The 114,391-nt window shown below is 55.2% G+C and carries 111 protein-coding genes and 3 tRNA genes (1 of these 114 running past the window's edge); 46 read left to right on the forward strand and 68 right to left on the reverse strand.

Annotated features, from left to right (window positions below):
- From MC50_RS24905 to MC50_RS24915, 3 genes are all read right to left on the reverse strand, one after another.
- Positions 1-187 carry the 5' end (the start) of a YcgN family cysteine cluster protein gene (locus MC50_RS24905; RefSeq protein WP_032687017.1) on the reverse strand. It extends 260 nt beyond the left edge of the window, so the window shows 187 of its 447 coding nt (coding positions 1-187); the start codon lies at positions 185-187; the stop codon falls past the left edge of the window.
- Between the two features lie 94 nt (positions 188-281).
- On the reverse strand, positions 282-941 hold the full coding sequence (locus MC50_RS24910) for a fumarylacetoacetate hydrolase family protein (protein WP_004863860.1): 660 nt from the start codon (positions 939-941) through the stop codon (positions 282-284).
- A 17-nt stretch (positions 942-958) separates the two neighbouring features.
- The gene (locus tag MC50_RS24915; protein ID WP_004863862.1) at positions 959-1,240 is read right to left on the reverse strand and encodes a YcgL domain-containing protein; all 282 of its coding nucleotides are present in this window, start codon (positions 1,238-1,240) and stop codon (positions 959-961) included.
- Positions 1,241-1,366: 126 nt separating this feature from the next.
- Between MC50_RS24915 and minC the strand changes: the two genes are divergently transcribed.
- The 3 genes from minC to minE are packed head-to-tail and all read left to right on the forward strand — an operon-like array spanning position 1,367 to position 3,174.
- Entirely contained in the window at positions 1,367-2,065 is a 699-nt protein-coding gene (gene minC, locus MC50_RS24920) for a septum site-determining protein MinC (protein ID WP_032687016.1), read from the forward strand.
- 23 nt (positions 2,066-2,088) lie between these two features.
- A complete protein-coding gene (minD, locus tag MC50_RS24925) occupies positions 2,089-2,901 on the forward strand; it encodes a septum site-determining protein MinD (RefSeq protein ID WP_004863866.1) in 813 nt (270 codons plus the stop codon).
- A gap of 3 nt (positions 2,902-2,904) precedes the next feature.
- Entirely contained in the window at positions 2,905-3,174 is a 270-nt protein-coding gene (gene minE, locus MC50_RS24930) for a cell division topological specificity factor MinE (RefSeq protein WP_004103270.1), read from the forward strand.
- Between the two features lie 82 nt (positions 3,175-3,256).
- Here the strand turns inward: minE and rnd are convergent, their stop codons facing one another.
- The 5 genes from rnd to MC50_RS24955 all read right to left on the reverse strand — a co-directional run bounded on the left by rnd (position 3,257) and on the right by MC50_RS24955 (position 9,641).
- Positions 3,257-4,372 (reverse strand): ribonuclease D, encoded by a 1,116-nt coding sequence (gene rnd / locus MC50_RS24935; RefSeq protein ID WP_162180084.1) that lies wholly within the window; start codon positions 4,370-4,372, stop codon positions 3,257-3,259.
- 81 nt (positions 4,373-4,453) lie between these two features.
- Positions 4,454-6,139, reverse strand: a complete 1,686-nt coding sequence (gene fadD, locus MC50_RS24940) for a long-chain-fatty-acid--CoA ligase FadD (RefSeq protein ID WP_094898149.1) — start codon at positions 6,137-6,139, stop codon at positions 4,454-4,456.
- Positions 6,140-6,347: 208 nt separating this feature from the next.
- The gene (locus MC50_RS24945; protein WP_004863873.1) at positions 6,348-6,929 is read right to left on the reverse strand and encodes a Slp family lipoprotein; all 582 of its coding nucleotides are present in this window, start codon (positions 6,927-6,929) and stop codon (positions 6,348-6,350) included.
- A gap of 38 nt (positions 6,930-6,967) precedes the next feature.
- Positions 6,968-7,663, reverse strand: coding sequence for a tRNA (adenosine(37)-N6)-threonylcarbamoyltransferase complex dimerization subunit type 1 TsaB (tsaB, locus tag MC50_RS24950; RefSeq protein ID WP_032687012.1), 696 nt, complete (start codon positions 7,661-7,663; stop codon positions 6,968-6,970).
- A 67-nt stretch (positions 7,664-7,730) separates the two neighbouring features.
- Positions 7,731-9,641, reverse strand: coding sequence for an ATP-dependent DNA helicase (locus MC50_RS24955; RefSeq protein ID WP_032699394.1), 1,911 nt, complete (start codon positions 9,639-9,641; stop codon positions 7,731-7,733).
- A gap of 131 nt (positions 9,642-9,772) precedes the next feature.
- Between MC50_RS24955 and MC50_RS24960 the strand changes: the two genes are divergently transcribed.
- A complete protein-coding gene (locus MC50_RS24960; protein ID WP_032687342.1) occupies positions 9,773-10,117 on the forward strand; it encodes a RidA family protein in 345 nt (114 codons plus the stop codon).
- 57 nt (positions 10,118-10,174) lie between these two features.
- Here the strand turns inward: MC50_RS24960 and MC50_RS24965 are convergent, their stop codons facing one another.
- Genes MC50_RS24965 through MC50_RS24985 form a run of 5 tightly spaced genes read right to left on the reverse strand, consistent with a single transcriptional unit; the run spans position 10,175 to position 15,518 of the window.
- Positions 10,175-11,314 (reverse strand): alginate lyase family protein, encoded by a 1,140-nt coding sequence (locus tag MC50_RS24965; RefSeq protein WP_032687010.1) that lies wholly within the window; start codon positions 11,312-11,314, stop codon positions 10,175-10,177.
- A gap of 7 nt (positions 11,315-11,321) precedes the next feature.
- Complete coding sequence (locus tag MC50_RS24970; RefSeq protein WP_047665206.1) at positions 11,322-12,416, reverse strand: ABC transporter ATP-binding protein; 1,095 nt, start codon at positions 12,414-12,416, stop codon at positions 11,322-11,324.
- Between the two features lie 10 nt (positions 12,417-12,426).
- Positions 12,427-13,266, reverse strand: coding sequence for a carbohydrate ABC transporter permease (locus tag MC50_RS24975; protein WP_004121979.1), 840 nt, complete (start codon positions 13,264-13,266; stop codon positions 12,427-12,429).
- A 9-nt stretch (positions 13,267-13,275) separates the two neighbouring features.
- Positions 13,276-14,217, reverse strand: coding sequence for a carbohydrate ABC transporter permease (locus MC50_RS24980; RefSeq protein ID WP_077267052.1), 942 nt, complete (start codon positions 14,215-14,217; stop codon positions 13,276-13,278).
- Positions 14,218-14,228: 11 nt separating this feature from the next.
- A complete protein-coding gene (locus tag MC50_RS24985; RefSeq protein ID WP_032699393.1) occupies positions 14,229-15,518 on the reverse strand; it encodes an ABC transporter substrate-binding protein in 1,290 nt (429 codons plus the stop codon).
- A gap of 525 nt (positions 15,519-16,043) precedes the next feature.
- On the opposite strand from MC50_RS24985, the gene MC50_RS24990 reads away from it, so the two are divergent.
- Together MC50_RS24990 and MC50_RS24995 are read left to right on the forward strand one after the other, a co-directional pair.
- Positions 16,044-17,282 (forward strand): alginate lyase family protein, encoded by a 1,239-nt coding sequence (locus tag MC50_RS24990; protein WP_032695268.1) that lies wholly within the window; start codon positions 16,044-16,046, stop codon positions 17,280-17,282.
- Positions 17,282-19,312 (forward strand): heparinase II/III domain-containing protein, encoded by a 2,031-nt coding sequence (locus tag MC50_RS24995; protein ID WP_047665209.1) that lies wholly within the window; start codon positions 17,282-17,284, stop codon positions 19,310-19,312. The genes MC50_RS24990 and MC50_RS24995 overlap by 1 nt, the downstream gene beginning before the upstream one ends.
- Position 19,313: 1 nt before the next feature.
- Here the strand turns inward: MC50_RS24995 and MC50_RS25000 are convergent, their stop codons facing one another.
- Entirely contained in the window at positions 19,314-19,493 is a 180-nt protein-coding gene (locus MC50_RS25000; protein ID WP_032687005.1) for a YoaH family protein, read from the reverse strand.
- A gap of 88 nt (positions 19,494-19,581) precedes the next feature.
- Here MC50_RS25000 and pabB point away from each other — a divergent pair, with 88 nt between their 5' ends.
- The 4 genes from pabB to MC50_RS25020 all read left to right on the forward strand — a co-directional run bounded on the left by pabB (position 19,582) and on the right by MC50_RS25020 (position 24,872).
- A complete protein-coding gene (gene pabB, locus MC50_RS25005; RefSeq protein ID WP_047665211.1) occupies positions 19,582-20,937 on the forward strand; it encodes an aminodeoxychorismate synthase component 1 in 1,356 nt (451 codons plus the stop codon).
- Positions 20,938-20,940: 3 nt separating this feature from the next.
- Positions 20,941-21,519 carry a CoA pyrophosphatase gene (locus tag MC50_RS25010; protein WP_032699390.1) on the forward strand — a complete coding sequence of 193 codons (579 nt, stop codon included), beginning with the start codon at positions 20,941-20,943 and terminating at the stop codon, positions 21,517-21,519.
- Positions 21,520-21,774: 255 nt separating this feature from the next.
- On the forward strand, positions 21,775-23,139 hold the full coding sequence (gene sdaA / locus MC50_RS25015) for an L-serine ammonia-lyase (RefSeq protein WP_032687002.1): 1,365 nt from the start codon (positions 21,775-21,777) through the stop codon (positions 23,137-23,139).
- 122 nt (positions 23,140-23,261) lie between these two features.
- Entirely contained in the window at positions 23,262-24,872 is a 1,611-nt protein-coding gene (locus tag MC50_RS25020; protein ID WP_047665214.1) for an EAL domain-containing protein, read from the forward strand.
- A 13-nt stretch (positions 24,873-24,885) separates the two neighbouring features.
- Here MC50_RS25020 and yoaE read toward each other — a convergent pair whose 3' ends face one another.
- Complete coding sequence (gene yoaE, locus MC50_RS25025) at positions 24,886-26,445, reverse strand: CNNM family cation transport protein YoaE (protein WP_032695272.1); 1,560 nt, start codon at positions 26,443-26,445, stop codon at positions 24,886-24,888.
- A gap of 447 nt (positions 26,446-26,892) precedes the next feature.
- On the opposite strand from yoaE, the gene manX reads away from it, so the two are divergent.
- The 5 genes from manX (at position 26,893) to mntP (ending at position 31,080) form a co-directional block, all read left to right on the forward strand.
- Positions 26,893-27,861, forward strand: coding sequence for a PTS mannose transporter subunit IIAB (gene manX, locus MC50_RS25030; protein WP_032686999.1), 969 nt, complete (start codon positions 26,893-26,895; stop codon positions 27,859-27,861).
- Between the two features lie 56 nt (positions 27,862-27,917).
- Positions 27,918-28,718 carry a PTS mannose/fructose/sorbose transporter subunit IIC gene (locus tag MC50_RS25035; RefSeq protein ID WP_004863908.1) on the forward strand — a complete coding sequence of 267 codons (801 nt, stop codon included), beginning with the start codon at positions 27,918-27,920 and terminating at the stop codon, positions 28,716-28,718.
- A gap of 12 nt (positions 28,719-28,730) precedes the next feature.
- Positions 28,731-29,582: a PTS mannose transporter subunit IID gene (locus MC50_RS25040; protein WP_004863911.1), complete on the forward strand. Its 852-nt coding sequence runs from the start codon at positions 28,731-28,733 to the stop codon at positions 29,580-29,582.
- Between the two features lie 56 nt (positions 29,583-29,638).
- Positions 29,639-30,097: a DUF986 family protein gene (locus MC50_RS25045; protein ID WP_032686997.1), complete on the forward strand. Its 459-nt coding sequence runs from the start codon at positions 29,639-29,641 to the stop codon at positions 30,095-30,097.
- 416 nt (positions 30,098-30,513) lie between these two features.
- On the forward strand, positions 30,514-31,080 hold the full coding sequence (gene mntP, locus MC50_RS25050) for a manganese efflux pump MntP (RefSeq protein ID WP_032686995.1): 567 nt from the start codon (positions 30,514-30,516) through the stop codon (positions 31,078-31,080).
- A 3-nt stretch (positions 31,081-31,083) separates the two neighbouring features.
- On the opposite strand, the gene rlmA is transcribed toward mntP, so the two are convergent.
- The 6 genes from rlmA to mgrB all read right to left on the reverse strand — a co-directional run bounded on the left by rlmA (position 31,084) and on the right by mgrB (position 35,384).
- Entirely contained in the window at positions 31,084-31,878 is a 795-nt protein-coding gene (gene rlmA, locus MC50_RS25055) for a 23S rRNA (guanine(745)-N(1))-methyltransferase (protein WP_046852212.1), read from the reverse strand.
- A 61-nt stretch (positions 31,879-31,939) separates the two neighbouring features.
- Positions 31,940-33,688 (reverse strand): peptidoglycan glycosyltransferase FtsI, encoded by a 1,749-nt coding sequence (gene ftsI / locus MC50_RS25060; RefSeq protein WP_032686993.1) that lies wholly within the window; start codon positions 33,686-33,688, stop codon positions 31,940-31,942.
- A 188-nt stretch (positions 33,689-33,876) separates the two neighbouring features.
- Positions 33,877-34,086, reverse strand: a complete 210-nt coding sequence (gene cspE, locus MC50_RS25065; RefSeq protein WP_001062678.1) for a transcription antiterminator/RNA stability regulator CspE — start codon at positions 34,084-34,086, stop codon at positions 33,877-33,879.
- A gap of 40 nt (positions 34,087-34,126) precedes the next feature.
- Positions 34,127-34,243 carry a DUF2627 domain-containing protein gene (locus MC50_RS25070; protein WP_049267871.1) on the reverse strand — a complete coding sequence of 39 codons (117 nt, stop codon included), beginning with the start codon at positions 34,241-34,243 and terminating at the stop codon, positions 34,127-34,129.
- A gap of 638 nt (positions 34,244-34,881) precedes the next feature.
- The gene (locus tag MC50_RS25080; protein WP_032686992.1) at positions 34,882-35,166 is read right to left on the reverse strand and encodes a YebO family protein; all 285 of its coding nucleotides are present in this window, start codon (positions 35,164-35,166) and stop codon (positions 34,882-34,884) included.
- A 74-nt stretch (positions 35,167-35,240) separates the two neighbouring features.
- Complete coding sequence (gene mgrB, locus MC50_RS25085; RefSeq protein WP_015584020.1) at positions 35,241-35,384, reverse strand: PhoP/PhoQ regulator MgrB; 144 nt, start codon at positions 35,382-35,384, stop codon at positions 35,241-35,243.
- A gap of 159 nt (positions 35,385-35,543) precedes the next feature.
- Between mgrB and MC50_RS25090 the strand changes: the two genes are divergently transcribed.
- Positions 35,544-35,783, forward strand: a complete 240-nt coding sequence (locus MC50_RS25090) for a YobH family protein (protein ID WP_032686991.1) — start codon at positions 35,544-35,546, stop codon at positions 35,781-35,783.
- A 65-nt stretch (positions 35,784-35,848) separates the two neighbouring features.
- Here MC50_RS25090 and kdgR read toward each other — a convergent pair whose 3' ends face one another.
- Positions 35,849-36,640 carry a DNA-binding transcriptional regulator KdgR gene (kdgR, locus tag MC50_RS25095; protein ID WP_032686990.1) on the reverse strand — a complete coding sequence of 264 codons (792 nt, stop codon included), beginning with the start codon at positions 36,638-36,640 and terminating at the stop codon, positions 35,849-35,851.
- 177 nt (positions 36,641-36,817) lie between these two features.
- Here kdgR and MC50_RS25105 point away from each other — a divergent pair, with 177 nt between their 5' ends.
- Complete coding sequence (locus MC50_RS25105; protein WP_032686989.1) at positions 36,818-38,191, forward strand: MFS transporter; 1,374 nt, start codon at positions 36,818-36,820, stop codon at positions 38,189-38,191.
- A gap of 78 nt (positions 38,192-38,269) precedes the next feature.
- Here the strand turns inward: MC50_RS25105 and htpX are convergent, their stop codons facing one another.
- The 4 genes from htpX to MC50_RS25125 form a co-directional block, all read right to left on the reverse strand.
- Positions 38,270-39,151 carry a protease HtpX gene (gene htpX, locus MC50_RS25110; protein ID WP_004863936.1) on the reverse strand — a complete coding sequence of 294 codons (882 nt, stop codon included), beginning with the start codon at positions 39,149-39,151 and terminating at the stop codon, positions 38,270-38,272.
- Positions 39,152-39,387: 236 nt separating this feature from the next.
- On the reverse strand, positions 39,388-41,436 hold the full coding sequence (gene prc / locus MC50_RS25115) for a carboxy terminal-processing peptidase (RefSeq protein ID WP_032686988.1): 2,049 nt from the start codon (positions 41,434-41,436) through the stop codon (positions 39,388-39,390).
- Between the two features lie 19 nt (positions 41,437-41,455).
- Positions 41,456-42,130 carry an RNA chaperone ProQ gene (gene proQ, locus MC50_RS25120; protein ID WP_004863942.1) on the reverse strand — a complete coding sequence of 225 codons (675 nt, stop codon included), beginning with the start codon at positions 42,128-42,130 and terminating at the stop codon, positions 41,456-41,458.
- Positions 42,131-42,227: 97 nt separating this feature from the next.
- Positions 42,228-42,725 carry a GAF domain-containing protein gene (locus MC50_RS25125; RefSeq protein WP_032686987.1) on the reverse strand — a complete coding sequence of 166 codons (498 nt, stop codon included), beginning with the start codon at positions 42,723-42,725 and terminating at the stop codon, positions 42,228-42,230.
- 132 nt (positions 42,726-42,857) lie between these two features.
- Between MC50_RS25125 and yebS the strand changes: the two genes are divergently transcribed.
- From yebS to MC50_RS25150, 5 genes are all read left to right on the forward strand, one after another.
- The gene (gene yebS, locus MC50_RS25130; protein ID WP_015584017.1) at positions 42,858-44,141 is read left to right on the forward strand and encodes a membrane integrity lipid transport subunit YebS; all 1,284 of its coding nucleotides are present in this window, start codon (positions 42,858-42,860) and stop codon (positions 44,139-44,141) included.
- Positions 44,110-46,743 carry a PqiB family protein gene (locus tag MC50_RS25135; protein WP_032686986.1) on the forward strand — a complete coding sequence of 878 codons (2,634 nt, stop codon included), beginning with the start codon at positions 44,110-44,112 and terminating at the stop codon, positions 46,741-46,743. Before yebS ends, MC50_RS25135 begins: the two co-directional genes overlap by 32 nt.
- A gap of 74 nt (positions 46,744-46,817) precedes the next feature.
- Positions 46,818-48,251 (forward strand): 16S rRNA (cytosine(1407)-C(5))-methyltransferase RsmF, encoded by a 1,434-nt coding sequence (gene rsmF / locus MC50_RS25140; RefSeq protein WP_047665217.1) that lies wholly within the window; start codon positions 46,818-46,820, stop codon positions 48,249-48,251.
- A 114-nt stretch (positions 48,252-48,365) separates the two neighbouring features.
- On the forward strand, positions 48,366-48,605 hold the full coding sequence (locus MC50_RS25145) for a YebV family protein (RefSeq protein ID WP_004863958.1): 240 nt from the start codon (positions 48,366-48,368) through the stop codon (positions 48,603-48,605).
- A 93-nt stretch (positions 48,606-48,698) separates the two neighbouring features.
- Positions 48,699-48,890 (forward strand): YdfD/YebW family protein, encoded by a 192-nt coding sequence (locus MC50_RS25150; protein WP_047665219.1) that lies wholly within the window; start codon positions 48,699-48,701, stop codon positions 48,888-48,890.
- 5 nt (positions 48,891-48,895) lie between these two features.
- Here MC50_RS25150 and pphA read toward each other — a convergent pair whose 3' ends face one another.
- Positions 48,896-49,540 (reverse strand): protein-serine/threonine phosphatase, encoded by a 645-nt coding sequence (pphA, locus tag MC50_RS25155; RefSeq protein ID WP_047665221.1) that lies wholly within the window; start codon positions 49,538-49,540, stop codon positions 48,896-48,898.
- A 142-nt stretch (positions 49,541-49,682) separates the two neighbouring features.
- On the opposite strand from pphA, the gene MC50_RS25160 reads away from it, so the two are divergent.
- Entirely contained in the window at positions 49,683-50,654 is a 972-nt protein-coding gene (locus tag MC50_RS25160; RefSeq protein WP_185954808.1) for a VirK/YbjX family protein, read from the forward strand.
- A 120-nt stretch (positions 50,655-50,774) separates the two neighbouring features.
- The gene (locus MC50_RS28630; protein ID WP_142131748.1) at positions 50,775-50,918 is read left to right on the forward strand and encodes an Ecr family regulatory small membrane protein; all 144 of its coding nucleotides are present in this window, start codon (positions 50,775-50,777) and stop codon (positions 50,916-50,918) included.
- Positions 50,919-51,497: 579 nt separating this feature from the next.
- Here MC50_RS28630 and MC50_RS25170 read toward each other — a convergent pair.
- From MC50_RS25170 to yobA, 3 genes are read right to left on the reverse strand one after another with little or no spacing between them, the layout of a single operon-like run.
- Positions 51,498-51,839, reverse strand: a complete 342-nt coding sequence (locus tag MC50_RS25170; protein WP_099001803.1) for a YebY family protein — start codon at positions 51,837-51,839, stop codon at positions 51,498-51,500.
- A gap of 13 nt (positions 51,840-51,852) precedes the next feature.
- Positions 51,853-52,722: a copper homeostasis membrane protein CopD gene (gene copD, locus MC50_RS25175; RefSeq protein ID WP_032695278.1), complete on the reverse strand. Its 870-nt coding sequence runs from the start codon at positions 52,720-52,722 to the stop codon at positions 51,853-51,855.
- A 3-nt stretch (positions 52,723-52,725) separates the two neighbouring features.
- Positions 52,726-53,100 carry a CopC domain-containing protein YobA gene (gene yobA / locus MC50_RS25180; RefSeq protein ID WP_032695279.1) on the reverse strand — a complete coding sequence of 125 codons (375 nt, stop codon included), beginning with the start codon at positions 53,098-53,100 and terminating at the stop codon, positions 52,726-52,728.
- A 126-nt stretch (positions 53,101-53,226) separates the two neighbouring features.
- On the opposite strand from yobA, the gene MC50_RS25185 reads away from it, so the two are divergent.
- Both MC50_RS25185 and exoX read left to right on the forward strand, forming a co-directional pair.
- Positions 53,227-53,457, forward strand: coding sequence for a DNA polymerase III subunit theta (locus MC50_RS25185; protein ID WP_004863978.1), 231 nt, complete (start codon positions 53,227-53,229; stop codon positions 53,455-53,457).
- 78 nt (positions 53,458-53,535) lie between these two features.
- A complete protein-coding gene (exoX, locus tag MC50_RS25190) occupies positions 53,536-54,195 on the forward strand; it encodes an exodeoxyribonuclease X (RefSeq protein ID WP_032686937.1) in 660 nt (219 codons plus the stop codon).
- A gap of 5 nt (positions 54,196-54,200) precedes the next feature.
- Here the strand turns inward: exoX and ptrB are convergent, their stop codons facing one another.
- From ptrB to MC50_RS25205, 3 genes are all read right to left on the reverse strand, one after another.
- A complete protein-coding gene (ptrB, locus tag MC50_RS25195) occupies positions 54,201-56,261 on the reverse strand; it encodes an oligopeptidase B (RefSeq protein WP_047665226.1) in 2,061 nt (686 codons plus the stop codon).
- 117 nt (positions 56,262-56,378) lie between these two features.
- A complete protein-coding gene (locus MC50_RS25200) occupies positions 56,379-57,065 on the reverse strand; it encodes a tellurite resistance TerB family protein (protein WP_032686935.1) in 687 nt (228 codons plus the stop codon).
- A 97-nt stretch (positions 57,066-57,162) separates the two neighbouring features.
- Entirely contained in the window at positions 57,163-57,537 is a 375-nt protein-coding gene (locus MC50_RS25205; protein WP_047665228.1) for a YebG family protein, read from the reverse strand.
- Between the two features lie 135 nt (positions 57,538-57,672).
- Between MC50_RS25205 and purT the strand changes: the two genes are divergently transcribed.
- Positions 57,673-58,851: a formate-dependent phosphoribosylglycinamide formyltransferase gene (gene purT / locus MC50_RS25210; protein WP_032686933.1), complete on the forward strand. Its 1,179-nt coding sequence runs from the start codon at positions 57,673-57,675 to the stop codon at positions 58,849-58,851.
- 62 nt (positions 58,852-58,913) lie between these two features.
- Here purT and MC50_RS25215 read toward each other — a convergent pair whose 3' ends face one another.
- The 3 genes from MC50_RS25215 to zwf form a co-directional block, all read right to left on the reverse strand.
- Positions 58,914-59,555 carry a bifunctional 4-hydroxy-2-oxoglutarate aldolase/2-dehydro-3-deoxy-phosphogluconate aldolase gene (locus MC50_RS25215; protein WP_032686932.1) on the reverse strand — a complete coding sequence of 214 codons (642 nt, stop codon included), beginning with the start codon at positions 59,553-59,555 and terminating at the stop codon, positions 58,914-58,916.
- Between the two features lie 39 nt (positions 59,556-59,594).
- Entirely contained in the window at positions 59,595-61,406 is a 1,812-nt protein-coding gene (edd, locus tag MC50_RS25220) for a phosphogluconate dehydratase (RefSeq protein ID WP_032686931.1), read from the reverse strand.
- 221 nt (positions 61,407-61,627) lie between these two features.
- Complete coding sequence (gene zwf, locus MC50_RS25225) at positions 61,628-63,103, reverse strand: glucose-6-phosphate dehydrogenase (protein WP_032686930.1); 1,476 nt, start codon at positions 63,101-63,103, stop codon at positions 61,628-61,630.
- A 319-nt stretch (positions 63,104-63,422) separates the two neighbouring features.
- On the opposite strand from zwf, the gene MC50_RS25235 reads away from it, so the two are divergent.
- Positions 63,423-64,328: a MurR/RpiR family transcriptional regulator gene (locus MC50_RS25235; RefSeq protein ID WP_160873290.1), complete on the forward strand. Its 906-nt coding sequence runs from the start codon at positions 63,423-63,425 to the stop codon at positions 64,326-64,328.
- Positions 64,329-64,454: 126 nt separating this feature from the next.
- A complete protein-coding gene (gene pyk / locus MC50_RS25240) occupies positions 64,455-65,897 on the forward strand; it encodes a pyruvate kinase (RefSeq protein WP_032686929.1) in 1,443 nt (480 codons plus the stop codon).
- A 64-nt stretch (positions 65,898-65,961) separates the two neighbouring features.
- On the opposite strand, the gene MC50_RS25245 is transcribed toward pyk, so the two are convergent.
- On the reverse strand, positions 65,962-67,296 hold the full coding sequence (locus MC50_RS25245) for a 2-hydroxycarboxylate transporter family protein (protein ID WP_032699373.1): 1,335 nt from the start codon (positions 67,294-67,296) through the stop codon (positions 65,962-65,964).
- Positions 67,297-67,722: 426 nt separating this feature from the next.
- Here MC50_RS25245 and MC50_RS25250 point away from each other — a divergent pair, with 426 nt between their 5' ends.
- From MC50_RS25250 to dcuR, 3 genes are all read left to right on the forward strand, one after another.
- Positions 67,723-68,670, forward strand: a complete 948-nt coding sequence (locus MC50_RS25250; RefSeq protein ID WP_032686927.1) for an AEC family transporter — start codon at positions 67,723-67,725, stop codon at positions 68,668-68,670.
- A 71-nt stretch (positions 68,671-68,741) separates the two neighbouring features.
- A complete protein-coding gene (locus tag MC50_RS25255; RefSeq protein ID WP_047665231.1) occupies positions 68,742-70,427 on the forward strand; it encodes an NAD-dependent malic enzyme in 1,686 nt (561 codons plus the stop codon).
- Between the two features lie 79 nt (positions 70,428-70,506).
- Complete coding sequence (gene dcuR / locus MC50_RS25260) at positions 70,507-71,223, forward strand: two-component system response regulator DcuR (protein WP_032686925.1); 717 nt, start codon at positions 70,507-70,509, stop codon at positions 71,221-71,223.
- A gap of 55 nt (positions 71,224-71,278) precedes the next feature.
- Here dcuR and lpxM read toward each other — a convergent pair whose 3' ends face one another.
- The 3 genes from lpxM to znuA form a co-directional block, all read right to left on the reverse strand.
- Positions 71,279-72,253, reverse strand: coding sequence for a lauroyl-Kdo(2)-lipid IV(A) myristoyltransferase (gene lpxM, locus MC50_RS25265; protein ID WP_032695586.1), 975 nt, complete (start codon positions 72,251-72,253; stop codon positions 71,279-71,281).
- Positions 72,254-72,430: 177 nt separating this feature from the next.
- Positions 72,431-73,750, reverse strand: a complete 1,320-nt coding sequence (gene mepM, locus MC50_RS25270) for a murein DD-endopeptidase MepM (RefSeq protein WP_032699367.1) — start codon at positions 73,748-73,750, stop codon at positions 72,431-72,433.
- Positions 73,751-73,765: 15 nt separating this feature from the next.
- Positions 73,766-74,710, reverse strand: a complete 945-nt coding sequence (gene znuA / locus MC50_RS25275) for a zinc ABC transporter substrate-binding protein ZnuA (protein ID WP_032686922.1) — start codon at positions 74,708-74,710, stop codon at positions 73,766-73,768.
- A 78-nt stretch (positions 74,711-74,788) separates the two neighbouring features.
- On the opposite strand from znuA, the gene znuC reads away from it, so the two are divergent.
- Positions 74,789-75,541: a zinc ABC transporter ATP-binding protein ZnuC gene (gene znuC, locus MC50_RS25280; protein ID WP_032686921.1), complete on the forward strand. Its 753-nt coding sequence runs from the start codon at positions 74,789-74,791 to the stop codon at positions 75,539-75,541.
- On the forward strand, positions 75,541-76,326 hold the full coding sequence (gene znuB / locus MC50_RS25285; RefSeq protein WP_032686920.1) for a zinc ABC transporter permease subunit ZnuB: 786 nt from the start codon (positions 75,541-75,543) through the stop codon (positions 76,324-76,326). Before znuC ends, znuB begins: the two co-directional genes overlap by 1 nt.
- A gap of 88 nt (positions 76,327-76,414) precedes the next feature.
- Here the strand turns inward: znuB and ruvB are convergent, their stop codons facing one another.
- From ruvB to aspS, 6 genes are all read right to left on the reverse strand, one after another.
- Positions 76,415-77,425: a Holliday junction branch migration DNA helicase RuvB gene (ruvB, locus tag MC50_RS25290; protein ID WP_032695287.1), complete on the reverse strand. Its 1,011-nt coding sequence runs from the start codon at positions 77,423-77,425 to the stop codon at positions 76,415-76,417.
- Positions 77,426-77,433: 8 nt separating this feature from the next.
- Positions 77,434-78,045, reverse strand: a complete 612-nt coding sequence (gene ruvA / locus MC50_RS25295; RefSeq protein WP_004864039.1) for a Holliday junction branch migration protein RuvA — start codon at positions 78,043-78,045, stop codon at positions 77,434-77,436.
- Between the two features lie 79 nt (positions 78,046-78,124).
- On the reverse strand, positions 78,125-78,646 hold the full coding sequence (gene ruvC / locus MC50_RS25300; RefSeq protein WP_004864044.1) for a crossover junction endodeoxyribonuclease RuvC: 522 nt from the start codon (positions 78,644-78,646) through the stop codon (positions 78,125-78,127).
- A gap of 154 nt (positions 78,647-78,800) precedes the next feature.
- Entirely contained in the window at positions 78,801-79,541 is a 741-nt protein-coding gene (locus MC50_RS25305; RefSeq protein ID WP_032687322.1) for a YebC/PmpR family DNA-binding transcriptional regulator, read from the reverse strand.
- Positions 79,542-79,602: 61 nt separating this feature from the next.
- The gene (gene nudB, locus MC50_RS25310) at positions 79,603-80,046 is read right to left on the reverse strand and encodes a dihydroneopterin triphosphate diphosphatase (protein WP_032686918.1); all 444 of its coding nucleotides are present in this window, start codon (positions 80,044-80,046) and stop codon (positions 79,603-79,605) included.
- 1 nt (position 80,047) lies between these two features.
- A complete protein-coding gene (gene aspS, locus MC50_RS25315; RefSeq protein ID WP_032699340.1) occupies positions 80,048-81,835 on the reverse strand; it encodes an aspartate--tRNA ligase in 1,788 nt (595 codons plus the stop codon).
- Between the two features lie 267 nt (positions 81,836-82,102).
- On the opposite strand from aspS, the gene MC50_RS25320 reads away from it, so the two are divergent.
- Genes MC50_RS25320 through cmoB form a run of 5 tightly spaced genes read left to right on the forward strand, consistent with a single transcriptional unit; the run spans position 82,103 to position 85,726 of the window.
- Positions 82,103-82,669, forward strand: a complete 567-nt coding sequence (locus MC50_RS25320; protein ID WP_032699338.1) for a hydrolase — start codon at positions 82,103-82,105, stop codon at positions 82,667-82,669.
- On the forward strand, positions 82,666-83,484 hold the full coding sequence (locus MC50_RS25325) for a DUF72 domain-containing protein (RefSeq protein ID WP_032699337.1): 819 nt from the start codon (positions 82,666-82,668) through the stop codon (positions 83,482-83,484). Before MC50_RS25320 ends, MC50_RS25325 begins: the two co-directional genes overlap by 4 nt.
- Before the next feature lie 53 nt (positions 83,485-83,537).
- Positions 83,538-83,933 carry an MAPEG family protein gene (locus MC50_RS25330; protein WP_004864064.1) on the forward strand — a complete coding sequence of 132 codons (396 nt, stop codon included), beginning with the start codon at positions 83,538-83,540 and terminating at the stop codon, positions 83,931-83,933.
- 39 nt (positions 83,934-83,972) lie between these two features.
- Positions 83,973-84,716 carry a carboxy-S-adenosyl-L-methionine synthase CmoA gene (gene cmoA / locus MC50_RS25335; protein WP_004864067.1) on the forward strand — a complete coding sequence of 248 codons (744 nt, stop codon included), beginning with the start codon at positions 83,973-83,975 and terminating at the stop codon, positions 84,714-84,716.
- The gene (cmoB, locus tag MC50_RS25340; RefSeq protein WP_032686914.1) at positions 84,713-85,726 is read left to right on the forward strand and encodes a tRNA 5-methoxyuridine(34)/uridine 5-oxyacetic acid(34) synthase CmoB; all 1,014 of its coding nucleotides are present in this window, start codon (positions 84,713-84,715) and stop codon (positions 85,724-85,726) included. The genes cmoA and cmoB overlap by 4 nt, the downstream gene beginning before the upstream one ends.
- 88 nt (positions 85,727-85,814) lie before the next feature.
- On the opposite strand, the gene cutC is transcribed toward cmoB, so the two are convergent.
- Together cutC and MC50_RS25350 are read right to left on the reverse strand one after the other, a co-directional pair.
- Positions 85,815-86,558, reverse strand: a complete 744-nt coding sequence (gene cutC, locus MC50_RS25345) for a copper homeostasis protein CutC (RefSeq protein WP_047665235.1) — start codon at positions 86,556-86,558, stop codon at positions 85,815-85,817.
- A gap of 75 nt (positions 86,559-86,633) precedes the next feature.
- The gene (locus MC50_RS25350; protein ID WP_032686912.1) at positions 86,634-87,203 is read right to left on the reverse strand and encodes a VOC family protein; all 570 of its coding nucleotides are present in this window, start codon (positions 87,201-87,203) and stop codon (positions 86,634-86,636) included.
- A 230-nt stretch (positions 87,204-87,433) separates the two neighbouring features.
- Between MC50_RS25350 and argS the strand changes: the two genes are divergently transcribed.
- Positions 87,434-89,167 carry an arginine--tRNA ligase gene (gene argS / locus MC50_RS25355; RefSeq protein ID WP_047665237.1) on the forward strand — a complete coding sequence of 578 codons (1,734 nt, stop codon included), beginning with the start codon at positions 87,434-87,436 and terminating at the stop codon, positions 89,165-89,167.
- Positions 89,168-89,412: 245 nt separating this feature from the next.
- On the opposite strand, the gene bglB is transcribed toward argS, so the two are convergent.
- Positions 89,413-90,552 (reverse strand): beta-galactosidase BglB, encoded by a 1,140-nt coding sequence (gene bglB / locus MC50_RS25360; RefSeq protein ID WP_032686909.1) that lies wholly within the window; start codon positions 90,550-90,552, stop codon positions 89,413-89,415.
- A gap of 4 nt (positions 90,553-90,556) precedes the next feature.
- Positions 90,557-92,140 (reverse strand): MFS transporter, encoded by a 1,584-nt coding sequence (locus tag MC50_RS25365; RefSeq protein ID WP_032686908.1) that lies wholly within the window; start codon positions 92,138-92,140, stop codon positions 90,557-90,559.
- Positions 92,141-92,500: 360 nt separating this feature from the next.
- Between MC50_RS25365 and uspC the strand changes: the two genes are divergently transcribed.
- Positions 92,501-92,929 (forward strand): universal stress protein UspC, encoded by a 429-nt coding sequence (uspC, locus tag MC50_RS25370; protein ID WP_047665240.1) that lies wholly within the window; start codon positions 92,501-92,503, stop codon positions 92,927-92,929.
- 34 nt (positions 92,930-92,963) lie between these two features.
- On the opposite strand, the gene otsA is transcribed toward uspC, so the two are convergent.
- From otsA to MC50_RS25395, 5 genes are all read right to left on the reverse strand, one after another.
- Entirely contained in the window at positions 92,964-94,388 is a 1,425-nt protein-coding gene (gene otsA, locus MC50_RS25375; RefSeq protein WP_032686906.1) for an alpha,alpha-trehalose-phosphate synthase, read from the reverse strand.
- Positions 94,363-95,166, reverse strand: coding sequence for a trehalose-phosphatase (gene otsB / locus MC50_RS25380; protein ID WP_032686905.1), 804 nt, complete (start codon positions 95,164-95,166; stop codon positions 94,363-94,365). Before otsB ends, otsA begins: the two co-directional genes overlap by 26 nt.
- Positions 95,167-95,327: 161 nt before the next feature.
- Complete coding sequence (araH, locus tag MC50_RS25385) at positions 95,328-96,308, reverse strand: L-arabinose ABC transporter permease AraH (protein WP_032686903.1); 981 nt, start codon at positions 96,306-96,308, stop codon at positions 95,328-95,330.
- 14 nt (positions 96,309-96,322) lie between these two features.
- Positions 96,323-97,837 carry an L-arabinose ABC transporter ATP-binding protein AraG gene (gene araG, locus MC50_RS25390; protein WP_032686902.1) on the reverse strand — a complete coding sequence of 505 codons (1,515 nt, stop codon included), beginning with the start codon at positions 97,835-97,837 and terminating at the stop codon, positions 96,323-96,325.
- A 62-nt stretch (positions 97,838-97,899) separates the two neighbouring features.
- Positions 97,900-98,880: an arabinose ABC transporter substrate-binding protein gene (locus tag MC50_RS25395; protein WP_032686901.1), complete on the reverse strand. Its 981-nt coding sequence runs from the start codon at positions 98,878-98,880 to the stop codon at positions 97,900-97,902.
- 893 nt (positions 98,881-99,773) lie between these two features.
- On the opposite strand from MC50_RS25395, the gene MC50_RS25405 reads away from it, so the two are divergent.
- Complete coding sequence (locus MC50_RS25405) at positions 99,774-100,277, forward strand: non-heme ferritin-like protein (protein WP_032686900.1); 504 nt, start codon at positions 99,774-99,776, stop codon at positions 100,275-100,277.
- Between the two features lie 490 nt (positions 100,278-100,767).
- Positions 100,768-102,279 carry an MFS transporter gene (locus tag MC50_RS25410; protein ID WP_032686899.1) on the forward strand — a complete coding sequence of 504 codons (1,512 nt, stop codon included), beginning with the start codon at positions 100,768-100,770 and terminating at the stop codon, positions 102,277-102,279.
- Positions 102,280-102,327: 48 nt separating this feature from the next.
- Here the strand turns inward: MC50_RS25410 and MC50_RS25415 are convergent, their stop codons facing one another.
- Together MC50_RS25415 and azuC are read right to left on the reverse strand one after the other, a co-directional pair.
- Positions 102,328-102,579 (reverse strand): DUF2766 family protein, encoded by a 252-nt coding sequence (locus MC50_RS25415; protein ID WP_004864113.1) that lies wholly within the window; start codon positions 102,577-102,579, stop codon positions 102,328-102,330.
- 78 nt (positions 102,580-102,657) lie between these two features.
- On the reverse strand, positions 102,658-102,741 hold the full coding sequence (gene azuC / locus MC50_RS25420; protein WP_015583995.1) for a stress response protein AzuC: 84 nt from the start codon (positions 102,739-102,741) through the stop codon (positions 102,658-102,660).
- A 207-nt stretch (positions 102,742-102,948) separates the two neighbouring features.
- Here azuC and MC50_RS25425 point away from each other — a divergent pair, with 207 nt between their 5' ends.
- Positions 102,949-104,370: an MFS transporter gene (locus MC50_RS25425; protein WP_032686898.1), complete on the forward strand. Its 1,422-nt coding sequence runs from the start codon at positions 102,949-102,951 to the stop codon at positions 104,368-104,370.
- 50 nt (positions 104,371-104,420) lie between these two features.
- On the opposite strand, the gene MC50_RS25430 is transcribed toward MC50_RS25425, so the two are convergent.
- A complete protein-coding gene (locus MC50_RS25430; protein ID WP_004864120.1) occupies positions 104,421-105,059 on the reverse strand; it encodes an RpiB/LacA/LacB family sugar-phosphate isomerase in 639 nt (212 codons plus the stop codon).
- Between the two features lie 435 nt (positions 105,060-105,494).
- Between MC50_RS25430 and ftnA the strand changes: the two genes are divergently transcribed.
- Entirely contained in the window at positions 105,495-105,992 is a 498-nt protein-coding gene (gene ftnA / locus MC50_RS25440; RefSeq protein ID WP_004864122.1) for a non-heme ferritin, read from the forward strand.
- A gap of 36 nt (positions 105,993-106,028) precedes the next feature.
- Here the strand turns inward: ftnA and MC50_RS25445 are convergent, their stop codons facing one another.
- Positions 106,029-106,268, reverse strand: coding sequence for a YecH family metal-binding protein (locus MC50_RS25445; RefSeq protein WP_046852191.1), 240 nt, complete (start codon positions 106,266-106,268; stop codon positions 106,029-106,031).
- A 194-nt stretch (positions 106,269-106,462) separates the two neighbouring features.
- Between MC50_RS25445 and tyrP the strand changes: the two genes are divergently transcribed.
- Entirely contained in the window at positions 106,463-107,674 is a 1,212-nt protein-coding gene (gene tyrP / locus MC50_RS25450; RefSeq protein WP_047665242.1) for a tyrosine transporter TyrP, read from the forward strand.
- A 25-nt stretch (positions 107,675-107,699) separates the two neighbouring features.
- On the opposite strand, the gene MC50_RS25455 is transcribed toward tyrP, so the two are convergent.
- From MC50_RS25455 to uvrY, 9 genes are all read right to left on the reverse strand, one after another.
- Positions 107,700-108,368 carry a YecA/YgfB family protein gene (locus MC50_RS25455; protein WP_032687321.1) on the reverse strand — a complete coding sequence of 223 codons (669 nt, stop codon included), beginning with the start codon at positions 108,366-108,368 and terminating at the stop codon, positions 107,700-107,702.
- Positions 108,369-108,453: 85 nt separating this feature from the next.
- Positions 108,454-109,029, reverse strand: coding sequence for a DUF805 domain-containing protein (locus tag MC50_RS25460; RefSeq protein WP_032686895.1), 576 nt, complete (start codon positions 109,027-109,029; stop codon positions 108,454-108,456).
- Positions 109,030-109,174: 145 nt separating this feature from the next.
- On the reverse strand, positions 109,175-110,140 hold the full coding sequence (locus MC50_RS25465; RefSeq protein ID WP_047665244.1) for a metallophosphoesterase: 966 nt from the start codon (positions 110,138-110,140) through the stop codon (positions 109,175-109,177).
- A 271-nt stretch (positions 110,141-110,411) separates the two neighbouring features.
- Positions 110,412-110,497: transfer RNA gene (locus tag MC50_RS25470), tRNA-Leu, on the reverse strand.
- Between the two features lie 13 nt (positions 110,498-110,510).
- Positions 110,511-110,584 (reverse strand) — tRNA-Cys (locus tag MC50_RS25475).
- Positions 110,585-110,623: 39 nt separating this feature from the next.
- A tRNA-Gly gene (locus MC50_RS25480) sits at positions 110,624-110,699 on the reverse strand.
- A gap of 151 nt (positions 110,700-110,850) precedes the next feature.
- Positions 110,851-111,399, reverse strand: coding sequence for a CDP-diacylglycerol--glycerol-3-phosphate 3-phosphatidyltransferase (pgsA, locus tag MC50_RS25485; protein ID WP_004864143.1), 549 nt, complete (start codon positions 111,397-111,399; stop codon positions 110,851-110,853).
- A gap of 57 nt (positions 111,400-111,456) precedes the next feature.
- Positions 111,457-113,289 carry an excinuclease ABC subunit UvrC gene (gene uvrC, locus MC50_RS25490; RefSeq protein ID WP_047665247.1) on the reverse strand — a complete coding sequence of 611 codons (1,833 nt, stop codon included), beginning with the start codon at positions 113,287-113,289 and terminating at the stop codon, positions 111,457-111,459.
- Positions 113,286-113,942, reverse strand: a complete 657-nt coding sequence (uvrY, locus tag MC50_RS25495; RefSeq protein WP_032686893.1) for a UvrY/SirA/GacA family response regulator transcription factor — start codon at positions 113,940-113,942, stop codon at positions 113,286-113,288. The genes uvrC and uvrY overlap by 4 nt, the downstream gene beginning before the upstream one ends.
- Positions 113,943-114,391 lie beyond the last annotated feature (449 nt).

Consider the following 114,391-nt stretch of genomic DNA (forward strand, 5'->3'; position numbering starts at 1 on the left):
AGTTCCGGCACTGGCAGGTTTTAATATTTAACTGACGACAGGCGACGTTGGTGAAATAGATCTCATCCGTATCCTCATCCATCAGCTTATGCAGGCAGCACTGTCCGCAGCCGTCGCACAGTGATTCCCACTCCGCGTCGGTCATTTCATCAAGTGTTTTTTGCTGCCAGAAAAGTTGTTCGCTCATAGGGGATATCCGTCATTGCCATTCAGGGTGCACCTTATAACCAGTCTGGCACGCTGATGCAAGTTTTGCCGCCCGCAAAGGCGGCAAAAGGACGTTACAGTACGCGGGTGGAGAGCGTCAGACCATTAAAGCCGACTTCCAGCTCATCGCCGCTGCTCAGCGGCCCGACGCCTTCTGGCGTGCCGGTCAGGATGATATCGCCGGCTTTGAGCGTAAAGAAACGCGACATATAGGCAATCAGCGGAACGATTTTATGGATCATATCGGCCGTTGTTCCCTGCTGACGAACGTCGCCGTTCACTTTCAGGCTCAGCGGCGTATTTTGCGGGTCGCTATGAAATTCTGCCGCCGGAATAAAACCGGAAACCGGGCAAGAATTATCAAAGCCCTTGGCTTTTTCCCACGGCTGGCCGGCCTTTTTCATCTTACCCTGCAGATCGCGCAGGGTAAGATCCAGCGCTACGCCGTAGCCCGCAATCGCTTTCAGGACGTGCTCTTCCGTCGCCTGGCGCAGCGTGCTGCCAATCAGCACCGCCAGTTCAACTTCGTGATGCACCGAACCCAATCCTTCGGGGAGCACCAACGGCTGGCGGATATCGCATAGCGCCGTCTCAGGTTTAATAAACAGCACCGGTTCTTCCGGCATTGCACTGCCCATTTCCTTAATGTGGTTTGCATAATTGCTGCCCACGCAAACGACTTTACTTACCGGATAATCCAGTAATGCTCCCTGCCAGTTATGATGTTGGTACATTATTTCCCCTCGGTGGGTTAATCAGATTTATTCCCCTGTTCCGCCAGGTGTTTCTTAAGTAGATTCTCAGTCGGAGGAGGAAGTTGGAGATAATAGCCCTGATCAATCAGTGACTGTTTGACTTTTTCCAGATCGGCACCGGCAAGCTTTTTCCGTCCGTCGAGCGGTAACAGCATGGTCATCTGCGGCGTGCCGAAGCTTGCCATCAGTTCGACAGGAACACGTGAGAAATCGTCCCTTTTTTCGACATATAAATAGGTTTGCTCACGTTTAGTACTTCGATAGATCACACAAAACATAGTTTTACTCGGAATTAGACCCGTGGTCACTTGCCTCAATATATGAGTGACTATAACATGCCTTTTAGTCTTCGGAATATCACCGCACTTCGGCAGGTGATAAACAGCAAATTGAGTAAGGCCAGGATGTCAAATACGCCAATCGAACTTAAGGGCAGTAGCTTCACCTTATCTGTCGTTCATTTGCACGACGCAAATCCCGAGGTTATTCGTCAGGCGTTAGAAGACAAGATCGCCCAGGCTCCCGCTTTTTTACGTCACGCTCCGGTCGTTGTGAACCTCAGCAATGTCGAAAACGACGTTGACTGGCGCCCTATGCACGAAGCCATTGTCAGCACCGGTTTACGGATTATGGGCGTGAGTGGTTGCAAAATCCCGCGGCTCAAAACGGAAATCGACCGCGCCGGGATTCCTTTACTGACGGAAGGGAAAGAGAAAATCCCCCGCCAGGCGACGCCAGAGCCGGTCGCGCCGCCGCCAGTTGTTAATCCGATCACAAAAACGCGTTTAATTGATCTGCCGGTACGTTCCGGTCAGCGCATTTATGCACCAAACTGTGATCTGATTGTTACAAATCATGTGAGTGCCGGTGCGGAACTTATTGCCGATGGTAACATCCATGTTTATGGCATGATGCGGGGACGCGCACTCGCGGGCGCAGGCGGCGACAGAGAAGCGCAAATATTTTGTTCACACCTCACGGCGGAACTGGTTTCCATCGCAGGGGAATACTGGCTGAGTGATAATATCCCGGCCGAATTTTATGGCAAAGCGGCCCGCCTGCGTCTGGGTGATACCGCTTTGACTATTCAACCGTTGAGTTAGTCCCTTTTTAACAAGGAATTTCTATGGCACGCATTATTGTTGTGACTTCGGGTAAAGGGGGCGTTGGCAAGACCACCTCCAGCGCGGCCATCGCTACCGGTTTGGCCCAGAAGGGAAAGAAAACTGTCGTTATCGACTTTGATATCGGTCTGCGTAACCTCGACCTGATTATGGGCTGCGAGCGTCGGGTAGTTTATGACTTCGTCAACGTGATTCAGGGCGATGCCACGCTGAATCAGGCGTTAATCAAAGATAAACGCACCGACAATCTCTATATCCTCCCCGCCTCCCAGACGCGTGATAAAGATGCGCTGACCCGCGAAGGTGTAGATAAAGTTCTCGAAGAACTGAAAAAGATGAACTTCGATTTTGTGGTCTGCGACTCTCCTGCAGGCATTGAAACCGGTGCGCTGATGGCGCTCTATTTTGCCGACGAAGCCATCATCACCACCAACCCGGAAGTCTCCTCCGTTCGTGACTCCGACCGTATCCTCGGTATCCTCGCCTCCAAATCCCGCCGCGCGGAAAATGGCGATGAGCCGATCAAAGAACACCTGCTGCTCACGCGCTATAACCCAGGTCGTGTAAACAAAGGCGACATGCTGAGCATGGAAGACGTTCTGGAAATCTTGCGTATCAATCTGGTAGGCGTGATCCCGGAAGATCAGTCCGTGCTGCGGGCGTCAAACCAGGGTGAGCCGGTTATCCTGGATGATGCGTCAGACGCAGGTAAGGCCTATGCCGATACGGTTGAACGTCTGCTCGGAGAAGAACGTCCTTTCCGCTTCATTGAAGAAGAGAAGAAAGGTTTCCTCAAACGCCTGTTCGGAGGATAAATTATGGCATTACTCGACTTTTTTCTCTCGCGGAAAAAGAACACGGCCAACATTGCGAAAGAGCGCCTGCAAATCATCGTCGCGGAGCGTCGTCGCGGCGACGCTGAACCGCATTATCTGCCGCAGTTACGCAAAGATATTCTGGAGGTGATTTGTAAGTATGTGCAGATCGACCCGGAAATGGTCAGCGTTCAGCTGGAACAACGGGATGGCGATATTTCGATTCTGGAGTTGAACGTGACTTTGCCAGAAACGGAAGAGTCGAAACCCTGAGCCAAATAAACCCGACAGCCTTGGGCTATCGGGTTGGTTGGCATAGTGGCCCGGAGAGTCTGTCCGGGCTTTTTGCTGCGGCTTAGCGCGGGTATTCGCTTAACAACGCCTGCAGACGATCGGCCATCAGGTCGCTTCGCCAGCCGGAAATCAGCTCAGGTCGTCCGTTTCCGCTTTTCAACTGCCAGTGCCAGTTCAGCAGCTGGTTAATCTGTCGTCTTGATGCCAGCAGCTCTGCGCTCAGCCCCTTCTCGGTACTCACTTCCTGCACCAGCGCTTTAATCTCTTTAAAGACTTTGCGGTAGCCCGGCATATCAATCAGGTTTTGCAGTGGCTCCGGCAGCGCCTCTTCAGGCAGCTCCTGGGCTTTCGCCACCAGACTTATCAGCGTTTTGCCGTGAAAACGAATTTCGCTGCCGGACAGGCCGAGGCTATCAAGTTCCCCGAGGCTCCCCGGCATATAGCGCGCCACGTTCCACAGATGTTCTTCACGAACCACAAAATTGACCGCCATATCGCGATCGCGCGCCTTACGTAAACGCCACTCCGCCAGCAGCTGCAGGCAGCCCAGTTGACGGGTGCGCAGCTGCCAGGCGTTGCCGATATCACGCCACGCCTGCGCCGGGTCCTGCACTTCCTGACGGCGTTGCTGCATCAGACGGCATTCGTCCAGCGCGGCATCCAGCCAGCCAGCGGCCTCGGTTTCCGCCATCAGCTTGCTGGCGATCGGCAGAAGATACCAGACATCCGCCGCCGCATAGTCGCACTGACGCTGGGTCAGCGGACGAGCCAGCCAGTCAGTGCGCGACTCGCTCTTATCCAGCGCAATGCCGGTATACTCTTCCACCATTGACGCAAATCCCCAGGACATCGGGCGCCCGCAAAAAGCGGCCAGAATCTGGGTATCAATCAACGGCTCCGGCATCAGGTTAAAGGTGTTGAGGAACACTTCCAGATCTTCACTGCCAGCGTGCAGGTACTTGGTGACGTCTTTGTTCAGCAGCAGCTCACGCATCGGCGCCCAGTCGGTTATCTCCAGCGGGTCAATCAGCGAAACCTGTTCACCGTCAAACAGCTGGAGCAGGCCCAGCTGCGGATAATAGGTGCGGGTGCGGACAAATTCTGTATCCAGCGCAATCGCGGGTGCCGCGTTTGCCGCTTCACAGATGGCGCGAAGACCATCGTCGGTGGTGATCATCTGATAGTTCAAATCATGCTCTCTTAACTTGCGCCCATAAAAAACGCCGGCTTAGCCGGCGTCTGGCGACTCTCGTATACCTTAGGCTTTATTGTCTACTTTAGCGCGGGCTTCGTCACGCAGTTCTCGCCGTAAAATTTTGCCAACATTGGATTTCGGCAGTTCATCACGGAATTCAACCAGTTTCGGTACTTTATATCCGGTCAGATGGCGGCGGCAGAAGGTGATCAGCGCCTCTTCGGTCAGCGCTGCGTCTTTCTTCACGACGAAAATCTTTACCGCTTCACCGCTGCTGCCCGACGGTACGCCGACGGCAGCCACCTCCTGAACGCCCGAATGCTGCATCACCACATCTTCGATTTCGTTCGGATAGACGTTAAACCCGGAGACCAGAATCATATCTTTTTTGCGATCGACGATGCGCAAAAAGCCTTCATCGTCCATCACCGCAATATCGCCGGTATGCAGCCAGCCGTTTTTGATGATCTCCGCGGTCGCATCGGGACGCTGCCAGTAGCCCAGCATCACCTGCGGGCCTTTCACGCACAGTTCCCCCGGTTGACCCGGCGGCACTTCATTATCGTCATCGTCCACCAGCTTCGCTTCGGTCGACGGTACCGGCAGCCCGATGCTGCCGCTGTGGTAGTCAATATCATGGGGGTTAACGCTGACCAGCGGCGCGCACTCCGTCAGGCCATAGCCCTCGAGCAGATACTGGCCGGTGAGCTTAACCCAGCGCTCGGCCACCACCTGCTGCACCGGCATTCCGCCGCCGGCGGAAAGATGCAGAGAAGAGAAATCGAGCTGCTGAAACTCTTTGTTGTTGAGCAAGGCGTTGAACAGCGTATTGACCCCGGTCATCGCAGTGAACGGGTATTTTGCCAGCTCTTTTACCAGCCCCGGAATATCGCGCGGGTTGGTAATCAGCAGGTTCTGGCCGCCGAGCTCAATGAACAGCAGGCAGTTCATGGTCAGCGCAAAAATGTGGTACAGCGGCAGCGCCGTCACGACAAACTCTTTCCCACGATGCAGCAGCGGCCCATAGGTCGCATTCACCTGCTCGAGGTTCGCCAGCATATTGCGGTGGGTGAGCATTGCCCCTTTCGCCACGCCGGTGGTGCCACCGGTGTACTGCAGGAAAGCCAGATCTGCACAGACAATGTCAGGTTTAACGTACTGCATACGATAACCGGCATGCAGCGCGCTGCGGAAAGAGATCGCATCGGGGAGGTGATACTTCGGCACCAGACGCTTGATGTACTTCACCACGAAATTCACCAGGGTGCCTTTCGCGGCTGAGAGCTGATCGCCCATCCGGGTCAGGATCACATGCTTCACCTGCGTTTTATCGACCACTTTCTCCAGGGTATGGGCAAAGTTGGAGACGATCACAATCGCCGCCGCTCCGCTGTCATTCAGCTGATGCTCAAGCTCGCGCGGCGTATACAGCGGATTGACGTTCACCACAATCATCCCCGCGCGCAGAATACCGAAGAGCGCGATGGGGTATTGCAACAGGTTAGGCATCATCAGCGCGACGCGATCGCCCTTTTGCAGTCCCAGCCCCTGCTGGAGATAAGCGGCGAACGCCCGGCTGCGCTCCTCCAGCTTACGGTAGGTCATCACCTCGCCCATGTTGATAAACGCCGGTTGGTCGGCGTAGCGCGTGGCGGCATGTTCAAATAATTCAACCAGGGATTGGTAGCGGTCAGGATTTATCTCCGCCGGAACATCGGCGGGATAGCGGTTTAGCCAAACCTTTTTCACTGCATCACCTCTGAAATAGTTATTCGTCGTCATCACAGCCCCTGATCAACAAACATTCTGTTAACATTATATTAACTCAGCGTACCAGTTTATTAATTAGGCGTTTTACAGGTTGCGAAGCGCGTCACTATTTATTTTTCTTATGGGTCCAAAAATAAAGAAACAGCGGACAAGCCGCTGTTTCTTTTAGCTTACAAAAACTACAAAATCATTCAGTTACAACATTTCTGACTTCCGCAGGGCCCGGGTTGTACCAGCCCCAGCCGCCATAACCGTAAGCCCACGGGCGCGGACCGATCATCCACGGGTCGATGGGCTGCGGCGGCATAACCACCTGCTGCACCACGTTCCAGCGCTTATAGCCGGTCGCATTCATCAGCATAAATTTGTACGGTGTGCTGCCGACTTTTCCGTCAACAACGCCGGTAATCGGGCCAACGACGGTCACCAGCTGGCCGCGGAAATCAACCGGGTCGAGGAAGCCGTTCACATCGGCGAAGATGCGCCCGCGTGATGCTTCGTTCAGCTCAGGCCGGGCACCGCTGTCCAGCGGAACCGTGGCGATTTCCAGACGGGTTTTACCCTGTTGATTCTGCACGTTGACGACTTTACCGCCAAAACGGGCTTCCTGACCCACGTAGAGCTGTGGCGCGGCCATGACCCGGACTAAATCTTGCTGTGGCGTCGGGCTGGAACCTTTAATCACGTCCGGCACCGACACGCATCCACTTAACGCGACGGCAACGGCGCCCGCTAATAACCAACGTACTGCTTTGTTTTGACCCGCCATGATGCGACTCCTTCTCTCAGTCTTATATCTACTGAGATTCATCCACGGCCAGGAAGTTTCTTCCACGCCACGTCGTTACGCAAATAAACCGGTTCGGCTTTGTCTACGGCAACGGTTTTCCCGGCGGCAAGCAGGTAACAGGCCAGCGGCAGCATATCTTCCGCCGCCGGTAGCGTCATATCACCGTCGGTTAAGACCAGCGAAGTCTCCTTCGCCAGATCGGGCCAGGCTTGCCAGCCGGTCCCTACCGTTGCCCAGCTACCGTCCAGCTGTTGCAGACGTTCGCGAACGGCGTCAGGCTTCAGCACCGCTTCGCTCTCTTCGCCGTGCCAGACGCCCTGCTCATCGCGCTGATACTCAGCCCAGTACACTTCGCCCATTCGGGCGTCGATGGCCGCCAGAACGCGGGTGGCCCCGGTTTTACGCCATGCGCCCTGCGCCATGGTAGCCAGGGTCGATACGCCAATCATCGGCAGTTCCGCCCCCAGCGCCAGCCCCTGAGCAATGCCGATGCCAATACGTACGCCGGTAAAACTGCCTGGCCCGCGGCCAAAGGCCAGGGCATCGAGCTCAGTCAGTGAGACATGGCTTTCATTCAGGACATCCTGCACCAGCGGCAGAATACGTTGGGTATGTTCACGGGGACAAATTTCGAAATGAGCACAAAGGGTGCCATCATTCCACAGCGCCGCGGAGCAGGCCTCCGTGGCGGTATCGATAGCCAAAATTCGCATGAGTTGTCGCGCTCTCGCTCTAGCAGATTGACAAAATGGCGCGCAGCTTACCACATTTTGCGACAGATTACCTCGCCGGCGGCACAGCGAGGAAACGCACCGCCCGGCGGATATCGCGGGTTCGCGGCGCTGGCGGCAGGCTGGCGAGGAAGACAGCGCCATAGGGGCGCATCACCAGCCGGTTATCGCAAATCACCAGCACCCCGCGATCGTCGATATCACGGATCAGACGTCCAACCCCTTGTTTCAGCGTAATGACCGCATCCGGCAGCTGGACTTCGTCAAACGGATCGCCGCCGCGCAGGCGACAGTCTTCCATTCGCGCTTTCAGCAGCGGATCGTCCGGTGAGGTAAACGGCAGCTTATCGATAATCACCAGCGATAGCGCATCGCCGCGCACATCCACCCCTTCCCAAAAGCTGCTGGTCGCCACCAGCAAAGCGTTGCCGGCGCTGACAAACTGCTGCAACAGCTGCCCTTTACTGGTTTCACCCTGTAACAAAACCGGTAGCGTCATGGTGGCGCGGAACTGCTCCGCCAGATCGCGCATCATCGCGTGCGAGGTGCACAGCATAAAGCAGCGGCCGTCGTTAGCTTCAATCAGCGGCTTGAGCATCGCGGCCAGATGTCGCGCGGCACCGGGCTGATTCGGCAGTGGCAGGTTGCGCGGCACGCAGAGCAGCGTCTGATGCGCGTAATCAAACGGGCTGGGCAGCAGCAGCGATTCCGCCTCTTCGATGCCAAGCCGCGCGGTGAAATGACGAAGATCGTCGTTAACCGACAGCGTCGCGGAGGTAAAAATCCAGCTCCCTGGTTTCTGCGCCATCACCTCTTTAAATTTTTCAGCCACGGTCAACGGCGTCAGCGCCAGGGTAAAGTGGCGGGAAGTGCATTCATACCAGTAGCTGAAGCCCGGCTGGTTGATCTCTTTCAGTCGCTTGAGCCGCGCACGATAGATCGTCGCGCGTTCAAAGGCGGCATCCAGCAGCGCCGAACGACCCAGAGACAGTTTGGCGACGTCATAGCACAGCTCCAGCGCATCATCGAGCAGCAGCAGCGCCCGCTGAATGTTGCTGTCCGCCAGCAGGTCGCGCAAATTGCCGCGATAGCCGGGCTCGCCGAGCTGCAGGCGAAAATCCTGCGCGCTCTGGGCCAGCCGGTCGGCGCACTTTTGCAGCTGCTGGGTATCTTTCAGCTCGGTGCGGTAGGCGATGGTGATATCTTTCGCCAGATCCAGCAACTGACGGCTGGAGAGCGACTGGCCAAAATACTGGCTGGCGATATCCGGGAGCTGATGGGCTTCATCGAAGATCATCACCTCCGCTTCGGGGATGAGCTCGGCGAAACCGCTCTCCTTCACCACCATATCGGCAAGAAAAAGATGGTGGTTAACCACCACCACATCGGCATCCATCGCCTTTTTACGCGCTTTGACGACGAAGCAATCTTTGTACAGCGGGCAGTCGCTGCCGAGGCAGTTATCGTTGGTGCTGGTCACCAGCGGCCAGGCCTGAGAGTCTTCGGCGACGCTGACGCAGGTGCTGATATCACCATCAATGGTTTGATTAGACCACGATCGCAGCAAAATGACGTCGCTCAGGGTTTGCACCGGCAGATCGCCGCCGGCCAGAGTCTGCTGCTCGAGACGCTCAAGGCACAGATAATTTGATCGCCCTTTCAGCAGCGCCAGCCTGCCGGTGAAGTTCAGCGCTTTTGCCACCGTTGGCAGGTCGCGGCTGTAGAGCTGATCCTGCAGCGCTTTCGAACCGGTGGAGATGATCACCTTTTTGTTGGCCCGCAGCGCCGGCGCCAGATAGGCATATGTCTTCCCGGTACCGGTCCCGGCTTCAACCACCAGCGGCCGCGCCTCTTTTATGGCGTGGGTCACCGCCACCGCCATCTGGCGCTGCGGTTCGCGCGGTTTAAATCCCGGAATGGCGCTGGCCAGCTGGCCGTCTGCTGCAAAATCGTCGATCACATTGCCCCCTGGTTATTTGGACAGTGATTATGTCAGGGAGGGCGTCGTTTCACCAGCCCGGGTAGTGACGTGAGCAGAACATTATGGCAGTCTTGCCGCTGTCTGATGGAATAAAACCGAAGGAAATTAAAATGACAATTACGCGTATCGATGCGGAAGCCCGCTGGTCTGATGTCGTCATCCACAACCAGACCCTCTACTATACCGGCGTACCGGCCAACCTTGATGCGGATGCCTTTGAGCAAACCGCGAACACCCTGGCGCAGATTGACGCCGTGCTGGAAAAACAGGGCAGCAACAAGTCGCGTATTCTTGATGCCACCATTTTCCTGGCGGACAAAAGCGATTTTGCCGCCATGAATAAAGCCTGGGACGCCTGGGTAGTTGCCGGTCACGCCCCGGTACGCTGCACCGTTCAGGCCGCGTTAATGAAGCCTGAATACAAAGTCGAAATTAAAATTATCGCCGCGGTGTAAGCGGCAACTCAGCAAGCCGGATAGCCACCCGCCATCCGGCCTGCCGGTTCGTTTCTCTCAACCCGCGCACCACATTAGCTGTTCCTTCAGCTGCAGCGTCTCCTGCGGCACGCATTTCAGCGCTTCACGATAGCTGGCAGCTTGTTTTGCATACCCTCGCACAGACTGCAACAGCACCCGCAGCGCGCTATCCCACACAATCCCCTGCAGGTCGCTGTATGGCCACAGATCCGGTTCCCGGATAAACGGCACCAGGTAATCAATCCCCTGCTTCACTCCTCGCCCATCGCGGATGGCGTTCCAGCGGTCAAACTCAACGTGCTCGGCGTAGCGGTTGAGCAGCAGATGCGCCTCCAGATTAAACAGCGAGTAGTGGAAAGGGATGGTACGTTCGAGCTCCATGGTCTGTTTGCCATCCTGGTCAATCTGCGCCGCCATCCGCTGGGTGATCCCCTGCTCGATGATCCGCGCCGCCAGCCCTTTATCGCCATAGAAAAGCGCGTTCACCGTCCGCTGGGCGTCGTACCAGGTACCGTGGTTGTTGTGCCAGACGTACTCTGAGTGGCCAATTTCGCTGTAGTACATCCAGTGGTTAAAATCGCGGAACCACTGGTGCAGGCCGATAATATCGTCGGTATCCAGCACGTTCGCCGAACTCATCAAGCCGATGGTATCAACCACCATCCACATTAAGCGGGTGTCAATCAACCCGGTACCGCGGCCGGAAACAATCCCCGGGATCGCCTGGCCATAGTTGAGATGCGGATTCATTCGCGTGTCAGCATCGAGGAACCAGCAGCGGATCTGCGCGGCCGCCGCCTGTGCGTACTGGCGCTGGCCGGTGAAGTACCACGCCAGCCCCAGGGTCAGACACCGTTCGCACATACGGATAATGCGCGAAGTATCGGTATCGTTATTTTCACACTGCGGGTTGATATGCCCGTCGCGACGAATGTAGGGTAGCCCGTTGGGACGCCGTGGGTTTGGCCACCAGTAGGTACCCAGACTGTAGTAATCGTGCGCGTCACCGCTCGCCGGCCGCAGTTTTTTGTGTACCACGCTTTCCGGCGCTTCGCGGCGCAGGATATCGGCCTCCGACACCAGCTTGCTCAGCGCCAGCTGCAATGGCGAGAACGGCTGTTTTAAGCCAGCACGGGCGTTTTCCAGGCAGGTTTCATCAAGGGTGTACAGCTTCATCGCCACCTTAAACGCCCTCCCGGCACGCGATGCGTTGACCGCTTTGCGCATCGAACAGGTGCACGCCCGAGAGCTTCGGCTGTAGCCAGATCTTATCCCCCTCTTTTACCGCCAGACGCTGTTTGAACACCGATGTAAACGCCCCGCCTCCGGTATCGCAGAAAAGCTGCATATCCGAACCGGTGTTCTCCACCGCCGTGACCTTCGCCGCCAGCGCATCGTCGCGCGCTTCATGGACCACGTTGACCTGCTCAGGGCGAATGGCATACACCACCTGCTGACCGTCGGTCACTCGTAACCCCGCGGGCAAAGCCAGCAGTGAGGCATCTTTAAGACGCAGGCTGGTCGCGTTGCCGTTCAGCACGACCTCGCCGGGAAGCTGGTTAATCTCCGGCGAACCGATAAATCCGGCAACGAACAGATTCGCCGGCTGGTCGTACAGCTCCAGCGGGGTACCCGCCTGTTCAATTCGCCCATCGCGCAGGACGACTATCATCTGTCCCATGGTCATGGCTTCAATCTGATCGTGGGTGACGTATACCGAGGTCGTTTTCAGTCGACGATGCAATTCGCGGATCTCGCCGCGCACTTGGGTACGCAGCTTGGCGTCCAGGTTGGATAGCGGTTCATCGAATAAGAAGACCTGCGGCTTACGTACGATCGCCCGCCCCATCGCCACGCGCTGGCGCTGGCCGCCGGAGAGATCTTTTGGCAGGCGCTCCAGCAACGGCTCCAGCCCCAATAGCGCCGCCGCTTCATTGACCTTCTGTTGGATATCCGCTTTCGGCAGTTTAGCCATCTTCAGGGCAAAGCCCATATTTTCACGCACCGTCATCTGCGGGTAGAGCGCATAGCTCTGAAACACCATTGCAATGTCACGCAGCTTCGGCTCCACTTCCGTGACGTTACGCTCGTTGATGTGCACTGCCCCGCCGGAGATCTCCTCCAGGCCTGCGATCATGCGCAATAGCGTAGACTTGCCGCAGCCGCTGGGCCCCACAAGGACGCAGAACTCGCCGTCCGGGATAGTCAACGACACGTCTTTAATCACCTGCGCATCACCATACGATTTACGTACGCTATTCAGTACAACAGATCCCATCGGTAACTCCTTATCCTTTGACCGCGCCGGACATAATCCCGCGATTGAAATGTTTTTGCAGACCCAGGTAGACGATGATGCTGGGCAGCATCGCCAGCAGCGTTATGGCGATAAAAATGTTCGGCGTGATGCTCTCATCGGTACGCAGCGTGCCGAGGATCACCGGAATGGTATTCAGGCTGTCCTGGTTGACCACAATCAGCGGCAGCAGGTACTGGTCCCAAATCATAATAAAGCCGAAGGTCACCACCGTGCCGAGCGCCGGTTTCACCAGCGGCAGAATGACGTGGAAGAAAATCTGCCACTCGTTAGCGCCATCAATACGCGCCGCCTCCTCCAGCTCTTTAGGAATCGCCGACATAAATTCGGTCAGGACAAAGATGGAGAACGCCCAGCCGACGACCGGCAAAATCATCCCGAGGTAGCTGTTGTAGAGCGAGGCATCGATAAACGGCAGCCGCCAGTTAATAATCATGTACAGCGGAATCGCGATGACCTCTTCCGGCAGCATCATGGTGGACAAAATCACCAGGCTCACCAGCGCCACGCCGCGAAACTTCTTACGCGCCAGCGCATACGCCGCCAGCGCGCTGACCGACACCTGCAGAACGGTGCCAAAGAACACCACCAGAATGGAGTTCAGCAGATACTGCCAGACGCCAATATCCATCCACGCAAAGATGAAGTTTTCAAACGAGAACTGATTCGGCCAGGCCAGCAGCTCGCCCGGTTTCACCGGCGCACCGCTGAATGCCGTGGCGACGATGCCCCAGAACGGACCGACAAAGACAATCAGCAGCAGCGCGTAGATGCACCAGCGTCCTGCTGTATCCCAACGTTTACTTAACATCGCGGCTCCTTAGTAACGGGCGATACGTTTTTTCAGCGTCAGATGACAAATGGTTAAGAAAACCGTGAAGGTGAACAGCAGGAACGACACCGCCGAAGCGTAGCCATAGTCAAACTGTTCAAAGCCCAATTTATAGATGTGGGTCATGACCATTTCCGTGGCGTTAGACGGCCCCCCGCCGGTGGTGGCATACACCTCGGCAAACACGCGGAAACCACGAATAAAGGAGAGCATCAGCACCACCGAAAGCGCCGGAATCATGCCGGGCAGTGTGACGTAGCGCAGACGGTTCCACCAGCTGGCGCCGTCGACGTTCGCCGCATCGTATAAATCGCGGCTGATCCCCGCCAGACCGGCAATAAAAATCACCATGTTGTAAGGCACCGCCTTCCAGATGTGCAGCAGCATGATGACCCCCAGCGCCTGGTCGGAACTGGCAAGAAAGCCCTGGTCGGCGACGCCAAACCAGCTCAGGATGTGGTTAACCACGCCGTTGGGCGTTGGGTTGAATAAAATACGCCACATTTCGGCGACGATTGCCGCGCTGGTGACCGCGGGTAAAAAGATGGCGGTGCGAATAAAACGCAGATGGCGCGCCGGGCCTTCCAGCAGCATGGCGAGAAAGAAGGCCAGGATAGCCGCGGCAAACATCGTTACCACGACGTACAGCAGGGTATTTACCACCGCCGCGTGCAGTTCTACGTCGGAAAAAGCGCGGGTGAAGTTATCGAGCCCTACCCACTCGTTCGGCTGATTAAAGTTGACCTTGTAAAAGCTCATCACCAGACCCTGAACCATCGGGATAAACTTAAACCAGCTGAAAATAATTAGCGCAGGCGCTAAAAACAGCCACGGGATCAGCGCCCGCTTACGCTTTGCACTCAGCCATCCGGTCGAGTAAGGCGAAGCGGCCTGCTTTATCGGCGAGGATTTCGTCTCATGCAGGGTCATAACGTAGGTCCTCAGTTAGCCAGCACATTTTGTTTTTTCAGCTCAGCGTTAACCTTGCCGTCGAGAGTCTTCAGCCCGGCGGCGATATCGCTGTTGCAGTCGGCAAAAATGCGGTTAAAGCCTTCGGCTGCCGCCTGACGCACCGGCGTCCAGTTGGGGATTTGCGGCACGTAGCGTCCCTGCTCGTTATAGAGCCGGGCGAAGGTTTCCCAGCGCGCATCCTGATAAACGTCCTTAACGTCGACGTTCTTGTTAACCGGCAGACGCACCACCGGAATATGCTGACTGCCTTTACCCATGCCGATCTCCTGGCCTTCCGGGGAGATCATGAATTCAATGAACTGGCGCGCCGCCTCTTTTTGTTGACTGCTCTTCATCATAAAGACCGTGGTACCTTCAGCGAGAGTGGCTTCGCCTTTCGGCCCCACTACCGGAACCACTTCAAAGTTGTCTTTACCCGGGTCTTTATCGAACAGCGCAATATGGTACGGACCGCTGAAGAACATACCGCTCTGCCCGGAGCGGAAGGAGGGGATAACGTCGGCGGTGGTGGCGTTAATTGCGCCCGGCTGGGTGACTTTTTCGCACATCATGGTGCGCATAAAGGTCATCGCTTCAGCCACTTCCGGCGTATTAAGCGAGGCGCTGAATTTTCCGCTCTCTTCTTTAACGAAATCGCCGCCCGCCTGCCAGATAAAGCTGCTCATAAACCAGCTGGCGTAGCCGCGCGTCGTCGAGGCGGGAACGATAAATCCGTAGGTATCATTTTTGCCGTTGCCATCGGGATCCTGGGTGGTGAAGGCTTTTGCCAGGGCCCGAATATCATCCCAGCTCCTGGGCTGCGGCAGCCCCAGTTTTTCCCGCCAGTCTTTGCGCACAAACAGGGCGAAAGTTTGCGCGGAGGTCGGTACGCCATAGTATTTACCGTCGATATAGCGAGTACTCTTCCATGCCGTCTGGAATAGCTGGTCGCCGCCGGCGATAGCTTGCGGGTCAATTTCTTCGGCAATACCCAACTGGATAAACTGCCCCAGCGAGGCCGCATCGTTAAAAATCAGATCGGGTAAGGCGTTGCCGGCAGTGGCGCGCGCCAGCCGCTGTTCAAAGTCTGTAGTGGCGTTGAAATACTCAATTTTGATACCGGTTTTTTCTTCAAACTTTTCCGCCTCTTGTTTGTAGATATTCTTCGAGTCATTGCTGGCGCGGATCCAGACGTTGAGGGTAGTCGCGGCATAGCTTTGGCTGACGCCGAGCCCGAGCGCGGTGAGAAGTAATAAGGAGCGTAATTTATTGGCAGACATGATGGCATATCCTTTATTGTAGAGCACAAAGGTAATTAAATTCTCAATTAATACATGAAAAGGAGTTTGAATATCGCTCAGGCGTTAATACAGCTGACGCAAGAAATATTTCCATTCATTAGATAGAAATGTATTTCCCAATACAACCATGCAAAAAAGAAATTGCGTTTCAAAAACAAGAAAATTGAGGCAGATCACACCAAAAAGTGACAAGAAAAGTGACAAAAAACAAATAACAATAAAAATCAACGCCTTAATAATTTATTAAATTTGTTAAAACATTCAAAAAATATAGAAAAAAGCCAAATTCCGTGATGTACCCAGCATTAAAAACGTCATTATTTATCCATAACAATAAACTTGATGGATATCACAAAAAAAATCACTTTGTCTTTTACACTGCTCGCCAGCGAACATTCAAATATATTGTTTTTAATTACACTGCCTGTTTCATGCGTCATTTAAATACGCGTCAGGTATAATTCTGCTGTTATCTTTTCTCATATTTGTAGAAGGGTTATCACGATGAACTCAATACCTCGCCGAGGTTTGTTATGCATTGCGCTGTTTTGTTCCGGCCTTAGCGCCTCCTTGTATGCCGCTGAGCCGTACACGCTAGACGGAAAGGATTTAGCCTTCAGCCGCCAGCAGATTGCCGCGAAAGATCCGCTATTTGTGCAGGCACAAGCGGCTCTGCTAAAAAAAGCCGATCTGGCGCTCAAGCATCCGCTGTTCTCGGTGATGGATAAAACGCTGGTCGCCGCCAGCGGCAACAAGCACGACTACTACAGTTTCCCTCCCTACTGGTGGCCAAACCCTGATACCAAAGACGGACTGCCTTATATTCGTAAGGATGGGCAAACCAACCCGGATGCCAATAGCGATGCCACCGATAAAAACCGGCTGGTGAAGATGAGTAACGACGTTTCAACGCTGGCGCTGGCGTGGTACTTCTCCCACGACGATCGCTATGCGCAAAAGGCGGCGGCCCAGTTGAGGACCTGGTTCCTCGATCCAAAGACGCGTATGACTCCCAACCTGCAGCATGCGCAAGCCATTCCCGGTATTAATACCGGACGCGGTATCGGCATTATTGATAGCCGGGCGCTGGTTGACGTCGTTGACGCAATCGCCCTGCTGCAATCCTCAGCTGCCCTGAGTGAAAACGACGTTAGCGCATTAAAGCAGTGGTTTGGCGACTATTACCAGTGGATGACCACCAGCCAGAACGGCTTTGAAGAAGAGAACTGGCATAACAATCACGGCAGCTATTTCGATATGCAGGCCGCCGCCTTCGCCCTGTTCAGCGGGAAAATCGACGAGGCGAAAAAGCGCCTGTACATCACCCAGCTGCGGCGTATTGCGGGTCAATTTGATATCGAAGGCCGCCAGATGGCCGAACTGGAGCGCACGCGTCCGTGGCACTACAGCAATTTCAACCTCGAAGCCTATAACCGCCTCGGACGACTGGGCGAGAAAGCGGGCGTCGACATCTGGAATTTCACCCTTGATGGCCATAGCCTGCGCAAAGGCTATCAGTACATCGCCAGCTTTATTGACAGCGATACCCCGTGGCCCTGGAAAGACATCGATAAAATGGACGACAAGAAAGCGCTGCGCAATATCGCCACCGCCGCGCACGCCTGGCCGGAAGATGCGCTGTTCAGTGACAAAGCGCAGTGGCTGCGGGCGAAATATCCCGACGATATCACTACGCTCATCGCCCCGCTTTCCGCATCATCAGAGGTCAGGGACAACCGCTAATGAAACAATTTTCCGGGCTCTGGCCCAACATTGTCGGACGTGCAGCCGCTGATAACGCACTGCTTGAACGGCTCGTGAAGGATGCGCAGCCGGTACTTCAGGCAGCGGTTCTCATTCCGCAGTCAGGGATCGCCAGCTGGAATCTCTACTACTTTTGTCCACACCACGGCGTACGCTTGACGTGGCGGGCGGGTACCCCCCACCAGCATGCCTGCCCGGTTGATGGCGAAATATTTTGCGGCGAACCGTGGGACGGCGCCTGGTGGCGCGAGATGAACGGCCGTAACGCCAGCGCATGCCAGCAGCTCGGACTGATATGGCAGTTGACCGGCGAAACGGCGTATCGCGATAGAGTTCGCACGCTGCTTATGGGTTACGCGGATGTCTATCCCGGCTATGAGATTCACGGCGATATTCCCAACAACGGACCGGGAAAGATGAACGCCCAGACGCTGTGCGAAGCCAACTGCATTCTGGAGATGGCGCTGGGTTATGACTTTATTCGCGACAGCCTGACGCCCGGCGAACAGCGACACATCAGTGAAAACCTGCTGCGCTGTGCGGCAACGTTTTTGCGCGATCATCGTAGTCCACAGATTCACAACCATGAAGTCAAAATCAGCGCGGCGCTTGGCATACTGGGTTTCGTCCTCGAAGATGACACGCTGCTGGAGTTTGCCGTTAACCAGCCGTACGGCCTGCGCTGGCAGTTGGAACACGGCCTGCTGGCGGAAGGGCTGTGGTTCGAAGGCTCCGTTCACTATCACTATTACGCGCTGCAGGGCTTTTTCGCCTTCGAGAAACTGGCGCGCGGCACCCGCTGGAGCCTGCTGGACGGCCCCTGGTATCAGGCGATGCTGAAGTTCCCGCTGTCGCTGCTGCTGCCGGACGGCACTTTCCCTCGGCTTAATGACTGCCTCGCCGGGCAGGAGAAGCTCCATCACCGGGATCTGTACGAGTTTGCCTGGTTTATCTGGCGTGACCCGCAGTACGCCGCGGTCCTGCAGTTTACCGAAACGGCGCCCGATGAGCGTGAAACCCTGCTATGGCGCGAACAGTCTCTGCCTGAATCCCCCCTGCCGCTCATCCCGCAGCAGTCGCTGTTTGCGCCGGGCGCGGGTCTGACGTTATGGCGGCGGCCGCAGCAGGCGCTATTGATCAAACACAGTCCCTGGGGGGGCGAACACGACCATTACGACCGGCTGGGACTGATGCTCTGGCATCGTAACGGCTGGCTACTAACGGATATGGGCACCACCGGCTACGGCGCGAAAATGCACTACGACTATTACAAAAACAGCGCCACGCACAATACGCTTTGCGTAAATCAGAGCAACCAGCCTCCGGCCAATCCGCAGGTGTTAGGCTGGCATATGGATGACGACTCTCTGTGGCTGGATAGCGAGGTTGACTGGGGCAACCCCCCGCCGAAGCTCAACAGCCATAGCCGCGTCGAGTGGGACGCTGCGGCCTGGCGAGACGTGCGCTTCCGCCGTCGCCTGCTGTGGCTTGAAGATGTACTGATCGATCTATCCTCCGTGGAGAACCCGCATCGCCAGCAGCTCGACTGGACGCTGCATCTGGCGGCACAGGCGCTGGATCAGAGCGGCACGGCCCAGCCCTTTTCGCTCAGCGGGCCACTGCGGCGAATGACCGAAACAACCGTGACGCCGCTGAACGGCTGTCAACCGCGCCACTTTGCGCGCGGTGGCGATACCGTTGCGCTCTGGCTGTCCGGTGATGGTGAACTCTGGCAAGGGCTGGCACCCGATAACCCGGCAATTCGCAATCTCAGCTATCTGGTGATACGCAATCACCTGCCGCAGGCGCGTTTTGTGTGTCTGTGGGATCTGGCAAACCGCGCGCCGCTGACGGAAGTGACCGTGCATCATACGCCAGTCGGTACGCAAATTACCTTCTGGCGCGGCGAACGTGTGACGCACGTGACGTTGTACGACGAGCCCGGGAAACGGCCTGATGCAATCCTTCCGCTCGCGGAAAGCGGCCTCTCACCTCAGTACACGGAGTAATTTACTCGTCTTCATCTTCAAAGCGCGCTACGATCCGGTCGCCGGTATGCGTGGCGCGCAGTTCACTCGCCACCAGCGCAATGGCTTCACCGCTACTCATCCCGTTAGCCATCAGCTCCTGAATACGTTCTACCGCTTTTTGCTGCTGCTCGTGGCTCAGCGAAGGTAAACCTGCAAACATGACTCACTCCTGCTACATTGTGTGGCGTAATTATTTCATGCCGCCCGCCTGATTTTCCAGAGGACGGTGACGATTAGGATCGAGGAAGATGTTGTCCCCCGCTATTATTACCCTGCCATGGCACCCGGATGCTGCCGAGCGTTACTTTACTCCTTTAAGCACGACCCCGTGGGCAATGCTGCTGCATTCTGGTTTTGCTGACCATCCGCATAACCGTTTTGATATTATCGTCGCCGACCCGCTCACGACGCTGCTGACCCGCGGCGAAACAACCGTGGTGGATGACGGTCAGACGCAGAGCAGCTCAACGGCCGATCCCCTGACGCTGCTGCAGACGCAGCTGGATCGGTGCGGATTAAGGCCGCCAGCGCATCCCCATCTGCCGTTCCTCGGCGGCGCGCTGGGGTTATTCGGCTACGATTTGGGACGCCGTTTTGAATCTCTGCCCGCGCACGCCGTCGCCGATATCGCGCTGCCGGATATGGCCGTCGGTATTTATGACTGGGCGCTGATTGTCGATCACCAGCGCCGCGAAGTATCGTTGCTCAGCTATGGCGATCCGCACGCCCGCCTGCATTGGCTGGAGGCGCAGTCTGCCGCGCCAACGACCCCGTTTGCGCTGACGTCCGCCTGGCGCTCCAATATGAGCCGCGAACAGTACGGCGAAAAATTTCGTCAGGTTCAGGCCTGGCTGCACAGCGGCGACTGCTACCAGGTCAATCTGGCTCAGCGCTTTCAGGCCAGCTACTGCGGCGATGAGTGGCAGGCATTTTGCCGGCTGAACCGCGGCAATCGCGCGCCGTTCAGCGCCTTTATTCGTCTGCAGGATGGCGCCGTACTCAGCCTTTCGCCGGAACGCTTCATCCAGCTTCGCCAGGGCGAGATTCAGACCCGCCCGATTAAAGGTACGCTGCCGCGTCTGGCCGATCCGCAGCAGGACGCCCGTCAGGCGGAGAAGCTGGCCCGCTCGCCTAAAGATCGGGCGGAGAATTTGATGATTGTCGATCTGATGCGTAATGACATCGGTCGGGTTGCCGAAGCCGGTAGCGTACGGGTTCCGGAGCTGTTTGTGGTTGAGCCGTTCCCGGCGGTGCACCATCTGGTAAGCACCATTACCGCCCGGCTGCCGGCCCATCTGCATGCCAGCGACCTGCTGCGGGCGGCCTTCCCCGGCGGGTCGATTACCGGCGCGCCCAAAGTGCGGGCGATACAGATCATCGATGAGCTCGAACCGCAGCGCCGCAATGCGTGGTGCGGCAGTATCGGCTATCTGAGCCTGTGTGGCAATATGGATACCAGTATTACTATTCGTACGCTGACGGCCTGGCAAGGTCAGCTGTACTGTTCCGCCGGCGGCGGCATCGTGGCGGACAGCGAAGAAGCGGCCGAATATCAGGAAACGTTTGATAAAGTTAATCGTATTTTGCAACAACTGGAGAGCTAGAACATGGCGGATGGCGCCCTTGAGCTGGACGACTTTCTTTCGCGTTTTCAATTACTGCGCCCGCAGCCCTCGCGCAATGCGCTGAATCAGCGCCAGGCGGCGGTGCTGGTGCCTATCGTTCGTCGTCCGCAGCCGGGATTGCTGTTAACCCAACGCTCGCCGCGGCTACGTAAACACGCCGGTCAGGTTGCCTTCCCCGGCGGCGCAGTGGACGCCACCGATGCCACGCTGATTGCCGCCGCGTTGCGCGAAGCCCAGGAAGAGGTCGCCATTCCCCCCGAGTCGGTCGAGATTATCGGCGTACTGCCGCCGGTAGACAGCGTGACCGGCTTCCAGGTCACGCCGGTGGTCGGCATCATTCCGCCAAATCTCCACTATCACGCCAGCCAGGATGAGGTCGCAGCGGTGTTCGAGATGCCGCTCGCTGAAGCGCTGCGTTTGGGACGCTATCACCCGCTGGACATTCACCGCCGCGGTAACTCGCATCGCGTCTGGCTGTCGTGGTATCAGCACTATTTTGTCTGGGGAATGACCGCCGGTATTATTCGTGAGCTGGCGCTGCAAATCGGGACTAAACCTTAGTTTTCTTCATCATGCCTGACGCGGCTGAAATTCCGGCCGCGCCCCTCGCTTCACCGCCCTCACTATCGCCGTCGTCGGGTGTTTGTTTCGGGTATATACTCAAAATGAGAATGCGCTCTCACCATTAGTAAATTCACCGTTACCCATTAGTTTAATTCATGTGAATAGTTAAGCTGATGGTGCGGTTCCCTCTTACACTATGCGCAGTTATCACATCGTTACCGCCGCTGCGGTAACCCTGTCAGGAGTATTAGCGTGATTAGTATATTCGACATGTTCAAGGTGGGGATTGGTCCCTCATCTTCCCATACTGTAGGCCCGATGAAGGCCGGTAAACAGTTCGTCGATGACCTGGTCGAAAAGGGATTGCTTAATGAAGTGACCCGTGTGGCAGTCGATGTCTACGGCTCACTTTCATTAACCGGCAAAGGCCACCATACGGATATCGCCATCATTATGGGACTGGCGGGCAATCAGCCCGATACGGTCGATATTGACGCGATACCGGCATTTATCCGCGACGTTGAAACCCGCGGACGCCTGCTGTTGGCACAAGGACAGCATGAAGTTGATTTCCCGGCGGATGACGGCATGCGTTTCCGTAGCGACAATCTGCCGCTGCACGAGAACGGTATGACGATTCATGCCTGGGCGGGCGACAAAGAGATCTACAGCAAAACGTACTACTCTATTGGCGGCGGTTTTATCGTCGATGAAGAGCACTTCGGTAAAGAGAGCGCGAACGAACTGAGCGTGCCTTACCCGTACAAATCGGCGCAGGAGATGCTGGCCTATTGCAAGGAGACCGGGCTGTCGCTCTCCGGCATGGTGATGCAAAACGAGCTGGCGCTGCACAGCAAAAAAGAGATTGAAGACTATTTTGCTCACGTCTGGCAGACCATGCGCGCCTGTATCGATCGCGGGATGAATACCGAAGGCGTGCTGCCTGGCCCGCTGCGAGTTCCTCGTCGCGCCTCTGCGCTGCGTCGTCTGCTGGTAGCCAGCGATAAGCTGTCAAACGACCCGATGAACGTCGTTGACTGGGTGAATATGTTCGCCCTGGCCGTGAACGAAGAGAACGCTGCCGGCGGACGCGTGGTGACGGCCCCGACAAACGGCGCCTGCGGAATCGTACCGGCGGTACTTGCCTACTACGATCACTTTATCGAATCGGTCAGCCCGGATATTTATATTCGCTACTTTATGGCGTCCGGCGCCGTGGGCACACTGTACAAGATGAACGCCTCCATTTCTGGCGCGGAAGTCGGCTGTCAGGGTGAGGTTGGCGTGGCCTGTTCCATGGCGGCGGCCGGTCTTGCCGAACTTCTTGGCGCCAGCCCGGAACAGGTTTGCGTCGCGGCAGAAATCGGGATGGAACATAACCTGGGCCTCACCTGCGACCCGGTTGCCGGCCAGGTGCAGGTTCCGTGCATCGAACGTAACGCCATTGCATCCGTGAAGGCGATCAACGCTGCGCGTATGGCCATGCGCCGCACCAGCGAACCGCGCGTCTCGCTCGATAAAGTCATTGAGACTATGTATGAGACCGGTAAAGACATGAACGCCAAGTATCGCGAAACCTCTCGCGGTGGTCTGGCTATCAAAGTTCAGTGTGACTAAACTCTCCCCATCAAATGCGCCCTTACGGGCGCATTTTCCGCTGTTATTTATTTACACCCACTACACTTGCTCAATGGCGGTTGTTATTCTACTCCACACAGAGAGTCGACAGGGTGTCGCGCATGCAAAATGCACAAAAGGTCATTTCGGCATACCGTCGTAAGCGGATTATCATTTGTTTGATTGTTGCGCTCCTGACGTTGACGACCACGCTGGCGATCCGATTTATTTCGCAGCGTAGTTTAAATCAGCAGCGCGTCCAGATGACCACCAATAAAATGGTGGTGGCGATGGATAAAATTTTACGCCCGTTGTCGGAACAGCACCTTTCATTGCTTCAGCTGGTGGGGAAGCCCTGTGAGGATGTGCGTCTGCCGCTGCGCAAACTGGCGGCCTCGCTGCAAACCGTGCGTTCAATCGTCCTGGTTAAATCGAACATTCTCTACTGCTCCAGCATCTTTGGCGATCGCAGCGTCCCTATTCATCAGCTGCAACCCGACCTGCCAGGCCAGCGGGAGCTGCTGGTTTTTTCAACCGATAACACGCTGCTGGTCGGCTCTCCAATCTTAATTCAATGGTACCCCTCCGCTTTCAATAGCGCCGATGGCGTGATGATCATCATCAATATTGAGCTGCTGGGAGAGTTAATTCTCAACGCAAAATCATCGTTGATTACCGGTATTGGACTGAGCGTCGGCACCCGGAACTTTATCAGCGGGAGCGGAGTAGTTGATCACTCGGTGCTTCCCGGCGAGTCGGTGATATACCGTCAACATTCGACCCTGTTCCCGTTTGCCATTAACGTCAGCGGTCCCGGCGCTTCCGCTATCGCCCTCAACGAACTGCCGGGCGAACTGCCGCTGGCGTTGATCCTCAGTTTACTGATGACCGGAATCGCCTGGCTGGCTACCGCGGGCAGGATGAGTTTTTCCCGGGAAATCAGCCTCGGTATCGCCGCCCGTGAATTCAAGCTGTGGTGCCAACCGTTGAAGGATCTGCATTCGGGAAAATGTACCGGCGTCGAGATTTTACTGCGCTGGAACAATCCGCGCCGGGGAAACATATCGCCGGAGGTGTTCATTCCTATTGCCGAAGGCTACAACCTGATCGTTCCCCTCACCCGCTATGTCATTGCAGAAACCGCACGCCAGCTTTCGCTATTCCCCCACGATAAACATTTTCACATTTCGATTAATGTCGCCGCTCGCCACTTTGCCGAGGGTGAACTGCTGCGCGATCTGCATAAACTCTGGTTCAGCGCCTACCCGGTGCAGCAGCTGGTGGTGGAACTCACCGAGCGGGACGTGCTGCAGGACGGCGATCACCACATGGCGGAACATCTGCATTTCAGGGGGGTGTACCTGGCAATCGATGACTTTGGTACTGGCAACAGCTCGCTCTCCTGGCTGGAAAAGCTACGGCCTGACGTGCTGAAGATTGATAAATCCTTTACCAGCGCTATCGGCATCGACAGCGTCAATGCCACGGTAACGGATATCATTATTGCGCTGGCGCACCGGCTGAATATTGTGACGGTGGCAGAAGGCGTGGAGACTCAGCGGCAGGACGAATATTTGCGGCGCCACGGCGTTGATATCCTGCAGGGATTTCACTACGCCAGGCCAATGCCGGTGGAAGACTTTCCACAGTGGCTGGCCGCCCGACGTCAGGTCGAGGCGATGGCGGATAATAAAACCGGCCAGCCTCCAGCGGAGACCGACCGGCCAGTCTGACGACCCTGGAGGATTATTCTTCTTCCTGGCTGTCATGTACCGTTTTGACTACGCGCACCAGATCAACACGATAGTCGTTCGCTTCAAGAACGGTAAACTGCAGCGGCGCCCGTTCAACAACATCGCCGGTACGCGGTATATGGCCGTTAACGGCAATGACCAGTCCAGCTACCGTCGCAATATCCTCATCTTCATCTACGATGTCATCGAGCCCTACCGCCTGCTGTAAAGCATGCAGGTCGGTTGATCCTTTGATCAGCCAACCGTCGCCATCAGCCACGATTTCCGGCGTCTCATCGGCATCAGGGAATTCCCCGGCGATGGCTTCCAGGACATCCAGCGGCGTCACCAGCCCCTGTACCACGCCAAACTCGTTGGTCACGATGACGAAGCTACCGCGAGCACGACGCAGCACCCCCAGCAGATTGATAGGATCCAGCGTTTCCGGAACCACAATCGCCGGCGAAGCCGAGGCTAATGCCGCGACGTTCTCACCGGCCTCCAGCGCCACCAGCATCTCTTTGGCTCGCACGATACCAATGATTTCATCCAGCTCGCCCCGGCATACCGGGAACAGACTGTGCGGTGAAGAGAGCAGCTGACGACGAATTTCTTCTTCGCTTTGCTCCGCATTCACCCAACTGATTTCACCGCGCGGAGTCATGATACTGCGCAATGAACGCTGCGCCAGGGTCAGGACGCCGTTAATCATATAGCGTTCTTCTTCCGCAAACGCTCCTTCCGGCACCGGAACCGGCGCCGGGCTCTCGCCATCATGGCTCACGGCGTGCTGTTTACGCCCGCCCATCATGCGCAGGATAGCGTCAGCCGTACGTGCGCGTAACGGCAGCGTCGACTGGTGACGAATAAAGTTACGTCGTGCCACCTGGTTGAAGAACTCAATGGTGATCGAGAAGCCGATAGCGGCGTACAGATACCCTTTCGGAATATGGAAGCCGAAGCCTTCAGCCACCAGGCTCAGACCGATCATCAGCAGGAAGCTCAGACAGAGCACCACCACCGTCGGATGCTGGTTCACGAAGCGGGTCAACGGCTTCGAGGCCAGCAGCATCACCATCATCGCAATGACCACCGCGGCCATCATCACCGGCAGATGGTTCACCATGCCGACGGCGGTAATGACTGCATCCAGCGAGAAGACCGCATCCAGCACGACGATTTGCAACACCACCACCCAGAAACTGGCATAACCTTTACCATGTCCGGCATCGTGCTGGCGGTTTTCCAGCCGTTCATGCAGTTCCGTGGTCGCTTTAAACAGCAGGAATATCCCCCCGAGCAGCATGATGAGATCGCGCCCGGAAAAAGAGAAATCCGCAATGCTGAACAGCGGTTTGGTTAAGGTCACCATCCACGAAATAACTGACAGCAGCCCCAGACGCATAAACAGCGCCAGCGTCAGACCGATCAGCCGCGCTTTGTCACGCTGTTTCGGCGGCAGTTTATCCGCGAGGATAGCGATAAAGACCAGGTTGTCGATACCGAGCACGATTTCAAGGACGACCAGCGTCAATAAACCGATCCAGATAGAGGGATCCATTAAGAATTCCATGAGTTGCTCCAGTTCACGACAGACGGAGTCATCGCGATGTCACGCACGGCAGAGACAATCGTTGCGGGTAAAAAAGCGTAGCAGGTAGCGGCGGCAGAAAAACGCCAGAAGGTGAAAAGACGTCGATGAGGGTCCATACAGCGGGCTATGCCCTATACTCCTGAGTAATTAAACGGAAGCTAAACATAGCAAAAAATGGAGGAAGATTGGAAAAAATTTTACCAGTCTTTGCAATAGGTAAGCCTATTTTTTGCGCTGCGAAATTATTAGTCGCAGATGCGTGATTAACGGATCTTCATCACATTAATTATTTTTTCACTATCTAAAATAATTCGCGGTAGTAATTATTTTAGATCTTACACCCTCACTGAATCGATTTTGTTCGCAAGAGTGATTCAGGATGTATCACCACAGATGATGCATTCACGATAATAAAGGAGGTAGCAAGTGACGATTGCTATTGTAATAGGCACACATGGTTGGGCTGCAGAACAACTGCTGAAAACCGCAGAAATGCTGTTGGGCGAGCAGGAAAACGTTGGCTGGATCGATTTCGTTCCGGGTGAAAATGCCGAAACGCTAATTGAGAAATACAACGCACAGCTGGCAAAGCTGGACACAACTAAAGGCGTGTTATTTCTCGTCGATACGTGGGGAGGTAGTCCATTTAATGCCGCCAGCCGCATTGTCGTCGATAAAGAACATTACGAAGTGATTGCTGGCGTCAACATTCCGATGCTGGTCGAAACGCTGATGGCGCGCGACGACGATCCGTCGTTCGACGAGCTGGTGGCTCTGGCGGTAGAAACCGGTCGTGAAGGCGTGAAGGCGCTGAAAGCGAAAGCGGTGGAAAAAGTCGCTCCGGCTCCGGTTAAGGCAGCAGCCAAAGCGGCAGCCCCGGCAAAACCAATGGGTCCGAACGACTATATGGTCATCGGCCTGGCGCGTATTGATGACCGTCTTATTCATGGTCAGGTGGCCACCCGCTGGACAAAAGAAACCAACGTTACCCGTATTATTGTCGTGAGTGATGAAGTCGCGGCGGATACCGTGCGCAAAACGTTACTGACTCAGGTTGCTCCTCCGGGTGTGACCGCCCACGTTGTCGACGTTGCGAAGATGATTCGCGTCTACAACAACCCGAAATACGCAGGCGATCGCGTCATGTTGCTGTTTACCAACCCTACCGACGTCGAACGTGTCGTTGAAGGCGGCGTGAAAATCACCACTGTCAATATCGGTGGTATGGCTTTCCGTCAGGGTAAAACGCAGGTGAACAACGCCGTTTCGGTCGATGAAAAAGATATTGAAGCATTTAAAAAGCTAAATGCCCGCGGTATCGAGCTGGAAGTCCGTAAAGTTTCCACCGACCAGAAACTGAAAATGATGGACCTGATTGGCAAGGTGGCGAAATAACCTTGCGGGTCGCGCCCCAATTTTCAACTTAAGACTTAATCAACAGGAGAAGTACAATGGAGATTACCCTTCTTCAGATTGTGCTGGTGTTCATCGTCGCGTGTATTGCGGGTATGGAGTCGGTACTTGATGAATTTCAGTTCCACCGTCCTCTGGTCGCGTGTACGTTGATCGGTGCCGTTCTCGGCGATATGAAAACCGGTATCATCATCGGTGGTACCCTGGAAATGATCGCCCTGGGCTGGATGAACATCGGTGCGGCGGTTGCGCCGGATGCCGCGCTGGCATCCATCATTTCTACCGTTCTGGTTATTGCCGGTCATCAGGGTATCGGCGCCGGTATCGCTCTGGCTATCCCGCTGGCAGCAGCAGGCCAGGTTCTGACCATCATCGTTCGTACCATTACCGTAGCCTTCCAGCACGCGGCGGATAAAGCGGCGGAAAATGGCAACCTGACGGCGATTTCGTGGCTCCACGTTTCTTCGTTGTTCCTGCAGGCTATGCGTATCGCTATCCCGGCGGTCATCGTGGCTATCTCCGTCGGAACCAGCGAAGTTCAGGGCATGCTGAATGCGATTCCTGAAGTGGTCACCAGCGGTCTGAACATCGCCGGTGGCATGATCGTGGTCGTTGGTTATGCGATGGTCATCAATATGATGCGCGCAGGCTACCTGATGCCGTTCTTCTACCTTGGCTTCGTCACCGCCGCATTCACTAACTTCAACCTGGTTGCGCTGGGGGTGATTGGCGCGGTAATGGCTATCCTCTACATCCAGCTGAGCCCGAAATACAACCGCGTAGCGGGTGCGCCAGCGCAGGCTGCTGGTAATAACGATCTCGATAACGAACTGGACTAACAGGTGAGCGAAATGGTTGATATGACTAAAAATACCACCGAGAAAAAACTCACTCCGAGTGACATTCGTGGCGTGTTCATTCGTTCTAACCTGTTCCAGGGGTCATGGAACTTCGAACGTATGCAGGCGCTGGGCTTCTGCTTCTCTATGGTACCGGCTATTCGTCGCCTGTACCCGGAGAACAACGATGCGCGTAAGCAGGCAATTAAGCGTCACCTGGAGTTCTTTAACACTCACCCGTACGTCGCAGCGCCTGTTCTGGGCGTAACGCTGGCGATGGAAGAGCAGCGTGCAAACGGCGCCGAGATCGATGATGGTGCCATCAACGGTATCAAAGTCGGTCTGATGGGTCCGCTGGCTGGCGTCGGCGACCCGATCTTCTGGGGTACCGTGCGTCCGGTATTTGCGGCATTGGGTGCCGGTATCGCGATGAGCGGCAGCCTGTTAGGCCCGCTGTTGTTCTTTATTCTGTTCAACGCCGTCCGTCTGCTGACCCGTTACTACGGGGTGGCATACGGTTACAGCAAAGGTGTCGATATCGTTAAGGATATGGGCGGCGGCTTCCTGCAGAAACTGACCGAGGGGGCGTCAATTCTCGGCCTGTTTGTCATGGGGGCGTTGGTTAACAAGTGGACGCATGTGAACATTCCGCTGGTGGTGTCAAAAATCACCGGTTCAGATGGTCAGGTTCACGTCACGACCGTACAGACTATCCTTGACCAGCTGATGCCGGGCCTGGTGCCTCTGCTGCTGACCTTCGCCTGTATGTGGCTGCTGCGTAAGAAAGTTAACGCCCTGTGGATTATCGTCGGCTTCTTCGTCATCGGTATCGTCGGCTACGCTATCGGCCTGCTGGGCCTGTAATAATCCTGTTGTCCGCCGGGGGCTTGCCCCCGGCTTTTTTTTTCACTGGAGGATAGATGACAATCACGGATCTGGTGCTGATTCTGTTTATTGTTGTTCTGCTGGCGTTTGCCATTTATGACCAGTTTATTATGCCCCGTCGCAACGGCCCGTTACTCCTGGCCATCCCCCTGCTCCGCCGCAGCCGCGTTGACGGGATCATCTTCGTCGGCCTGACCGCCATTCTGATTTATAACAATATCATCAGCCACGGCGCGCTAATCACCACCTGGTTATTATCTGCGCTGGCGTTAATGGGTTTGTTTCTGTTCTGGATCCGGACGCCGAAAATCATCTTCAAACCGACTGGCTTTTTCTTCGCCAATATCTGGATTGAATATAAGCGAATTAAAGCGATGAATTTATCGGAAGATGGCGTACTGGTGATGCAATTAGAGCAACGGCGCCTGCTTATTCGTGTACGAAACATCGACGATCTGGAAAAGATTTACAAACTTCTCGTTTCCACTCAGTAAGTTATAAATATAGCCAACGCTATATTTCAGCAATTTCTGGCAGATGGATATATAGCCATGGCTATATTCCGTCTGCGCACTTCACTTATATTTATTAACGAATTATTTACGCATAAATTCAAATGAAAATCGTTATCATTTGGTTATTGAAATAAATAAATCCTGTTATTGTTTTATATTCTAAAAATATGTTAAGGTTGCGCCCGTCGTTGGGGAGTAGCCGGTTTCCTGCCAGCCAGGAAATGTGCGTGTCAACATACTCGTTGCAAAACGTGGCACGTACGGGTTGAAGAAGGTGTTCAATCAGGCGAGACCATAGACACATCACCGCTGTACGCATACCTGAGTCGCGGGCTGCGTATATCTACTGGGGGCTGTGATGTGTCATATGGATTTTCCCCGGTCAGGACGCAATGATGAACATCTCCGCTACGATTCTTCTTGCCTTTGGCATGTCCATGGACGCCTTCGCAGCCTCTATCGGTAAAGGCGCTACCTTACACAAACCTAAGTTCTCCGAAGCGCTGCGCACCGGGTTAATTTTCGGCGCCATCGAAACGCTCACCCCGCTTGTCGGCTGGGGGATGGGGATGCTCGCCAGCCAGTTCGTACTGGAGTGGAATCACTGGATCGCGTTCGTGCTGCTGGTCTTTCTCGGCGGACGGATGGTCATCGAAGGTTTTCGCACAACCGAAGATGAGGCATGTGAAGCGCCTCGCCGCCACGGTTTCTGGCTGCTGGTCACCACCGCCTTCGCCACCAGTCTCGATGCGATGGCCGTCGGGGTTGGCCTGGCATTCCTGCAGGTAAATATTATCGCCACCGCGCTGGCTATCGGCTGCGCAACGCTGGTGATGTCGACGCTGGGAATAATGGTCGGTCGGTTTATCGGCCCGCTGCTGGGCAAGCGAGCCGAAATTCTTGGTGGTATTGTCCTGATTGGTATCGGCGCCCAGATTCTCTGGAGCCATTTCGCCGGCTAGTTCTCAGGCCTCACGCTGCCAGCAGTGAATCATAAAATCGGTCTGGCAGCGGAAAGTCGCCTGCGCGCGCAGCGTTTCACGCACCGGCGGCTTCGCCCGCCACGCGAATGGGGTCATCTGCAGCAGCGCTTCAGCCTCGGCCCCGGTCAGCTGCATCGGATAGGCCAGCTGCTGCTGCTGGCTTAATGTAAAGCCAGCCATCTGTTCATGATGTTGCTCATGCAGACGCACCTCGTCGTAAATCAACCCTTTCAGCTCCAGCAAATGCCGCGGCCCCGGCGTGGCGGTAATCACCCAGCCGCCGGGTCTGACCACCCGCGCCAGCTCCTGCGCATTACAAGGGGCATAGATCCGGACCACCGCATCCAGGCTGGCGTCGTCGAACGGCAGACGCTGGCTCGATGCGACGCAAAAATTGACCTGCGGATAGCGTCTGGCCGCCGCGCGAATGGCCGACTTTGAGACGTCCAGCCCCCAACAATGAGCGGCGATAGCGGCAAACGCATGGGTGTAGTACCCTTCCCCGCAGCCGATATCAAGCAGGCGCTCAGGGGCGGCGACGGACAGAAAGTCACTGATGGCATCACGCAGAGGTTGATAGTGGCCCGCGTCGAGAAACGCCCGACGCGCCTGCATCATCTCCGCGCTATCGCCCGGATCGCGAGACCGCTTAAACTGCACCGGCAGTAAATTGACATACCCCTCTTTCGCCAGGTCGAACTGGTGCCGCAGCGGGCAGATATAGCTATTATCGCGGCGGGAAAGCGGCGCGTGGCAAAGTGGGCAACTGTATGACATGACAACTCCGGTGTCGCTGAAAGGGCGAAAGTGTAGCGCTATTCGCCCTTTCAGACCACTGTTACAACGCCGGCGGCGCGGCATCCCCGCTATGCATCACAATCAGATTTTCCGAACCTTGCGGCATACCGTCCGGCATCACATTTTCCAGCCGCAGCACATCTCCCATGATCTGGCTAAAGACCGGTGCGGAAACCGCCCCGCCATAATAGGCGCCATTGCTGGGATCGTTAATCACCACCACCAGCGCAAACTGCGGACGACTGGCGGGCGCCACGCCTGCGGTATACGCCACATATTTATCGATATATTTACCGTCAGGACCGATTTTTTTCGCGGTCCCGGTTTTCACCGCAATGCGATAATCGCGTACCGCCGCTTTGGTTCCGCCGCCGCCCGGCAACGCCACGCTCTCCATCATATGCTCCACTTCATGCACTATCGGTTCTGGCATGACCCGCGTGCCGATGACCGGCGGGTCGATACGGGTAATCGAGAGCGGTCGTTCAATACCGAAGCCGCCGATAGTGGCATAAACATGTGCCAGCTGCAGCGGAGTCACCATCAGACCATATCCGAAGGCAAAGGTCGCGCGGTCCAGCTGGCCCCAATAGCGCCGTTGAGGCATCAGCCCGGCGCTTTCGCCGGTTAGCCCCAGTCCGGTCGGGTCGCCAAAGCCGAACGCTTTATAAGTATCGATCAGGTGTTGGACTGGCATGGCCAGCGACAGATGCGAAACGCCGGTATCGCTGGATTTTTGCAAAATGCCGGTTAATGACAGTTCGGGATAATAGCCAACGTCGCGAATGCGGTGACCATCAAGCACAAAGGGATGGGTATCCACTACGCTGTCCGGCTGCACAATCCCCTGCTGTAGCGCCGTCATCACCACCAGCGGTTTTACCGTCGAGCCCGGCTCAAAGGTGTCACTGATGGCGCGGTTGCGAAAATCATCCAGCCTGGCGTTATCACGGTTATTGGGATTGAAGTCCGGATAGCTGGCCATCGCCAGTATCTCGCCGGTATCTATCTTAATCAGTACCGCCGCCCCGGATTCCGCCTTATTCCAGTTCACGGCGTTATCCAGCGCATCTTCGGTAACCGTCTGCAGGCGTTCATCGATACTCAGCTGAATATTATGCGCAGGCACCGCCGGCATCTCGGTGATATTTTCGATCACGTGTCCATGACGATCTTTACGCACCAGCCGGCGCCCCGGCTTTCCGGTAAGCTGAGCATTAAAGCTTTTCTCAATCCCCTCAATGCCCTGGTTATCGATATTAGTAAACCCCAGCAGGTTAGCCGCCACGTGCCCCGCGGGATAGAATCGGCGCGACTCATCACGCAGGTTGATCCCTGGCAGGTGCAGTTTGTCGATCCATTCGGCCTGTTCCGGGTTAACCTGACGGGCCAGATAGATGAAGCGCATATGCGGATGGCTCTCAACGCGTTTGGCCAGATCGCTCAGATTAAGGTGCAGCGCCTCCGCCATCGCCTGCCAGCGCGGGCCATAGCCGACGCCGCCCTTTTGCATAATGGTTTGCGGGTCAGCCCAGATGGCGCTCACCGGCACGCTGACCGCCAGCGGGCGATTCTCGCGGTCGCTGATGGTTCCACGCTGCACGTCGATGGGTTCTTCGCGCAACGAACGCATATCTTCTTGTTTTACAAGGTTATCTGGAGAAATTATTTGCAGCCAGGCCACCCGCCCCAGCAGTATTCCGAGACACCCGAGAATCGCCACGCACAACAGCCCAAAACGAAGAGGGGTGAAATGAGCAACTGACTTATTTTTGTACTTTAGCACCATAGCTCCAGCCTTATATTGCAACCCTCTGATTTAACAGAAAATCGGCACAACAGGATGCGAAACTATGCGAATAAGGATGTTGTTTTGCAACAAAGCGCGACGGAGGGGGAAAAATGGAAATGTTTTGCAATAAAGACTAAAAAGCCCCGCAGAGGCGAGGCTTTTCTTACAAGATGAGTGGTCTTGAATCAGATAGCAGTAACGTTAACTGCTGCCGGACCTTTCTGGCCGTCCTGAATTTCGAACTCAACGTTCTGGCCTTCAGCCAGAGTTTTGAAGCCATTACCCTGGATAGCGGAGAAGTGTACGAACACATCTTTGCTGCCATCAGCCGGAGTAATGAAACCAAAACCTTTAGACTCGTTGAACCACTTAACTTGACCTTTAATCTTTGCCATTTGCAAAATTCCTTAGACTGTTTTCTTCGCCCACAGGCGCTTACATAGATAAAACTGACACATTACTGCATGAGGCACTAATATAAGGTTCGGCAGAGAAGCGGTATTCAACGACAACGTGTTTACTCAGGACTTCTTTACTGAAAATGCCACACATAAACAGAACTGTACCTCGTTTAACCCGAAAGGTGTTATCACATACAACGTAAATAATGGCAAGCCATTTTTAAACGTGTCTCGATCCTCCGCACAAATTATAAGGTAATCATTTGATCACCTGCACATTTATGCGTCTTTGCCGCCCAGGGTTGCCCTCGCTGCTACCGCAGGATTCGCAATTATAGCAAACCCGATGGTTGCAACTTTTTTACCATAGCTCAACAACTTCGGTTCGTCCAGGCACCCGGCTATTCAAACACCACATTTTCAGCACACAGGGTCAGGGCCAGTGCATAATGATGCGTATAAAAGGTCATATCGATAGTTGAAATTTCGCTTAAATTCTGCGGAGGTAAAGATATAAAATCGTCATCCGCTTCCGTTATAAATATTATTTATAATACAATTTAAACGTGAAGCATTAATGACGATATTTTTTCATCAGACAATTAAAACAGATTGTTATTATTTTATTTGATTAACTAAAAAATCAATGACGTCAATAGCCAGAATTGGGAGCAGGAACACACTCAGGGGGCGAGGAAGTGTAACAAAACGATCGGAAAGGATAAGAAAAAGTTATAACGACTCCTTAGATCCAGGTGCACACCGACCCGGTGCACACCTGTCAGTCAGCTACCGTTCGGCGACGAGACGGATAAAGTCGTCATCGTCTTTCTCTCCCGCCGAAGTCTTAGTAACCTCTTGTTTCTCAGGCTCATTGGCTTCACAGAGACGGCGCAGCAGCGCATTTTGCCGCTTTTGCTGGTCCAGTAACGCCTGCAGCAGTTCAATCTGCTGATTGGTGCGCGAACTTGCGCGATTAACAAAAAACCATAACAACAAACCGACAAGAAGCAGCACAACGGACAGTGCCAACGATGCCAGATTTAAGATCCCAGGATTCAGTAACTCACTCATTTCACCACCTCAAAGAGAAGGCGTCCATTCTACCACTCGCGCAGCAGAAGGAAATCGGTCGTCATAAAAATGTCTTACCAGGGGATAAACTTATTGATTGTGCAGATGCCGCTGAAAAACTGTACATCTTGATCGCACATTACGTTAAGCATCTGAGTCCACAGCAACAAACAGCCCGCTATGATGACTATCAGCAAAACCCAGCGTACTTTTTTCACTCCATTCTCCGCATCAGTATCAGATGTTTCCAGGATAACATGAGCATCTTAAACCGTGGCTAACTGTAATACGAAAGACAAGTTTAGGAATCATAGACTTGTTTCAATACGTGTAGCTGTCAAAATACGCGCAGGGATAATGCAAACCATGAGGCAACAATGCGATTAATCATTCGTTCCATTGTAGTACTGGCTATCGTATGGATTGGTATATTATTGAGCGGCTATGGCATTCTTATTGGCAGCAATCAGAATGCTGCGGGACTGGGGCTTCAGTGTAAATATCTGACCGCTCGCGGCACCAGTACCGCACAATACGTTCATTCTGATAGCGGTATTATCGGTGTTACCGACTGCCCGATTTTACGCAAAAGCGAAACCGTTATCGACAAAGGTTGATGCGTAAAAGCGACAGCGGGAAGCGCATTCCCGCTGTCGTTTAACTGACCACAGTGCCATTCGGATCAGAATGGATAGTCGTTATAGCCCATCTGTTCAGAAATCTTACGCGCCGCCGTGTGCAACATCGCCACGTATTCACTCAGACGCTCTTCTGAGAAACGCAGCGTCGGGAAAGAGATACTCAGGCCGGCAATCACCACGCCAAAGCGGTCGAAAACCGGTACGCCGATGCAGCGCAGCCCCTCTTCCTGCTCTTCATTATCTTCACCGTACCCCTGCTGACGCACCTGATCCAGGACGTCAAGCAGCGCTTGCGTACTGGTGATGGTCCGCTCGGTGCTGCGCTTATATTCGACGCCTTCAAGAATCTGCTCAACTTCAGCGCGATCGCGCCACGCCAGCAGCACTTTACCGATAGCGGTACTGTACAACGGGTTGCGGCGACCGATACGCGAGTACATCCGCAGGTTGTACATGGAGTCGATTTTGTGGATATAGACGATGCTGTCTTCATCCAGCGCGCCCAGGTGGATCGTCTCTTTCGTCAGCCGCGAAAGTTCACGCATCTGGATGTCGGCACTGCGGACCAGGTCGACATTCTGTAGCGCACGCGCGCCCAGCTCGAACAGCTTGAGCGTCAGGGAGTATTTCTCAGATTCGCCTTCCTGCGCCACATAGCCCAGCGATTTCATGGTTTGCAAAAAGCGATAAACGGTGCTTTTTGACATCATGACGCGCTGGGACAGTTCGGTAATGCCAATTTCACGCTCTTCACCAAGCGCCTGCAGAATGCCAAAAACCTTCAATACCGAAGAGACAGAATCTGGCTGCTTATCCAAATCTGCAACTGCCATTTATCACCTCATCGTAACTGTTTTATAAAAATCAGAACCGGTTTTTATTATAAATTCGCATCGCGGCCCCCGCAATCGTTCTTCTGCTCATTCGTTACAAATCTGCGACATACAGCCGAATAATCAATGCTAAAATCATTACTCAGAGAATAATTACCATAAAGACATACATTCACCATGGATAAAAACATTGCCGATGGCCTGCCTTTGCCGCAGCGCTACGGCGCAATTCTGACCATCGTTTTAGGGTTGGCCATGGCGGTGCTCGACGGCGCAATTGCCAACGTGGCTCTGCCGACTATCGCCACCGATTTAAACGCCTCGCCGGCGGCGTCAATCTGGATTGTCAACGCCTACCAGATAGCTATCGTGATTGCCCTTCTGCCGCTCTCTTTTCTCGGCGATATGTTTGGCTATCGGCGTATCTATAAAATCGGCCTTGCACTATTTACTCTGACCTCGCTCGCCTGCGCGCTCTCCCATAGTCTGCAGATGCTGACGCTTGCCCGCGTCGCGCAGGGCCTTGGCGGCGCCGCCCTGATGAGCGTCAACACAGCGCTGATCCGACTTATTTTCCCGCAGCGTTTTCTCGGGCGCGGAATGGGGATTAACTCCTTCGTGGTGGCGGTTTCATCGGCCGCCGGCCCCACCATTGCAGCCGCTATTCTCTCGGTTGCCTCCTGGCAATGGCTCTTTTTTATTAATATTCCGCTCGGGATTGTTTCGCTTATCCTCGCCATGCGTTACCTGCCAGCAAACGTTGGCCGGAGCAAAATCACCCGCTTCGATCTTCCCAGCGCCATAATGAATGCGCTGACGTTTGGCCTGTTGATCACCGCTCTCGGCGGTTTTGCCCAGGGTCAGTCGGGACGATTCGTACTTGCGGAAGTGGCCGCGATGCTGGTTATCGGTTTCTTTTTTGTGCGCCGCCAGCTGCAAATGCCGGTCCCGCTGCTGCCGATTGACCTGCTGCGCATCCCGCTGTTTTCCCTGTCTATCTGCACCTCCATTTGCTCGTTCTGCGCGCAAATGCTGGCGCTGGTTTCCCTGCCCTTCTTCCTGCAGTCGATGATGGGCCGCAGCGAAGTAGAAACCGGCTTGCTGCTGACGCCATGGCCTCTGGCTACCATGGTGATGGCGCCGCTGGCAGGTTATATGATTGAGAAAGTGCACGCGGGATTACTGGGGGCAATCGGCCTGCTGGTGATGGCCTGCGGCCTGTTTGGCCTTGCGCTGTTGCCCTCCACGCCTTCCGATCTGGATATTATCTGGCGCATGGCGCTGTGCGGCGCCGGTTTTGGCCTGTTCCAGTCGCCAAACAACCATACCATTGTCTCTTCCGCACCGGCCCATCGCAGCGGCGGTGCCAGCGGAATGCTCGGGACCGCGCGTCTGCTCGGTCAAAGTACCGGTGCGGCGCTGGTTGCCCTGCTGCTTAACCTGCAGGGCAACAGCGGCACCCACAGCGCACTGCTGTTGGCCGGTGGACTGGCGGTGATTGCCGCAACCGTCAGTGGGCTTCGCGTAACTCAGCCCCGGCCTGGGCAATAGCCGCCCTCCTCAGGCTTCAGCCATAAAAAAATCCGCGGCCCTCGGGCGGCGGATTTTTTTACCTACTCAGCAACAACGTTACTTCAGGTATTCGCCACTGCGCAGCGCTTCAATACGCTTATCCAGCGGCGGGTGAGTCATGAACAGTTCGCTCATTGACTTCGCCTTACCGTTAATGCAGAACGCCATCATGCTGCTGGCTTCCTGTGGTTCGTAGCTGGTTTTCAGGCGCTGCAGCGCGGCAATCATTTTCTCACGACCAACCAGTCTGGCAGACCCGGCATCGGCGTGGAATTCGCGGTAGCGCGAGAACCACATGGTAATGATGCTGGCCAGAATACCGAACACCAGTTCCAGCACGGTCGCTACGGCAAAGTAAATCAGCGGGTTACCGTTGCTGCTTTCACTGTCATCCCGGTTTCCGCCCAGGAAGCCGGCGGCAATCTGCGCGATAACACGCGAGATAAAGATAACGAAGGTGTTCACCACCCCCTGAATCAGCGTCATCGTGACCATGTCACCGTTGGCGATGTGGCTGATTTCGTGGGCGATGACCGCTTCAGCTTCATCACGGCTCATGTTTTGCAGCAGCCCGGTGCTTACGGCGACCAGAGAAGCATCGCGGCGGGCGCCGGTGGCAAACGCGTTGATATCCGGCGCGTGGTAGATGGCGACCTGCGGCATGCCAATACCCGCCTGCTGCGCCTGCTGCGCGACGGTGTTCATCAGCCAGCGTTCCGTTTCATTGCGCGGCTGCTCAATCACTTCCCCACCCACGGATTTCAGCGCCATCCATTTCGACATCATCAGCGAAACGATCGATCCACCAAAACCAAAAAGCAGCGCCATGATCAGTAACCCGGTCATGCTGCTTGACTGAATTCCCGTCAGGCTTAACACCAGCCCGAAGACCACCATCACTGCCAGGTTGGTCAACAGGAAAAGCGCGATTCGCATCATAATTTTCTTTTAACCTCGATTTAACAAAACGCACTATGCGATTACCCATATCGTATGGGTAGAACGCTAATTTTCAACGATCAGGCCCCGCTAAGTCACGAGAAAAACACAACTTTACATTTTGTCACGACGAACTGACATCCGCGTAAGTTGTTGACATTTTGTATGTATAAGAGAGGACGGCCTGGAGGATGACGGAAAGAAAAACGGGCACAATCATTGTGCCCGTTGGGTGCTTATTTGCTGACCGGCGGTTCTACCGCGGGCATCTCTTTCTCAAGATGCGCAAGGTCTACCGCAATGTGGACCGTCTCATCAAGATACGGATCCGGCTCCTGGTAGTCCTTCGGCAGATCGTCCAGTTTCTTCAGCGGCGGTTTACCTTCGCGCTTCAGACGGTCGTTAATCCGCGCCAGGCGCGTCGCGTCGTCTTCTTCGTTCTCTTTCTCACGCTGGGCGTAGTTGAGAGAAACGATATAACGCTTATCTTTCATTGCGTTATAGCGAGCGATGTCCTTCATGATGTACTGGAACTCAGGATCTTTGGCAATCCGCTCATTATGCAGCTTCAGCAGCTGCGGATCGAACGGCTTCAAATCACCGGATTTCACGTAGGTCGCCGCATTGACGCTATCCCACGGCAGCGCGTTATCTTCATACTGCTCGCCGGTTTCGCGATCTTCGCTCCCGGTCGGCATCATGATATCCGGCGTGACACCTTTACGTTGGGTACTGCCGCCGTTAATGCGGTAGAACTTCTGAATGGTGTACTGTACGGAGCCCAGCGCCGGCCAGTCAGGGCGCAGCATCTGATCGTAAATCCGGTTCAGCGAGCGATACTGCTGAACGGTGCCTTTACCAAAGGTCGGCTCGCCAACAATTAAGCCGCGACCGTAGTCCTGCATAGCGGCAGCGAAGATTTCAGAGGCCGAAGCACTGAAACGATCGACCAACACCACCAGCGGGCCTTTATAGTACACCACGCCATCGGTATCGCTGTCTTCACGCACTTTGCCATTGTTGTCACGGACCTGAACCACCGGGCCAGACGGAATAAACAGGCCAGATAGCGAAACGGCTTCGGTCAGCGCCCCACCGCCATTGCTGCGCAGGTCGATAACAATGCTGCTGACGTTCTGTTTCTCCAGCTTCTGCAGCTGCACCTTAACGTCATCCGTCAGGCCAACGTAGAAGCCCGGGATATCCAGCACGCCGACTTTCTCTTTGCCGACGGTTTTCACCGACATCTTCACCGCGCGGTCTTCGAGACGAATGCGCTCTCGGGTCAGCGTGACGATGCGGGTTTTAGCCCCCTTACCGGCAGGCAGAACTTCGAGACGCACCTTGCTGCCCTTCGGCCCTTTAATCAGCGCGACAACGTCATCCAGACGCCAGCCGATGACGTCAACCATGCCTTTACCCGACTGGCCGACGCCGACGATACGATCGCCGACGGCGATCGATTTACTCTTCGCCGCCGGACCACCGGCTACCAGCGAATTGATGACCGTATAGTCGTCATCCATCTGCAGTACCGCGCCGATGCCCTCTAATGACAGGCTCATTTCCGTATTGAACTGTTCGGTATTGCGCGGAGAAAGATAGTTGGTGTGCGGGTCAATCTCGCGAGCGAAAGCGGTCATCACCATCGAGAACACATCTTCGCTGTTGGTCTGCGCCAGACGGCGAATGGCAAATTTGTAGCGACGCGTTAAGGTATCGCGAATTTCTTTGTCATCTTTGCCAGTGAGCTTGAGGCTCAGCTGGTCAAACTTAACCTTGGCATCCCACAGCGCGTTGAGCTCGGCTTCGTCTTTCGGCCAGGGGGCTTTGCTGCGGTCAAGGTTGAAGTTGTCGTTGCCGGTAAAGTCCATCGGACGTTCCAGCACCTTCAATGCATACTGATAGCGCTCAAAACGACGCTTCTGCGCCAGGTTATACAGGTCGTAAAAAACGTCCAGCTTTCCGGTGCGCAGCTCATCGCCGATTTGATTCTTCTTCGCCGAGAACTGAGCAATATCACTGGCCAACAGCACGTTGTGGCTGTAGTCCAGCAGATTCAGATAGCGGTCGTAAATTTTTGCCGAGAAGGCGTTGTCGAGATCAAATTGCCGATAGTGAGAACGGGTAAAGCGCGAGGTAACGCGCTCACTCACCGTCGCGTGCTGCGGCTCTTCTTTCAGCACGGGAATTTGATCGACTCGAGTGATATCGTCCACGGCGAACGCATGGCCTGCTATTGCTAGCAGGCCCGCAAGCGCGGTGAGCTTAAAGAATGTGTTCATGCCTGGCCCGGCCTCCGTTTCAGAACACCAGGTGTTCTGCGCGTACAATCATTGACATACCAGAAGTCAGCTGTACACGAACGCCATCTTTGGTGATTTCCAGAACGGTGGCGTCCATTGCGTTGTTGCCTGCTTTCACCTTCAGAGCCTGGCCAACGCTTAACGCGGTCAGATCTGATACAGGGGTATGACGCTCTTCACGCGGTGCTTTTGCAACGGCTGGACGCGGCTTACGCTGTTCGGTGCCTTCTTTGCGACGAACCTGAGGACGTGGCTTACGCTCACGACGAGCACCGTCTTCCTGCTGACCCGCAGCGGCGGCGGCTTCGCGCTTTTTAGCCTGCTGGCTTGCGCGCTGCGCCTGAACGCGAGCTTTTGCTTCTTCGAGCTGCTGACGAGCGTGAGCAACATGCTGCTCTTCCAGTTCGCCGCACGGGTTGCCGTCAAGGTCAACGCGGACTGCGCCTGGCTTAACGCCGTACAGATAGCGCCAGCTCGAAGTATAAAGACGTAAAGCGGCACGAAGTTGGGTTTTGCTGAGATTCATCTCTCCCCCAACACGCTCCACGAGATCCTGAAAAATACCGACTTTCAGGGGGCGAGCTTCACCTTCAGCGCTGAAGCACTGAGGGAAACGTTCGGCCAGAAACGCGATAACTTCTTTACTGCTATTCAACTTAGGTTGATTTTCCATGAAATTTCCTGATTACAACGGACGTAGCCAACAAGCCGCAGGCATGAACAGGCGTCATTATAATGACGCCATCGCTAAATGCTACGTTATCCGTTGATTATCCTGCGACGTGGGCGAATATTTTTTGGTAGTCAGTCGCAGAAATGAGTTTTTCCAGATGTGCGACCAGTTCAGCCAGCCCCTGCTCATCCTCAGCGGTGAAGCGGGAAAAGGCGGTGCTGTCGATATCCAGAACGCCAATAATCTGATTGTTCACCTGCAGCGGAAAGACGATTTCCGAATTGCTGGCGGCATCACATGCGATATGTCCATCGAAGGCATGGACATCTTCCACCCGCTGAACGCGATTTTGCGCAACGGCCGCACCGCAAACGCCTCGCCCAACCGGAATCCGTACGCAGGCCAGTTTGCCCTGGAATGGTCCTAAAACCAGCGTCTCCCCTTCGAGCAAATAGAAACCTGCCCAGTTAACCTCGGTCAGGCGCTCAAACAGCAGCGCGCTGGTATTAGCGATCATCGCCAAAAAACTGGTTTCACCTGCCATTAAAGCCTGAAAATCACGGTTCAAATCCGCGTAAAATTCTGTTTTGTTCATTATCTGGTCACTTAGTTGTCTTACTGCGAAACACGCATTGCCTAATAAAATAAGCATTAAATGCGTTCAGGCTCAAGATGAATTCAATCCTGGGTTAAGATAGTGAGATACATTCATTCCTGTACGTAATAAATGCCACTAAAAACACAACCGATAACACCGGCAAAAAAGATGGTCGTGCATGCGGTCAGCCGTCCGCTACCCCAGGCACATTATCACCGCTGCCCGCAGTGTGACGTTCTTTTTCGTTTGCCGGTGCTTAAGCGTTATCAAAGCGCCTGGTGCCCGCGCTGCAATGCGAAAGTGCGTGATGGCCGCGACTGGTCTCTTTCGCGGCTGGGTAGTATGGCCATCACCATGATGCTCCTGATGCCCTTTGCGTGGACCGAACCCTTACTGCGTCTGCATCTGCTCGGCGTACGTATCGATGCGAACGTGATCCAGGGGATCTGGCAAATGACCGGCCAGGGCGATCCGCTCACTGCCGCGATGGTGCTGTTTTGTGCGATTGGCGCACCGGCGCTGCTGGTCATCTCTATCGCCTATCTCTGGCTGGGGAACGTGCTGGGCATGAATTTACGCCCGGTGCTGCTGATGCTGGAAAAACTGAAAGAGTGGGTGATGCTGGATATCTATCTGGTCGGTATCGGCGTGGCCTCCATCAAGGTACAGGATTACGCCTTCCTGCAGCCGGGCGTCGGGCTTGTGGCCTTCATCTCCCTCACCCTGCTCAGCATTCTGACGATCATTCATATGAACGTGGAAGAGTTGTGGGAGCGATTTTATCCCCAGCGGCCTGCGTTTCGGGCCGACCCGGCGCTACAGGTTTGCACCGGCTGTCATTACACCGGCTTTCGCGACGCTCGCGGACGCTGCCGACGCTGCCATACGCCGCTCCACCATCGACGACCGCAGAGCCTGCAGCGAAGCTGGGCCGGGCTGATTGCTTCGGTGGTGTTCCTGCTTCCCGCTAACCTGCTGCCGATCTCAATTATTTACGTCAACGGCGCACGTCAGGATGATACGATTCTTTCGGGGATTATGTCGTTGGCCAATAGCAATGTGGCGATTGCCGGCGTCGTGTTTATCGCCAGTATTCTGGTGCCATTTACCAAAGTTATTGTGTTGTTTACGCTGTTAGTGAGCATACAATTCAAGTGCGAACAGGGGTTGCGTACCCGCATCATCCTGCTGCGGCTGATTACCTGGATCGGCCGTTGGTCAATGTTGGATCTTTTTGTTATCTCATTAACCATGTCACTGATTAATCGCGACCAACTCCTCGCTTTCACGATGGGGCCTGCTGCGGTATATTTCGGCGCCGCGGTAATATTAACTATCCTTGCTGTTGAATGGCTGGACAGCCGCTTACTTTGGGACGCACATGAGTCAGGAAACGCCCGCTTCACCGACTGAAGCCAGAATCAAAACCAAACGTCGCATCTCGCCATTCTGGCTGCTGCCGGTAATAGCCCTGTTGATCGCCAGCTGGCTGATCTGGACCAGCTATAACGATCGCGGGACGACCATCACCATCGACTTCCAGTCGGCCAACGGGATTGTCCCGGGGCGCACGCCTATCCGCTATCAAGGGGTCGAGGTGGGCACCGTCGAGAATATCTCGCTGAGCAAAGACCTGAGTAAAATCGAGGTATCCGCCAGCGTCAAAGGCGACATGAAAGACGCTCTGCGCAAAGATACCCAATTCTGGCTGGTGACTCCGAAAGCCTCGCTGGCCGGCGTATCCGGTCTTGATGCGCTGGTTGGCGGTAACTATATCGGTATGATGCCGGGCAAAGGCGAACCGCAGGACCATTTCGTCGCCCTCGATACCCAGCCGAAATACCATATCAACAACGGCGAACTGATGATTCATCTGCAGGCGCCGGACCTCGGTTCGCTCACCAGCGGATCGCTGGTCTACTTCCGCAAAATTCCGGTGGGCCGGGTTTACGATTTTGCGCTCAATGATAACAATCAGGGCGTCACTATCGATGTGCTGATCGAACGCCGCTTTACGAACCTGGTGAAAAAAGGCAGCCGCTTCTGGAATGTCTCAGGGGTTAAGGCCGATGTCGGCCTCGGCGGCGCGAAGGTCCAGCTGGAAAGCCTCTCCGCGCTGGTTAACGGCGCGATTGCCTTTGACTCCCCTGCGGATTCCCAACCGGCTCAGCAAAACGATGAATACGGGCTGTATGAAGATTTGGCCCACAGCCAGCGCGGGGTCCTGGTCACGCTGGAACTGCCTGACGGCGAAGGCCTGAAAGCCGGCTCCACCCCGCTCATGTATCAGGGGCTGGAAGTCGGGCAGCTGACCAAACTCAATCTCAATCCCGGCAGTAAAGTGACCGGTGAGATGACGGTGGACCCAAGCGTTGTCACCCTGCTCAGAGATAAGACGCTTATTCAGATGAAAAAGCCGAAAATCTCGCTGGATAACCCCAGCCTCAGCGCCCTGCTGACCGGGAATACGTTCGAACTGGTGCCCGGAGAGGGGGAGACGCGGAATCACTTTGTGGTGCTTCCGGCTGACAAATCCCTGCTCGATGAACCGGATGTGGCTACGGTTACGCTCACGGCAGCGGAGAGTTACGGTATTGATGCCGGGCAGCCGCTGGTGCTGCACGGCGTGAAAGTGGGTCAGGTTCTGGAGCGCAAGCTGACCGCGAAAGGCGTCACGTTCCAGGTGGCCATTACCCCTGAGTATCGCGACCTGGTGCGCGGCGACAGCAAATTTGTCGTTAACAGCCGCCTTGACGTGAAAGTGGGTTTTGATGGCATCAAAGTGCTCGGCGCCAGCGCCAGCGAGTGGGTCGAAGGCGGTATTCGCATTATCCCTGGCGAGAAAGGAACAATACAGGCCAGCTATCCGCTGTATGCCAATATGGAGAAGGCGGAAGAAAACAGCCTCAGCGAAGTGCCCACCACCACTCTGAGCCTGACGGCAGAGACCCTGCCGGATGTTCAGGAAGGTTCGGTGGTGCTGTACCGTAAGTTTGCCGTCGGCGAGATCATTTCGGTTAAACCCCGGCGCAACGCATTTGATATCGATCTGCATATTAAGCCGGAATATCGCTACCTGTTGACCAACAATAGCGTCTTCTGGGCCGAGGGAGGCGCCAAGGTCCAGCTCGATGGCAATGGTCTGACCGTGCAGGCGTCACCGCTGTCACGGGCCTTGAGGGGCGCTGTCAGCTTTGACGATCTCAGCGGCAGCAGCGCCGGCGCGCGAATTGGCAACAAACGCATTCTCTATGCTTCTGAAACCGCTGCGCGGGCAGTCGGTGGCCAGATTACGCTGCATGCCTTTGATGCCGGTAAAATTTCCGAAGGGATGCCGATTCGCTACCTGGGCATTAATATCGGCCAGATCCAGTCCCTGAATCTGATTACCGCGAAAAACGAAGTCCAGGCGAAAGCCGTGCTCTACCCAGAGTACGTCGACACCTTCGCCCGCAGCGGGACCCGCTTCTCGGTGATCACCCCGCAGATTTCGGCCGCGGGCGTCGAACACCTGGATACCATTTTCCAGCCCTATATCAACGTTGAACCCGGTCGCGGCACGGCACGCCGTGATTTCGAAATTCAGGAAACGACGATTAGCGACTCCCGCTACATTGACGGTCTGAGCATCGTTGTCGAAGTGCCGGAAGCCGGTTCGCTGGATATCGGAACGCCGGTACTGTTCCGCGGACTGGAAGTCGGTACGGTCACCGGGCTGACTCTGGGTTCAATGTCGGATCGCGTAATGGTCAAACTGCGTATCAGCAAACGCTATCAGTATCTGGTGCGTAACAATTCGGTCTTCTGGCTCTCTTCCGGCTATAACCTCGACTTTGGCCTGATTGGCGGCGTGGTGAAAACCGGGACCTTTAACCAGTTCATTCGCGGCGGCATCTCCTTTGCCACGCCGCCAGGCACGCCGCTGGCGCCGAAGGCACAGGATGGTAAACACTTCCTGCTGCTGGAAAGCGAACCGAAAGAGTGGCGTGAATGGGGCACGGCCCTGCCACAGTAAGCAAAACGCTCCGGTGTCCCCCGCCGGAGCGTTTATGATAAACTGCGCACCCTTTTTTCTTGTGGTGCGCACCAGTGGCTCAAAACGCAGTCTATTTTCCTGACCAATTCCTCGCTCAAATGCGTGACGCGATGCCCACGCATCTCTCTTTCGATACGTTTATCGCTGCCTGCCAGCGCCCGTTACGCCGCAGCCTGCGCGTGAATACGCTGAAAATTTCCGTTGCCGGCTTTCTGCAGCGGGTAGCGCCCTATGGCTGGCAGCTGACGCCGATCCCCTGGTGCGAAGAGGGCTTTTGGATCGAACGCGATGATGAGGACGCCCTGCCGCTGGGCAGCACCGCCGAACATCTCAGCGGCCTGTTTTATATCCAGGAAGCCAGTTCTATGCTGCCGGTTGCGGCGCTGTTTGCCGATGGCGACATGCCACAGCGGGTCATGGATGTCGCCGCTGCACCTGGTTCCAAAACCACGCAGATCGCCGCGCGCATGGGAAATGCGGGCGGGATCCTCGCCAATGAGTTTTCCGCCAGCCGGGTTAAAGTCCTGCATGCCAATATCAGCCGCTGCGGCATCAGCAATGTTGCCTTGACCCACTTCGATGGCCGGGTGTTTGGCGCCGCGCTGCCGGAACGCTTTGACGCTATCCTGCTGGATGCTCCCTGCTCCGGCGAGGGGGTGGTGCGCAAAGATCCCGATGCGTTGAAAAACTGGTCGCCAGAGAGTAACCAGCAGATCGCCGAAACCCAACGGGAGCTCATCGACAGCGCATTTCACGCGCTGCGCCCTGGCGGCACGCTGGTGTACTCAACCTGCACCCTGAACCGGGAAGAGAACCAGGAGGTCGTGCAGTGGCTGTTAGCCCGCTATCCGCAGGCGGTCGAGGTATTACCGCTTGGCGCGCTGTTCCCGCAGGCTACGGAGGCCTTAACCGCAGAAGGATTTCTCCACGTCTTTCCGCAGATTTTTGACTGCGAGGGCTTTTTTGTTGCCCGCCTCAAGAAAACCGCGGCGATCGAAGCGCTACCGGCGCCGGGTTACAAAGTCGGTAAATTTCCTTTTGCGCCGCTTAAAAGCCGCGAAGCCGCAGCGATTACCGCCGCCGCTGCCGCCGTCGGGCTGCACTGGGATGACAGTCATACGCTCTGGCAGCGTGATAAAGAGATTTGGCTGTTTCCGCAAGCGCTGGAATCATTTATCGGCCAGGTCCGTTTTTCGCGGATTGGCATTCGCCTGGCGGAAACCCATAACAAAGGCTTTCGCTGGCAGCATGAAGCGGTCATTGCCCTCGCCGCACCGGATGTCCCGTTTGAACTGACGCAGGATGAAGCGCAAGAGTGGTATCGTGGCCGCGACGTCTATCCTGAAACGCCGCCGCGGCAGGATGAAGTCATCGTCACGTTCCAGGGAGCAACGCTGGGGCTGGCGAAAAAAGTCGGCTCCCGTTTGAAAAACAGCTACCCGCGTGAGCTGGTGCGCGACGGTAAACTTTTTGCCGGCAAGGCGTGATCGCGCGCAAAAAAAACGCATTTTTTTACTGGCGGTTTGTCCCCCGTTGTCTACGCTGAAAAATGACGGCCTAACTGGTCGTACCACAATTCAGCAGACCAACGGGGTGAATTTATGAGTAAAACCAGCATTCGAATCGGCGCGTTTGAGATAGACGACGCCGAGCTGCACGGTGAACAGCAGGGAGAGCGAACGTTAAGCATTCCTTGCAAATCCGATCCGGACTTATGCATGCAGCTGGATGGCTGGGATGCGGAAACCAGCGTCCCTGCCATTCTTGATGGCCAACATTCCGTTCTCTACCGTAAGCACTACGATCAACAATCCGATGCCTGGATCATGCGCGTTGCCTGATTCAAAAAGAACCCGTCGCCTGAGACGGGTTATTTATTCCCCCCGTTTATGAGCTACCCTATACTGATTAACAAACCCAAACATGAGGCCAGGATGTTCGCCTTAGTTTTGTTTATTTGTTACCTGGGCGGTGGTTGCGAAGATATTGTCGTCGACGTCTACGATAACGAACGACGGTGCCTTGTCGCGATGGACGATCAGCGGATACGCCAGGGCGGCTGTTTTCCGGTTGAGGATTTTATTGATGGTTTCTGGCAGCCCGCCAGCGAATACAGCGATTTTTAAGCCGCTTACTGCAGCTGTACCAGGGTCAGTTCACCGCCGAATACCGCCCCCGTATCAATGTAATGTTGATTATCGCTATCATAACGTTGCTTCAACGGCGTGTGGCCAAACCAAAAGTGGTCCGCTCCACCTATTGCGCCATGCCGACCGGCCAGATGGTCCATCAGGCGCTGTCTGCTCCACAGCACCTGTTGCTCGTCTACCGGCTGCTGCCAACGATAGGTCGCGGCCGGGTAGTCGGCGTGGGCCACAATATGGCGCAGCGACCCGGCGCTGAGTTCGACAATCAGCGGCAGCTGACGACAGCGACTCAGGAGTTCGTCAATCTGCTGCCGCTCGCCGCGCGTGCTCTCCTGATACCAGTGGCCTCCGTTCATGACCCATAGCGTCAACGCCCCGCTCTCTTGCGCATCCAACGCCATCTGTTCATGGTTACCTCGCACCGCACGGAACCAGCGGCAGTCGAGAAGCGCGAGACATTTCGCACTTTGCGGCCCGCGATCGATCAAATCGCCCACCGAGATGAGAAGATCCTGGTAAGGGTCGAATTTTATATGCCGGAGCTGGTTCATCAATACGGCAAAGCAGCCATGCAGATCGCCAACCAGCCAGATATTGCGCCAGGCCGCCCCCTCAATGCGCTGATACATATTTTGTCCCCCTGATACAATTATAGTTAATTCTCCCGCTGCCACCCCGAAGATACACACCTCAATCAAATATAAACGAAACAGAAATATAGTCCGCCAGGATATTAATCTCGCCTTAGCGAGCCCTTAAAATAGAGGCTAAATAACAACGAGGTATTTTATCGTGACGGACAATAGCCTGCACTCAGCCTTCGCACAACAGCCCCGCACAAATCTTATTGCCGATCTGGTGATGGGCAGACTTATTCCCGCTCCGATTTGGCAAAAGCGTAATTACCGGCTGAAATTTTTATTGCGTACGGCCTTATTTTATACGCCCACTCGCGCAATGCTGGATAATCTTTCCGTGCGTCCTGACTTTAATCAGTTACTTGCCGCGCAGGTCACCCTGCCGGGTAAAGTACACCGCCAGTATCTGACCCGTGGGTTAAACGCCAGCCAGCGCGCCCAGGCGATTATCAGCCACTATCAGTTCATCGACTCATTGCCAGGCGCGCAGCTGGCTGCCGCCATGACCGCCGCCAAAGAGACGCCCCTGCTGGAATTGCAGGGTAAAGATGAAACCCGCTTCACTCTCTCGGCCTCCTCCGCAGGTAAAGCCGAGCGCGAAGGCGAAACCACATTGTGGCTGCGCGATGGTAACCAGACGCTGCTGGCCAGCGCCACATTCAGCGTTGTGCGCCAGCAGGAGCAATGGCAGCTGGTTATCGGCGGGCTGCAGGGGCCGCGACGTAATGTGCCGCATGAAGTCATCAAGCTCGCCACCCGCGCCTGCTATGGTCTGTTTCCTAAACGCCTGCTGCTCGAGTTTATCTGGGCGCTGGCCGCAAGAAGCCACATTCAGGCCATTTATGGCGTAAGCGATAACGGTCACGTTTTCCGCGCGCTGCGCTATCGTCTCAGCAAGGGACGCCATTTCCACGCCAGCTATGATGAGTTCTGGCAGTCCATTGATGGCGTAGCCGATGGCGCCTGGCGCTGGCGCTTGCCGCAACAGATGGAAAGGAAGTCGCTGGAGGACATCGCCAGTAAAAAGCGGGCGGAATACCGTCGCCGCTTCCAGCTGCTGGACGACCTGGCCGCGCAGGTCGCACGGCTGACTTCCCAACCCTGAGGGACTAACGCCTGTCCATAGCAAACAAACGCCGTTTTTAAATCACGGCGTTTGCATCTTATCCTGTGGTTTCGTTACTATCATCACTTCATCGTTTCCTTTCGGGTAGCCATTGAAGTTATGAGTAAAAGTGAAATTGCCCTTCTGGTTATCGTGATAATAATTCTCCTCGGCGCGCTTTGGTTTATTTTCAGCGGGGAGATCTGGAATCTGGTCTGCTACCTTGAATCCCAGCTGTATCCGTCAATCGTCGCGCCTGAATAATACGTTGTTTTTATTCCTCCCCTCCTCTTCCTGACGGCCTTTCATTTCCTGTCAACGAGCAGCCAAATAGATCGCAATAAAATAATATGCCCGCGTATCTTCAGGGTATGGATATCCCGCTGCGATGACGACCCTGGCTCCGGACGGGCGGCACGCCATCGCCCTGACGTTGACCCGCAGACCCGGATGTCTCCAGCTCAGATTTTCTGTAAAGAGAATGTTAAGGCGTTTTTTGTTGTGGTATAAGGGAAAAAGACCGTAACGGGAAATGAGGGATCGATTGCGGTCTTATTTTGTAACGAGTTGATAAGCTTCAGATAAAAAGAGACCGAACACGATTCCTGTATTCGGTCCAGGGAAATGGCTCTTGGGAGAGAGCCGTGCGCTAAAAGTTGGCATTAATGCAGGCTAAGTCGCCTTGCCTTATAAGAATAGTTTACCGCGTCAGGTTTTCCAGTCCGCAACAAAAGTGGTCGAATAATTCCTGACAAAATGGCCAGCGCCAATAAAAAACCGCCGCTTCCTGAGAGGAATGCCGGCGGTTTTTTATATGTTAATACAGTAAGATAGGTTCGGGTATCAACAAAGCTTCTGCGCGCGCTCAATAAATGGCGCGAGGCTCATTTTTTGTCCCGGATGCTGCGGATCGTCGACCTGGATCACTGAGATCGGCTGAGCGCTGGTTTTACCCGCTTTCACCTGCTGCTCAGCAACATCATTCAACGGATACTGCACCAGCGTGCTGGGGTTAATGGCAAACAGCGCATTCCCCGGGCGACAGGTCAACATCACCTCTTCGCGATTGAACGCCCAATTATCTTTACCCACTTCGAAGCGGCTAACGGTGATAATCTGCGGTGCTGCCAGCGCGACGCCAGAGCTTGCCAGTAACAACATAGTCAGAAGAGTTTTTTTCATGATTTAGCCAGTTAATTCAGTAAGGTTCCCAGGTTGCAAACAGACTGACGGCCAGCAGCGCCAATGCTCCGAGCGCCATTTCAACCTGCGTGGTGCGCAAAATGAGCTGCTCCGCTCGCGTTCCGCTCACCGACATACGTGGCACCAGAACATACCTGTTCACCAGCGCAATTGCTACCATCCCAGCGACCAGGGCACATTTGATCAATAGCATCTCTCCCCACAGCGAATCACGGAATAATCCGCCCTGGATCAGCAGCGCATTCAGCACGCCGCTGACGATCGCGCCCGCGACCGCCAGATGTCCGTAGCGAGAAAAGCGCATCATGGTGCCGATAGCGGCCTGACGCCAGCGCCCGCGCGCCAGGCGCAGGCAGTAGATGAACGGCAGCAGCCCGCCAAACCAGCCGGCGACACAGAACAGATGTACAGCGTGGTTAGTACGCTGCACCACGCCCCGCACACCCTCGCTCATTGCCGCATGGCCAACGCCCGCCATCAGCAAGATCTGCGCGCACAGCAGCACCAGCAGCAGACGCGCCGGACGACGCGGTTTGAGCCACGCGATCGCCAGCGCAATCCACGCCAGCAGAATCTGCCAGACCCAGACGCTGCCAAAGCGGGTACCGGCGACGGCTTGCCAGATAGCAGGCTGCCAGAGGTCCGCCCAGCCATTCCCCATCAGACCGCCCTGTACCATCAGCATCAACAGCGCAGAAACCGCGCTAAGCAGCAGCAGATGACGCAGAAGCGGGAAGAAACGCTGCATTAGCAAACGCCGTAGCGTCAGCGGCGCCCACCACGCGCCATACAGCACGCAGCCAAATGCCACCATCAGCGAGAGAAAGTGGACGAAGCGCAGACCGATATAGATTCCCGAGAGCATGCGTTATTTCACGCTAAAGTGGTATTGCCCTTTGGTTTTGTGGCCATCAACGGAGACCACGTGCCAGTCAACGGTATACTCCCCCGCAGACAGCGGCTGCGTCAGCGGAACAATCAGCTGAGCTTTATTGCTGTCGCTGCGCGCCAGCTTGCCGGTCGCAACGGCTTTCTGCTGCGGGCCGGTGAGGGTCACTGCGCTAAAGGCCGTTTCGATACCTTCAGAAAAGCTCAGGGTCAGTGATTCGGGAGAGGCGGTGACCGTCGAATCTGCGGCAGGCGTTTGCTGTTGAAGATGCGCATGGGCTAAGGCCGCGGTGCTGACCAGAAAGCCGGCGAAAAAAGCAGAGGCACGCAGCGCGCGCCCGGCGATAGTACGCATAATCGTCATTCCTTTTCGTTATGTATGTAGCACAGAGAATAACCCTGTATAATAGCGTAGTCGAGCGATGCGTCCCGGTCCGACGTCGCGCCCGATCGCTTTTCGGCATCATGAAGGAGAAACCATATGGAAAAAAATCTGGCCAAAATTTCGCAGGACGAGATGGACAAAGTGAACGTCGACCTTGCCGCGGCCGGTGTCGCCTTTAAAGAGCGTTACAATATGCCCGTTGTCGCCGATTTAGTGGAGCGGGAGCAACCGTCACACCTGCGTGACTGGTTCCGTGAACGCCTGATCGCCCATCGACTGGCGTCTGTTTCACTGTCGCGACTGCCCTATGAACCCAAAGCGAAATAATTCTCGTCCCTTAAGGGCGTCCCGGTTGGCAAGCGCTGCGCATTCAATTACGCTGGTTTTTTTCGGCCGGAGTGAGCCATGCTACGCGTAATCGATACGGAAACCTGCGGACTGCAGGGGGGCATTGTGGAAATCGCCTCTGTTGATATTGTCGATGGTCAGATAACCAATCCCATGAGTCATCTGGTTCGTCCCGATCGACCTATCAGCCCCCAGGCCATGGCGATTCACCGTATCACCGAAGAGATGGTCGCCGACAAGCCGTGGATTGAAGAAGTTCTGCCGCATTACATCGGCAGCCGGTGGTATGTCGCCCACAACGCCAGTTTCGACCGCCGGGTGTTACCGGAAATGCACGGGGAGTGGATCTGCACCATGAAGCTGGCCCGTCGTCTGTGGCCAGGCATTAAATACAGCAATATGGGGCTGTATAAATCGCGTAAGCTCAGTGTCGCAACGCCTGCGGGGCTGCATCAGCACCGCGCGCTGTACGACTGCTATATCACCGCCGCACTGCTTCTCGATATTATGCACGTTTCCGGCTGGCGGCCTGAGGAGATGGCGACCATTACCGGTCGTCCGGCGCTGTTGACCACCTTTACCTTCGGTAAATATCGCGGCAAGGCGGTGGCCGAAATCGCAGAAAACGACCCGGGCTATTTACGCTGGCTGTTCAATAACCTGGATCGGATGAGCCCCGAGCTGCGCTTGACGCTCAAGCACTATCTCGGGGAGTAGCGACGCTAAACGTTTGCCTGGCCGGGTAACGTCCCCTGCGCCAGGCCAATCAGAAAGGCATACTCCAGCGCAACCCCTTCATAGCTTTTAAAGCGTCCCGACTTACCGCCGTGCCCTGAATCCATATCGGTGCACAGCAGTAGCAGGTTATCGTCCGTTTTCAGCTCTCGCAGCTTCGCCACCCATTTTGCCGGTTCCCAGTATTGCACCTGGGAATCGTGCAGGCCGGTAGTCACCAGCAGATGGGGATAGGCCTGCGCCGTGACGCCATCGTAAGGACTGTAGCTCTTCATATAGCGGTAGTACTCTTCGTCCTGCGGATTTCCCCACTCTTCAAATTCCCCGGTCGTCAGCGGAATCGACTCGTCGAGCATTGTGGTCAGGACATCGACAAACGGAACCTGAGCCACTACGCCGTGAAACAGCTCCGGCCGCTCATTAATGGCGACGCCCATTAACATGCCGCCCGCGCTGCCGCCCATGCCGTAGCACAGGCGAGGATTGCCATATCCCTGCGCCAGCAGCGCATCGCAAACATCGAGATAATCGTTAAAGGTATTCTTTTTACACAGGAACTTGCCGTCTTCGTACCACTGCTGCCCTAATTCCCCGCCGCCGCGGACGTGGGCAATCGCAAACACGAAACCCCGATCGAGCAGGCTCAACCGGCTGGCGCTGAAATCGGCATCTTCACTGGCGCCGTACGACCCGTAGGCATAGACCAACAGCGGACTGACACCCTTGCGGAAATGCTCACGCCGATAAACCAGCGAAACAGGAACCTCCACACCATCGCGAGCCTTAATCCACAAATGTTCGCTGCGATAATGACTGGCCTCAAACCCTTTCACTTCCTGTTGCTTCAGTACCCGCCGCTCACAGGTGTCCATATCCAGCTCAAAGAGCGTATCCGGCGTGGTCATGGAGGAGTATCCGTAGCGCAAGCGTGAAGTTTCCGGTTCCGGATTATAGGCAAGCCAGGTCACGTAGGCCGGATCATCAAAGGCGATCCCCACCACTTCCCGGGTCTTGCGGTTGATCTGGCGCAGGCTGGTTAACCCGCGCTGGCGCTCCTCAACCACCAACCAGTCGGTAAACAGGGTGAATCCCTCGAGCATCACATCCTGGCGTGGCGCAATCAGCGTCTCCCACTGCCGCTCGTCGCGCTCATGGGTACGGTAGAGACCGAAGTTTTTCCCCTCGCGGTTAGAGCGAAGATAAAAGGCATGCTGGTAATGATCGAGACTGTACTCGTGATCTTTACGCCGCGGCAGGAAACACACCGGTTCCGCATCCGGCATTTCGGTATTCAGCAGCCGCACTTCACTGGTTGTCGCGCTGGCAAGATAGATAACGGCGAATTGCCGGGAGGTGGTCGTATGGAGGCTGACGTAGAAGGTTTCATCCTTCTCCTCGTAGACCAGCGCATCGGAGTGCGGCGAAGCGCCCACGGTATGCCGCCAGACCTGATAAGGCAGCAGCGTAGTCGGGTGCTTGCGGACATACCACAGCGTTTGCGAATCATTGCTCCAGGCGAATTCCGGCGAAACGTTTTCCAGCACTTCAGGATACCATTCGCCATTTTGCAGATTGCACAAGCGCAGGCCATACTGCCGACGGGAGAGATAATCCTCCGCCAGCGCCATTATCGTGTTATCCGGCGAAATGCCCAGCCCACCGAGAGTATAGAATTCGCTCTGCGCCGCGCGCTGGTTGCTATCGAGCAGCACTTCCCATTCATCCCACTCCTCTTTCAGCACCGACTGACGCTGATAAATAGCGTATTCACAGCCCGGCTCATACACCTGACGATAGCGGTAGCCATTTTTGCTGTAGGGCGCGGAGACTTCGCGCGGCGGGATACGGTCAATAATCTCTTTTAGCACCCGCTCCTGCAGGCTACGTTGGGTCGCCATGACCTGCTGTCCGTACTCATTTTCCTCGCGAAGATAATCAAGTACTTCCGGCCGCGAACGCTCGTCGTCGCGCAGCCAGAAGTAATTATCGATACGGGTATCGCCATGAAGGGTCATGGCGTGGGGAATTCGTTTTGCTTTTGGTGGCATCTTTTGGTCTTCTGCATCCTGTATTTCATACACAAAATCATTCAAGAAGCGGCTTGAAGGATGGCGTGTGTATAAGGGTGGCAAAAGTGGCCCACGTTGCAAGCAAAACCTGCGGATTTAGGTAGAAAGCGCCTGTTTTTGTGCCTGGATATCCTGTTCGATGTCGGCACGCACTTCCGGCGGAAGGCCTAAAGCCTCACCCAGAGCGTTGAGATAGCTACGCTCCATAAAATGGTCGATATCGATCGCCGCACAGCTGATGTAATAGATCTCCAGCGCCTCTTGCTCGCTGGTGAGGCCCTGCGCCAGACGCTGCGGATCGAGAGGCTGGGCCAGAGCGCGATCGATAAGAACGCGCCCCTGCACGGCAATACCAGCCGCGCGCAGCTGCTCATCAATGTTTGCCCGCTCGCTGTCATCAATGTGCCCGTCGCTTTTCGCGGCAAACACCAGCGCCAGAATGAGCCGTTCACTGCGGGCATCGAGCCCGGAGGCTGGCGAGGTTGACGCCCCGGCGGGTTGTACAGGAGAAGCGACAGATTGCGCAGGGGAATTTTCCCGCATTTTTTGCTGGTACTTGTTCCACAGCACGCTTCCCGCCACCGCGCCGCCGCCAACCAGCAGTGCGCTGGTGCCATATTTAGCCAGCAGCTTACGCGATGATTTACTAGCCACCAGCAGCCCCGCCAGGCCGCCCAGCGCCCCGGGCAGAAGGAAGCTTTTACCATCAGACCGCTCGCCTGATGAGGAAGATGGTCCCTGCTGGCCCAGCAGGGACTGGAGTTGATTAAGCCAGTTAGCCATGATTTCCCTCGTTGCTTATTAAGCGATGTCATCAGCCTAAACGACGAGATGTCAGGAAATGTTATGAGCAGCTAAAGATGCGCAAATTCGGCCGGACTCAGGCGGCCTTCACCTTGCGCGATTTTACAGGCGCGGTTGCCGCGGGTTGTTCGCTCGCTCCCTCCGCGGCGGCCTCTGAGGTTTCAGCCGCGGAGCTCTCGTCCTGAGAAGCCTGGCCGTTCGTACCGTCTTCCGCTTCCGGGAGTTTTCCTGATCTCAGGATGTGGTGCAATGTCTCTTTACGTTCCGCCAGCCACATTGCCATTTCATCGCGCTGGGTTTCATCCAGCGTCAGCGGGCACTCGACCAGCCAGTCGTTGAGGACCTCGGCAAGATCGAGCATTTTGTCGTAAGCATCGGCCTCTTTTTTGCTGGTAAACGACATCTTTTCCTCACCTTCGCGGATCACCACATATTTAATTTCAACCGCCATTGTGCAGCCTCTTTATACTGTATTTTTATACAGTATAGCAAATTTTCACCCGGGACTCAACCAACAGCCGTAAAGACAGACGCAAACGTTTTCGTTTATAATGCGGCGCATGTTTTTTTACTGTGGAAAAGAGTCATGACGTTATTAGGCACAGCGCTGCGTCCGGCAGCGACGCGGGTGATGTTGTTAGGTTCCGGCGAACTGGGTAAAGAAGTCGCCATTGAGTGCCAACGGCTGGGTATTGAGACCATCGCGGTCGACCGCTACCCCGACGCGCCGGCGATGCAAGTGGCGCATCGTTCGCACGTCATCAACATGCTGCACGGTGAAACGCTGCGCGCGCTGATTGCGGAAGAAAAACCCGACTTTATCGTGCCGGAAATTGAAGCCATCGCCACGGATATGCTGGTGGAGCTGGAGCAGGCCGGGCAGAAAGTCGTCCCCACCGCTCGCGCGGCGAAACTGACCATGAATCGCGAAGGTATTCGCCGCCTGGCCGCAGAGGAGCTGCAGCTTCCCACCTCGGCATACCGCTTTGCCGACAGCGAAGCGGCCTTTCGCGAAGCCGTCGCGGAGATTGGCCTTCCCTGCATTGTGAAGCCGGTCATGAGCTCTTCTGGTAAAGGCCAGAGCTTTATTCGTCACTCTGACCAGCTGGCCGAGGCCTGGCGCTACGCGCAACAAGGAGGCCGCGCGGGAGCCGGTCGGGTTATCGTCGAGGGGGTGGTGAATTTCGATTTTGAAATTACCCTGCTTACCGTCAGCGCGGTCGATGGCGTCCATTTCTGTGCGCCGGTCGGCCATCGCCAGGAGGATGGCGATTACCGCGAATCCTGGCAGCCGCAGCAGATGAGCGAGCTGGCGTTGGCCCGCGCCCAGGAGATTGCCAGCAAAGTCGTGCTGGCGCTTGGCGGCTACGGTCTGTTTGGCGTGGAGCTGTTCGTCTGCGGTGATGAGGTGATTTTCAGTGAAGTCTCCCCTCGCCCGCATGACACCGGGATGGTGACGCTGATTTCCCAGGACCTCTCGGAATTTGCGCTGCACGTTCGCGCCTTCCTCGGTCTGCCGGTTGGCGCGATTCGTCAGTATGGCCCGGCGGCCTCCGCGGTCATTCTGCCGCAGCTCACCAGCCAGAACGTCACCTTTAGCAATCTCCAGGGCGCGGTAGGGGCGGGACTGCAGCTACGCCTGTTCGGTAAGCCGGAGATTGACGGTTCTCGTCGACTGGGCGTCACGCTGGCCGTCGCCGATAGCGTCGATGAGGCGGTGGCTCGCGCGAAAGCCGCCGCGTCAGCGGTGCAGGTTCAGGGATAAAAAAAACCCGGTCGCGTCAACGCTACCGGGTCTGGATTTCGCCATTTATCAGGGCGTGAAAATTACTTCGCGCCTTCAACCGCTTCGCGAGCAATTTTGGTAATACGGTCGTAATCGCCCGCTTCCAGCGCATCCGCCGGAACCAGCCAGGAACCGCCGATGCACAGCACGCTGTTCAGTGCCAGGTAGTCGCGGTAGTTCGCCGGTGAGATGCCGCCAGTCGGGCAGAAACGGATATGCGCGAACGGACCGCCAATCGCCTGCAGCGCTTTTACACCACCGTTAGCTTCCGCCGGGAAGAATTTGAACTCTTTCAGGCCATACTGCATGCCCAGCATCAGTTCGGAGACGGTGCTAATCCCCGGGATCAGCGGGATGGTCCCTTCTTCAGTCGCCGCTTTCAGCAGGGACTCGGTCAGACCCGGGCTGATAGCGAACTGCGCGCCAGCCTCGGTGACGGCTTTCAGCTGCTCAACGTTTGTTACGGTACCTGCGCCGACAATCGCCTCCGGCACTTCTTGCGCAATCGCGCGGATCGCATCCAGCGCGCATGCGGTACGCAGCGTGACTTCCAGTACGCGTACGCCGCCGGCAACCAGCGCTTTGGCCATCGGCACAGCGTGTTCCAGCTTTTTCACCACGATCACCGGGACAACCGGGCCGTTGGTGAGGATTGCTTCTGCAGTTGTTTTCCAGTTTTTCATTAGAGTTTCTCTCTCGCCAGATCTACAAATTGTATCGTCTTAAAAAGTGATGCAGGTTGCGCCCTGTTCGGCTCCGGAGAGTTTTTCACGCAGCGCTGCGAACATTTCCCGGCCGCTCCCGACGCGCGAACCGCTGAGGTCAGGAACATGCGGCTGGCGTGCAGCCAGCTCAGCGTCATCCACCAGCAGCGTCAGTTCGCCCGTCTGCCCGTTGACGCGGATAATATCGCCATCACGTACTTTTGCCAGCAGCCCACCATCGTACGCTTCAGGCGTAACGTGGATTGCTGACGGGACCTTGCCAGATGCGCCAGAGAGTCGACCATCGGTAACCAGCGCAATTTTGAAACGGCGGTCCAATAATACACCAAGTGGCGGCATAAGTTTATGTAATTCTGGCATGCCGTTCGCTTTTGGCCCCTGATGGCGAACAACCACCACGCAATCCTTGTCCAGCATTCCGGCTTCGAAAGCAGGCAAAACGTCGTGCTGGCTTTCAAACACCACCGCCGGGGCTTCAATGATCTGGTTCTCAACCGGTACGGCCGAGGTTTTCATCACCGCACGCCCGAGGTTGCCGCTCAGCACTTTCGTCCCGCCATGGCGAGAGAATGGCTTGTCGAAAGTCGCAATAACCTGATCGTCTAATGGCGCCGTCGCCCCTTCGCGCCAGTCCAGCTCGCCGTTATTCAGCCACGGTTCCATGGTGTAACGGGAGAGACCAAAACCGGCTACGGTGTTGACATCTTCGTGCAGCAGACCGCCTTTCAGCAGCTCACGAACCAGCACCGGTACGCCGCCCGCGGCCTGGAAGTGGTTAATATCCGCCGGACCGTTCGGGTAAAGGCGCGCCAGCAGCGGCACAACATCGGAGAGATCGGAGAAATCATCCCAGTTAATGATAATGCCCGCCGCGCGAGCCATTGCGACCAGGTGCATCGTATGGTTGGTCGAACCGCCGGTTGCCAGCAGCGCAACGATCCCGTTCACCACCACTTTCTCATCAAACATTTTGCCCAGCGGCATCCATTCATTACCGTTACCGGTCATGCGCGTTACCTGGCGTGCGGCGGCGGCGGTCAGCGCCTGGCGCAATTCGGCATCCGGATGCACAAACGACGAGCCCGGGAGCTGCATGCCCATAAATTCCACCACCATCTGGTTGGTGTTCGCCGTGCCGTAAAATGTGCAGGTACCCGGGGCGTGGTAGGAGGCCGCTTCAGACTCCAGCAGCGCCATACGATCGACTTTACCCTCGGCATACAGCTGGCGGATGCGTACTTTTTCTTTATTTGGCAGGCCGCTGGCCATCGGGCCAGACGGCACGAATACTGACGGCAGGTGGCCAAAGGAGAGCGCGGCCATCGTCAGTCCGGGGACAATTTTGTCACATACGCCCAGATACAGCGCGCCGTCGAACATATTATGCGACAGGCCGATCGCGGCCGACATTGCAATCACTTCGCGGCTCAGAAGGGAGAGTTCCATCCCGTCCTGCCCTTGGGTGACGCCGTCGCACATCGCCGGTACGCCTCCCGCGACCTGGCCTACCGCATTCACCGAATGCAGCGCTTTGCGGATGATATCCGGGTAATACTCATAGGGCTGGTGGGCGGACAGCATGTCGTTGTAAGAAGTGATGATGGCGATATTGTTACGCAACATGCTTTTCAGCGAGGCTTTATCGTCCGACTGACAGGCAGCAAAGCCGTGGGCGAGATTACCGCACGCCAGCTGCGCGCGATGGACGGTATCCGTCTTCGCCTGGTTAATCCGTGCGAGGTAGGCGGTGCGGGTATCGCGCGACCGTTCGATAATGCGATTTGTTACCCGTAACATTGTCGAATTCATAAAGGCTCCTGAATTTTTATCTGTCCGGCCACAGCATTTTAGCAACCTCTTAGAAGGTGAAAGGCACCAACACTGCAGCTCAGCGGCAAAATATCTATCCGCAGTGTAATAAAAAAAGCCCCGGGGGTGAATCCTCCCGGGGCTTAAAAGAGCAAAAATTATGCGACTTGCTGCGTCAGATCATGTTACCGGTAAAATAACTCCTCCGGATAACGCGCAAACTATTCAAATTCGTTCCAGGAACGACCGTCGCGGGTGATCATCGCCACAGAGGCGACCGGCCCCCAGGTACCTGCCTGATAGGGCTTCGGCGCATCGCGATCGGCAGCCCAGGCTTCAGTAATGGAGTCAACCCACTTCCACGCCTCTTCGACTTCATCGCGACGCACGAACAGCGCCTGGATACCACGCATGGTTTCCAGCAGCAGACGTTCATAGGCATCCGCCAGGTGAGTCTGGTTGAAGGTCTCCGAATAGCTCAGATCCAGCTTGGTTATCTGCAGATTGTGTTTGTGGTCAAGACCCGGCACTTTGTTGAGGACCTGAATATCCACGCCCTCATCCGGCTGCAGGCGAATCGTCAGCTTGTTCTGCGGCAGCTCCTGCCAGTTCTCTTTAAACAGGTTCAGCTCCGGGGTTTTAAAATAAACCACCACTTCAGAACATTTGGTCGGCAGGCGTTTACCGGTACGCAGGTAGAACGGCACGCCGGCCCAGCGCCAGTTATCGATATCGACGCGGATAGCCACAAAGGTCTCGGTATTGCTGGATTTGTTCGCCCCCTCTTCTTCGAGGTAGCCCGGGACTTTTTTACCCTGGGCGAAGCCGGCGGTGTACTGGCCGCGGACCGTTTTCTCACGTACGTTGGAGCGGTCGATACGGCGCAGCGACTTCAGCACTTTGACTTTTTCGTCACGAATGCTGTCGGCACTGAGGTCTGACGGCGGCGACATCGCGATCATGCACAGGATCTGCAGCAGATGGTTCTGGATCATGTCGCGCATTTGCCCGGCCTGATCGAAGTAACCCCAGCGGCCTTCGATACCCACTTCTTCCGCGACGGTGATTTCAACGTGGTCGATCGTGCGGCAGTCCCAGTTATTGACAAACAGGGAGTTCGCAAAGCGCAGCGCCAGCAGGTTGAGCACCGTTTCTTTGCCGAGGTAATGGTCGATACGGTAAACCTGGCATTCTTCGAAGAATTCGCCGACCTGATCGTTGATCTCGCGGGAGGTATCCAGAGAGGTGCCCAGCGGTTTTTCCATCACCACGCGCGCAGGTTTGGCGTTCAGTTTCGCCTGGCCGAGGCCTTTGCAAATGGCGCCAAAAGTGCTTGGCGGCATGGCAAAGTAGTTGATGGTGACGCGGTTTTCCTGATCCAGCATTTTGCCCAGACGGGAAAACGCTTTGGTATCGTTCACATCGAGGTTACAAAAATCCAGACGTCCGCTCAGGGTGTCCCACAAACCTTCATCAATCTTTTCCTTCATGAAGGTTTCAAGCGCTTCACGTACGACCCTGGTGTAAGCATCTTTATCCCAGTCAGCACGTCCGACCCCGATAATCCGGGTCTCAGGGTTGATCTGGCCAGCTTTTTCGAGCTGATACAGGGAAGGCAACAATTTACGCCGCGCCAGGTCACCCTTCGCGCCGAAAATGACCAGATCGCATGCCTGGGCCGTTTGCGTTACCGCCATGTCATTCTCCTCAGTTGATAGTCTGGTGCTTATGCCAGGCTATATTTGTAATTTTCTTACACTGCACTGTACTGTGTTTACGAACTTCCCGAAACCCTCAGGCCGCCATTCCCGGCGCTAAACCGCACGCGGAGAAAAGTTTCGGCGACTATTTGGGCAAGCGGCTAAACCTGTTCGTTCTTTCGACCGGTTTTAAGTTAATAAAATACGACTCTGATCATGTAATGAAAAAAAACAACATTTTTTAACGTCATTCCTCCCCGCTTAGCGTAACGGAGGGGTATATTCTTGCTAAAACGCCTGATGATTTCATCCATTAATGAAATCGCTTCCACTGATGAGCGCTCCGTTACCCATGAATATGCTGGAAAAAATCCAGTCCCGGCTGGAACACCTTAGCAAATCCGAACGCAAAGTGGCGGAAGTCATTCTTGCTACGCCAGCTCAGGCGATTCATTCAAGCATTGCGGCCCTGGCGCTGGAAGCTGGCGTCAGTGAACCGACCGTTAACCGTTTTTGTCGGAGCCTGGAAACCCGCGGCTTTCCCGATTTTAAACTTCACCTGGCACAAAGCCTGGCACACGGTACTCTCTATGTTAACCGCAATGTCGATGAAGACGACAGCGTAGAGTCCTATACGGGAAAAATTTTCGAGTCAGCCATGGCCAGTTTAGATCAGGTCCACCACTCTCTCGATATGTCAGCGGTCAATCGCGCCGTCGACCTCCTGACCCAGGCCAAGAAAATTGCCTTCTTTGGCCTCGGTTCTTCGGCAGCCGTCGCTCATGACGCCATGAACAAATTTTTCCGTTTTAACGTTCCGGTTATCTACTCCGACGACATTGTCCTGCAACGCATGAGCTGTATGAATTGCAATGATGATGACGTTGTCGTGATTATCTCACATACTGGCCGGACGAAAAGCCAGGTCGAACTGGCGCAGCTGGCGCGTGAAAACGATGCCATGGTCATCGCCATCACGTCGGCGGGTACCCCGCTGGCGCGAGAGGCAACCTTGTCGATTACGCTTGATGTCCCCGAAGATACGGATATCTATATGCCCATGGTTTCACGTCTTGCCCAACTGACGGTCATAGATGTGCTGGCCACCGGCTTTACCCTCCGTCGAGGAGCGAAATTCAGAGATAACTTGAAGAGGGTCAAGGAAGCATTGAAGGAATCGCGTTTTGATAAAGAGCTGCCTGTACACAGCGACAACCCATAAAACTTGATAATTAGGTAGTGACCCATTACACCTTCGGTTACGTTCCGGCAGAGCGACATTGCTGACCGGCACCGCCGATTCCATGTTCACGCAACACCAAAGTTGTTTTAGTCAACGGAGTATTACATGTCCAGAAGGCTTCGCAGAACCAAAATCGTAACGACCTTAGGCCCGGCAACCGATCGTGATAATAACCTTGAAAAGGTGATCGCCGCAGGCGCTAACGTGGTACGTATGAACTTCTCTCACGGTACCCCGGAAGATCATCAGATTCGTGCAGATAAAGTCCGTCAAATCGCGGCAAAACTGGGCCGTCACGTGGCCATCCTCGGCGATCTGCAAGGCCCGAAAATTCGCGTATCCACCTTCAAAGAAGGCAAAATTTTCCTTAATATCGGCGACAAATTCCTCCTCGATGCAGAGCTGGGTAAAGGCGAAGGCGACAAAGAGAAAGTCGGTATTGATTATAAAGGCCTGCCGGCGGACGTCGTGCCAGGCGATATCCTGCTGCTGGACGATGGCCGCGTACAGCTGAAAGTGATCGAAGTTCAGGGTCTGAAGGTGTTCACCGAAGTCACCGTCGGCGGACCGCTGTCAAACAATAAAGGGATCAACAAACTGGGTGGCGGCCTGTCCGCCGAAGCGTTGACTGAGAAAGACAAGGCTGACATCGTCACCGCGGCGAAAATCGGCGTTGATTACCTGGCCGTCTCCTTCCCACGCTGTGGCGAAGACCTGAACTATGCCCGCCGCCTGGCGCGTGAAGCCGGCTGCGATGCGAAGATCGTCGCGAAAGTCGAGCGTGCGGAAGCGGTTTGCGATCAGGACGCGATGGACGACGTTATTCTGGCCTCCGACGTGGTGATGGTTGCCCGTGGCGACCTTGGCGTGGAAATCGGCGATCCGGAACTGGTGGGTATTCAGAAAGCCCTGATTCGCCGCGCTCGTCAGCTGAACCGTTCAGTCATCACCGCGACTCAGATGATGGAGTCGATGATTACTAACCCGATGCCAACCCGCGCGGAAGTCATGGACGTTGCCAACGCCGTCCTCGATGGTACCGATGCCGTGATGCTCTCTGCGGAAACCGCCGCCGGTCAGTATCCGTCAGAAACCGTGGCCGCGATGGCGCGCGTCTGTCTGGGCGCCGAAAAAATCCCAAGCCTCAATGTCTCCAAACATCGTCTGGATATCCAGTTCGACAACGTTGAAGAGGCGATTGCCATGTCAGCGATGTATGCGGCGAACCACCTGAAAGGCGTCACCGCGATCATCACCATGACCGAGTCCGGTCGTACCGCGCTGATGACTTCACGCATTAGCTCTGGCCTGCCCATTTTCGCCCTCTCCCGCCATGAACGTACGCTGAACCTGACCGCCCTGTATCGCGGCGTGACACCGGTTCACTTCGACAGCACCAACGACGGCGTCGCTGCGGCGCACGATGCGGTGAATCTGCTGCGTGATAAAGGCTATCTGGTCTCGGGTGACCTCGTTATCGTGACCCAGGGTGACGTGATGAGCACCATCGGCAGCACCAACACCACGCGTATTCTGACCGTCGAGTAATATCGACCTCGTGGTGAACGCCTAACCTGCCAGCATCATGCCGGCAGGTTTTTTTTATCCGCAATCAGACAATCCAGCTCAGCAGCAATGTCGCGGCAATCACCGTTGAGGCGCCGCCGATACGGGTGGCAATCTGCGCAAATGGCATCAGCGACATGCGATTCGATGCCGAGAGGATCGCCACATCCCCGGTACCGCCCAGTCCACTGTGGCAGCTGGTGACAATCGCCGCTTCAACAGGATACATATTCAGCCGGGAAGCGATGAAAAATCCGCTTAACGCCATGGCAATGACGATGGAACCGCAAACCACCACGTAGCCGATGGAGAAGACGGAAACCACGCTCTCCAGCGGGACATACAGCATCCCAAGGCCGATCATCAGCGGCCAGACGAGGGCGGCGGAGACAAATTTGTAGCAGCTATGCGCCCCCAGCTCCATCGCGGCGGGGATAATTTTGCTGTATTTGCACAGAACGGCGGCCAGAATCATCAATACCGGTCCCGGGATGTGCAGCACTTTCTCCAGCAGCCCGCCAACGATGAAAAATGCGCAGATCATTAGCAGCCCGGCCCCCATCAGCTGGAAATCGGTAGGCTGCCCTGCCTGAGACTGCGAGAAAACGTGGTTATCATCATGGCTGCGAATCAACATACCATCACCGGACAGCGCCGGCCGGCGGACGCCCAGGCGTGCCAGAAAGCCGGCGCAGATAATGGCGAAGATATTCCCCACCACCGCAGCGGGCGCTAGCTGTGCAACATACACGTCCGGGGTTTGCCCAAGGATCGCCGAATAGGCCAGCGACAGCGGCAGGATCCCTTCCCCAATACCGCCGCCGATAATCGGCACGATAATAAAGAAAAAGGTGTGGTAAAGACTGTAGCCGAATAAGCTGCCCACCAGCAGGCCCGTCGCGATCGCCGCCCCGGTCCCCACCACCAGCGGAACGAACATGCGCACCATACCCTGGATAAGAATGGTTCTGTTCATGCCCAGAATACTGCCGACCACCAGGCAGGCGATGACAAAATAGAGTAAATTGGCCTCTTTCATCAACAGATGCACGGTGCCCAGAGTATGGGGATCAAATACCCCGAAATAGACCAGCACCGACGGCATCATCAAACACAAAATGGCCGGACCGCCGATATCTTTAAGCACCGGCACCATTCGGCCGATTTTGGCCAGAGCGAATCCCAGGGTCATAATGACCGCCAGCCCGCCAATCATGTTCTTTGGCAACAGTCCCGCCATTGATGAGACGGCGACAATCGTTGCGATACCGACAAACAACGTTAAAGGTACGGCGCCGACGTCAACGTTGGATAAGAAACGCGGAGTTTGCCCACTCGAGTGCGTTTGTTCTACCGGATGGTTGAGTGAATTATTTTTCATGTTGCACCTGAATTGTAATAGATGGCGTAGGATCGAGGCGCAATATTAAAATTGCGCAGTAAAATAAAAATAAAAAAACAAAAAAATGAAGAAGCATGCGAATTAAAACCAGATAAACGGTAGCACAGGAGTTTTCGCTAAAAAAGAAAACCACGCCCTTCCTTCACGACTTTGTGACTGAGTTAGAAACTCCCATTTAAGTAATTTAAATTATTACGGCGTAGCTAAAGTTATCAGTCACGACATTTAATTATCGGCAGTCATGAAAAACAAGGAGTTAATCTCCGCGCCGCTATTTGTAAGTAAAGTTCCCAAGGCGAAATTATTTAAATACCCGCCACTGTGATTTCAATCACCTTTCATTCCATAGGGGATCGTTAGATTAAAAACCACAAGTAACCCTACAGCCTATTTTCAGGATAATGTATGCCTACGCTGCTATTACAATCATTGTTCCCATTAGTTTTTATCATGTTACTCGGTTGGCTCAGCGGTAAGTTAGGCTATACCCGTCGTGAAGATGCTTCGGTGTTAGCCACCGTCGTCATTCGGTTTGCTCTGCCCTTTCATCTTTTTATAGGCGCATTAAATACCAACCCGGATAAAATTAAAAACTTCGCCTTTATGGCGGTATTAGTGATTGGCCTGATGGGGTCTTATTTCCTTACCCTGCTGATCTCGCGCTACGTATTCCGCCATGACATCAAAACCAGCGCGCTCCAGTCCCTGGTGTGCGCATTTCCTGATATGGCCTATTTCGGTGCGCCGGTCCTTGCCGTCCTGATTGGGCCCGAAGGGTTTCTTGGCGTGCTTATCGGCAACTTAATCACCAGCGTCTTCATGATTCCCCTGACGATAATCCTGATTCGGATGGGCGATAAACATGCCGCTGGCGATGGAGAGAAAATTCATGCGGGTAAGCTGATTGTGCAAAACCTGCTGAAAGCCATCAGAAACCCTATCGTCTGGATCCCGATCTCGGGGGTGCTGCTGAGCCTTGCAGGCGTACAGCTTCCCCATATGCTCAGCATGCCGATTGAAATGGTCGGGAAAATTGCCGGCGGCCTGTCGCTGTTTGCTCTTGGCCTGCTGTTTTATGGAGAACGCCCGACGGTTAATATTCAGACCTGCACCAACATCAGTATTAAAAATCTGCTTCAGCCCGCCATGATGGCCGCGGCAGGCCTGGCTTTTGGTCTCAGCCATACGCTGATGCAGCAGGTCATTATCATTGGCGCCACCCCTTCAGCCATCGCTGCCGGTATGTTTGCGCTGCGCAGCGATACTTATATTGAGCCGGCCTCATCCTCTATTTTACTCGGCACCGCCATTGGCGTGGTCACCGAAGGCATCATGATTTATTTAATTTCTTAATTACCGTCTCAGGGCAACATTTCTATCAAGTTAAACCTGTTTTTATTTAAACAATGTTCAGGAGTTATCAAATGTTAGTCAAAGAAACATTATATACCCCTTACAATGGCGCAGTGCTGCTGGAAAATCCGCTGTTAAATAAAGGGCTCGCTTTTACCGAGGGGGAAAGAACGGCATTTAATCTCCAGGGATTACTTCCGCATAATGTTGAAACTATCGAAGAACAGACGGAGCGCGCGTGGAAGCAGTTCAGTGAATTTAAGCGCGATATTTCCCGACATATCTATCTGCGGAATATTCAGGATACTAACGAGACGCTCTTTTATCACTTGCTACGCCGTCATATGAAAGAGATGCTGCCGGTGATTTATACGCCAACCGTCGGAGAAGCCTGCGAACACTTCTCCGAAATTTATCGTCGCGGGCGCGGTCTGTTTATTTCCTGGCCTAACCGGCATCACATTGACGAGATGCTGCAGGGCTTCTCCCGCCACGATATTCAGGTGATCGTCGTTACCGATGGCGAGCGTATTCTTGGCCTGGGCGATCAGGGTATCGGCGGGATGGGCATTCCGATTGGTAAACTCTCGTTGTATACCGCCTGCGGCGGCATTCATCCCGCTGCGACGCTGCCAGTGATGCTGGATGTCGGAACCAACAATGCGAAGCACCTCGAAGACCCGCTGTATATGGGCTGGCGTCATCCGCGCATTAACGACGATCAGTATATGGAGTTTATGGATAGGTTTGTCGATGCGGTAAAACGTCGCTGGCCGCATGTCCTGCTGCAATTCGAAGATTTTGCCCAGAAGAATGCCAGCCGCCTGCTTAATCGCTATCGCAACCAGCTGTGCTGTTTCAACGATGATATCCAGGGAACAGCCGCCGTCACGACCGGTACGTTGATTGCCGCCGCCGCGGTGGCAGGCACCCGTATGCGCGACCAGCGGGTTGTGTTCCTCGGCGGCGGTTCCGCCGGCTGCGGTATTGCCGAAAAAATTATTGCGCTGATGGTTGATGATGGTTTATCGGAGAAAGAAGCCCGCAGCCAGGTCTTCATGGTCGATCGCTTTGGTTTACTGACCGATGAGATGCCCAATCTGCTCGATTTTCAGCAAAGCCTCGTGACGCCGCGGGACGCTATGGCCCACTGGGATGTAACCTCTGCCAACCTGTCGTTGATGGATGTGGTGCGCAATGTGCACCCGACCGTGCTTATTGGCGTATCCGGCCAGCCAGGTCTGTTCAGCGAAGCGATAATCAAAGAGATGCACCGCCACTGCCCACGGCCGATCGTGATGCCGCTCTCTAACCCAACCTCCCGCGCCGAAGCGCAGCCGAAAGACTTGCTGGAATGGACTCAGGGTAACGCGCTGATCGCCACCGGCAGCCCGTTCGAACCGGTGTTCTGTCAGGGGACGACCTACGATATCGCTCAGTGCAACAACGCCTATATTTTCCCTGGACTGGGGTTAGGCATCCTGGCGACCAAGGCGGAGCGCGTCACCGAAGCCATGCTGATAACCTGCAGTAAAACGCTGGCGGCCCACTCGCCGTTAGCCACCACCGGCAAAGGCGGGTTATTACCCCCGGTGGAAGAGATTGAGATGATTTCCCGGGCCATTGCTCTTGATGTCGCTCTGGTGGCCCAGGCCGAAGGCGTCGCCGAAAAACTCAGCGAGGAAGAGCTGATCGCGAATATTGATAACACCTTCTGGCACGCGCGTTACACCTCCTATAAGCGTTCATCGCTGTAGCGACACGTTCCTTCATTAATCCTGCGGGAAGCATCCAGGCGTCGACTCCCCTGCTTCCCGATAGTCAAAGGAACCGCGCATGTTCAATGTGCTTATTGTGGATGATGATTCGATGGTTGCAGAGCTGAACCGGCTGTTTATCAGCAGGGTCGCCGACTTTCGCTGCTGTGGTATCGCCTCAACGCTGGCGGAAGCTGAGCAGATGCTGAACCATGTACCCGCGATCGATTTGATCCTGCTGGATGTGTACATGCAGCGAGAGAACGGACTGGATCTGCTGCCCATCCTGCGTACGAGCGCCCGCAGTATCGATGCGATCATGATTACTTCCGCCGCCGATGCGGCAACCGTCCAGACGGCGATGCGCTATGGCGTGGTTGATTATTTAATTAAACCGTTTCAGTTCCCGCGTTTTGAAGAGGCGCTGCTGACATGGCGCAAACGACGCGAGCTGCAGCACGCCAAATCCCGCTACGAGCAGTCCGATGTTGACGATTTACTGCGCAGCGGTATTCAGCGCCCGGATAACGCCCGCCGCTTACCTAAGGGATTAACGCCGCAAACGCTGCGCCTGGTGTGCCAATGGATTGATAGCCATCAGGAGAACGCCTTCTCGACAAATGAGATCGCCAACGCGCTGCAAATCTCCAGAGTTTCGTGCCGTAAGTATTTAATCTGGCTGGAAAAGACGGGGATTCTCTTCACCAATAATCACTACGGCCTCACCGGTCGACCGGAATATCGCTACCGGTTGATTAGCGAGCAGACGGCTTTACTCAAACAATACAGCCGATGAACCCGGCAGGTTCATCGGCTCTCTTTTACTACGCCGGTGGAGGCACAGGCTGACGCTATTTCTTTTTCGGGAAGAGTTCTTTGCGCTTATAAGGCTCGATTTCCCCCGGCTTACGCGTCTTCAGCAACTTGAGGATCCAGGTATATTGCTCGGTATGCGGCTTGACGAAAATCTCGACCTCTTCATTCATTCGTCGCGCGATCGTGTGATCATCGGCGTCCAGCAGGTCATCCATCGGCGGACGTACCAGCACCGTCAGACGATGGGTTTTACCATCATAGACCGGAAACAGCGGCACCACGCGCGCGCGGCAGACCTTCATCAGCCGGCCAATCGCCGGTAAGGTGGCTTTATAGGTCGCGAAGAAATCGACGAACTCGCTGTGCTCGGCACCGTGATCCTGGTCGGGCAAATAGTAGCCCCAGTAGCCCTGGCGGACCGACTGGATAAACGGTTTAATGCCATCGTTACGCGCGTGCATGCGCCCACCAAAGCGACGTCTGACGGTATTCCACACGTAGTCAAAGACCGGATTCCCCTGGTTATGGAACATTGCCGCCATTTTCTGACCGCCCGAGGCCATCAACATGGCCGGAATATCCACTCCCCAGGCGTGCGGCACCAGGAAGATCACCTTTTCGTTATTGCGCTGCATCTCTTCGATGATCTCTTTGCCCTGCCAGTCGACGCGGGAAAGAATATGTGCAGGATCCCGCAGACCCAGCTCGGCCATCATGACCATCGCCTGCGGCGCCGACATATACATTTCATCGATAATAGCCTCGCGCTCCTGCTCGCTCTTTTCCGGGAAGCAGTACAGCAGGTTTATCTGCGCACGACGGCGCGAGCTTTTCGCCAGCCGACCCACCGCACGTCCCAGTTTACCGAGGATCGGATCGCGAAAAGAGGGAGGCGTCAGGGCAATGCCGGCAAACGCAAAAACCCCCAGCCAGGCGCCCCAGTAGCGCGGGAGTAAAAAGGATTTTTCAAACTTTGGAATAAACTCAATATTATTTTTTTTCGTTTCCATGCCCAGTCCACAGCCGTACTGCATAAAAAAAGATAATGGGGTAATCCCGTCAAACCGCAAGTTGCAGCCTCAGAAGCCGTAAGACGACTTATTGTGGGTATAGTTTAGCGATACGATGGGGAACCTACAAAAGAAAAAGCCGGCGCGCGACAGGCACCGGCTTGCATTGACATTCTGCTAGTCAAACCGCAGCTGCGGGATGACCTCTTTGACCTGCGCCAGATAATCGGTGCGATCGGAACCGCTCAACCCTTCGGTACGCGGCAGTTTCGCCGTTAATGGGTTCACGGCCTGCTGGTTAATCCACACTTCATAGTGCAGATGCGGACCGGTAGAACGTCCGGTGTTACCCGACAGCGCAATACGATCGCCGCGCTTCACTTTCTGCCCCGGTTTCACCAGCAGTTTACGCAGGTGCATATAGCGGGTGGTATAGGTACGGCCATGGCGTACGGCCACATAGTATCCCGCCGCGCCGCTGCGCTTAGCCACCACCACTTCACCATCGCCGACCGCCAGAACCGGCGTCCCCTGCGGCATCGCAAAATCGACGCCGCGGTGCGGAGCGACGCGCCCGGTCACCGGATTCAGACGACGCGGATTAAAGTTCGAAGAGACGCGGAACTGGCGCGCCGTCGGGAAGCGCATAAAGCCCTTCGCCAGACCGGTACCGTTACGATCGTAGAACTTACCGTCTTCCGCACGAATCGCGTAATAATCCTTGCCCTCTGAACGCAAACGCACGCCCAGCAGCTGGCTCTGTTCCCGTTTCCCGTCAAGCATTTCGCGCGACATCAATACCGAGAACTCATCGCCTTTTTTCAGCTTGCGGAAGTCCATCTGCCACTGCATCGCCCGGATCACCGCGCTCACTTCCGTACTGGTCAGTCCGGCTTCACGAGCGCTGGCAACAAAGCTGGCGCCCACGGTGCCTTTCAGCACGTTGTTGACCCAATCCCCTTTCTGCAGCTCGCTGCTCATTTTAAAGCCGTTCGCGACCCGGTTGTAGGTGCGGGTTTCACGACGCGACATTTCCCACGTCAGACTTTGCAAATCCCCCTCTGCCGTTAAGGTCCATGAGAGCTGCTGACCAATTTTCAGGTTGCGCAACTCTTTGTCGGCTGAGGAGAGCTGGGCGATATCGCCCATATCGATGCCGTACTGGTTGAGGATGCTGCTCAGCGTATCGCCAGTGGAGACCACATATTCGTGACCGCCTGACTCGCTGTCGGCTTTATCATCCAGTTCATCTTGAGGAATGGCTTCTTCTTCCTGCGGCGCCTGGTCGATAGGCTCGGAGGCTTCCGGCAGCAGAGAACGGATTTCGCTTTTTTCCAGCTCAATCGTCCTGACGATAGGGGCGGATTCCGGATGGTAGATATAGGGTCGCCAGACGGCGACCGCTAATGTCAGAACGCTCAACGACCCCAGCATGACGCGGTGAGGTCGTGGCAAATTGTTGAATGCCTGAGTGACAGCGCGGGCTATCTGTTGCACGTATTCACTTCCTCGTTAATCTCCTTTCAGGCAGCTCGAATACTGTTTCGCCAGTTGGTCGAGGAACTGCGGGTAACTTTCTTTACCCAGCTTAATCCCGGTACCAAGAGGGTCCAGAGTCCCCATGCGCACAGAGGTGCCCCTGGCAACAGCTTCTATAACGGCTGGCCTGAACTGTGGCTCAGCAAAAACGCACGTGGCTTTTTGCTCAACCAGCTGTGTTCTGATTTCGTGTAAACGCTGCGCACCGGGCTGTATTTCAGGGTTTACGGTAAAATGCCCCAGTGAGGTCAGACCGTAGTGTTTTTCAAAGTAGCCATAGGCATCATGAAAAACGAAATACCCTTTTCCTTTCAGCGGTGCGAGCTCGTTACTCACCTGCTTATCGGTTGAAGCTAATTTTGCCTCAAATTCTTTCAGGTTAGCGTCAAGTTTGGCTCGACTCTGCGGCATAAGTTCCAATAATTTATCGTGGATTGCAACCGCTGAAAGCCGCGCTATCTCTGGGGATAACCACAGATGCATATTGTAAACACCATGATGGTGATCGCCGTCACTATTTTCACCTGCGGCGTGTTCGTGGCCATGATCGTCATCGTCGTCATCCGCCCCTTTCATGAGCAGCGGTTTCACGCCGGCGAGCTCAGCAATGGTCACCTTTTTATTCGACGCAATGCTTTGCGTTGACTTGTCCATGAATGCTTCCATCTCTGGACCAATCCAGACCACTAAGTCTGCGTTCTGTAAGCGTTTTGCATCGGAAGGACGCAGTGAATAATCATGCTCTGAAGCGCCGTCAGGCAGGAGCACCTGGGTCTCCGTGACTCCATCAGCGATAGCGGAAGCGATAAAGCCTAAGGGTTTCATTGAGGTAACCACGGCGGCATTCGCCGTAGAGGTCTGAGCGAACAAAAAAACGGCGCCAAGTCCAGCGCAAAGAAGCGTATTTTTATGTAACATAATGCGTCTAGTCATCGTAATGAATGAGAAAGATGTGATATTATAACATTCACTCGCTTGTGCAACCCCTAATTTGACATGACAAATCTTGTAACTCTCGAAAACGTCTCGGTCGCCTTCGGCCAACGACGCGTACTGTCTGACATTTCGCTGACGCTAAAGCCCGGCAAAATTTTGACCTTACTCGGCCCTAATGGCGCAGGCAAATCCACGCTCGTGCGGGTGGTTCTTGGACTGGTAGCACCGAGTGACGGTGTTATCAAGCGCGAGAACAATCTGCGGATTGGCTACGTCCCGCAAAAACTGCATCTGGATGCCACGATGCCGCTGACCGTCAGCCGGTTCATGCGCTTACGTCCCGGCACCCGCAAGCAGGATATCCTGCCGGCGCTGAAACGTGTCCAGGCCGGGCACCTGATTGAAGCGCCGATGCAAAAACTCTCCGGTGGCGAGACCCAGCGCGTGCTGCTGGCCCGGGCCCTGCTGAACCAGCCGCAGCTGCTGGTGCTGGATGAACCCACGCAGGGCGTCGACGTTAACGGACAGGTTGCCTTGTACGATCTGATAAACCAGCTGCGTCAGGAACTGGATTGTTCGGTGCTGATGGTCTCCCACGATCTGCATCTGGTGATGGCGAAAACCGATGAGGTGCTGTGCCTGAATCAACATATTTGCTGTTCCGGCACCCCGGAAGTGGTCTCCCTGCATCCGCAGTTTATCTCGATGTTTGGCCAGCGCGGGGCGGAACAGCTGGGGATCTATCGCCACCATCATAATCACCGCCATGACCTGCAGGGGCGGATTGTACTGCGTAGGGGAAATGAGCGCTGATGATTGAACTCCTGTTACCCGGCTGGCTGGCCGGTATTATGCTTGCCTGTGCGGCAGGACCGCTCGGGTCGTTCGTGGTCTGGCGCCGGATGTCCTATTTCGGCGATACGTTAGCTCATGCCTCTTTGCTTGGCGTGGCCTTCGGCCTGCTGCTTAACGTGAATCCGTTTTATGCGGTGATCGCCGTGACCTTAATGCTGGCAGGCGGCCTGGTGTGGCTGGAAAAACGCCCGCATCTGGCGCTCGATACCTTACTGGGGATTATGGCGCACAGCGCGCTGTCGCTGGGTCTGGTAGTGGTTAGCCTGATGTCGAATATTCGTGTCGACCTGATGGCCTATCTGTTTGGCGATTTACTGGCGGTAACGCCGGAAGATTTGATCTCTATCGCCATTGGCGTGGTGATTGTGCTGGCGATCCTGCTCTGGCAGTGGCGCAACTTGCTATCGATGACCATCAGCCCCGATCTGGCGTTTGTCGATGGCGTGAAGCTGCAGCGGGTGAAACTGCTGCTGATGCTGGTCACCGCGCTGACCATTGGCGTCGCCATGAAGTTCGTCGGCGCGTTGATTATTACCTCGCTGCTGATCATTCCTGCCGCCACGGCGCGCCGCTTTGCCCGTACGCCGGAGCAGATGGCCGCAGCTGCCGTTGGGGTGGGGATTATCGCGGTGACCGGTGGGCTGACCTTCTCGGCATTTTACGATACCCCCGCTGGCCCGTCCGTGGTGCTGTGCGCCGCGCTGCTGTTTATCTTCAGCATGATGAAAAAATCGGCCACCTGACCGATGCCCTCTTCCCCGGTCACGCCGAGTCGACCGGGGTCATCCTCCCTGCCGGGACATGGACACAGCTCACCTGCCGGGAGGCAGATTACGGCATTGCCGGCGGCGTGATGCCGAAGTGATTCCAGGCGCGTACCGTCGCCATCCGCCCACGCGGCGTGCGCTGCAAAAAGCCTTGCTGGATCAGATACGGTTCCAGAACATCCTCGATCGTTTCCCGCTCTTCGCCAATCGCCGCCGCCAGGTTATCCAGGCCGACGGGGCCGCCGAAGAATTTATCGATGACCGCCAGCAAAAGTTTGCGGTCCATATAATCGAACCCTTCCGCATCAACATTCAGCATGTCCAGCGCCTGGGCGGCGATGTCCAGCGATATGGTGCCATCGTGGCGTACCTCGGCAAAGTCACGTACCCGGCGCAGCAGACGGTTGGCGATACGCGGCGTACCGCGCGCCCGGCGCGCCACTTCCAGCGCCCCTTCGTCGCTCATTTCCAGGCCCATAAAGCGGGCGCTGCGGCTGACGATATGCTGCAGGTCAGGGACCTGGTAAAACTCCAGCCGCTGTACAATTCCGAAACGGTCACGCAGCGGCGAGGTTAACGACCCCGCGCGCGTCGTGGCGCCAATCAGGGTAAACGGCGGCAGGTCGATTTTGATCGACCGCGCCGCTGGCCCTTCGCCGATCATGATATCCAGCTGGTAATCTTCCATCGCCGGATACAGTACCTCTTCCACCACCGGCGAAAGGCGGTGTATTTCATCAATAAACAGCACGTCGTGGGGTTCGAGATTGGTGAGCATGGCGGCCAGATCGCCCGCCTTCTCGAGCACCGGACCGGAGGTGGTGCGCAGGTTGACGCCCATCTCATTGGCGACGATATTTGCCAGGGTGGTTTTCCCAAGCCCCGGCGGGCCAAAGATCAGCAGGTGATCGAGCGCATCCCCGCGCAGCTTTGCCGCCTGGATAAAAATCTCCATTTGCGAACGCACCTGCGGTTGACCGACATACTCTGCCAGTAATTTGGGGCGGATTGCGCGATCGGCCGACTCTTCAAACCCGGTGCTGTCTGCTGAAACCAGCCTGTCTGCTTCAATCATCCCTTACCTCACAACGCGGCGCGGAGCGCTTCACGAATTAGCATTTCACTGTTGGCATCCGGGCGCGCGATTTTACTCACCATCCGGCTGGCCTCCTGAGGTTTATAGCCCAGCGCCACCAGCGCGGCAACCGCTTCCTGCTCCGCATCGTCATCAGACGGGCCAGCCGGTGAAGTCAGCACCAGATCCGTCGCTGGCGTAAACAGATCGCCGTGCAGACCTTTGAACCGGTCTTTCATTTCAACGATCAGACGCTCAGCGGTTTTCTTGCCGATACCCGGCAGTTTCACCAGGGCAGCCAGCTCCTCACGCTCTACGGCATTAACAAACTGCTGCGCCGACATGCCGGAGAGAATCGCCAGCGCCAGCTTTGGCCCGACGCCGTTGGTTTTAATCAGCTCTTTAAACAGGGTGCGTTCCTGCTTGTTATTAAAACCATAGAGCAGCTGCGCATCTTCGCGAACGACAAAATGGGTAAAAACGATGGCCTCGTTGCCCACATCCGGCAGTTCATAAAAACAGGTCATTGGCATATGTACTTCATAGCCCACGCCTCCCGTTTCCAGTAATACAAGCGGGGGTTGTTTTTCGAGAACGATGCCTCTGAGTCTGCCTATCACATGGAGCTCCTGCGTTAAGGGCTAAAGTATCTGCGGTATCATAAAAAAAGGCTGGATGAATATCCAGCCTGATTTGAGGTTATCGTAAGCGGCCACGCGCCAGATTGAGCCGCGTCTCGCTGATCTGAGCCGCGTTCTGACTGACGTGGCAGTGGGTAATGGCGATAGCCAGCGCATCCGCCGCGTCCGCCTGGGGGTTGGCGGGAAGCTTAAGCAGCGTGCGCACCATGTGCTGCACCTGGCTTTTTTCCGCGCTGCCGATGCCGACCACGGTTTGCTTAACCTGCCTTGCGGCATACTCAAAGACCGGAAGGTCCTGATTGGTCGCCGCGACAATCGCCACGCCGCGCGCCTGCCCCAGCTTCAGCGCTGAGTCGGCGTTTTTCGCCATAAACACCTGCTCAATGGCGAAATAGTCCGGCTGAAACTGGGTGATAATTTCCGTCACGCCAGCGTAAATCAGCTTCAGGCGCGACGGTAAATCGTCGACTTTGGTCCGAATACAGCCGCTGCCAAGATAGCTCAGCTGTCGCCCGACCTGACGAATCACGCCATAACCGGTAATGCGTGACCCCGGGTCAATGCCGAGAATAATCGCCATCACGCACCTCCGGTAATAACTAATCCCTGAGCCCCTGAATATTTCAGTTCACAGCCAGGCGGCCCTGCCGCGAATCCCCGGGAGCGTAGATTCACTCCCTGACCGGGGTGAGCGGGGAGAGCCAACACCGCTGTGGGCTGAAAGATTACGGGTATCACAGCGTTGCTGCGACCTCATCAGAGATCTCGCCATTATGATACACTTCCTGCACGTCGTCGCAGTCTTCCAGCATATCGATCAGACGCAGCAGTTTAGGCGCTGTTTCCGCGTCCATATCCGCTTTGGTTGAAGGAATCATCGATACTTCGGCCGCGTCAGCCTTCAGGCCAGCTGCTTCCAGCGCATCGCGCACCGCGCCCATCTCTTCCCACGCGGTGTAGACGTCAATCGCGCCATCGTCATAGGTCACGACGTCTTCCGCACCGGCTTCCAGCGCGGCTTCCATGATGACGTCTTCGTCGCCCGCTTCAAAAGAGATCACCCCTTTTTTGCTGAACAGATAGGCCACGGAACCATCGGTACCGAGGTTGCCGCCGGTTTTGCTGAAAGCGTGACGCACTTCAGCCACGGTACGGTTGCGGTTGTCACTCAGACATTCAACCATGACCGCGGTGCCGCCTGGGCCGTAACCTTCATAAATGATGGTTTCCATGTTTGCGTCTTCATCGCCGCCTACGCCACGGGCGATAGCGCGGTTCAGCGTGTCGCGGGTCATGTTGTTGGACAGCGCTTTATCCACTGCCGCACGCAGACGCGGGTTGGAAGCGACATCGCCGCCGCCCAGGCGCGCTGCGGTAACCAGCTCACGAATGATTTTAGTAAAGATCTTACCGCGCTTGGCATCCTGTGCCGCTTTGCGGTGTTTGGTGTTGGCCCATTTACTATGACCTGCCATAAAAAACTCTCCAAAAATGCCTGCTTCCCACAGCCTTTCGACCTGCAAACGGCTGGGAAGACTAGTCGGCGTTAATTACAAATTCTTCAATCGCCTGCCGGTTACTCCACGACTTGGTCAATGCGGCAGCGTCTGCCGCATTGACCCAGCGGTAATCCAGATGTTCCGTGAAGACAATCTGGCGTTCATGAGGGAGCGCAAGACAGAACCAAAACTCCGTATTGCGCTCAACGCCCGGCGCGTAGCGATGACGTAAATGAGAAAATATCTCGAAATCCACCGTGCGCTGACAGTCCATTAAGGTCAGCTGCTCATGAGCAACATCAATCGCGACCTCTTCCTTTACTTCACGCACGGCGGCTTGCGCTGCGGTCTCCCCCGCTTCCAGGCTGCCGGTTACCGACTGCCAGAAGGCGGGATCGTCGCGTCGCTGCAACATCAGCACCCGCTTCGTATCTTCGGCATAAATGACCACCAGAACGGAAACGGGAAGCTTGAATGACATCTTACTTATTCTCCGGAGACTCTTTTGTCTCTTTCGCCACAACCTGAATACCTAACTCGCCCAGGGAAGTCGGGTTAGCAAAGCTCGGCGCTTCGGTCATCAGACAGGCCGCGGCGGTGGTTTTCGGGAAGGCAATAACGTCACGGATATTATCGGTACCGGTCAGCAGCATGGTCAGACGATCAAGACCGAAGGCCAGACCCGCGTGCGGCGGCGTACCGTATTTCAGCGCGTCCAGCAGGAAGCCGAATTTTTCACGCTGTTCCTGTTCGTTGATGCCCAGGATGCCGAATACCGTCTGCTGCATGTCGCCATTGTGGATACGGACGGAACCGCCGCCCACTTCATAACCGTTGATCACCATATCGTAGGCGTTGGCGATCGCGGTTTCCGGCGCGGTTTTCAGCTCTTCCGCGGTCATGTCTTTCGGCGACGTGAACGGGTGGTGCATCGCGGTCAGACCGCCTTCACCATCATCTTCGAACATCGGGAAGTCGATCACCCACAGCGGCGCCCATTTGGTTTCGTCGGTCAGACTCAGGTCTTTACCCAGCTTCAGACGCAGCGCGCCCAGCGCATCGGCAACCACTTTCTTGTTGTCGGCGCCGAAGAAAATCATGTCGCCATCCTGGGCGCCGGTGCGCTCAAGGATCGCCTCAACGATTTCTGCGGTGAGGAATTTCGCTACCGGGCTGTTGATGCCTTCGAGACCTTTCGCACGCTCGTTAACTTTCATGTAAGCCAGGCCTTTCGCGCCATAGATCTGCACGAACTTGCCATACTCATCAATTTGTTTACGGGTCAGCGCAGCGCCACCCGGCACGCGCAGCGCAGCGACGCGCCCTTTGGCATCATTGGCCGGGCCGGAGAAGACGGCAAACTCCACGGCCTTCACCAGGTCGGCAATATCGACCAGCTCCATCGGGTTACGCAGATCCGGCTTATCAGAACCGAAGCGGCGCTCGGCTTCCGCAAAGGTCATCACCGGGAATTTGCCCAGATCGACGCCCTTCACGTCCAGCCACAGTTTGTGAACCAGCTCTTCCATGACTTCACGAACCTGCGGCGCGGTCATAAAGGAGGTTTCCACATCGATCTGGGTGAATTCCGGCTGGCGATCTGCACGCAGGTCTTCGTCACGGAAGCATTTAACTATCTGATAGTAACGGTCAAAACCGGACATCATCAGCAGCTGTTTAAACAGCTGAGGAGACTGCGGCAGCGCGTAGAATTTGCCTTTGTGCACGCGGCTCGGAACCAGATAGTCACGCGCACCTTCCGGGGTCGCTTTGGTCAGCATCGGGGTTTCGATATCGAGGAAACCGTGATCGTCCATAAAGCGGCGCACGAAGCTGGTGATTTTCGCACGGGTTTTCAGGCGCTGAGCCATTTCCGGACGACGCAGGTCCAGGTAACGGTATTTCAGTCGCGCTTCTTCGGTGTTGACGTGATTGGAGTCAAGCGGCAGCGCTTCTGCACGGTTGATGATCGTCAGCGAAGAGGCCAGCACTTCGATGTCGCCGGTGGCCATCTCGCTGTTGACGTTTTTTTCGTCGCGCGCGCGTACGGTACCGGTGATTTGGATGCAAAACTCATTGCGCAGTTCGGAAGCCAGCTTTAACGCCTCCGCACGATCCGGATCGAAAAACACCTGCACGATGCCTTCGCGGTCACGCATATCAATGAAGATAAGGCTACCAAGATCACGACGACGGTTGACCCAACCACACAGAGTCACCTGCTGCCCCACGTGGGACAGACGTAGCTGTCCGCAATATTCTGTACGCATGAGATATCCCTTAACTTAGCCGCAGGCGGATTGTGCCTGCCTCGCAGGCGACGGAGTCGCAGCTTTAGCTGAATGTCACAACTGAATGAAAAAAGGCGGCCATTATAATAGAATTTCCGCCGCACGATAAGCCCGATGCAGTTTGTACGTTGCTTTGCTGTACGCTTATTGCCTGTGCTCACAAAAATTAACAAAAATTGTTACCCATGAGCCGGATCGGCAACGGTATTGTAACGGTCAAACCACAGAAGAAGATACGGGGATACCATGTTAGAACTCAATGCGAAAAAAACTGCGCTCGTTGTCATCGATCTGCAAGAGGGTATTTTGCCCTTCGCCGGCGGGCCGCATCGTGCCGATGACGTGGTAACGCGCGCAGCCCGTCTGGCCGAAAAGTGCCGTCAACAAGGCTCGCCGGTCATCATGGTCCGCGTCGGCTGGTCCGCTGATTTTGCCGAAGCGCTGAAACAGCCGGTTGACGCGCAGGCCGGCGGGCACGCCCTGCCGGACAACTGGTGGGCCTGGCCGCAGGCGCTGGGTAAACAGGACGGCGATATCGAAGTCACCAAACGCCAGTGGGGCGCCTTCTATGGTACCGACCTCGAACTACAGCTACGCCGTCGCGGTATTGATACCATTATTCTCTGCGGCATCTCCACCAACATCGGCGTTGAATCCACCGCGCGTAATGCCTGGGAGCTGGGCTTCAACCTGGTTATCGTCGAAGACGCCTGCAGCGCCGCCTCAGCCGAGCAGCACCAGGGCAGCATGACCCATATTTTCCCGCGCATCGCCCGCGTGCGCAGCACCGAGGACGTTCTCTCCGCCTTATGATTTATATCGGGCTCCCGCAATGGTCGCACCCGAAGTGGGTGCGTCTGGGCATCACCAGCCTTGAAGAGTATGCTCGCCATTTTAACTGCGTAGAGGGCAATACCACCCTTTACGCCCTGCCGAAGGCGGAAATCGTCGCCCGCTGGTATGAGCAAACCCACGATAATTTTCGCTTCTGCTTTAAATTCCCGGCCACCATTTCGCATCAGGCCGCCCTGCGCCATTGCGACGACTTGAGCCACGAGTTTTTTACTCGTCTGGCGCCGCTGGAAACGCGTATTGGCCAGTACTGGCTGCAGCTGCCCGCCACCTTTGGCCCCGGCGACCTCCCTGCCCTGTGGCACTTTCTCGATACTCTGCCGACCTCATTCACCTATGGCGTCGAAGTGCGGCATCCGGAGTTTTTCGCCAAAGGGGACGCCGAAAAGGCGCTCAATCGCGGGCTGCATCAGCGTAACGTGAATCGCGCCATCCTCGACAGCCGCCCGGTGCATAGCGCCGTCGCGCGAAATCCGGCCATGATCGACGCCCAGCGTAAAAAACCCAAGCTTCCGGTTCATGCCGTGGTCACGGCGGGGAATCCGCTGGTTCGCTTTATCGGCAGCGATGACATGGTCCACAATCACCGGCTGTTTGGCGTCTGGCTGCAGACCTTAGCCAAATGGCGTCAGTCGACAACGCCCTATTTATTTCTCCACACCCCGGACATCGCACAGGCCCCGGAGCTGGTCAGCACGCTTTGGGAAGATTTACGCCGGGTGATGCCAGAGGTCGGGAGCGCACCGTCAATTCCGCAGCAAACCGCGCTTTTCTGATATCCTGCTATGCTAATCGGAGCCATCTCAAAGAGTGAAAGGGAGTTTTTTGTATGGTCAGCGCGCTGTACGCGGTGTTGGGTGCGTTATTGCTAATTAAGTTTTCTTTTGATGTTGTACGTCTGCGCACGCAATACCACGTCGGGTATGGTGACGGAGGGTTTAGCGAACTACAGGTTGCTATCCGCGTGCACGGCAACGCCGTTGAGTATGTCCCCATTGGCATCATCCTGCTGCTGTTTATGGAGATGAATGGCGCGCAGAACTGGATGGTGCACGTCTGCGGTATCTTGCTGATTGCCGGACGACTGATGCACTCCTACGGTTTTCACCACCGGCTTTTCAGCTGGCGTCGCTCCGGAATGAGCGCCACCTGGTGCGCCCTGTTGCTGATGGTGCTCGCGAATCTGTGGTATATGCCCTGGGAGTTGGTTTTCTCCTTACATTAGCGCACAATACGCCGTTTTCGTTTTTTCGGGTTTAACGTTATGTCTCACCGCGATACGCTTTTTTCCGCGCCGATTGCCAGCCTCGGCGACTGGACCTTTGATGAACGGGTTGCTGAAGTCTTCCCGGATATGATCCAGCGCTCCGTGCCCGGCTATTCCAATATCATTTCTATGATCGGCATGCTGGCTGAACGCTTCGTTCAGCCCGATACCCAGGTTTACGACCTCGGCTGCTCGCTTGGAGCGGCAACGCTCTCTATCCGGCGTAACATTGCCCACCCTGGCTGCAAAATTGTCGCGGTGGATAACTCTTCGGCGATGGTCGAACGCTGCCGTCGCCACATCGATGCCTATAAAGCGCCAACGCCGGTCGAGGTTGTGGAAGGCGATATTCGTGATATTACCATCGACAACGCCTCCATGGTGGTGCTGAACTTCACCATTCAGTTTCTGGCCCCCGACGAACGCCAGGCCATTCTGGATAAGGTTTACCAGGGGCTGAATCCCGGTGGCGCGCTGGTGCTGTCCGAAAAATTCAGTTTTGAAGATGCGCATGTTGGCGAACTGCTGTTCAACATGCATCACGACTTTAAGCGTGCCAATGGCTACAGCGAACTGGAAATCAGCCAGAAGCGCAGCATGCTGGAAAACGTCATGTTGACCGATTCGGTCGAAACGCACAAAGCCCGCCTGCATAAAGCCGGGTTTGAACATGCCGAATTGTGGTTCCAGTGCTTTAACTTTGGTTCACTGGTGGCGGTGAAATCAGAGGAAAAAGCATGATCGATTTCAATCATTTTTATCAACGTATTGCCCTCAGCCCGCTATCTCACTGGCTGGAGACACTCCCCGCCCAGGTAGCGGCCTGGCAACGGGAAGCTCTGCACGGCAAATTCCGCGAGTGGGAACGGGCCGTAGAGTTTCTACCGGAGTTGGCTCCGTATCGCCTGGACCTGCTGCATAGCGTCACCGCCGAAAGCGAAACGCCGCTAAGCGAAGGCCATCGGCTGCGCGTAGAGAATCTGCTGAAAAACCTGATGCCCTGGCGCAAAGGGCCATACTCGCTGTACGGCGTGAATATCGATACCGAATGGCGTTCCGACTGGAAATGGGAGCGCGTATTGCCGCACCTCTCCGATCTGACCGGACGCACGATTCTCGACGTTGGCTGCGGCAGCGGATATCACATGTGGCGCATGATCGGCGCCGGCGCGCATCTGGCGGTCGGGATTGACCCGACGCAGCTGTTTTTATGCCAGTTTGAAGCGGTGCGTAAGCTGCTGGGTAACGATCAGCGTGCCCACCTGTTGCCGCTGGGCATTGAACAGCTTCCGGCACTGAACGCCTTCGATACCGTCTTTTCGATGGGCGTGCTGTACCACCGCCGCTCGCCGCTCGACCATTTATGGCAGCTCAAAGATCAGCTGGTCGACGGTGGCGAACTGGTGCTGGAGACGCTGGTGGTCGAAGGGGATGAAAATACCGTTCTGGTCCCGGGCGACCGCTATGCGCAGATGCGCAACGTCTACTTTATTCCGTCGGCCGCGGCGTTGAAAATGTGGCTGGAGAAGTGTGGATTTGTCGATGTGCGGATTGTCGATGTCTGCGCCACCACCACCGAAGAGCAGCGCCGTACCGAATGGATGATTACGGAGTCACTGGCTGACTTCCTCGACCCCGACGACAGCGGTAAAACGCTTGAAGGTTACCCGGCGCCGGTGCGCGCGGTGATTATTGCCAACAAACCCGAAACCCAGCAGTCGCTGGCGAAAAAGTCAGCCGGCTGCAAATAAAGGTCAAAAAAAGACCCCTGTTGAAATTGCAGGGGCCTGGTACGGGCAATCATCATATTGGGCGACATGATGTGCAGCAAAAAACGGTTTAACTTCTCTGCGCAGAAATGATTTGCTTCATTTCTGCCACCGCTACGCCATTAACGGCATAGCGCGAATATTCATCTGCGTCGGCATCGGCGGACATCGACAATCCGGAATGACGGAAGCGCATTGGCGATGGCACCCAGTGTCCGGCTGAGCTGTGGACTTCTTTTACGCCAGCCTGAAGAAACTTCGCCAGGTTGGCCGCTCGAACACCTGCACCAGCCATAATGGTTGGAGTATCCCCCAGGGCAATAAGTTCCGTAATTAATGAAAGACCTTTTTCCGCGCTGGCCTGCTGACCCGATGTCAGGATACGGGCCACGCCGGAATCGGCCAGCGTGCGATAAGCCTGATACGGATCCGCACACATATCAAAAGCCCGATGGAACGTGACCGCCAGCGAACCGGCCGCCGCCATGATTTTTTGCATGCGCGCGATATCGACCCGACCATCCGCATCTAACACGCCGATGACCACGCCGGGAAAACCCAGCTCCCTGACCGTCACCACATCATCGAGCATCGCCGCAAACTCGCTCTCGGTGTAGCAAAAATCACCGCCGCGCGGGCGAATAATCGGATGCACCGGAATGGTCACCGTTGCGCGTACTGTTTTCAGCACACCCAGCGACGGGGTTAATCCCCCTTCATGTGGCGCGGCGCAGAGCTCAATGCGATCGGCACCACAGCGCTGCGCCTCTTGCGCACAGGCCATGCTGTAACAGCAGACTTCCAGTAGCGTCATTTCCTTCTCCTTTACGCTGCGGGCAACACAGCATGTCATGATTTATCCGTTCAAAAACCGCGTCGCTTCACACTGTTACGCATCAGATTGTTCGCTGGCGACAATTTGCTCAATTGACCACGGGTGAAATTTAATCGTGACGCTGCCGTCCGTCACCGCCAGGGTCGGGTTTGGCAGCCGTTCGCGCTCCCCTTTCGGCGAGCTGGTTTTGACAAAAATCCCCGGCTGACTTAATCCCTCATCAGACAGCAGCGCCAGCGCGCGAGCATTGAGCGCATCCGCCTCGCCCGGTAGCACGATTTCAACGTGCTCCCATCCTTCATGCGGATAGCGCTTTTCCCCCGGCCACGGCAGCTCAACCACGCTGAAACGCCAGTGGGCCACCGCAACCGGCTCATCCAGTTTGAACAGGCAGATAGGTCGACCGTTGATGGTGTTTTCCGACAGCAACGTGCCGCATTGTTCAAAACCGCGACGCCAGCGCTCCGCCGTGGCGTTTTGGTGACAGCGCAGGGAAATATGGTCGGCATCCAGCGGGGCGATATCCAACCCAAGTCGCCTGGCCAGACCGCTTAACGCGTCGGTGAAACGCGGCAGATCCGCGGAAATATCGTTAAGCTCATCAATTTGCTGCCAGTTTGCCATATTGCACCTCAATGCAGGTCAAAGGGGGGTAATTTATCGCGTTTCCCGGCGGCGACCAACCGGGAATCTTCTGTCGGGTTCGTCGAGTGGCTATTCATTAAGCGTGCCGCCCGGCAACGCGCGCGCGGTGCTGACGCATGGGCGCAAATGCAGTATACTCCTGCCCTAATTTGTCCACATTCCGGCGCCGCCCCGCAGGGGTTATAGCGCCTTAAACGTAAGGTATTCCGGTGAATATTCAGGCTCTTCTCTCAGAAAAAGTCAGCCAGGCCCTGATCGCGGCAGGTGCGCCTGCCGATTGCGAACCTCAGGTCCGCCAGTCAGCAAAAATCCAGTTCGGCGACTATCAGGCCAACGGCGTGATGGCAGTAGCGAAAAAGCTGGGTATGGCGCCGCGACAACTCGCAGAGCAGGTACTGTCTCATCTCGACCTTAACGGGATTGCTAACAAGGTTGAAATCGCCGGGCCCGGCTTTATCAATATTTTCCTCGATCCGGCCTTTTTAGCGGAAAATGTGAACAGCGCGCTGGCGTCAGAGCGTCTGGGCGTCGCCCGGCCGCAGGCGCAAACTATCGTCGTTGACTACTCCGCGCCGAATGTCGCCAAAGAGATGCACGTCGGCCATCTGCGTTCCACCATCATCGGTGACGCTGCCGTCCGTACGCTTGAGTTCCTCGGTCATAAGGTGATCCGCGCGAACCACGTGGGCGACTGGGGCACTCAGTTCGGTATGCTGATCGCCTGGCTGGAAAAACAGCAGCAGGAAAGCGCCGGTGAAATGGCGCTGTCCGATCTCGAAGGCTTCTACCGCGATGCCAAAAAGCATTATGACGAAGATGAAGTCTTTGCCGAACGCGCCCGTAACTACGTAGTAAAACTGCAGGGCGGCGATACTTACTTCCTGGAGATGTGGCGCAAGCTGGTTGACATCACCATGACCCAAAACCAGATTACCTACGATCGTCTGAACGTCACCCTGACCCGCGATGACGTAATGGGTGAAAGCCTGTATAACCCGATGCTGCCAGGCATTGTTGCCGATCTGAAAGCTAAAGGTCTGGCCGTCGAGAGCGAAGGCGCAACCGTGGTGTTCCTTGATGAGTATAAAAACAAGGAAGGCGAACCGATGGGCGTCATCATCCAGAAAAAGGATGGCGGCTACCTCTACACCACGACCGATATCGCCTGTGCGAAGTATCGTTATGAAACGCTGCACGCCGACCGGGTACTCTACTACATCGATTCCCGTCAGCACCAGCACCTGATGCAGGCGTGGACGATCGTGCGTAAAGCGGGCTATGTGCCGGAATCCGTGCCGCTGGAACATCACATGTTCGGCATGATGCTGGGCAAAGATGGTAAGCCGTTCAAAACTCGCGCCGGGGGTACCGTGAAGCTGGCGGATCTGCTGGATGAAGCGCTGGAGCGCGCGCGCCGCCTGGTGGCCGAGAAGAATCCGGACATGCCTGCCGCTGAGCTGGAACAGCTGGCCAATGCGGTCGGTATTGGCGCAGTGAAGTATGCCGATCTGTCCAAAAACCGCACCACCGACTATGTATTTGACTGGGATAACATGCTGGCGTTCGAAGGCAACACCGCGCCGTATATGCAGTATGCCTATACCCGCGTGCTGTCCGTCTTCCGTAAAGCGGAAGTTGACGAGCAGGCGCTGGCTGCGGCGCCGGTGATCATTACCGAAGCGCGTGAAGCGCAGCTGGCCGCGCGCCTGCTGCAGTTCGAAGAGACGCTGACCGTTGTGGCCCGTGAAGGAACGCCGCACGTCATGTGCGCCTATCTCTACGATCTGGCCGGCCTGTTCTCCGGTTTCTACGAGCATTGCCCGATTATCACCGCCGAGAGCGATACCGCACGCAACAGCCGTCTGAAGCTGGCGCAGCTGACGGCCAGAACCCTGAAACAGGGCCTGGATACGTTGGGTATTGAAACCGTCGAGCGGATGTAAGTCAGACGGGTGATTTGTCGCCCCGGCAAGCCGCGCGCCGCCGGGGAATCGCCTGATGGCGCTGCGCTTATCAGGTCTGCAATCGTTTCACCTGGCATCGACGCCGTCGAACGTCGCTAAGAGCAAAACCCGGCCATGGCCGGGTTTTTGTATGCGGTTTTGTCACCCCGGCAAACCGTGCGCCGCCAGGGAAGTACCTGATGGCGCTGCGCTTTTCAGGCCTGCAAGGACGATCAAATCCTGTCTTAGAAGTATTTGCGCAAATACTCCGTCAGACACAGGATCGCCATTGCCTGACCATACGGCATTGAGGTCAGCGGGATCTCACGATAAAAGTCGAGATTGCCGCCCATCCCGGTACCAAACGAGGTCTGCAACAGCTCGCCTTCCGGGGAGATATTTTTCACCACCCCGCGAATCGCCTTCTCCGCCACCTCGGCATACTCCGCAGCAACATAGCGCTTACGCACCGCTTTCAGAATGCCATAGGCAAATCCGGCGGTGGCCGATGCTTCCAGGTACGAGTGCGGATCGTCCAGCAGCGTATGCCACAGGCCGCTGTCATCCTGACATTTTGCCAGCGCGGCAATTTGCGCGTTCAGCACCTGGATCAAATAGCGTCTGACCGCGCTGTGCTCAGGTAAATCAACCAGTTCAAGGAAATCGGGGATCACCATCGTCAGCCAGCTGTTACCCCGCGCCCAGCGAGCGCGGGCGAAGTTATGCTGACCGTCATAGCTCCAGCCGTGAAACCACAGCCCGGTTTCCCTATCCATCAGGTTCTGAACGTGAAGTAAAAACTGATACACCGCCTCTTCCACATACTGCGGACGATTGAGCAATTTTCCGATTTTAGCCAGCGGCAGTACGGTCATCATCAGCGTATCGTCCCACATCTGCTGATGGTTCTCTTCCGCCAGCGTGATGTGCTGCATTCCCCCATGCTCCGTGCGCGGCATCTCATGCATCGCCCACTCCGCCCAGCTCTCGAGCCAGGGCAGATATTCCGCTCTCCCGGTCTCTTCATAGCGCCAGGCCAGCGTCAGGAATGGCGCCATAGTATTCACGTTTTTCGTGGTCGCCCCTTCGGCGAAGCGGTCGGCAAACCAGCTGTCGATAATATCGCGCATCGCCGCATCCCCGGTCTGCTGGTAGTACTGATGAATACCGTACAAACCTACGCCATGCGTCCACTCCCAACCGGCCCACCCTTTGGTATCAATGACCCGCCCGTCGTCCAGCCGCAGCAGAAACGTCCCCGCGTCATCCCGAATATTGACCAGATTATGGGTCACTTTTTCGATCAGCGACTGCAGTTCATGGCGGCTGATAAAATGCGCCGGCTGACGCAGTAACGGGCTATGTTTGACAGGCCACACCTTCATCTCTCTACCCTCTGTTGTATGTCGATTTCATTTCAGCACCCTGCTTCAGCGATGGCGCGGCAGGTTTGTTGCGGTTCAGATAACCAATATTGTTATTTCCCCACAGCGTGTCGTACGGCATGCCGGCCAGCATCTCAACCACCGCGCGATCTTCCGCTGTCGTCAGCTCTGGCTGTGCGCAGCCCGCCCGACGCATTTTGAGCGTCTCCGCCCGCAGCACGCTATGCGTGGCAAGATTGAGCTTGAAGCGCAGGGAGACCAGGAAACCGCAGGCCAGCACCAACAGCGTGCCTACGCTCAGTATTAACAGGATGGTATGGCTCACTTCATAGGGCTGGGTCTTCTGCCCGGAAACAAACCCGGAGAGCTGCATAATAATGCCCACCAGCATAACCGCACCGGCCTGAGAGGCTTTGCGCGTCAGGGTCATAATGCCGGCAAAAATCCCTTCCCGGCGCTGTCCGGTAATGACCTCATCCACATCCGCGATATAGGTGTAGGTATTCCATGGTACGTAGTTGATTCCGCCACGACCCAGTCCCGCGATGGCAGAGACCAACAGCAGCAGCGAGTAGACATCGCTCAGCCCGGCGTAATAGAGAATCGCGTAGGACAATGAGCTCAGACCAAATAGCACCACCACCATACGATAGGAAGGGGCGGGCCCGAAGCGAATACAGAGCGGAATCATGGCGATAACGGCAATAAACTGGAAGATAGCCATCGTGCCCAGCAGGTTGGACGCCATTGAGGCCTCCTGCATCAGCACAAACACCACGTAGTAGGTAAAAACGGCATTAAAGACGTCTTGGGCGATATAGCCGCCAAGGTACATCCCCAGGTGCTGGCGGAAAATCTTAATCCGCAGCGTCGAACTCAGCTCAATAAACAGGCGGTTGAGGCTCTGAGCCAGAGACAAATGGCGCTTCTCTTCTTCCGCCCGCAGTGCGGCCTCCGACCACTCTTCCCGCGGACGTTCCCAGGTAAAGAACCAGACGAAAGTCAGCATCAGCGCGCATAGCACGGAGAACACGAGGCTTGCGTAGAAAAAGGAAACCGCATTGTCCTTTCCAAACTGGGTCAGCAGAATGCCCGGCAGGAATGACGCCAGAATGGCCGACATCTGCGCCATCGAAATACGCGCGCCGGAGAATTTGGTTTTTTGTTTAAAATCATCCGTCATTTCCGGTACCAGCGTTTCATACGGCACCAGAATCATGGTGTAGACGATATCGAACAGCAGATAGGTGAGCAGGTAATACCAGAATCCCATATCGCCAACCCACATGATGGAGTAGCTGAACACGCAGGGGATGCCGAGCAGAATAAAGAATTTACGTCGGCCAAAGCGTTTGCCGAGCCACGTTGTGCCGAAGTTATCGGTCAGAAAGCCCATCAGCGGGCTGATCACCGCGTCCAGCACCCTTGCTGTGGCAAAAATCAATGTTGCTTCAATGGGGGAAAGGCCGCAGAAGGTGGTGTAGAAGTAGAGTAGCCAGGCCGCGGTCAGTGCGGTTGTCCCGGCGCCAAGGAAGTCGCCCGAGCCATAGGCCAGATAATTAACTAAACCGATTTTACGTGTTTTCATCGCCGTAAATCCTGTGTCTTTTTTTTAGTGAACTCCGACAAGCTTTCTGGCTTAGCCAAAAGGGAGTGGATACACGGCTACAGTAGAAGTATAGGAAAAGGGTTACCTTTTCATTTTTGCCAGCCCGCTCCCGTCCATGGCAAAAATACAAAGAGTCGACGGACAGGCATCACCTATTTATAAAACGACATTTCCTTTATAACAAAACGCATGACCAAAAATAAAATCTGGCAGGCAAAAACGTGATTTATCTCCACCAGAAATCAGTCGTTTAATGTGTGATGAACAGGTCTTGCGGGAGATAAAAAATGAGAGTAAAGAAAGTATGAAGGGTTATTTCGCGTATCTGAAGGAGGCCTGATGTCTTATTCTCATCTGCTCGTTGCCGTCGCCCCAACGCCGGAAAGCCGCGTGCTTATCAATAAGGCGGTCTCGATCGCACGCCCGCTGGATGCCAAAGTCAGTCTGATCACGCTGGCCACCGACCCGGAGTTATATAACCAGTTTGCTGCGCCGATGCTGGAAAACCTGCGGGACTTGATGCATGAAGAAACGCGAGATTTTCTCTCCGGACTGGCGAAAGAAGCCGATTACCCTATCGACAACGTGACGATCGCCAGCGGCGAACTTAGCCACCACATCAAGGATTTTTGCCGGCAGCATCACGTGGATCTGGTGATATGCGGCAATCACAACCACAGCCTGTTTTCGCGCGCCACCTGCTCGGCAAAAAGCATCGTCGGCAGCAGTGGCGTAGACGTTTTACTGGTCTCCCTGGAAAAAGGCTGACGCCTTTGGCGTCAGCCTTTTTCCTCTCACCGCGCTATGCCAGTTTGGGGAAAGTCGAGACTTTGCGTTGCAATCGGCTCTCCTCACTACGCGGTTCTACCTGCTGCAAATCGCTGATAAACCGCTCCTGCCAACGATGAATATCGTTATCCTTGATTACCGCCAGCATCTCCGCATGACGCGCAATGCGCTCCGCCAGCGGCATCGTCAGACCGCGATCCAGCGCCGCGGCCACTTCGTCGCGATCGTAGGGATTGACGATCAGCGCACTGGTCAGCTCATTCGCCGCCCCGGCAAACTGCGACAGGACCAGCACACCGGGGTTCTGCGGATCCTGGGCAGCAATAAACTCTTTTGCCACCAGATTCATGCCGTCGCGGAGAGGCGTCACTAACCCGACATCGGAATAGCGGAAGATCTTCATCAACAGTTTGCGTTCAAAATGTTGATTCAGGTAGTACAGCGGCGTCCAGCCCAGCTGTCCGTACTGGCCATTGATTCTGCCGCTGGCGGTCTCCAGCTGGTGGCGAATATCCTGATAGGCCTGCACTTCGCCGCGGGAGGTCGGCGCAATCTGCGTATAGCGGATCTTGCCATGATGCTGCGGGTATTTCTCCAGCAGGGCTTCATAGGCGAGAAAGCGCTCCGGCAGGCCTTTAGAGTAATCCAGTCGCTCGACGGAGAAGATATTTTTTACCCCGTTAAGCTCGCTTTTCAGCTGTGCCAGTTTGGGCGGCAGCGGCCCTTTCGCACTTCGTGCAATCTCGTCAGGATCGATGCCTATCGGGTAAACCTCGGTGCGGAAATGTTTGCCCCATGCCTCATGGTGTCGACCCTCTCGCGTCACCACCCGGGTCTGTAGCGAGACGCTATCAAGAAACGCCAGCCTGTCGTTATCGGTCTGGAAGCCAAGCAGATCGTAGTCACAGAGCTGCTCAAGAAGCTCGGCATGCGGAGGCAGCGCGTTAAAAATCTCAGGCGTCGGGAACGGAATGTGCAAAAAGAAACCGATACGGTTATTGACCCCGAGCTTGCGCAGCTCGCTGGCAAAAGGCAGCAGATGATAATCATGAATCCACAAAATATCATCGGGCTCAATCAGCGGCAGAAGCTTTTTCGCCAGGTTGGCATTGACCCGCAGATAGCCGTCCCATGACGGACGCTGGAAGTCCACCAGATCCAGGCGATAGTGGAATGCGGGCCACAGCACGGCGTTGGAAAACTGGTTGTAGTATTCGTCATGATCCCGTTCATTGAGCGTAAACGAGGCCCAGGTGATATTGCCTCGCGTCACCGTGTTTAGCGGCTTCTGGTCATCCCCAATTTCTCCGCTCCAGCCAAACCATAATCCACCGGCGGCCTTCAGTGCGCCCAAAATGCCCACGGCCAGGCCACCCGCGCTGGCCTTTTTATCATCCGGTGGCGCAATACGATTAGATATTACGACTAAGCGCCCCATAACCCTCCCTCCTGTCATTTTGCGCATCAGGTTGTTGCTTATTATTTGCGATGCTGATTAACCAATGCTGAACGGCCGCGACATCCGGCAGACGCCATTGCGCCTGGGTGTCGCCCTTGCCCACTTTTACCGACATGCCGCCGAGTTGATTCACGACGCTGAACCCGGCTTCGTCCGTCAAATCGTCGCCAACGAATACCGGTTTGCGCCCCTGAAACGGCGCCTCCTGCATAAACGTCGCAATCGCTTCCCCTTTATTAACCCCACGCGGCTTAATCTCCACCACGCACTTACCCAACTGCAATGCGAGGATGGGGTAACGTTTGACAATCCCCTGCGCCAGCGACAGCGCCGCGCTCTGGTACGCCGGCGCCTGGCGATAGTGCAGCGCAAACGCCATGCCTTTGTGTTCCAGTTCACACCCCGGCATCGTCTCCAGCGCCGCCCGCAGCTGCTCATCCAGTTCCCGGAGCAGCGCATCAGGAAGCGTGACGATGTGCGTTTTACCATTGATATCGCGGCGTTCTGCCCCGTGAACACCGGCCAGCGGCAGCCGGTATGGATGGGTAAGCGCATCAAGCTCAACCATTGAGCGCCCTGAAATCAATGCCACCGCCCCACTATGCTGGTGCGCAAGCTGCCGCAACGCCTGAAGCGCCGGTGTGGGGATAACAACCTGATCGGGATGAGGTTTGATATCGGCAAGCGTGCCGTCGAGGTCAAAGAAAAATGCATGATGTTCGGTTGGCACAGGCGGTACAGATATCTTGTCAGCCACCCTGTTCTCCTCCTTTCATGGCCAGCGCAACGCTGGTTGTTAACGGATTGTTAGCCATGTAAGTATAGACAGTGTGACCGGGATCGCCATTTTTGATAGCTATCGCCAGCGCAGCGGGCGCTGGCGATAATCAGGGATTAGACTAAAAGGTTGGGGGATTATTATGCAGCCCGTTTTGCTTTTTGTTTATAACGGTCGAAGATAACCGCCGCCAGCAGAATCACCCCGCGCACCACGTACTGAGAGAACGGCGAGATATTGAGCAGGTTCATGGCGTTCTCTACGGTGCCGAGGATCAGGATCCCGGCGACCACATAAGAGATCTTGCCGATCCCGCCTTTCAGCGACACGCCGCCGAGCACGCAGGCTGAAATGACGATCAGCTCATAGCCAATCGAGGTCATCGGCTGGCCGCTGGTCATACGCGAGGCGAGAATGATCCCCGCGGCGGCAGAAACCAGGCCTGAGATCACGAAAATAATGATTTTGGTCCGCACCACCGGCACCCCCGCCAGCCGGGCCGCCTCTTCATTGCCACCGATAGCCAGCGTATTGCGGCCAAAGGTGGTTTTGTTGAGCAGTAAACCAAAAACAATCAGGCAGGCGACGGTCAGCCAGATGGGAGCCGGCAGGCCAAACCAGTTGGCATAACCTAAGGTAAAGAAGCGCTCATCTTCAATGCCGACCGCCTTCCCGTCGGAGATAATATACGCCAGGCCGCGCACAATCTGCATGGTGGCCAGCGTCGTGATCAGGGCGTTAATTTTCAGCCGGGCAATCACGAAGCCGTTAACCAGCCCGCTGATTGCCCCCAGCAGCAGACCGGCGGCAATCCCTATCCACATGCTTTCCGTCAGATTAATCACCACTGCCGTGGTTACGCCGGCGCAGGCGATGACCGATGCCACCGACAGATCAAAATCCCCGGATGCCAGGCAAAACAGCATGCCGCAGGCCACCATACCGGACATTGAAATCGCCAGCCCCAGCCCTTTCATATTGATAAACGAGGCAAAATTGGGCACAAAAATCACGCAGCCGATAAACAACACGGCAAAAACAACCAACATGCCAAACTGATCCCAGATTCGGGCAAAGCTCAACGAAGTCTGGCGGGCATTAGGGGTAGTAACAGAGGACATCATTGACTCCTTACTCAGGCGACCGCCTGGCTCACTTTTGGCATCGCAAGGCTTAACGCCTGCTGTTCATTGGCATCGTCATGCAGCAGTTCGCCCGCCACCTCACCTTCGCGCATCACCACGATACGATCGGCCACGCCGAGCACTTCGGGCAAATCGCTGGAGGCGAAAACGACGGCGACACCGGAGGCCGCCAGGGCATAGATAACGTTATAAATTTCATGCTTCGCGCCCACATCAATGCCGCGGGTCGGCTCATCCAGCAGGATCACTTTCATCTCTTCCGACAGCCAGCGTCCCAGAATCGCCTTCTGCTGGTTGCCGCCGGAGAGATTCATAATCAGCTGTTCGGGGCCAGGGGTTTTAATATTGAGCGACTGAATATGCCGATCGGCGTTGTGCGCTTCCCAGCCGTTGTTAATGATACAGCCCGCGTGAATATGCCGGCGACGCGCGCTGATATTGATATTGTCGCGTACGGAATGGACCGGAATAATGCCCTCCGCTTTGCGGTCTTCCGGGCACAGCATCATTCCGGCCGCGATGGCCTGTGCCGGTTTGCGAATATCGATCGCCTGCCCGTCGATATACACCTGACCGCCGGTAATACGGGTTCCGCCAAACAACCCTTTCATCAGCTCGCTGCGCCCGGCCCCGACCAGCCCGAACAGGCCGACGATTTCCCCGCTGCGCACCGACAGATCTACCGGCGTGCGGACGCCGGGCGCTTTGACCTGCTGCAGGCGCAGACGCTCTTTGCCATACTCACGCGGTTTCCAGCCGTAAACATCGCCCAGCTCGCGTCCGACCATCGCCTGCACCAGCGCGTCATGACTCACCGCCTGCATATCATCGAAGGTGCGTACGTAGCGGCCATCTTTAAATACGGTGATCGCATCGCTGAGCGCAAAAATCTCCTCCATGCGGTGCGAAACATAAATAATTACCCGCCCTTCCTCGCGCAATTCGCGGATAACGCGAAACAGATGGTCGATCTCGCGCGCCGAAAGAGAACTGGTCGGTTCATCAAAGGCGATGACCTTTGCGTTACGGGTGAGCGCCTTGGCAATCTCTACCATCTGCCACTGGCCGATAGAGAGGTATTTCAACGGCGTTTCCGGGTCGATATCCAGTCCCAGATGTTCCAGCTGCAGCCGCGCTTCGTAGTTGAGCAGCGAGCGGTTCACTAACCCGTACTTATGCGGGATTTGGCCGAGGTAGATATTTTCCGCGACGGTCATTTCCGGAATCAGGTGCAGCTCCTGATAAATAATTGCCACTCCGGCGTTAAGCGCTTCGGTGGTGTGGCTGAATACGCGCGGCTGGCCACCTATCAGCAGGTCGCCGGCGGTGGGGATATAGTTGCCGCTGAGAATCTTCAGCAGCGTCGATTTTCCGGCACCATTTTCCCCCATCAGGGCGTGGATCTGTCCGCTGTAGCAGTCAAAGCTAATATCGGAGAGCGCCTTTACGCCGGGAAAGGTCATGGTAATGCCGCGAAATGAGAGATAAGGGGTAGACTGTTGCATAACAACTCCGCTCTTCTATGCTCAGCCTCCCACAGCGTGCGGGAGGCAGGGTCAACCAGGCCTTACAGCCCTTTTTTCGCCAGCTCTTCTTTGAAGTTGTCGCGCGTGATCAGCACCACATCGGTGACCGCCGTGAATTTCGGCGGTTCTGCGCCTTTGGTCACCCAGTTGTAGAGCATCTCGCTGGTTTTATATCCGTGGATATCCGGGCTAGGCAGCAGAGAGCCGTAGAAACCGGTCGCCTGCGCTTTTGAGAGTTCGTTAACCGCATCCACACCATTAATGCCAATGCCAATCACATCTCCGGCTTTAAAGCCCTGACCTTCGGTGGCGCGCACGCCGCCCAGCACGGTATTGTCATTCATCCCCACGATCAGCCAGTGCTTCACCTGAGGATGCTGCACCAGCATCGAGTTACCGGCGTCGAAGGCGCCCGGAATATCGTTGGATTTAGTCGGAACGCGGTAGATCTGTTTGTCCGGGAAACCGGCCGCTTTCAGCGCATCGATGGAACCCGTGGTACGGCGACGGGCGGTATCGAGTTCATCGGCGGTAATCGCCATCACGCCGGTATCCTTCACATCCCAGCCGCGTTTTTGCATCTCTTTGTACAGCTCCTGACCCTGACGGGCGCCAATTTCACTGGCGGCCATCATCACCAGCGGTACGCTCTCCATCGGTTTACCTTTCGCATTAACGAACTGGTCATCGACGGTGATGACTTTCATATCGTATCCGCGCGCTTTGGCGACAATCGCCGAGCCGAGTTTCGGGTCAGGTGTGCAGATAACGAAGCCTTTTGCCCCGCTGGCCGCCAGGCTGTCGATGGCATTGAGGGTTTTCTCACCATCCGGGACCGCAATTTTAATCACCTCAAAGCCCAAATCTTTGCCGGCCTTATCGGCAAATTTCCACTCGGTTTGAAACCAGGGTTCTTCCGGTTGTTTCACCAGAAATCCGAGTTTAAGCGTTTCAGCCATAGCTGATTGTGACATAACCGCAGCGAGACCGATCGCCGCCAGCGCTTTAGTAAATTTGTGCATGGTAAACTCCAGCTTTATTTCGCTTTTCTGTAGGGAAGTATCGGACTTAATTTTTTTATCGGACGTAAAACAAGGCATTAGAAAAATTGCACACCGCACTGCCGTTGTTCATTAAGTAATAACCGGAAATCAATTCTCCATACGAGAGCATTATCACATCGCGGAATTACAGTAATTGCGTGCATAGATTTAGCGAAAAATGACATAAAAAAAGAGCCAATTGTCAGACAATTAGCTCTGCATATAGCAATATTATCCATATCATCAGCAGACTTATCCTTGTGGCTACCGCCGTCCCCCTTTCAAGGGATTTGCCGAAGGCGCTGCGCCCCCCTTCTTCAGCCGTTTCCCTTAGCGATTCGACTTCTCACAAGATGAAATATCGCTCAGGGGAATTTTATTACCGTTAATAACAGAATATACCTCACCCCCCCATTTATCTGCTCCTGTAAAAATGACGTCACTGCCCTTTCCCGTGATTTCTTTTTTACCGAATGGTTGATGCGACATGACCGAATTATGAATCCAGGATTAAATTCATATTTAATTAATATGTCGTAGACATCATCCATATCACAAAAAATTCCGGCAAAATAAATTCAATAAAATCATAATGATATAGACATTTAAATCAAAAAACAGACAAAGACAACACACTTTATAAGGATGTTGTAACGAAACGTAAACAGACGCACTTGAGAGTTTTCTTAGTCTACTATTAAGGGTATTCTATATATATCGGCAGGCGCTAATTAATTACCGATACACATAGGGAAAGTGCAAATTCATTATTTTGCCGACAATGTTACGCGTAAAGAGTCTCGCATTTTATCGTTCACCGGCGAAGATTCCCGACGCGTGAATGATATCTCCAGCTTAATAAGGATATTTTTATGGTCGTTCCAGGAATGGCTCAAAAACTCAATAATCAGATGAACCTTGAGTTTCATGCCTCAAATTTATATCTGCATCTCAGCGAATGGTGCGAACAGCACCGTCTGAACGGCACCGCCATCTTTTTGCGCTCCCGGGCACAATCGCACGTGACGCAGATGATGCGCGTATTCGATTTTATGAAGACCGGCGGAAACTGGCCGATCGTCAAAAACGAAGGCAGTTACCACCATAACTGTCACTCCCTCGAAGATCTGTTTACCACCACCCTGGCCGATTATGAACAGCGTAGCAGCATGCTGTCCGGGCTGACCGAAGAAGCTAAAGCGCAATGTGACGACACCACCTGGCGCTTCCTGACGCTGCTAGAGAAAGAGCAGCAGCAGGACGGCGTACTGCTGCAAAGCGTGCTTGAAGAGGTCCGTAATGCGGATAAAGCCGGCCTGGGTATGCTGCAGACCGATCGCCGCCTGCTCAGTCTGGTGACACGTCGCCAGGATTAAGGCCGCAGCGGCGGGCACCACATCCGCCGTTCCCTCCGTGAGGCTCAATCCTGAGGGAACGGCTTCAGCGCCGCATGATAGTACTCACCCTGACTGGCGTAACCGCGCAGCGATGGCAATTAACCCCGCGCGGAGATGTCCTGCAAACGCTTCTGGCCACAGATCCGCATCGCGGATAAACGACACAAGGTCATCAATCCCCCGCTTCACGCCCCCGACCATCGTGAATAACGTTCCAGCGTTCGCTATTTCTAAACATCATTTCCAGCGCTCAGGCGCCGTTCTTATTCCTGAAAAGCATTAAAAACTTTTAAGCCGATCGCATTCCTGCCCCAGGAAAGCGCGCAGCGGATGATTAGTGACGACGATCACTTTTCGTCATCGACTTTAAGAATATAAAAACAGCGTTTCAAAAATTTAAAACATGGGGTTTATATTAATGGCAAGATACGCGGCTTCAACCTCACAAGGGTTGCAGGGAAGACCGATTTTGTTACGCCATCAGCTCGCCTACGGCGGCGGTAATTTGCTGGGGAGCGGCGCGCTGGCGATCAGCGGCGCCTGGCTACTTTATTTCTACACCACCTTCTGCGGACTGACGCTGATTGAAGCGTCGTTTATTTTTTCCGTCGCCAGCATCATCGATGCGATCAGCAACCCGTTAATGGGTTACCTGACCGATAACTTCGGTAAAACTCGGCTCGGCAAACGCTTCGGACGCCGACGTTTCTTTTTATTGATCGGCATACCACTGATGATGTTTTACCCGCTGCTGTGGGTTGAGGGGCTTGGTTTCTGGTACTACCTCTGCACCTACGTCGTCTTTGAGATTATTTATACCTCAGTCATGGTGCCTTATGAAACCTTAGCCACTGAAATGACCGACGACTTCTCATTACGCTCTAAACTGACCGGCTATAAAGCCATTTTCGGCAAGCTCGCCAACTTCCTCGCGGCATTCATCCCTGGTCAGTTTATCCTGTTGTACGGCAAAGACTCCGCCACACCGTTCTTCCTGACCGGGCTGACCTACGGCGCTATTCTGATTATCGCCATCTCCTGCCTGTGGTTTTGCAGCTGGGAGCGTCCGCGTGAAGAAGAAGTTCGCGTGAGCGAGAAAAAAGGCCTGTTCTCGACCCTGCTGATGCTGGCGAAGGATATGCGTTCGACCTTCTATCTACGCGTGTTCCGCAAACATCTTGGGATGTATCTCTGCGGTTTCGGCGCAGAATGGCTGTTTGCCTCGATCTTTACCTACTTCGTTATCTTTGTCCTGCAGCACGATCCGGCGATGGTTGCCGGGCTGAACAGCCTGAACTCGATTCTGCAGCTGCTCTCTACGGCGCTGTTTATCGGCCTGTGCGTGAAAAAGGGGTTCAGCAAGCCCTATATTCTGGCGCTGAGCATCGTGATTTTCTCCGTGTTGCTGTACACCTCGCTGTGGTTTTTCCATCTGCCTGCCCATCTGGCAACCATCCTGATGTTTGGGATCACGGTGCTGTTTGGCCTGGGTACCGGCGGCGTGTACTACATTCCATGGACCGTTTACACCTTCCTCGCCGATGTTGATGAGATCTATACCGGCCGCCGCCGCGAAGGGATTTACGCGGGTGCCATGACCTTCTCCGGAAAAATCCTGCGTTCGATTATTGTCTTCACGATGGGAGCCATTCTCAGCTTCTACGGGTTCCAGTCTAAAGCGCATACGCAACCAGAAAGCGCCGTGACCGCCATTGCGGTGGTGTTCTGTAGCGGCGTGATCCTGCTGGCGCTGGCGGCCATTGTCTTCAGCAAGCAGATGAAACTGGATCGCAAAGCGCACCTGGTCGTACTGCAGGAAGTGGCGCGGATTAAAGCCGGCGGTAAGGTTAGCGATATTCCGCCCGATGTGCGCATCATTGTGGAGGATTTAGTCGGCCACCGTTATGAAGAGTGCTGGGGCAACAGTAAGCTCTTTAAGGATCAGCAGCCGGCGCCGGCAAGGACCGCTATCTCTCATTAACGTCTGGTTCTCGCCCCGCCATCGACAACGATAGCGGGGCGAAACAACTTAGTGTGCTTCACCCTGCGGCGTAAACTTAAGCTCAATCAGCGCAATCGCTTTTTGAACCGCGCGCAGCGTCACCGGATCGGCCGACGCCGGATGGCTGGCAAAATCGATGGCTTTCAGTTGGGTGGTCATTTTTTCGCGCACTTCAACAGGGGCGATGACATCAATGACGTCGAGAATCTGTTTGATAACCAACTGGCAGGCGACAACGTCAGAAACCAGTTCGTCTTGTTCGGTGAGATGTTGAGACATTTATTACTCCTTTTTCGAGGAGCGTAATAGTAACCTAAATCCCGAGAGATAAAAAAACCTGCCGCAGCAGGTTTTTTATCAGAACATACCGGCAGGCGGTACATCTTTGAATGTTTTGCAGTACTGCTCGAACATGCTCTTCAGAATTTTGCGCAGTTTCATGAAGCGACTCCGGTTTTGTTATGCAGGTGTTACTGTTGATGGGCTTATAATATGACTTGCATCACATAAATCAATAAAAATATGCGGTAACTCACAATTTTTTCACAAAAATAATTTATAAATTAAACAAAAATGAGGGAAATCGCAGAGTTAAGAGCCTGCCGGTTTTTCCTGCGATCAGAACCTCACCAGCCGATGGCAGACACAATGAGTACAGATATCTCTTCACGAGAAGGCCGCGCCTTCTCCGCTCCCGCGCTGCTGGTTGCCGGGGCATTTTTCATGGAGTTTCTTGACGGGACGGTAATCGCTACCGCGCTGCCGGACATGGCAAAGGATTTTGGCATTGCGGCGGTTGACCTGAATATCGGTATCAGCGCCTACCTGATTACGCTGGCGGTATTGATCCCGGCCAGCGGCTGGATTGCCGATCGCTTCGGCGCGCGTCAGATCTTCACGCTGGCGTTGGCCATTTTTACGCTGGCCTCAGTTTTTTGCGGCTTTGCCAGCAACGTGGACACCTTTGTCGCTATGCGTATCCTTCAGGGGATGGGTGGCGCGCTGATGGTGCCCGTCGGCCGTCTGGCGGTGCTGCGGACCACGCCAAAAGATCAGCTCATCAAAGCCATTGCCACATTGACATGGCCGGCGCTGGTGGCGCCGATCATCGGTCCACCGCTGGGTGGCTTTATTACCCGCTATGCCAGCTGGCACTGGATATTCTTTATTAATGTTCCTCTGGGATTGATAGCCATTGCGCTGTCGCTGCGTATTATTCCCGCTATCCGCGAAGAGGAGCGACGTCCCTTTGACCTTCCCGGCTTCTTTGCGACATCGGTTGCCATGGTGAGCCTGGTGAGCGCCATGGAGTTGCTTGGCGATACCCGGCCGCAAGGCTGGGCAACCCTGCTCCTGCTGGGGCTCGGTACAGGATGCATGCTGTTCGCTCTGCGCCATTTCCGCCGGGCAGAGTGGCCGATGGTGCGTCTGGATGCGCTACAGGTGCCCACCTTTCGGGTTACGATGTACGGAGGGTCGCTTTTCCGCGCTTCCATCAGCGCCGTTCCCTTTCTGTTGCCGCTGCTGTTTCAGGTCGGCTTTGGTATGGATCCTTTCCATTCCGGGCTGCTGGTGCTGGCGGTGTTTGTCGGCAACTTCACCATTAAACCCGCGACCACCCCGCTCATTCGTTGGCTCGGCTTCCGTCGGCTACTGTTGATAAACGGGGCGCTAAACGTCATCTCACTGCTCGCCTGTGCTTTTTTAACGCCGCAGACCCCGATCTGGCTCATTTGCATGATCCTGTACCTCGGCGGCGTATTCCGCTCGATTCAGTTTACCGGCGTGAGCACGCTTGCTTTTGCCGATGTTCCGCCCGCGCAGATGAGCTACGCCAATACGTTGTTCAGTACCGCGTCGCAGCTGGCCGTGGGTCTGGGGATCACGCTCGGCGCGATCGGCATTCGCATGGGTGAAAAAGCCAGTGAGTGGTTAAGCCTGACGGCAGTGCCGGGAATCAGCTTCCGGCTCTCCTTCGTCTTTATTGCCTTCATTTGTCTGGTGGGAATGGTGGATAGTTTGCGGTTGAGTAAAGATGCCGGCAGCAGCGTCTCGGAGAGAAAAAAATAAAAGTAAAAAGGCCAGCGGAAGCTGGCCTTATTGGAAAAAAAACCGAGGGCTTAGCCGACTATCTGGCGGACAAAAGCTTCGATCTCTTTATCCTGGCAGTTCTCGAAGAAGCACTGCTGGAAACGCGGGCCGGAGACAGCCGTTTTGACCAGTTCCGGATCGATAGCGCGCAGAGTATCCAGATAGTTATCTTTCACCACGGCAGCTTTCACCGTATTCAGGATCCCGGCATTACGCACCTGCGGCTCCTTGCGCTCCGGCGGGTAACCTTCGCCATTGCGACCGGTGAAGGCTTTTTCAAAAATAAAGCGCACGTTCAGCTCGGCGCCCCAGCCAAAACCTTTGGCAAAAGGCAGGGACAGCGCGTTACCGTTATTAATCTGCGCAAACAGGAAGGCATCAGCCGGATCAATACAGTAGCCGCACACCACGCCAGGGTGGATATTCAGCGACATCAGCGCTCCCTGCCCGGTACCACAGCCGGTTACCACGAAATCAACCGCTTTCGAATTCAACAGAATGCTGGCCATAATGCCCAGATGAATATAGGTCAGATGATGATCGTGCTCATCGCTCATCCCGACGTTGTATACCGGGAACCCTTTTTCATCGGCAACGGCGTTTAGCTCGTTGAGGATGATGGCGTTTTTGCTGGCCTGGCTGTTTTCCATCATCAGTGCAATTTTCATGCTTTACTCTCCTGAATGCTGCGCGGGCGCTCCCGCGATAGTTCGTTAGCGTTATGATGGACTCTACTACTTAACAAACACACTTTCAAATTTTATGAAAAGTTGTTTTATAAATTACGTAGCGCTTCACATTTTTCGCCTTTGGCCTGCCGCCTCCCGGTGCCAGCCGCCACAGGTAGCGACGAAGTCCGCTGCCTGGCAGCCCATCTTCCAGCCAACGCCAGACACCTTATTTCTGTTTTATATTTTGATAGTACGAACTGGCTAAAATATTAAACAGAAACCATTCTCATTACATATTAAATTGCCAATGCGTTTTATTCCCATTTTCATTTTTAATAAATAAGTTTTTTAATTTACTTTTTGCAAATAAATTAATAACAAATTATAGTGGCGACACCATTATGTTAAGTCTTTATTTTCGGAGCACACGCGATGCTGAAAACAGAAATGATCGATAAACTGAATGAGCAGATGAATCTTGAGCTTTATTCTTCTCTGCTTTATCAGCAAATGAGCGCATGGTGCAGCTACCACAGCTTTGAAGGCGCCGCCGCATTCCTCCGCCGTCATGCGCAGGAAGAGATGACCCATATGCAGCGCCTGTTTGATTATTTGACCGATACCGGCAGCCTGCCTTGCATCAACGCCATCTCCTCGCCGTTTGCCGAGTATGCATCGCTGGATGAGCTATTCCGCGTCACCTACGAACACGAACAGCTGATTACCCAGAAAATTAATGAGCTGGCCCACGCCGCCATGACCAATCAGGATTATCCGACGTTTAATTTCCTGCAGTGGTATGTGGCTGAACAGCATGAAGAAGAGAAATTATTTAAATCTGTTATTGATAAGCTGACCCTCGCCGGTAAAAGCGGCGAAGGCCTGTACTTTATTGATAAAGAGCTGGCGACGCTCGACACGCAGAATTAATTACCCCGGTGGCGAAGTTTCGGCTTCGCCACGAAATTAATGCTGGCAGATTTTACTCTCACGCGTATTAAACCCCGCCTCTACGGCAACAAACTTCCCCTTTTTCTGTAGAAACGCCACCAGCTCCGCCGCGCTTAAATTTTCTGCCGAGCAGGTATGAAAACGTGCATCTGCGCCGAAGCGCACGATGATTGCCGCTTCAAGACTGGCCGTCGAGTAAGGTTCGCCCGAGGCGATCATCATCTGCAGCACTTCATGACCATGAATCGATTGCATAGCTCCTCCTGTAAAACGCCCAGAATAGCCCGGCGGACAGCAGCAAGCTTTGCGCCAGCGCAGCCTTCAGGCGGCCTTCGCGGAGTGTAAATATTTAATTACAACCACTGTAACCCTCATTTGACGAGAATGATAATTTCACATACTCTGCGCGACATATTTTATTGTTAATTCCTTCATGGATAGAGAGAAACGTGAAGAACCGCACTCTGGGTAGTATTTTAATCGTGGCCGGAACCACAATTGGCGCAGGGATGTTGGCAATGCCGCTGGCTTCCGCGGGCGTGGGTTTCAGCGTCACCTTCTGCTTACTGATCGCGCTGTGGGCGCTGATGTGCTACACCGCGTTATTACTGCTGGAGGTCTATCAGCACGTGCCCGCCGATATGGGACTCGGTTCGCTGGCGGCACGTTATCTCGGACGCTACGGGCAGTGGGTGACCGGCTTGTGCATGTTATTCCTGATGTATGCGCTGACCGCGGCCTACATCAGCGGCGCGGGCGAACTGCTGGCCTCTAGCCTCAATCAGTGGCTGGACTGGTCGCTTCCTCCTGCAGGCGGCGTGTTGCTGTTTACCGCCATTGGCGGCGCGGTAGTCTGCCTCGGCACATCGCTGGTTGATCTGTTTAACCGCTTCCTGTTTAGCGCCAAGATCATTTTTCTCGCCATTATGCTGGCGCTGCTGTTGCCACATATTCACCGGATCAATCTGCTGACGCTCCCGCTCCAGCAGGGCCTGGCGCTGTCGGCGATCCCGGTGATTTTTACCTCTTTCGGTTTCCACGGCAGCGTGCCGAGCATCGTCAGCTATCTCAACGGCGATATTCGTAAGCTGCGCCGGGTCTTTATCATCGGTAGCTTTATCCCGCTGGTGGCCTATATTTTCTGGCAGCTGGCGACGCTCGGCAGTATTGACTCACCAGCATTTACCGCGCTGCTGGCGAAAAATGCCGGCCTGAACGGGCTACTGGAAGCACTGCGCGAAGTCGTGGCGTCGCCGCACGTTGAACTGGCCGTGCATCTGTTCGCCGACCTCGCGCTGGCCACCTCGTTCCTTGGCGTGGCGCTTGGGCTGTTTGATTATCTGGCCGATCTGTTCCAGCGCAAAAACAGCCCCGGCGGTCGTCTGCAAAGCGGAGCAATCACCTTCCTCCCACCGCTGGCATTTGCCCTGTTTTATCCGCGCGGCTTCGTGATGGCGCTGGGCTATGCCGGCGTCGCGCTGGCGGTGCTGGCGCTCATGCTGCCCTCGCTGCTGGTGATGAAGAGTCGGAAACAGCACCCTGACGCTCCCTGGCGGGTCGCAGGGGGAACACCGGCGCTGTGGCTGGTGCTACTATGCGGTATCGCGATTGTCGCTATTCAGTTTTGCATCGTCGCGGGTCTGCTCCCGGCGGTAGGATAAAAAAAGGGGCCATCAGGCCCCTTTTTTATTTCGCTAAGCAACACTGCTTATATTTTTTACCGCTGCCACAGGGACAGGGATCGTTACGCCCGACCTTGACTTCATTGCGGATCGGTTGCTGTACGATTTCCGGCTCAGCATGCTCAGTCCAGTATTGGTACAACGAGAGCGCTGCCGGGCGGATGTGGTCTACGCTGGCGATAAACTCATCGACAGAGAGCGCCTCAACCGCCGTAAACTGCGCTTCTGTGCCGTGTAAAGCAATGCTGTCCAGCGCCGACTGCGGCTCTTCCGGCAGAGCAGGCCAGTTTCCGAGAGCGACGCCGCGCATATAGCCGAAGCACCACTCCTCAACAATCGTCAGCTCCTGACCTTCCTCTTCGCGGGTCCCAAACAGCGGTTCAAACTGATCGGGATACTCGTCCAGACGCTCGGCAATGTCGCTCATGTGCTGCAGAGTCAGGTTAACAAAATGGTCACGCTCGCGGTCGTTCGCCCAGCGCGGCACATTGTCCGCTCCGCCCCAGATTGCCAGCAGCCACTGAGCCGGTTCAATCTCTTTCGGGCCGGAGAGAATGGCCGTCAGCAGGCCGTCAAGCTCTGAGACATCAAGGATGGCGCCCTCGGTGGCGTATTTCGACAGGATATCGTCCAGCCATTCAAGTTCGCTTTCGTTCAGGGGTCCGGTTTTCATAAACAGGCTCGTCGTGGTAGAAAAATGGCGCATACAGTAGCGGAAATGCCGGGAGAAAACCACCCGGCAGCGTACTCAGCAAGCGTTAAATGTCTTTAATGATGCTGGCGCGCATCGTTTCGTATTCGCTCTCGGTAATGGTTCCGTCATCGAACATTTTTTTCGCCTGCGCAAGGCGTTCCCGCACATCATCGGCGGAAGAGAGCGGCGCGCTCTGCCGGGCAGCTAGCGGGCTGTATTCACTCTCTTGCTGAATGTCGCCATAGCGGTTGACGCCATCGGTGCCGCGGGCAAACAGCAGCCAGACAGACAACGCCAGCGCCGCCATGCCTCCCGCCGCCGCGATCCATACCCAGACGGCCGCCTCACCGTTATCAACGGTGGCGATAATGCCGATAAAGCCAACCAGCAGAACAGCATAGGGTGACAGCAGCCACCAGCCTGATTTGTTCAAATCATGCAGACGGCGCACCGCAACCGCGATACCGGGGATAATGATGATCAGGCCAAACAGGCCGCCCACGATCGGAATCAACCCCAGTACGGCCGAAAGCACAAAGTTGGCGACGGTAAAAACCACATACTCCTTGCGCGCCGAACGCCCGCGAAAGGTGGCATATTTGCGGAAGCAATCACCGTAGCTTTCAAGCAATGTAGCCATAAGATCCCTCATTTAAATTGTTTTTATTGCCATAACGGCGTTCCGTTCCCAAAGGATAATAGTCCGGCGAACCGGAACGCTATTTTACCGCACTTTGGCCATGCCGCGCCTGAGAAAAATGGGGGGGAAACGCTGAATACCGGCGCTAGCCGGCAGGGTGGCGGCAGGAGGCAGTGGGCTTGCAGACAAAGGTTCCCGTTACCGCGCGTCGCGGGCCGGGTTCCTGAATCCAGGCGTAAAGCGGGTTATCGGCTTTCGCCGCGTTGTAATCGACGCAGACAACACGCTCGCTCAAGGAGTGAGGTTCGCCGGATAACGTGTAGTGACCGATCACCACCGGGACATCTGTGGTGCCAGGAAGGGTCTGCTCCAGAGGAATATCCGGGATCCGGCTGACCATCTCCGCCTGAACCTGGGCTATCTGGCGATAGGTTTTCGCATCATCCCGCCACCAGCGCACACGAATATGGCGGCGCTCGACGCCGGTCTTATCCACGAAACTAAAGCCCGCGGGGAGTTTCAGTTCCGGTCCTTTAAGCACGGTCTCGATCATCCGGAACAGAGGATGCTGTTTATCAAAAGCGGCGACCCAGCTTTCGGGTTTCAATCGATTCTGTTCATCCAGCCACGGCCGTAGCCGGGCAATTGTCTCATCTTCCCAGCAGGCATGTACCGCCCGAATATCGCCATAATCAACAAACAGCGGCAGGGTTTTAAACCAGTCGATCCAGAAATTATGCCGCGGAGTGTCTTCGACAACATCGGCCAGAAACGCCTGATGCTGACGTCGATTATTCGGTGAATGCGGCCGCAAGGGCTGAGCGCTCTGCGGATGGCGCATTGACCAGCCAACGGCATTAAATTCATGATTGCCCATCAGGCATATCGCCCGCCGCGATTCCACTTCCGCCCTCACCCGCTCCAGTACCGCCAGGTGGTCGATCGGCGCCCCAGGCTGATTATCAATCAGATCGCCGACAAAGATCAGTAAACGCGTATCCCGTTGGTACAGAGCATCAAGATGATCCAGCAAAGCGGAGAGCTTATGGTACTGACCGTGGATATCGCCGATGAAGATTCTATGCCTCTCCGGCAGGCCAGAATGCAGCATATGAACACCTTTTTCGAGGAACAGAGATGTTGATGATATCAGTTTCAACGGCCGACCTGGCGGGATTTCGCCCGGCGTAAAATTACCCCGTCATGACATGAAATGACCCGGTATGGCAGGATAATTGCGGTCGCTCCGTCAGGCGGTGGGCCGTGTGACAAAAAGATATAATGCCGCGAGATCATGAAAGGGGGGGATTTCAGAAATGAAAAAACCACCCGTAGGTGGTTTCACGACACTGCTTATCATTGATTTTATTCAATAATCCCAATGGTACCCGGAACGAGACTTGAACTCGTACAGCCTATGGCCGAGGGATTTTAAATCCCTTGTGTCTACCGATTCCACCATCCGGGCTCGGGATGTAAATTGGAGGCGCGTTCCGGAGTCGAACCGGACTAGACGGATTTGCAATCCGCTACATAACCGCTTTGCTAACGCGCCTTAATACTTAAACACCCGCATCTGCCGATGTTTTTAATCTGGAGCGGGAAACGAGACTCGAACTCGCGACCCCGACCTTGGCAAGGTCGTGCTCTACCAACTGAGCTATTCCCGCATTATCAAGCAAATTTGCTAATCACTTGATTTTGTTATCGTCTGGCAAGCTGTGCTGCCGTTCGATGCGTTGCATTCTACTTACCTGGCGAAATGAGTCAACGATATTTTTTAAATCCTTGTGTCGTTTGCTGAAATTTGCGGCGAAACGATCACTGATCAAGCAAATCTCCGCGCGCGGCGTTCAGATACTGCAGCATAGACCACAGCGTCAGCACCGCTGCCACGAGGAACAGGGCGATGCCGGCCCACTCTACCCAGGCGTTTGGTCGCCACAGCATCCACACCAGTGCCGTCATCTGCGCGGTTGTTTTCACTTTGCCGATCCAGGAGACCGCCACGCTGCTGCGTTTACCCAGTTCGGCCATCCACTCACGCAGCGCAGAAATAATAATTTCACGGGCAATCATGGTCGCGGCCGGCAGGGTTACCCACCAGGTGTGATAGTGCTCAACCACCAGCACCATCGCAATCGCCACCATCACTTTATCGGCCACCGGGTCAAGAAAAGCGCCAAAACGGGTGCTCTGATTCCAGCGGCGGGCCAGATAACCATCAAACCAGTCGGTAACGGCAGCGACAAAAAAGATCAGGGCGCAGGCAAAAGGAGCCCAGACGAAAGGCAGATAAAACGCCAGCACAAAGAACGGTATCAGGATGACGCGAAACAGAGTAAGCAATGTAGGGATATTAAATTGCATAGTGACAGGTAACTATCTGTTAGAAGTAAAAATTAGCCCTATGTTGCTACAGAGCCCCTAATGTTTCAACGAGTAGAAGATCTTTTCTGCCAGACCGTGAGATATACCCGGTACTTTGGCTATCTCCTCGACGCTGGCTTGCTGTAACCCTTGCAATCCGCCCATATACTTCAGCAGCATCTGGCGGCGTTTCGGCCCTACCCCTTCGATAGTCTCCAGTGAACTGGTGCTTTTCACTTTTGCCCGTTTTTTACGATGCCCGGCAATGGCATGATCGTGGGATTCATCGCGAATATGCTGAATAACGTGCAGCGCAGGCGAATCAGGCGGCAGGTTAAACCCCTCACCTTCTGGTTCGAAGAATAACGTTTCCAGCCCGGCTTTACGATCGCTGCCTTTCGCCACCCCCAATAAGAGAGGATGCTGTTTGTCCCAGGGCACATCCAGCCCGGCAAAGACGCTTTTCGCCTGCCCAAGCTGCCCTTTACCGCCGTCGATCAAGATAACGTCAGGAATCTTGTTCTCTTCTATTGCCTTACCGTAGCGGCGACGCAGAACCTGGTTCATCGCCGCATAATCATCGCCCGGCGTAATGCCGGTGATATTGTAGCGTCGATACTCGGCGCGCAGTGGCCCGTTACTGTCGAACACCGCGCAGGAAGCCACCGTCTGTTCACCCATAGTATGGCTGATATCAAAGCATTCCATACGTTTAACGGCCGGCAGTTTAAGTACGGTAGCCAGGGCCTGCAGACGTTGATGGATCGTCGACTGTTGGGAAAGCTTCGTGGTCAGGGCCGTGGCCGCATTGGTACGCGCCAGCTTGAGATAGCGGGCGCGGTCGCCGCGTGGTTTCGTCTGAACATTCACCCGACGCCCCGCCAGTTCGGAGAGGGAATCCGCCAGCAAGGTTTTATCGCCAAGATTAAAATCGAGCAGAATCTCTCCCGGCAGAGTACGCATCTGGCTGCCCTGCAGATAGAACTGACCGACGAACGTCTCCACCACTTCGCCGAGCTCAGTACCGCCTGGCACTTTCGGAAAATAGCTGCGACTACCGAGGACCTTGCCCTGACGAATAAACAGAACGTGGACGCAGGCCATGCCCGCATCAAAGGCGACGCCGATAACGTCGAGGTCATCCCCGGTATTCGAGACGAACTGTTTCTCGGTCACCCGGCGTACGGCCTGAATCTGATCGCGAATGCGCGCCGCTTCCTCAAACTCCAGCGCCTGGCTGGCCTTCTCCATCCGGGCAATGAGCTGCGTCAGTACCTGATCATCTTTACCCGCGAGGAAAAGACGCACATATTCAACCTGCTGCGCGTACTCCTCTTCGCTCACCAGGCCTGAGACACAGGGCCCAAGGCAGCGGCCAATCTGATACTGCAGGCACGGACGCGACCGGTTACGGTACACGCTGTTCTCGCACTGACGCACAGGGAAAATTTTTTGTAGCAGTGCAAGCGTCTCGCGAACCGCATAACCATTCGGGAAAGGACCGAAATACTCGCCCCTGGCGTGTTTCGCACCGCGGTGCATTGCCAGGCGTGGATGGGTATCGCCGCTCAGGAAAATGAAGGGGTAGGATTTGTCGTCGCGCAGCAGCACGTTATAGCGTGGCTGATACAGCTTGATGTAGTTGTGCTCCAGCAGCAACGCTTCCGTTTCCGTATGGGTTACGGTCACGTCGATTTGCGCAATCAGTGCCACCAGCGCTTCGGTTTTACGCGAAGCCAGGTTGCTCCGAAAATAGCTGCTCAGCCTTTTTTTCAGATCTTTTGCTTTGCCGACATAGATGACGGTGCCGCCAGCATCATACATGCGATAGACGCCCGGCTGGCTGGTTACCGTTTTCAGGAAAGCTTTTGCGTCAAAAACATCACTCACTGACTTGCTAACGACTCCGCATTGCACAAACCATGACGAATGGCCAGATGGGTCAACTCGACGTCACCGTGGATGTTTAATTTACTGAACATCCGGTAGCGATAGCTGTTCACGGTTTTGGGACTCAGATTTAACTGCTCTGAGATCTCATTCACCTTCTGACCTCTGGTGATCATCAGCATAATCTGCAATTCGCGTTCAGACAAACTGGCAAAAGGCGATTCTGTCTTTTCCGGCTCAATCTGGCTAAGCGCCATTTGCTGGGCGATATCGGAAGCAATATAACGTTGGCCGGATGCCACGCAGCGAATGGCATTCACCACTTCCTGCGGCGCAGCACCTTTACTCAGATAGCCTGCGGCACCCGCCTGCATGACTTTTGCCGGCAGCGGATTTTCGGTATGCACGGTGAGCATAATCACTTTGGTATCGACAATGGAACGCGCAATCTTGCGCGTGGCTTCCAGGCCACCAATTCCAGGCATGTTCATGTCCATCAGAACAACATCAACGGAATTGGCGCGACACCATTTCACAGCATCCTCGCCGCAGCAGGACTCACCGACAACTTTAATCCCTTTTATATCTTCCAGAATGCGTCGTATCCCTGCGCGCACTAGCTCGTGGTCATCAACAAGAAGGACGTTGATCAAAGGAATAATCTCCAGAATTAGGGATAACGCTACGGATAGCTTATCTCATACATATTACCGGGTTTTCTCGTCACTTTAAAAGCCAAAAAAATGCCCTACGGAAAGTTTCTTCCCTGGATATGTCAATTTGTCTGCACAGTAAGTGGAAACTTATAGATAACAGTAAGTTGTATTACGCTTCATTTTTAACATTTGCCCTACAAAAACACCGGCATGGCGCCGCGATAGCGCATTGCTAAATAGGAAACAAAATATGTAACAATAATTAACGATGAAAACACACCAGCGCAAAATTAACCTGCAACGCGCGTGCAGAGTACGTATTATTCAGGCAATTAATGCACCTACACCTCTGATGAGAGAACACAAATTACGCGCTCCTTTTTTTCCCGTCGCTTGTGGTATACTGCGCCGCCTTAACATTTAGTATTGCGCAAAAGCGCCGATAG

The sequence above is a fragment of the Klebsiella planticola genome, from assembly GCF_000783935.2.
Lineage (GTDB): Bacteria > Pseudomonadota > Gammaproteobacteria > Enterobacterales > Enterobacteriaceae > Klebsiella > Klebsiella planticola.

Excerpts from the sequence above, each read along its gene's own strand:
- MC50_RS24910 (WP_004863860.1), bottom strand. The coding sequence starts at position 941 with ATGTACCAACATCATAACTGGCAGGGAGCATTACTGGATTATCCGGTA.
- MC50_RS24915 (WP_004863862.1), bottom strand. The coding sequence starts at position 1,240 with ATGTTTTGTGTGATCTATCGAAGTACTAAACGTGAGCAAACCTATTTA.
- minC (WP_032687016.1), top strand. The coding sequence starts at position 1,367 with ATGTCAAATACGCCAATCGAACTTAAGGGCAGTAGCTTCACCTTATCT.
- minD (WP_004863866.1), top strand. The coding sequence starts at position 2,089 with ATGGCACGCATTATTGTTGTGACTTCGGGTAAAGGGGGCGTTGGCAAG.
- minE (WP_004103270.1), top strand. The coding sequence starts at position 2,905 with ATGGCATTACTCGACTTTTTTCTCTCGCGGAAAAAGAACACGGCCAAC.
- rnd (WP_162180084.1), bottom strand. The coding sequence starts at position 4,372 with ATGATCACCACCGACGATGGTCTTCGCGCCATCTGTGAAGCGGCAAAC.
- MC50_RS24945 (WP_004863873.1), bottom strand. The coding sequence starts at position 6,929 with ATGGCGGGTCAAAACAAAGCAGTACGTTGGTTATTAGCGGGCGCCGTT.
- tsaB (WP_032687012.1), bottom strand. The coding sequence starts at position 7,663 with ATGCGAATTTTGGCTATCGATACCGCCACGGAGGCCTGCTCCGCGGCG.
- MC50_RS24960 (WP_032687342.1), top strand. The coding sequence starts at position 9,773 with ATGACAATTACGCGTATCGATGCGGAAGCCCGCTGGTCTGATGTCGTC.
- MC50_RS24965 (WP_032687010.1), bottom strand. The coding sequence starts at position 11,314 with ATGAAGCTGTACACCCTTGATGAAACCTGCCTGGAAAACGCCCGTGCT.
- MC50_RS24970 (WP_047665206.1), bottom strand. The coding sequence starts at position 12,416 with ATGGGATCTGTTGTACTGAATAGCGTACGTAAATCGTATGGTGATGCG.
- MC50_RS24975 (WP_004121979.1), bottom strand. The coding sequence starts at position 13,266 with ATGTTAAGTAAACGTTGGGATACAGCAGGACGCTGGTGCATCTACGCG.
- MC50_RS24980 (WP_077267052.1), bottom strand. The coding sequence starts at position 14,217 with ATGACCCTGCATGAGACGAAATCCTCGCCGATAAAGCAGGCCGCTTCG.
- MC50_RS24985 (WP_032699393.1), bottom strand. The coding sequence starts at position 15,518 with ATGTCTGCCAATAAATTACGCTCCTTATTACTTCTCACCGCGCTCGGG.
- MC50_RS24990 (WP_032695268.1), top strand. The coding sequence starts at position 16,044 with ATGAACTCAATACCTCGCCGAGGTTTGTTATGCATTGCGCTGTTTTGT.
- MC50_RS24995 (WP_047665209.1), top strand. The coding sequence starts at position 17,282 with ATGAAACAATTTTCCGGGCTCTGGCCCAACATTGTCGGACGTGCAGCC.
- MC50_RS25000 (WP_032687005.1), bottom strand. The coding sequence starts at position 19,493 with ATGTTTGCAGGTTTACCTTCGCTGAGCCACGAGCAGCAGCAAAAAGCG.
- pabB (WP_047665211.1), top strand. The coding sequence starts at position 19,582 with ATGTTGTCCCCCGCTATTATTACCCTGCCATGGCACCCGGATGCTGCC.
- MC50_RS25010 (WP_032699390.1), top strand. The coding sequence starts at position 20,941 with ATGGCGGATGGCGCCCTTGAGCTGGACGACTTTCTTTCGCGTTTTCAA.
- MC50_RS25020 (WP_047665214.1), top strand. The coding sequence starts at position 23,262 with ATGCAAAATGCACAAAAGGTCATTTCGGCATACCGTCGTAAGCGGATT.
- yoaE (WP_032695272.1), bottom strand. The coding sequence starts at position 26,445 with ATGGAATTCTTAATGGATCCCTCTATCTGGATCGGTTTATTGACGCTG.
- MC50_RS25035 (WP_004863908.1), top strand. The coding sequence starts at position 27,918 with ATGGAGATTACCCTTCTTCAGATTGTGCTGGTGTTCATCGTCGCGTGT.
- MC50_RS25040 (WP_004863911.1), top strand. The coding sequence starts at position 28,731 with ATGGTTGATATGACTAAAAATACCACCGAGAAAAAACTCACTCCGAGT.
- MC50_RS25045 (WP_032686997.1), top strand. The coding sequence starts at position 29,639 with ATGACAATCACGGATCTGGTGCTGATTCTGTTTATTGTTGTTCTGCTG.
- mntP (WP_032686995.1), top strand. The coding sequence starts at position 30,514 with ATGAACATCTCCGCTACGATTCTTCTTGCCTTTGGCATGTCCATGGAC.
- rlmA (WP_046852212.1), bottom strand. The coding sequence starts at position 31,878 with ATGTCATACAGTTGCCCACTTTGCCACGCGCCGCTTTCCCGCCGCGAT.
- ftsI (WP_032686993.1), bottom strand. The coding sequence starts at position 33,688 with ATGGTGCTAAAGTACAAAAATAAGTCAGTTGCTCATTTCACCCCTCTT.
- cspE (WP_001062678.1), bottom strand. The coding sequence starts at position 34,086 with ATGGCAAAGATTAAAGGTCAAGTTAAGTGGTTCAACGAGTCTAAAGGT.
- MC50_RS25070 (WP_049267871.1), bottom strand. The coding sequence starts at position 34,243 with ATGTGTGGCATTTTCAGTAAAGAAGTCCTGAGTAAACACGTTGTCGTT.
- MC50_RS25080 (WP_032686992.1), bottom strand. The coding sequence starts at position 35,166 with ATGAGTGAGTTACTGAATCCTGGGATCTTAAATCTGGCATCGTTGGCA.
- MC50_RS25090 (WP_032686991.1), top strand. The coding sequence starts at position 35,544 with ATGCGATTAATCATTCGTTCCATTGTAGTACTGGCTATCGTATGGATT.
- kdgR (WP_032686990.1), bottom strand. The coding sequence starts at position 36,640 with ATGGCAGTTGCAGATTTGGATAAGCAGCCAGATTCTGTCTCTTCGGTA.
- MC50_RS25105 (WP_032686989.1), top strand. The coding sequence starts at position 36,818 with ATGGATAAAAACATTGCCGATGGCCTGCCTTTGCCGCAGCGCTACGGC.
- htpX (WP_004863936.1), bottom strand. The coding sequence starts at position 39,151 with ATGATGCGAATCGCGCTTTTCCTGTTGACCAACCTGGCAGTGATGGTG.
- prc (WP_032686988.1), bottom strand. The coding sequence starts at position 41,436 with ATGAACACATTCTTTAAGCTCACCGCGCTTGCGGGCCTGCTAGCAATA.
- proQ (WP_004863942.1), bottom strand. The coding sequence starts at position 42,130 with ATGGAAAATCAACCTAAGTTGAATAGCAGTAAAGAAGTTATCGCGTTT.
- MC50_RS25125 (WP_032686987.1), bottom strand. The coding sequence starts at position 42,725 with ATGAACAAAACAGAATTTTACGCGGATTTGAACCGTGATTTTCAGGCT.
- yebS (WP_015584017.1), top strand. The coding sequence starts at position 42,858 with ATGCCACTAAAAACACAACCGATAACACCGGCAAAAAAGATGGTCGTG.
- MC50_RS25135 (WP_032686986.1), top strand. The coding sequence starts at position 44,110 with ATGAGTCAGGAAACGCCCGCTTCACCGACTGAAGCCAGAATCAAAACC.
- MC50_RS25145 (WP_004863958.1), top strand. The coding sequence starts at position 48,366 with ATGAGTAAAACCAGCATTCGAATCGGCGCGTTTGAGATAGACGACGCC.
- MC50_RS25150 (WP_047665219.1), top strand. The coding sequence starts at position 48,699 with ATGTTCGCCTTAGTTTTGTTTATTTGTTACCTGGGCGGTGGTTGCGAA.
- pphA (WP_047665221.1), bottom strand. The coding sequence starts at position 49,540 with ATGTATCAGCGCATTGAGGGGGCGGCCTGGCGCAATATCTGGCTGGTT.
- MC50_RS28630 (WP_142131748.1), top strand. The coding sequence starts at position 50,775 with ATGAGTAAAAGTGAAATTGCCCTTCTGGTTATCGTGATAATAATTCTC.
- copD (WP_032695278.1), bottom strand. The coding sequence starts at position 52,722 with ATGCTCTCGGGAATCTATATCGGTCTGCGCTTCGTCCACTTTCTCTCG.
- yobA (WP_032695279.1), bottom strand. The coding sequence starts at position 53,100 with ATGCGTACTATCGCCGGGCGCGCGCTGCGTGCCTCTGCTTTTTTCGCC.
- MC50_RS25185 (WP_004863978.1), top strand. The coding sequence starts at position 53,227 with ATGGAAAAAAATCTGGCCAAAATTTCGCAGGACGAGATGGACAAAGTG.
- exoX (WP_032686937.1), top strand. The coding sequence starts at position 53,536 with ATGCTACGCGTAATCGATACGGAAACCTGCGGACTGCAGGGGGGCATT.
- ptrB (WP_047665226.1), bottom strand. The coding sequence starts at position 56,261 with ATGCCACCAAAAGCAAAACGAATTCCCCACGCCATGACCCTTCATGGC.
- MC50_RS25200 (WP_032686935.1), bottom strand. The coding sequence starts at position 57,065 with ATGGCTAACTGGCTTAATCAACTCCAGTCCCTGCTGGGCCAGCAGGGA.
- MC50_RS25205 (WP_047665228.1), bottom strand. The coding sequence starts at position 57,537 with ATGGCGGTTGAAATTAAATATGTGGTGATCCGCGAAGGTGAGGAAAAG.
- purT (WP_032686933.1), top strand. The coding sequence starts at position 57,673 with ATGACGTTATTAGGCACAGCGCTGCGTCCGGCAGCGACGCGGGTGATG.
- MC50_RS25215 (WP_032686932.1), bottom strand. The coding sequence starts at position 59,555 with ATGAAAAACTGGAAAACAACTGCAGAAGCAATCCTCACCAACGGCCCG.
- edd (WP_032686931.1), bottom strand. The coding sequence starts at position 61,406 with ATGAATTCGACAATGTTACGGGTAACAAATCGCATTATCGAACGGTCG.
- zwf (WP_032686930.1), bottom strand. The coding sequence starts at position 63,103 with ATGGCGGTAACGCAAACGGCCCAGGCATGCGATCTGGTCATTTTCGGC.
- MC50_RS25235 (WP_160873290.1), top strand. The coding sequence starts at position 63,423 with ATGAAATCGCTTCCACTGATGAGCGCTCCGTTACCCATGAATATGCTG.
- pyk (WP_032686929.1), top strand. The coding sequence starts at position 64,455 with ATGTCCAGAAGGCTTCGCAGAACCAAAATCGTAACGACCTTAGGCCCG.
- MC50_RS25245 (WP_032699373.1), bottom strand. The coding sequence starts at position 67,296 with ATGAAAAATAATTCACTCAACCATCCGGTAGAACAAACGCACTCGAGT.
- MC50_RS25250 (WP_032686927.1), top strand. The coding sequence starts at position 67,723 with ATGCCTACGCTGCTATTACAATCATTGTTCCCATTAGTTTTTATCATG.
- MC50_RS25255 (WP_047665231.1), top strand. The coding sequence starts at position 68,742 with ATGTTAGTCAAAGAAACATTATATACCCCTTACAATGGCGCAGTGCTG.
- dcuR (WP_032686925.1), top strand. The coding sequence starts at position 70,507 with ATGTTCAATGTGCTTATTGTGGATGATGATTCGATGGTTGCAGAGCTG.
- lpxM (WP_032695586.1), bottom strand. The coding sequence starts at position 72,253 with ATGGAAACGAAAAAAAATAATATTGAGTTTATTCCAAAGTTTGAAAAA.
- znuA (WP_032686922.1), bottom strand. The coding sequence starts at position 74,710 with ATGTTACATAAAAATACGCTTCTTTGCGCTGGACTTGGCGCCGTTTTT.
- znuC (WP_032686921.1), top strand. The coding sequence starts at position 74,789 with ATGACAAATCTTGTAACTCTCGAAAACGTCTCGGTCGCCTTCGGCCAA.
- znuB (WP_032686920.1), top strand. The coding sequence starts at position 75,541 with ATGATTGAACTCCTGTTACCCGGCTGGCTGGCCGGTATTATGCTTGCC.
- ruvB (WP_032695287.1), bottom strand. The coding sequence starts at position 77,425 with ATGATTGAAGCAGACAGGCTGGTTTCAGCAGACAGCACCGGGTTTGAA.
- ruvC (WP_004864044.1), bottom strand. The coding sequence starts at position 78,646 with ATGGCGATTATTCTCGGCATTGACCCGGGGTCACGCATTACCGGTTAT.
- MC50_RS25305 (WP_032687322.1), bottom strand. The coding sequence starts at position 79,541 with ATGGCAGGTCATAGTAAATGGGCCAACACCAAACACCGCAAAGCGGCA.
- nudB (WP_032686918.1), bottom strand. The coding sequence starts at position 80,046 with ATGTCATTCAAGCTTCCCGTTTCCGTTCTGGTGGTCATTTATGCCGAA.
- aspS (WP_032699340.1), bottom strand. The coding sequence starts at position 81,835 with ATGCGTACAGAATATTGCGGACAGCTACGTCTGTCCCACGTGGGGCAG.
- MC50_RS25320 (WP_032699338.1), top strand. The coding sequence starts at position 82,103 with ATGTTAGAACTCAATGCGAAAAAAACTGCGCTCGTTGTCATCGATCTG.
- MC50_RS25325 (WP_032699337.1), top strand. The coding sequence starts at position 82,666 with ATGATTTATATCGGGCTCCCGCAATGGTCGCACCCGAAGTGGGTGCGT.
- MC50_RS25330 (WP_004864064.1), top strand. The coding sequence starts at position 83,538 with ATGGTCAGCGCGCTGTACGCGGTGTTGGGTGCGTTATTGCTAATTAAG.
- cmoA (WP_004864067.1), top strand. The coding sequence starts at position 83,973 with ATGTCTCACCGCGATACGCTTTTTTCCGCGCCGATTGCCAGCCTCGGC.
- cmoB (WP_032686914.1), top strand. The coding sequence starts at position 84,713 with ATGATCGATTTCAATCATTTTTATCAACGTATTGCCCTCAGCCCGCTA.
- cutC (WP_047665235.1), bottom strand. The coding sequence starts at position 86,558 with ATGACGCTACTGGAAGTCTGCTGTTACAGCATGGCCTGTGCGCAAGAG.
- MC50_RS25350 (WP_032686912.1), bottom strand. The coding sequence starts at position 87,203 with ATGGCAAACTGGCAGCAAATTGATGAGCTTAACGATATTTCCGCGGAT.
- bglB (WP_032686909.1), bottom strand. The coding sequence starts at position 90,552 with ATGAAGGTGTGGCCTGTCAAACATAGCCCGTTACTGCGTCAGCCGGCG.
- MC50_RS25365 (WP_032686908.1), bottom strand. The coding sequence starts at position 92,140 with ATGAAAACACGTAAAATCGGTTTAGTTAATTATCTGGCCTATGGCTCG.
- uspC (WP_047665240.1), top strand. The coding sequence starts at position 92,501 with ATGTCTTATTCTCATCTGCTCGTTGCCGTCGCCCCAACGCCGGAAAGC.
- otsA (WP_032686906.1), bottom strand. The coding sequence starts at position 94,388 with ATGGGGCGCTTAGTCGTAATATCTAATCGTATTGCGCCACCGGATGAT.
- araH (WP_032686903.1), bottom strand. The coding sequence starts at position 96,308 with ATGTCCTCTGTTACTACCCCTAATGCCCGCCAGACTTCGTTGAGCTTT.
- araG (WP_032686902.1), bottom strand. The coding sequence starts at position 97,837 with ATGCAACAGTCTACCCCTTATCTCTCATTTCGCGGCATTACCATGACC.
- MC50_RS25395 (WP_032686901.1), bottom strand. The coding sequence starts at position 98,880 with ATGCACAAATTTACTAAAGCGCTGGCGGCGATCGGTCTCGCTGCGGTT.
- MC50_RS25405 (WP_032686900.1), top strand. The coding sequence starts at position 99,774 with ATGGTCGTTCCAGGAATGGCTCAAAAACTCAATAATCAGATGAACCTT.
- MC50_RS25415 (WP_004864113.1), bottom strand. The coding sequence starts at position 102,579 with ATGTCTCAACATCTCACCGAACAAGACGAACTGGTTTCTGACGTTGTC.
- azuC (WP_015583995.1), bottom strand. The coding sequence starts at position 102,741 with ATGAAACTGCGCAAAATTCTGAAGAGCATGTTCGAGCAGTACTGCAAA.
- MC50_RS25425 (WP_032686898.1), top strand. The coding sequence starts at position 102,949 with ATGAGTACAGATATCTCTTCACGAGAAGGCCGCGCCTTCTCCGCTCCC.
- MC50_RS25430 (WP_004864120.1), bottom strand. The coding sequence starts at position 105,059 with ATGAAAATTGCACTGATGATGGAAAACAGCCAGGCCAGCAAAAACGCC.
- ftnA (WP_004864122.1), top strand. The coding sequence starts at position 105,495 with ATGCTGAAAACAGAAATGATCGATAAACTGAATGAGCAGATGAATCTT.
- MC50_RS25445 (WP_046852191.1), bottom strand. The coding sequence starts at position 106,268 with ATGCAATCGATTCATGGTCATGAAGTGCTGCAGATGATGATCGCCTCG.
- MC50_RS25455 (WP_032687321.1), bottom strand. The coding sequence starts at position 108,368 with ATGAAAACCGGACCCCTGAACGAAAGCGAACTTGAATGGCTGGACGAT.
- MC50_RS25460 (WP_032686895.1), bottom strand. The coding sequence starts at position 109,029 with ATGGCTACATTGCTTGAAAGCTACGGTGATTGCTTCCGCAAATATGCC.
- MC50_RS25465 (WP_047665244.1), bottom strand. The coding sequence starts at position 110,140 with ATGCTGCATTCTGGCCTGCCGGAGAGGCATAGAATCTTCATCGGCGAT.
- pgsA (WP_004864143.1), bottom strand. The coding sequence starts at position 111,399 with ATGCAATTTAATATCCCTACATTGCTTACTCTGTTTCGCGTCATCCTG.